This window comes from Terrilactibacillus tamarindi (assembly GCF_009718825.1).
GTDB classification, from domain to species: domain Bacteria; phylum Bacillota; class Bacilli; order Bacillales; family Sporolactobacillaceae; genus Terrilactibacillus; species Terrilactibacillus tamarindi.
Map to the genome: position 1 here is coordinate 1 of NZ_WNHB01000009.1, position 114,264 is coordinate 114,264.

The 114,264-nt window shown below is 36.8% G+C and carries 96 protein-coding genes, 3 pseudogenes and 1 riboswitch; of the genes and pseudogenes, 28 read left to right on the forward strand and 71 right to left on the reverse strand.

What is annotated here, in order from left to right:
- The 3 genes from GMB86_RS07005 to truA form a co-directional block, all read right to left on the reverse strand.
- A partial coding sequence (locus GMB86_RS07005) for a CheR family methyltransferase (RefSeq protein ID WP_155218106.1) occupies positions 1-855 on the reverse strand: 855 nt, incomplete at its 3' end.
- A gap of 12 nt (positions 856-867) precedes the next feature.
- Entirely contained in the window at positions 868-3,630 is a 2,763-nt protein-coding gene (locus GMB86_RS07010; RefSeq protein ID WP_155218108.1) for a CHASE3 domain-containing protein, read from the reverse strand.
- Positions 3,631-3,769: 139 nt separating this feature from the next.
- Positions 3,770-4,507, reverse strand: a complete 738-nt coding sequence (truA, locus tag GMB86_RS07015) for a tRNA pseudouridine(38-40) synthase TruA (protein WP_155218110.1) — start codon at positions 4,505-4,507, stop codon at positions 3,770-3,772.
- Between the two features lie 269 nt (positions 4,508-4,776).
- Between truA and GMB86_RS07020 the strand changes: the two genes are divergently transcribed.
- From GMB86_RS07020 to GMB86_RS07030, 3 genes are all read left to right on the forward strand, one after another.
- On the forward strand, positions 4,777-5,397 hold the full coding sequence (locus GMB86_RS07020) for a hypothetical protein (protein WP_155218112.1): 621 nt from the start codon (positions 4,777-4,779) through the stop codon (positions 5,395-5,397).
- Between the two features lie 190 nt (positions 5,398-5,587).
- On the forward strand, positions 5,588-5,902 hold the full coding sequence (locus GMB86_RS07025) for a hypothetical protein (protein ID WP_155218129.1): 315 nt from the start codon (positions 5,588-5,590) through the stop codon (positions 5,900-5,902).
- Between the two features lie 513 nt (positions 5,903-6,415).
- The gene (locus GMB86_RS07030; protein WP_155218131.1) at positions 6,416-7,927 is read left to right on the forward strand and encodes a DHA2 family efflux MFS transporter permease subunit; all 1,512 of its coding nucleotides are present in this window, start codon (positions 6,416-6,418) and stop codon (positions 7,925-7,927) included.
- A 215-nt stretch (positions 7,928-8,142) separates the two neighbouring features.
- Here the strand turns inward: GMB86_RS07030 and GMB86_RS07035 are convergent, their stop codons facing one another.
- Both GMB86_RS07035 and GMB86_RS07040 read right to left on the reverse strand, forming a co-directional pair.
- Positions 8,143-9,534, reverse strand: a complete 1,392-nt coding sequence (locus tag GMB86_RS07035; RefSeq protein ID WP_155218134.1) for an MFS transporter — start codon at positions 9,532-9,534, stop codon at positions 8,143-8,145.
- A gap of 96 nt (positions 9,535-9,630) precedes the next feature.
- Complete coding sequence (locus GMB86_RS07040; RefSeq protein WP_155218136.1) at positions 9,631-11,316, reverse strand: glycoside hydrolase family 13 protein; 1,686 nt, start codon at positions 11,314-11,316, stop codon at positions 9,631-9,633.
- A gap of 440 nt (positions 11,317-11,756) precedes the next feature.
- Here GMB86_RS07040 and GMB86_RS07045 point away from each other — a divergent pair, with 440 nt between their 5' ends.
- Complete coding sequence (locus GMB86_RS07045) at positions 11,757-12,761, forward strand: LacI family DNA-binding transcriptional regulator (protein ID WP_329602797.1); 1,005 nt, start codon at positions 11,757-11,759, stop codon at positions 12,759-12,761.
- 203 nt (positions 12,762-12,964) lie between these two features.
- Here the strand turns inward: GMB86_RS07045 and cysI are convergent, their stop codons facing one another.
- From cysI to GMB86_RS07060, 3 genes are all read right to left on the reverse strand, one after another.
- Complete coding sequence (gene cysI, locus GMB86_RS07050) at positions 12,965-14,686, reverse strand: assimilatory sulfite reductase (NADPH) hemoprotein subunit (RefSeq protein WP_155218138.1); 1,722 nt, start codon at positions 14,684-14,686, stop codon at positions 12,965-12,967.
- A 37-nt stretch (positions 14,687-14,723) separates the two neighbouring features.
- The gene (locus GMB86_RS07055) at positions 14,724-16,571 is read right to left on the reverse strand and encodes an assimilatory sulfite reductase (NADPH) flavoprotein subunit (protein ID WP_155218140.1); all 1,848 of its coding nucleotides are present in this window, start codon (positions 16,569-16,571) and stop codon (positions 14,724-14,726) included.
- A 595-nt stretch (positions 16,572-17,166) separates the two neighbouring features.
- Positions 17,167-17,811, reverse strand: coding sequence for an SDR family oxidoreductase (locus GMB86_RS07060; RefSeq protein WP_155218142.1), 645 nt, complete (start codon positions 17,809-17,811; stop codon positions 17,167-17,169).
- Between the two features lie 168 nt (positions 17,812-17,979).
- Between GMB86_RS07060 and GMB86_RS07065 the strand changes: the two genes are divergently transcribed.
- Positions 17,980-18,351 carry an SLAP domain-containing protein gene (locus GMB86_RS07065; RefSeq protein WP_196220149.1) on the forward strand — a complete coding sequence of 124 codons (372 nt, stop codon included), beginning with the start codon at positions 17,980-17,982 and terminating at the stop codon, positions 18,349-18,351.
- Positions 18,352-18,489: 138 nt separating this feature from the next.
- On the forward strand, positions 18,490-18,981 hold the full coding sequence (locus tag GMB86_RS07070) for a hypothetical protein (RefSeq protein WP_155218146.1): 492 nt from the start codon (positions 18,490-18,492) through the stop codon (positions 18,979-18,981).
- A gap of 87 nt (positions 18,982-19,068) precedes the next feature.
- Here the strand turns inward: GMB86_RS07070 and GMB86_RS07075 are convergent, their stop codons facing one another.
- The gene (locus GMB86_RS07075) at positions 19,069-21,477 is read right to left on the reverse strand and encodes a glycogen/starch/alpha-glucan phosphorylase (protein ID WP_155218148.1); all 2,409 of its coding nucleotides are present in this window, start codon (positions 21,475-21,477) and stop codon (positions 19,069-19,071) included.
- Between the two features lie 493 nt (positions 21,478-21,970).
- Between GMB86_RS07075 and GMB86_RS07080 the strand changes: the two genes are divergently transcribed.
- From GMB86_RS07080 to GMB86_RS07090, 4 genes are all read left to right on the forward strand, one after another.
- Positions 21,971-22,936 carry a YczE/YyaS/YitT family protein gene (locus GMB86_RS07080; protein ID WP_230459028.1) on the forward strand — a complete coding sequence of 322 codons (966 nt, stop codon included), beginning with the start codon at positions 21,971-21,973 and terminating at the stop codon, positions 22,934-22,936.
- 100 nt (positions 22,937-23,036) lie between these two features.
- Positions 23,037-23,264: a hypothetical protein gene (locus GMB86_RS07085; RefSeq protein ID WP_196220150.1), complete on the forward strand. Its 228-nt coding sequence runs from the start codon at positions 23,037-23,039 to the stop codon at positions 23,262-23,264.
- Complete coding sequence (locus GMB86_RS15960) at positions 23,265-23,390, forward strand: hypothetical protein (RefSeq protein WP_268987297.1); 126 nt, start codon at positions 23,265-23,267, stop codon at positions 23,388-23,390.
- Positions 23,391-23,512: 122 nt separating this feature from the next.
- On the forward strand, positions 23,513-24,517 hold the full coding sequence (locus GMB86_RS07090; RefSeq protein WP_155218152.1) for a zinc-dependent alcohol dehydrogenase family protein: 1,005 nt from the start codon (positions 23,513-23,515) through the stop codon (positions 24,515-24,517).
- 160 nt (positions 24,518-24,677) lie between these two features.
- Here the strand turns inward: GMB86_RS07090 and nagE are convergent, their stop codons facing one another.
- From nagE to GMB86_RS07120, 6 genes are all read right to left on the reverse strand, one after another.
- Positions 24,678-26,588 carry an N-acetylglucosamine-specific PTS transporter subunit IIBC gene (gene nagE / locus GMB86_RS07095; protein WP_329602798.1) on the reverse strand — a complete coding sequence of 637 codons (1,911 nt, stop codon included), beginning with the start codon at positions 26,586-26,588 and terminating at the stop codon, positions 24,678-24,680.
- A gap of 433 nt (positions 26,589-27,021) precedes the next feature.
- Positions 27,022-27,231: a hypothetical protein gene (locus tag GMB86_RS07100; protein ID WP_155218154.1), complete on the reverse strand. Its 210-nt coding sequence runs from the start codon at positions 27,229-27,231 to the stop codon at positions 27,022-27,024.
- A 318-nt stretch (positions 27,232-27,549) separates the two neighbouring features.
- Positions 27,550-29,181 carry a ribosomal protection-like ABC-F family protein gene (abc-f, locus tag GMB86_RS07105; RefSeq protein WP_155218156.1) on the reverse strand — a complete coding sequence of 544 codons (1,632 nt, stop codon included), beginning with the start codon at positions 29,179-29,181 and terminating at the stop codon, positions 27,550-27,552.
- A gap of 400 nt (positions 29,182-29,581) precedes the next feature.
- Complete coding sequence (locus GMB86_RS07110) at positions 29,582-29,911, reverse strand: ArsR/SmtB family transcription factor (protein ID WP_155218158.1); 330 nt, start codon at positions 29,909-29,911, stop codon at positions 29,582-29,584.
- On the reverse strand, positions 29,886-31,670 hold the full coding sequence (locus tag GMB86_RS07115; RefSeq protein ID WP_155218160.1) for a SulP family inorganic anion transporter: 1,785 nt from the start codon (positions 31,668-31,670) through the stop codon (positions 29,886-29,888). Before GMB86_RS07115 ends, GMB86_RS07110 begins: the two co-directional genes overlap by 26 nt.
- Positions 31,671-32,069: 399 nt before the next feature.
- Positions 32,070-32,297 carry a hypothetical protein gene (locus GMB86_RS07120; protein WP_155218162.1) on the reverse strand — a complete coding sequence of 76 codons (228 nt, stop codon included), beginning with the start codon at positions 32,295-32,297 and terminating at the stop codon, positions 32,070-32,072.
- A gap of 406 nt (positions 32,298-32,703) precedes the next feature.
- On the opposite strand from GMB86_RS07120, the gene GMB86_RS07125 reads away from it, so the two are divergent.
- Positions 32,704-34,617 (forward strand): N-acetylmuramoyl-L-alanine amidase, encoded by a 1,914-nt coding sequence (locus GMB86_RS07125; RefSeq protein ID WP_230459029.1) that lies wholly within the window; start codon positions 32,704-32,706, stop codon positions 34,615-34,617.
- 121 nt (positions 34,618-34,738) lie between these two features.
- On the opposite strand, the gene GMB86_RS07130 is transcribed toward GMB86_RS07125, so the two are convergent.
- From GMB86_RS07130 to GMB86_RS07155, 8 genes are all read right to left on the reverse strand, one after another.
- Positions 34,739-36,121: a L,D-transpeptidase family protein gene (locus GMB86_RS07130; protein WP_155218164.1), complete on the reverse strand. Its 1,383-nt coding sequence runs from the start codon at positions 36,119-36,121 to the stop codon at positions 34,739-34,741.
- A 532-nt stretch (positions 36,122-36,653) separates the two neighbouring features.
- Entirely contained in the window at positions 36,654-37,685 is a 1,032-nt protein-coding gene (locus GMB86_RS15480) for a zinc-binding dehydrogenase (RefSeq protein ID WP_196220151.1), read from the reverse strand.
- 3 nt (positions 37,686-37,688) lie between these two features.
- A complete protein-coding gene (locus GMB86_RS15485) occupies positions 37,689-38,741 on the reverse strand; it encodes a galactitol-1-phosphate 5-dehydrogenase (RefSeq protein WP_196220152.1) in 1,053 nt (350 codons plus the stop codon).
- 14 nt (positions 38,742-38,755) lie between these two features.
- The gene (locus GMB86_RS07140) at positions 38,756-40,027 is read right to left on the reverse strand and encodes a PTS galactitol transporter subunit IIC (protein WP_155218166.1); all 1,272 of its coding nucleotides are present in this window, start codon (positions 40,025-40,027) and stop codon (positions 38,756-38,758) included.
- 22 nt (positions 40,028-40,049) lie between these two features.
- The gene (locus GMB86_RS07145) at positions 40,050-40,334 is read right to left on the reverse strand and encodes a PTS sugar transporter subunit IIB (RefSeq protein WP_155218168.1); all 285 of its coding nucleotides are present in this window, start codon (positions 40,332-40,334) and stop codon (positions 40,050-40,052) included.
- Position 40,335: 1 nt separating this feature from the next.
- A complete protein-coding gene (locus tag GMB86_RS07150; RefSeq protein ID WP_155218170.1) occupies positions 40,336-40,818 on the reverse strand; it encodes a PTS sugar transporter subunit IIA in 483 nt (160 codons plus the stop codon).
- Between the two features lie 13 nt (positions 40,819-40,831).
- Positions 40,832-41,254, reverse strand: coding sequence for a PTS sugar transporter subunit IIA (locus GMB86_RS15735; protein ID WP_230459030.1), 423 nt, complete (start codon positions 41,252-41,254; stop codon positions 40,832-40,834).
- A gap of 29 nt (positions 41,255-41,283) precedes the next feature.
- Positions 41,284-42,861, reverse strand: coding sequence for a BglG family transcription antiterminator (locus tag GMB86_RS07155; protein WP_230459031.1), 1,578 nt, complete (start codon positions 42,859-42,861; stop codon positions 41,284-41,286).
- A gap of 631 nt (positions 42,862-43,492) precedes the next feature.
- Here GMB86_RS07155 and GMB86_RS07160 point away from each other — a divergent pair.
- Positions 43,493-44,530 (forward strand): PTS transporter subunit IIC, encoded by a 1,038-nt coding sequence (locus GMB86_RS07160; protein ID WP_155218172.1) that lies wholly within the window; start codon positions 43,493-43,495, stop codon positions 44,528-44,530.
- A 56-nt stretch (positions 44,531-44,586) separates the two neighbouring features.
- Positions 44,587-44,961 carry a type II toxin-antitoxin system HicB family antitoxin gene (locus GMB86_RS07165; RefSeq protein ID WP_155218174.1) on the forward strand — a complete coding sequence of 125 codons (375 nt, stop codon included), beginning with the start codon at positions 44,587-44,589 and terminating at the stop codon, positions 44,959-44,961.
- Between the two features lie 66 nt (positions 44,962-45,027).
- Here GMB86_RS07165 and GMB86_RS07170 read toward each other — a convergent pair whose 3' ends face one another.
- The 4 genes from GMB86_RS07170 to GMB86_RS07185 all read right to left on the reverse strand — a co-directional run bounded on the left by GMB86_RS07170 (position 45,028) and on the right by GMB86_RS07185 (position 47,891).
- Entirely contained in the window at positions 45,028-45,912 is an 885-nt protein-coding gene (locus GMB86_RS07170) for an AbaSI family restriction endonuclease (protein WP_155218176.1), read from the reverse strand.
- Positions 45,913-46,148: 236 nt separating this feature from the next.
- Positions 46,149-46,859, reverse strand: coding sequence for a hypothetical protein (locus GMB86_RS07175; protein ID WP_230459032.1), 711 nt, complete (start codon positions 46,857-46,859; stop codon positions 46,149-46,151).
- 97 nt (positions 46,860-46,956) lie between these two features.
- Positions 46,957-47,361, reverse strand: coding sequence for a hypothetical protein (locus GMB86_RS07180; RefSeq protein WP_155218178.1), 405 nt, complete (start codon positions 47,359-47,361; stop codon positions 46,957-46,959).
- Between the two features lie 110 nt (positions 47,362-47,471).
- On the reverse strand, positions 47,472-47,891 hold the full coding sequence (locus GMB86_RS07185) for a hypothetical protein (protein ID WP_155218180.1): 420 nt from the start codon (positions 47,889-47,891) through the stop codon (positions 47,472-47,474).
- 1,172 nt (positions 47,892-49,063) lie between these two features.
- Here GMB86_RS07185 and GMB86_RS07190 point away from each other — a divergent pair.
- Positions 49,064-49,462, forward strand: a complete 399-nt coding sequence (locus GMB86_RS07190; RefSeq protein WP_155218182.1) for a (deoxy)nucleoside triphosphate pyrophosphohydrolase — start codon at positions 49,064-49,066, stop codon at positions 49,460-49,462.
- Between the two features lie 9 nt (positions 49,463-49,471).
- Here the strand turns inward: GMB86_RS07190 and GMB86_RS07195 are convergent, their stop codons facing one another.
- Complete coding sequence (locus tag GMB86_RS07195) at positions 49,472-52,315, reverse strand: DUF3427 domain-containing protein (RefSeq protein ID WP_155218184.1); 2,844 nt, start codon at positions 52,313-52,315, stop codon at positions 49,472-49,474.
- A gap of 242 nt (positions 52,316-52,557) precedes the next feature.
- Between GMB86_RS07195 and GMB86_RS07200 the strand changes: the two are divergent.
- Positions 52,558-52,676 (forward strand): annotated as a pseudogene (locus tag GMB86_RS07200) (IS256 family transposase); the annotation flags it as partial.
- Positions 52,677-52,925: 249 nt separating this feature from the next.
- Positions 52,926-53,192, forward strand: a complete 267-nt coding sequence (locus GMB86_RS07205; protein ID WP_230459034.1) for a hypothetical protein — start codon at positions 52,926-52,928, stop codon at positions 53,190-53,192.
- A 46-nt stretch (positions 53,193-53,238) separates the two neighbouring features.
- On the opposite strand, the gene GMB86_RS07210 is transcribed toward GMB86_RS07205, so the two are convergent.
- From GMB86_RS07210 to GMB86_RS07240, 7 genes are all read right to left on the reverse strand, one after another.
- A complete protein-coding gene (locus tag GMB86_RS07210; protein WP_230459035.1) occupies positions 53,239-53,781 on the reverse strand; it encodes a PucR family transcriptional regulator in 543 nt (180 codons plus the stop codon).
- 29 nt (positions 53,782-53,810) lie between these two features.
- Positions 53,811-54,395: a PucR family transcriptional regulator ligand-binding domain-containing protein gene (locus GMB86_RS07215; RefSeq protein WP_155218193.1), complete on the reverse strand. Its 585-nt coding sequence runs from the start codon at positions 54,393-54,395 to the stop codon at positions 53,811-53,813.
- A gap of 23 nt (positions 54,396-54,418) precedes the next feature.
- Entirely contained in the window at positions 54,419-55,219 is an 801-nt protein-coding gene (locus GMB86_RS07220) for a TSUP family transporter (RefSeq protein ID WP_155218194.1), read from the reverse strand.
- A gap of 3 nt (positions 55,220-55,222) precedes the next feature.
- Positions 55,223-56,371, reverse strand: a complete 1,149-nt coding sequence (locus tag GMB86_RS07225; protein WP_155218196.1) for an iron-containing alcohol dehydrogenase family protein — start codon at positions 56,369-56,371, stop codon at positions 55,223-55,225.
- A gap of 48 nt (positions 56,372-56,419) precedes the next feature.
- Positions 56,420-57,820, reverse strand: coding sequence for an amino acid permease (locus GMB86_RS07230; RefSeq protein ID WP_230459036.1), 1,401 nt, complete (start codon positions 57,818-57,820; stop codon positions 56,420-56,422).
- Positions 57,821-57,857: 37 nt separating this feature from the next.
- Entirely contained in the window at positions 57,858-59,213 is a 1,356-nt protein-coding gene (locus tag GMB86_RS07235) for an aminotransferase class III-fold pyridoxal phosphate-dependent enzyme (protein ID WP_155218201.1), read from the reverse strand.
- Positions 59,214-59,628: 415 nt separating this feature from the next.
- On the reverse strand, positions 59,629-59,820 hold the full coding sequence (locus GMB86_RS07240; RefSeq protein WP_155218203.1) for a YwbE family protein: 192 nt from the start codon (positions 59,818-59,820) through the stop codon (positions 59,629-59,631).
- Between the two features lie 425 nt (positions 59,821-60,245).
- On the opposite strand from GMB86_RS07240, the gene GMB86_RS07245 reads away from it, so the two are divergent.
- Together GMB86_RS07245 and GMB86_RS07250 are read left to right on the forward strand one after the other, a co-directional pair.
- A complete protein-coding gene (locus GMB86_RS07245; RefSeq protein WP_155218205.1) occupies positions 60,246-60,836 on the forward strand; it encodes a 3'-5' exonuclease in 591 nt (196 codons plus the stop codon).
- Between the two features lie 184 nt (positions 60,837-61,020).
- Positions 61,021-61,404 carry an SET domain-containing protein gene (locus GMB86_RS07250; protein WP_155218207.1) on the forward strand — a complete coding sequence of 128 codons (384 nt, stop codon included), beginning with the start codon at positions 61,021-61,023 and terminating at the stop codon, positions 61,402-61,404.
- Between the two features lie 122 nt (positions 61,405-61,526).
- Here the strand turns inward: GMB86_RS07250 and GMB86_RS07255 are convergent, their stop codons facing one another.
- The 8 genes and pseudogenes from GMB86_RS07255 to GMB86_RS07290 all read right to left on the reverse strand — a co-directional run bounded on the left by GMB86_RS07255 (position 61,527) and on the right by GMB86_RS07290 (position 70,540).
- Complete coding sequence (locus tag GMB86_RS07255; protein ID WP_230459037.1) at positions 61,527-61,958, reverse strand: hypothetical protein; 432 nt, start codon at positions 61,956-61,958, stop codon at positions 61,527-61,529.
- 38 nt (positions 61,959-61,996) lie between these two features.
- Positions 61,997-62,821: a DUF3100 domain-containing protein gene (locus tag GMB86_RS07260; protein ID WP_155218209.1), complete on the reverse strand. Its 825-nt coding sequence runs from the start codon at positions 62,819-62,821 to the stop codon at positions 61,997-61,999.
- 214 nt (positions 62,822-63,035) lie between these two features.
- Positions 63,036-63,401, reverse strand: a complete 366-nt coding sequence (locus tag GMB86_RS07265) for a DoxX family protein (protein WP_155218212.1) — start codon at positions 63,399-63,401, stop codon at positions 63,036-63,038.
- A 217-nt stretch (positions 63,402-63,618) separates the two neighbouring features.
- Positions 63,619-63,975, reverse strand: a complete 357-nt coding sequence (locus tag GMB86_RS07270; protein WP_155218214.1) for a putative zinc-binding protein — start codon at positions 63,973-63,975, stop codon at positions 63,619-63,621.
- A 99-nt stretch (positions 63,976-64,074) separates the two neighbouring features.
- Positions 64,075-65,256: pseudogene (gene solA / locus GMB86_RS07275) on the reverse strand (N-methyl-L-tryptophan oxidase).
- A 192-nt stretch (positions 65,257-65,448) separates the two neighbouring features.
- A complete protein-coding gene (locus GMB86_RS07280) occupies positions 65,449-67,500 on the reverse strand; it encodes a (Fe-S)-binding protein (RefSeq protein WP_155218216.1) in 2,052 nt (683 codons plus the stop codon).
- A gap of 165 nt (positions 67,501-67,665) precedes the next feature.
- Positions 67,666-69,147 (reverse strand): aldehyde dehydrogenase family protein, encoded by a 1,482-nt coding sequence (locus GMB86_RS07285; protein ID WP_329602802.1) that lies wholly within the window; start codon positions 69,145-69,147, stop codon positions 67,666-67,668.
- Between the two features lie 412 nt (positions 69,148-69,559).
- A complete protein-coding gene (locus GMB86_RS07290) occupies positions 69,560-70,540 on the reverse strand; it encodes an ornithine cyclodeaminase family protein (protein ID WP_155218218.1) in 981 nt (326 codons plus the stop codon).
- Between the two features lie 336 nt (positions 70,541-70,876).
- On the opposite strand from GMB86_RS07290, the gene GMB86_RS07295 reads away from it, so the two are divergent.
- A complete protein-coding gene (locus GMB86_RS07295; protein WP_155218220.1) occupies positions 70,877-72,262 on the forward strand; it encodes an amino acid permease in 1,386 nt (461 codons plus the stop codon).
- A 293-nt stretch (positions 72,263-72,555) separates the two neighbouring features.
- Here GMB86_RS07295 and GMB86_RS07300 read toward each other — a convergent pair whose 3' ends face one another.
- Positions 72,556-73,800, reverse strand: coding sequence for a CdaR family transcriptional regulator (locus GMB86_RS07300; RefSeq protein WP_155218223.1), 1,245 nt, complete (start codon positions 73,798-73,800; stop codon positions 72,556-72,558).
- 415 nt (positions 73,801-74,215) lie between these two features.
- Between GMB86_RS07300 and GMB86_RS07305 the strand changes: the two genes are divergently transcribed.
- From GMB86_RS07305 to GMB86_RS07320, 4 genes are read left to right on the forward strand one after another with little or no spacing between them, the layout of a single operon-like run.
- On the forward strand, positions 74,216-75,382 hold the full coding sequence (locus GMB86_RS07305; protein WP_155218225.1) for an NAD(P)/FAD-dependent oxidoreductase: 1,167 nt from the start codon (positions 74,216-74,218) through the stop codon (positions 75,380-75,382).
- A gap of 39 nt (positions 75,383-75,421) precedes the next feature.
- Positions 75,422-76,402 carry a hydroxyacid dehydrogenase gene (locus GMB86_RS07310; protein ID WP_329602803.1) on the forward strand — a complete coding sequence of 327 codons (981 nt, stop codon included), beginning with the start codon at positions 75,422-75,424 and terminating at the stop codon, positions 76,400-76,402.
- A gap of 28 nt (positions 76,403-76,430) precedes the next feature.
- Positions 76,431-77,195, forward strand: coding sequence for an electron transfer flavoprotein subunit beta/FixA family protein (locus tag GMB86_RS07315; protein WP_155218227.1), 765 nt, complete (start codon positions 76,431-76,433; stop codon positions 77,193-77,195).
- Between the two features lie 12 nt (positions 77,196-77,207).
- Positions 77,208-78,191: an electron transfer flavoprotein subunit alpha/FixB family protein gene (locus tag GMB86_RS07320; RefSeq protein ID WP_155218229.1), complete on the forward strand. Its 984-nt coding sequence runs from the start codon at positions 77,208-77,210 to the stop codon at positions 78,189-78,191.
- Positions 78,192-78,332: 141 nt separating this feature from the next.
- On the opposite strand, the gene GMB86_RS07325 is transcribed toward GMB86_RS07320, so the two are convergent.
- The gene (locus tag GMB86_RS07325; RefSeq protein ID WP_155218231.1) at positions 78,333-79,394 is read right to left on the reverse strand and encodes a permease; all 1,062 of its coding nucleotides are present in this window, start codon (positions 79,392-79,394) and stop codon (positions 78,333-78,335) included.
- Positions 79,395-79,585: 191 nt separating this feature from the next.
- On the opposite strand from GMB86_RS07325, the gene selD reads away from it, so the two are divergent.
- Positions 79,586-80,635, forward strand: a complete 1,050-nt coding sequence (gene selD / locus GMB86_RS07330) for a selenide, water dikinase SelD (RefSeq protein ID WP_155218233.1) — start codon at positions 79,586-79,588, stop codon at positions 80,633-80,635.
- Positions 80,636-80,836: 201 nt separating this feature from the next.
- Positions 80,837-81,880 (forward strand): tRNA 2-selenouridine(34) synthase MnmH, encoded by a 1,044-nt coding sequence (mnmH, locus tag GMB86_RS07335; protein ID WP_329602804.1) that lies wholly within the window; start codon positions 80,837-80,839, stop codon positions 81,878-81,880.
- A 93-nt stretch (positions 81,881-81,973) separates the two neighbouring features.
- Here the strand turns inward: mnmH and GMB86_RS07340 are convergent, their stop codons facing one another.
- A complete protein-coding gene (locus tag GMB86_RS07340) occupies positions 81,974-83,377 on the reverse strand; it encodes a glycoside-pentoside-hexuronide (GPH):cation symporter (protein ID WP_155218235.1) in 1,404 nt (467 codons plus the stop codon).
- A gap of 1,167 nt (positions 83,378-84,544) precedes the next feature.
- On the opposite strand from GMB86_RS07340, the gene GMB86_RS07345 reads away from it, so the two are divergent.
- On the forward strand, positions 84,545-84,823 hold the full coding sequence (locus tag GMB86_RS07345) for a hypothetical protein (RefSeq protein ID WP_155218237.1): 279 nt from the start codon (positions 84,545-84,547) through the stop codon (positions 84,821-84,823).
- Positions 84,824-85,251: 428 nt separating this feature from the next.
- Here GMB86_RS07345 and GMB86_RS07350 read toward each other — a convergent pair whose 3' ends face one another.
- The gene (locus GMB86_RS07350) at positions 85,252-86,283 is read right to left on the reverse strand and encodes a polysaccharide pyruvyl transferase family protein (protein WP_155218239.1); all 1,032 of its coding nucleotides are present in this window, start codon (positions 86,281-86,283) and stop codon (positions 85,252-85,254) included.
- Positions 86,284-86,519: 236 nt separating this feature from the next.
- Here GMB86_RS07350 and GMB86_RS07355 point away from each other — a divergent pair, with 236 nt between their 5' ends.
- Complete coding sequence (locus tag GMB86_RS07355) at positions 86,520-87,050, forward strand: 3D domain-containing protein (protein WP_155218240.1); 531 nt, start codon at positions 86,520-86,522, stop codon at positions 87,048-87,050.
- A 171-nt stretch (positions 87,051-87,221) separates the two neighbouring features.
- Here the strand turns inward: GMB86_RS07355 and mobB are convergent, their stop codons facing one another.
- The 9 genes from mobB to modB form a co-directional block, all read right to left on the reverse strand.
- The gene (gene mobB, locus GMB86_RS07360) at positions 87,222-87,719 is read right to left on the reverse strand and encodes a molybdopterin-guanine dinucleotide biosynthesis protein B (protein ID WP_196220153.1); all 498 of its coding nucleotides are present in this window, start codon (positions 87,717-87,719) and stop codon (positions 87,222-87,224) included.
- A 68-nt stretch (positions 87,720-87,787) separates the two neighbouring features.
- Entirely contained in the window at positions 87,788-88,381 is a 594-nt protein-coding gene (gene mobA, locus GMB86_RS07365) for a molybdenum cofactor guanylyltransferase (RefSeq protein WP_196220154.1), read from the reverse strand.
- A 49-nt stretch (positions 88,382-88,430) separates the two neighbouring features.
- A complete protein-coding gene (locus GMB86_RS07370) occupies positions 88,431-89,696 on the reverse strand; it encodes a molybdopterin molybdotransferase MoeA (RefSeq protein ID WP_230459038.1) in 1,266 nt (421 codons plus the stop codon).
- Between the two features lie 80 nt (positions 89,697-89,776).
- A complete protein-coding gene (modA, locus tag GMB86_RS07375; RefSeq protein ID WP_408033833.1) occupies positions 89,777-90,568 on the reverse strand; it encodes a molybdate ABC transporter substrate-binding protein in 792 nt (263 codons plus the stop codon).
- 89 nt (positions 90,569-90,657) lie between these two features.
- A complete protein-coding gene (gene moaC / locus GMB86_RS07380; RefSeq protein WP_329602805.1) occupies positions 90,658-91,146 on the reverse strand; it encodes a cyclic pyranopterin monophosphate synthase MoaC in 489 nt (162 codons plus the stop codon).
- 18 nt (positions 91,147-91,164) lie between these two features.
- Complete coding sequence (gene moaD / locus GMB86_RS07385; protein ID WP_155218250.1) at positions 91,165-91,395, reverse strand: molybdopterin converting factor subunit 1; 231 nt, start codon at positions 91,393-91,395, stop codon at positions 91,165-91,167.
- 7 nt (positions 91,396-91,402) lie between these two features.
- A complete protein-coding gene (locus GMB86_RS07390) occupies positions 91,403-91,849 on the reverse strand; it encodes a molybdenum cofactor biosynthesis protein MoaE (protein ID WP_155218252.1) in 447 nt (148 codons plus the stop codon).
- Between the two features lie 70 nt (positions 91,850-91,919).
- Positions 91,920-92,429, reverse strand: coding sequence for a MogA/MoaB family molybdenum cofactor biosynthesis protein (locus tag GMB86_RS07395; protein WP_155218254.1), 510 nt, complete (start codon positions 92,427-92,429; stop codon positions 91,920-91,922).
- Positions 92,430-92,457: 28 nt separating this feature from the next.
- The gene (gene modB / locus GMB86_RS07400; protein ID WP_155218261.1) at positions 92,458-93,117 is read right to left on the reverse strand and encodes a molybdate ABC transporter permease subunit; all 660 of its coding nucleotides are present in this window, start codon (positions 93,115-93,117) and stop codon (positions 92,458-92,460) included.
- A gap of 30 nt (positions 93,118-93,147) precedes the next feature.
- Between modB and GMB86_RS15965 the strand changes: the two genes are divergently transcribed.
- A complete protein-coding gene (locus GMB86_RS15965; protein WP_268987298.1) occupies positions 93,148-93,270 on the forward strand; it encodes a hypothetical protein in 123 nt (40 codons plus the stop codon).
- An 88-nt stretch (positions 93,271-93,358) separates the two neighbouring features.
- Here the strand turns inward: GMB86_RS15965 and GMB86_RS07405 are convergent, their stop codons facing one another.
- The 15 genes and pseudogenes from GMB86_RS07405 to GMB86_RS07470 all read right to left on the reverse strand — a co-directional run bounded on the left by GMB86_RS07405 (position 93,359) and on the right by GMB86_RS07470 (position 113,869).
- The gene (locus GMB86_RS07405; protein WP_155218263.1) at positions 93,359-94,624 is read right to left on the reverse strand and encodes a molybdopterin molybdotransferase MoeA; all 1,266 of its coding nucleotides are present in this window, start codon (positions 94,622-94,624) and stop codon (positions 93,359-93,361) included.
- 65 nt (positions 94,625-94,689) lie between these two features.
- Entirely contained in the window at positions 94,690-95,709 is a 1,020-nt protein-coding gene (locus tag GMB86_RS07410; RefSeq protein ID WP_329602806.1) for a MoeB/ThiF family adenylyltransferase, read from the reverse strand.
- A 38-nt stretch (positions 95,710-95,747) separates the two neighbouring features.
- The gene (gene moaA / locus GMB86_RS07415; protein WP_155218265.1) at positions 95,748-96,764 is read right to left on the reverse strand and encodes a GTP 3',8-cyclase MoaA; all 1,017 of its coding nucleotides are present in this window, start codon (positions 96,762-96,764) and stop codon (positions 95,748-95,750) included.
- A gap of 77 nt (positions 96,765-96,841) precedes the next feature.
- Positions 96,842-97,501 carry an MOSC domain-containing protein gene (locus GMB86_RS07420; protein ID WP_155218267.1) on the reverse strand — a complete coding sequence of 220 codons (660 nt, stop codon included), beginning with the start codon at positions 97,499-97,501 and terminating at the stop codon, positions 96,842-96,844.
- 85 nt (positions 97,502-97,586) lie between these two features.
- Positions 97,587-99,728 (reverse strand): assimilatory nitrate reductase catalytic subunit NasC, encoded by a 2,142-nt coding sequence (gene nasC / locus GMB86_RS15740; RefSeq protein WP_408033834.1) that lies wholly within the window; start codon positions 99,726-99,728, stop codon positions 97,587-97,589.
- 12 nt (positions 99,729-99,740) lie between these two features.
- A pseudogene (locus GMB86_RS15745) lies at positions 99,741-101,168 on the reverse strand (FAD-dependent oxidoreductase); the annotation flags it as partial.
- A gap of 186 nt (positions 101,169-101,354) precedes the next feature.
- Positions 101,355-102,575, reverse strand: a complete 1,221-nt coding sequence (locus GMB86_RS07430; protein WP_155218271.1) for a nitrate/nitrite transporter — start codon at positions 102,573-102,575, stop codon at positions 101,355-101,357.
- Between the two features lie 153 nt (positions 102,576-102,728).
- A complete protein-coding gene (cobA, locus tag GMB86_RS07435; RefSeq protein ID WP_155218275.1) occupies positions 102,729-103,505 on the reverse strand; it encodes a uroporphyrinogen-III C-methyltransferase in 777 nt (258 codons plus the stop codon).
- Between the two features lie 37 nt (positions 103,506-103,542).
- Positions 103,543-103,926: a nitrite reductase small subunit NirD gene (nirD, locus tag GMB86_RS07440; RefSeq protein ID WP_329602807.1), complete on the reverse strand. Its 384-nt coding sequence runs from the start codon at positions 103,924-103,926 to the stop codon at positions 103,543-103,545.
- Positions 103,927-103,932: 6 nt separating this feature from the next.
- Complete coding sequence (gene nirB, locus GMB86_RS07445; RefSeq protein WP_155218276.1) at positions 103,933-106,347, reverse strand: nitrite reductase large subunit NirB; 2,415 nt, start codon at positions 106,345-106,347, stop codon at positions 103,933-103,935.
- Between the two features lie 264 nt (positions 106,348-106,611).
- Positions 106,612-107,811: a nucleoside transporter C-terminal domain-containing protein gene (locus GMB86_RS07450; RefSeq protein WP_155218277.1), complete on the reverse strand. Its 1,200-nt coding sequence runs from the start codon at positions 107,809-107,811 to the stop codon at positions 106,612-106,614.
- 165 nt (positions 107,812-107,976) lie between these two features.
- Positions 107,977-108,078, reverse strand: a riboswitch (purine riboswitch).
- 255 nt (positions 108,079-108,333) lie between these two features.
- Positions 108,334-109,806 carry a nicotinate phosphoribosyltransferase gene (locus GMB86_RS07455; RefSeq protein ID WP_155218279.1) on the reverse strand — a complete coding sequence of 491 codons (1,473 nt, stop codon included), beginning with the start codon at positions 109,804-109,806 and terminating at the stop codon, positions 108,334-108,336.
- A 535-nt stretch (positions 109,807-110,341) separates the two neighbouring features.
- Entirely contained in the window at positions 110,342-111,238 is an 897-nt protein-coding gene (locus GMB86_RS07460; protein WP_155218281.1) for an ROK family protein, read from the reverse strand.
- A gap of 170 nt (positions 111,239-111,408) precedes the next feature.
- Positions 111,409-112,773, reverse strand: coding sequence for an APC family permease (locus tag GMB86_RS07465; protein WP_230459039.1), 1,365 nt, complete (start codon positions 112,771-112,773; stop codon positions 111,409-111,411).
- Positions 112,763-113,869 carry an ROK family transcriptional regulator gene (locus tag GMB86_RS07470; RefSeq protein WP_196220156.1) on the reverse strand — a complete coding sequence of 369 codons (1,107 nt, stop codon included), beginning with the start codon at positions 113,867-113,869 and terminating at the stop codon, positions 112,763-112,765. Before GMB86_RS07470 ends, GMB86_RS07465 begins: the two co-directional genes overlap by 11 nt.
- Positions 113,870-114,264 lie beyond the last annotated feature (395 nt).

Below are 114,264 nucleotides of genomic sequence, written 5' to 3' on the forward strand. Positions count from 1 at the left end.
ATTTACTTTTTGATAGATTCGTTCTTTTTCAGCAATTACTTGATAGTTTTGCATTACATCTGCAAAACGCAGTGTTTCTTTATCGCCTAAACCGAGAAAACCATCTTTACTCAAACTCTCATAGAAGAGATTCTGAACTTTATTTTGTAAAGTTGGTGTAAAATAAATTAGAACGTTACGGCAGATGATCACATGAAATTCATTAAATGACTGATCTGTAACTAAATTGTGCTGAGCAAAAATGATATTTTTCAATAGTGATGAATGAAAATAAGCAAATTGTTGATCCGTCAGATAGTATTCTGAGAATGCCTGCGTTCCTCCAGCCATCATATAATTTTTAGTATAAGCTTGCATTTTATTTATGGGAAATACGCCTTGAGCGGCTTTCTCTAAAACATGCTCATTCATATCCGTAGCATAGATGACGGTTTTCTCCATTAAGCCTTCCTCTTGTAATAAAATAGCCATTGAAAATACCTCTTCACCCGTAGCACAACCCGCATGCCATATCCGAATTTCCGAATGATTTCTCAAACGGGGAATGATTTTTTTCCTAAATGCCTTAAAAAAACTTGGATTTCGAAACATTTCAGTCACGTTAATGGAAAAATCATTTAAGAGCTTTTCTAAAAAGACAGGATCATGGATCACTTTTTCAAGCATACGCGAAATTGTTGGGATTTGATCTATTTTCATTCTATTAGAAATACGGCGAGAAATAGAAGAACGGGTATACTGACGAAAATCAAAACCAGACACCCGATAAATTCCCTCTAGCAACAAGTCAATTTCAACCTTGATTTGCTGGTCGTTCTCTAATCCATGCCCTATATCCGGCTTTTCAATATCCATTCATCTCTCTCCTTACTTTACTAACCAAACACGTAGAACAGAAAATAATTGATCTAGATTTAATGGTTTACTAATATAGTCTGATGCCCCAGCTTGTAAGCATTTTTCTTTATCATGTTTCATGGCTTTCGCTGTTAACGCAATAATTGGTAGGTTAGTTAAGGTCTTCATCGTTCGAATTCTGGACATTGTTTCATACCCATCCATATTCGGCATCATAATATCCATAAGAATTAAATCTATTTCTTGATTGTCTTTGAGGATATCTAAACATTCGACCCCATCATGAGCTACGGTAATATTCATTCCCCTTTTTTCAAGAGTCGTTTTTAAGGCATAGATATTCCGATAATCATCGTCAACTATGAGAATATTTTTCGATTTGAATACTGTATCACCTTTGGATTCATGTAAAGCTTCCGTATCTTGCTCAATAGTCTTATCAGCTCCTACTCTTTCCTTATTCACTGTACTTATAGTAGAGGCCACTTCATTGAAAGCCATATTTGCTTCTCTTTCTTTAGAGAATCCTTCTGACAAGCTCGGTATAATGATGGTAAAAGTACTACCTTCTCCTACCTCGCTTTTAAGGAAGATCTCACCTCCAAGTAATTTAGCGAATTCCTTACAAATGGATAGTCCAAGACCCGTTCCTCCATATTTACGAACCATTGCTCCATCCGCTTGTTGAAATGATTCAAAAATAAGATTTTGTTTATTTTTCGGGATCCCGATTCCTGTATCCGTAACAGATATGGCGAGCCAATTTGAGCTAGTCATTTGCATCTCTTGTGTCAGAACATCATCCTCAATTTTTTTTATATTTAGAGAAACAGAACCTTCTTCCGTAAATTTAAAAGCATTGGATAACAAATTCTTTAATATTTGTTGGAACCGTTTTTCATCTGTATAAAAAACATCTTCCACATTAGCGGATTTATTTATTTTAAAGTCTAAGTTCTTTTTCTTAGCAATCGGAGAGAATGTTCGTTCTAACTGTTCTGGGACTTCACTCATATTAATTTCACCATAATGAACATCTAATTTTCCTGCTTCGATTTTAGACAGATCCAAAATATCATTAATTAATGAGAGGAGATCTTCTCCAGAAGAATGAATGACTCTTGCAAATTCTACTTCCTCTTCAGATAAATCTTGGTTACCATTTTCAGCCAACATCTCAGATAAAATTAAAATACTGTTTAGTGGTGTTCGTAATTCATGAGACATATTAGCCAAAAATTCTGATTTATAGTTTGAATTAAGTAACAGCTGGTCGGCCTTTTCTTCTAATTCTTTCTTCACGCGTTCTAATTCTTTCGATTTAGCCTCTGCTTCTTTCGTTCTTTCTTCCAATTGTTCGTTAATCGTGAGCAATTCCTCAGCCTGCATTTGCGACTCTTCAGTTTGCGTTTGTAACTCTTCAGATTGCGTTTGTAGTTCTTCTGATTGGGCTTGCAATTCTTCTGTCATCGACCTTGACTCGTTCAATAGACGTACAATCTCCATACGCCCCATGATACTATTAACCGTTAACCCAAACGTTTCAACTATTTGTGAGACTAACTCTTGATGTAACATAGAAAACTCAGTTAGCGAAGCTAGCTCTATGACAGCAATAACTTCATTTTCAAACAAGACAGGCGTTATCAAAATGCCTTTTGGTTGTACATCGCCTAATCCTGTACTGATTACATGATAGTCACGAGGAATCTCCTTAAATGTCATAATGCGCTTTTCTTTCGCTATTTGACCAATTAACCCTTGTCCTAAATAAAAACGATCTCTTCCAATATCATCAATTGAATCGGCAAAGGCTGCTTTCTTAACGAATTCATCATTCTCTTCTCGTACATAAAAAGCACCAAATGAAGCCTCTGTCATCTTCGTAATTTCTGAAAGAAATATTTCACCCAATGTGTTAATAGAGGATATACCTTGGTATTTCGTCAAAATAGCCGCAATGTTTGACTGAATCCATTCACGTTTTTCGATGTGAGCCAATAAGGCATTGGTGGCCGAACCGAGTTCTTTCATCTCATCGTTTGTTTTAACATTGATTCTTTCTGTAAGATCACCTTTGGATGAGGCAATTTTACTAATTACACGCGTCACGTCTTTAATTGTTCTAACGATTGATCTTGATATCGTACTTGCCATAACAATAGAAATGAGACAGATAAGTAGAAGAATTCCAAATAAGCCAATCGTTATGATGGTATTTTTATTGTCCAATTGCGTTGCTCGTTTTTGAGTTAACGCCCTCTCAGTTGAACGAAACTGATCAAACTGATCTCTTATGGAGTCCATATCCTTTTGACCAGTACCTGCTATGTAGAATTTTTTGATTTCGGCTGTTCGGTTATCCTTTTTCAATTGATTAATGGGAACACTTATAGTTGTTATCCAGTGTTCAATCGTTGATCTAATGTCTTGTAACTTCTTTTGTTGGTTTGGGTTATTCTTTAGTAACTCATTAAGACGTTCATAATCTTTGCCCCAACTATCTTCGGCTTTGTTATAAGGATCTAAATAGCTCGTATCTCCAGAAATTACGTAACCACGTTGACCAGTTTCCATATCTAATATATCTCTTTCAATCCGGTTTGTTAGGTCATGTACATCAGAATCATGATTAATAATAAAATTTCTTTCCTTTTGTAAGGATTTAATCTGATGATTAAGGAGGACGACCGATGCAAGTAAACAAGCAATGATAATGATGTATCCAAGAACGATCTTGGAACGTATTCCAAATTTCACTTCACTCTCCATTAGTTTTCCTCCTACCCATTTGTCAATATTTATACTCTTAATAGTAAACTAAGTAAATAGAAATCAAAAGGATTCATCAAAAAAATTCAATGAATGATAGTTATCAAAAGAAGACCTATTAACATTGAAATAAAATTACTTATACATCGATCTTTTCCAAATAGAGTCCACATGCATCCGCTAATCGACCCGTTTGGTTCCTTTCTTTTGATTCTATTATGTCTGGTATATGGTCTGGATCAATGTGACCAAGACCCACTTCGATTAACGTACCGACCATTTTTCTAACCATGTTATAAAGAAACCCGTTTCCTTTTACTCTAATTTGAATGAAACCTTCATTTTCTTCTATTTCCATGCTATGGATTGAACGAACTTTTGTTTTTTTCTTTGATTTGGCGTTTGAATAAGCCGTAAAATCATGCTCACCAATAAAATATTGGCCAGCTTTTATCATTTTGTCTACGTCAAGTTTAGTTTCAATATGCATACTGTACTTTCGCATAAATGGATGAGGATAGACCTTATTCCATATTTTATATCGATACGTTTTGTCTTTGGCATGATAACGGGCATGGAAACGATCAGGGACTTCTATAACCTCAATGACACTAATGTCTTGAGGTAAATAACGATTGAGATAGTTTGAGATTTTTGATTCTGTTATATTTTTATTAAGTTTAACATTCGCTATTTGAGCAAGAGCATGGACCCCTGCATCCGTCCGACTACTCCCAATAATCTCAACTTTTTCACCTTCTAATTCAGATAAAACCTGTTCTAATTTTCCTTGAATCGTGTTCTCGCCATTACCTAGGCGCTGCCATCCTTTATAACGTCCGCCGTCGTATTGAATGGTTAGTTTATAATTAGTCATTGTTTTCTCCTTTAAACTGTCTTTAATAAATAAAACACAAATTAATAAGCTATGTAAATTTAAAATGATTCTACCCTATAACTAATTTTGAGTGTTTATGGCACGTTTGTCAAAGTAAGCCTAATTTTATTCCATTCGCCTATCTTAATTCTAGCTCATCATCATGGCCATTTAGTTTGGTAATGGTTCTTTAGAGGTATATGTGTTTGTAAATAATTTGCTATCAAATTTAGTTCTAAACAGCTAATACCAAACTTGAGGTGAAGACTTTGAAACGAACAATCGTTATCTTACTTAGCTCCATTTATGTTATATTTATGGCTTGTTTAACAATCTATTATTTTATAAATAATATCCCGTTTAAATCATTTATTGCTCTTAGCGGCATTCTTTGTGGAGGAATACCTCTATTTATTGCTGTTTTTACAAGGATTCCATTAAACTTATCTATCATCGTTTCCTATTTAATTTTCTTAATAGGTGCCCAATATTTTGGTTCGATTAAAGGATGGTTTGGGCAAGGCTCTTGGGATACTTTTATTCATTTAATCAGTGGACCTGTCCTTGCATTTGTAGGTAGAGCATTAAACAAACGATTACTGCACCAAGAGGAAGACGATATCATTTCACCTTGGTTCGTTTTTCTATCAACTCTCTCTATCGTTGCTTTAGGAGGGGTCATTTGGGAGATTTATGAGTTTTGTATTGATCATTTATTTGGTACCGACATGCAAATAGGGGGAAATTCAGATACACTGACCGATTTAATAGCTGATACAGTTGGAGGATTCATTATTTCCATTTGGGCAGGTGTTAAAACAAAAATAAGAAATAGGACTCTTTTATTAAAGAATCATCACATGGATGCTCGTAAGAATATTAATTATTAGTTTTACTTTAGTCTCTCTCTAAATTAATTACGTTTTTACAGTCATAAGTGAATCATCGTCAATAAGTTAAGTTACTAAGAAAAATGTCTGTTTTTATCAAATTCGGGCTTTTAATAGGACCAGGATACAATCGGGATATAGCATCATTACATATTATTTAATGAACGAATAATAGAAAGGGGGGGACATGATGCCAGGGCATGAAAAAAACAAAAAAAACAAAAACCATCATCAAAAGGATGATCACAAAAAAGACGCTTCTAAACACTGCGAAATGAAATCTCATAAAGATGATGAAAAGAAATCTTATAAAGATCATGATAAGAAATCTTATAAAGATCATAAAGAGAACTCCTGTAAGGATGATAAAAAGAAATCATATAAGCACGACAAAGATTGTGAGAAATATATTACTATCATAAACTATGGTAATATTGCAAAAGATGGTGGGTCTATTAAAGCTGGGACTTGTAAATCAAGTTCTAAAAAAGATCGTAATAAATAGCAGTAATAGTAAACGGACTGACTAGTTAGTGATCCCGTTCATCGTCAGTCCCTTTTTTATGGGCTTAAAAGGATCAATTCATCAAAGACACTCACCTATAAAATGACTGATTTACCTTACATAAAGTGAAACTTCAATCATCCCCCATTTTTAAGTCTGAACCAATCGGGCTCATACGGGCCGTTATCCCCCCTAGGAATGCTCGTTTACACTCATGACCTTGGGTTGGGAGTCTTCTGTTATTCCAAGTACTACCATTTCTAACATAAGCGAAAAAGACAAAAACATAAAACAAGTTCAAGCAAATCTATTGACAGGAGACAATAAATCAAATAACATGTGTAAGTCATCAAATAATTTGTATACGAATTAATTATATATAGATATATACTTATAGATTTCTCCCGCTATGATTAGGCGGGATTTTTATGTGTACATGATACATTTTTGCGGTAATAAAAGGATATACACCCATTTTCTTAAAAAACTTACGATAAGGAGGTTTCCACACTAATGGATAAACAAACTATTAGTTCTCAAACATATAATAGACGCACCATTTTTGGAATTATGATGGCAGGAGCTGTTGTGGCATTTCTTAATCAAACTCTCATTAATGTAGCGTTACCACAAATGATGAACTCTCTTCATATCACGGCAGATGTTGCCAACTGGTTAACCACAATCTTTATGCTCGTTAACGGTATTGTTATTCCTATTACAGCATTCTTAATGTCTCGTTTTACGACAAGACAGCTCTATCTCTCATCCATTGGACTTTTCACTTTAGGGACTTTCATTTGCGGGATTGCACCAAGTTTTTCTATTATTTTGATCGGACGTGTCATTCAAGCGATTGGTGCTGGTATCCTGTTTCCATTGATTACAAATGTTATTTTCACTCTTTTTCCGCTGAACCGAAGAGGTTTTGCCATGGGAATATTTGGAGTGGCAATGAACTTTGCTCCAGCAATCGGTCCTACATTATCAGGTTGGGTCGTTGAACATCATTCATGGAGAGTTCTCTTCTTTATTATTTTCCCATTCGCGCTTCTGAATTTTCTCCTTTCAATTAAGATGGTTAAAAATGTTTCGGAAGTTAAGCGTTCAAAGCTAGACGTATTAGGTGTCATTCTATCAACGTTAGGCTTTGGAGGCATCTTGTATGGATTTGCAGAAGCAGGTACCATGGGTTGGACCAGTCGACTTGTTTTAACTATGTTTGTTATTGGCATACTAAGTTTGGCTTTATTCGTATGGCGTCAATTAACTGTTAAAAATCCTATTTTAGAATTTCGCATTTTCCGCTATAACACTTTTACATTGACAACGGTTATTAACGTTGTCATTACCATGGCCATGTTTTCTGGTATGATTCTAATGCCGATCTACATGCAGAATGCTAGAGGATTTTCTCCATTATATTCTGGATTAATGTTACTTCCTGGCGGTGTTGTTATGGGGATCATGTCTCCTATCACCGGAAAGCTATTCGATCGTTTTGGGGCTAAATGGTTGGCTGTTTCTGGTTTAGCTATAACCATTGTGACGACTTATTTATTAACAAAACTTACATTAGATACCACCTTCACCTATGTCATCTTGGTCTACACAGCTAGGATGCTTGGAATGTCTTTGATCATGATGCCAATCTTTACAGCTGGATTAAATGAGCTATCTTTAAATCTTAACCGATTTGGAACGGCTATGGTTAATGCGCTCAGAATGGTGGCAGGTGCTGTTGGAATGGCCTTCTTTGTTTCTATTATGACGAAGAGTGAAGCCATACATGTCAAACAAATCATTCTAGATCATCATATTAACCCCGCTGATAAAATACAAATGGCCACCGTAATAAGACAAGCAACCGTTATAGGAATTAATGAAGCTTTCTTGATTGCAACAGGATTAACGGTTGTAGCTTTTATACTTGCTTTCTTCATACGTCGAACATCTCAAGATTCAAAAGAAGAGATTGAGAAGGAAGAAGTTAATAAAGTAATACTGTTAGAAAAAAGAGGATAAAGTGAAACAAAGCCAATAATCCTAGTGGATTATTGGCTTTGTTTCACTTTTGCTTTGTAAGATGAATAAATTAATAACTTGATACTGTTAATATACTCCTTTTCTAAGAGTAAGGTTGATCAATCAGAGGAAATGGAAGCTCCCTCTGATTGAAGTTTAGCATGTTCGATTATCTTACTTTGATTCATTAGTTAACATATACTTTAATTCTATTCTCATCTATTAAGATCCCTTACACTCTGCAACTCATTTACAATGTCAGTATATTGTTGATCTAATTTGTAGAACAATAGTATCGCAATTTGAATAACACAAAAGACTACAGGGAGATAAATAAACATGAATTGAATGGAAAAATGAGCTAAAGCGCTTACAGTTGTTTGTCCACCAACGTATCCACCAATGGCTAAGCCCCACCCAACAAGAGCAATTCCTAGACCACTTCCAGCTTTGGTTCCGAAGCTGCCGGCACTGTAAACAAGTCCTTCCGTACGGACACCGCTTCTCCATTCACCATATTCGACCGTATCCGCTAGCATGGCAAAAACAGTTCCCATAATAGCTGCTGTACCGAGCGCCTTAATGATTAGCCCTATCATAACGATCACCAAATTATGTGGCTGAATAGCGATTATCAATGACCCTACAATCATGATCACGCTCCCCACTAAAGCAGAATTACGTTTCCCAATATGTTTTATTACAAAAGCTAAAACACAGAAACCGATCAATTGTGGCAGCAATGTAGCCATACCAAGCATACCAACAAGATTTTTATCGTTCAAAATATATTGCGCATAATAGACATTGATTCCGCTTCCAAGTGCATTATTGGCAAAGAACGCAATAGCAAATACAACCATTAATGCCCAATACTTATTTCGAAATAACGCTTTTAATCCTCGTTTAAGTGGAACATCCTTTTTAACAACAGATGGTTTAACACGTTCTTTAGTTGAAGCAAATGTGACAAAGAATAGAATCATACCAAGAATTCCATAAATCGAGATAGTGATGATCCATCCTTTTTTACCATCACCGAAAGCGCTTACTAAAGGAAGTGTAAAAAATGTTACTAACAGAGCTCCCACATTGGCTAATACCATACGAAAAATATTGAGAACAGACCTTTGATAAGCATCTTGAGTAATCAATGAATTGATGACACCATATGGAACATTGATCGCCGAGTAAATAAAATTCATGAGAAGATATGTCACATACACATAAATTAAGGTGATCACCGCACTTGTTGTTGGAACTGTAAACAAGATAACTCCAGAAATTGAAAATGGAACGGCCATCCAAATGAGCCATGGACGAGCCTTACCATGCCTGCTTTTTGTTTTATCGATAAGAACGCCAACACCGATATCCACAAATGCATCAAGGACACGAGCGACTAACATTAATGTTCCTACTACGCCGGCAGCGATACCAATCGTATCCGTATAGTAGAACGTTAAGAATGTCGTAACCGTACAAAAAAGTAATTGACTGGCAAAGTCTCCAAAACCATACCCTATTTTCTCTTTTAACTTAATTTCATGAACTGTTGAAACATGAGTGTGGCTCGCGACCGTTTGCTTATTCGTATTTGTAATCATGAATCATTCTCCTCGTTCTTAAAATTCAGATGATTATTGATAAGATTTGAGACTGTTACCTCATTTGATACGTTGGCACTTCTCGCTAAGTAAATTTCAATTTGTTAATTTGTATACACGAGCTTCGTAAGGATGCAAGGTAAACATGTTTAATTTTCCATTTGAACTTACTTTTTTATTAGCAATAAGCAGGCTTTGGCTTGTGTAACCCAAATCCTCTGGTAAAACAAAATTAGCTGGTTTCTCTGAAAAATTTAGAATAACTAATATTGCTTCATCCTCCAAAGATCTAATGTAAGCATAGATTTGATCGTCATCCTCAAGAATTAGATGGTAATCACCATAAATAAGAACTTCATGTTCCTTTCTTAGTTGAATTAATTCTTTGTAATAATGAAAAATAGAATCTTTTTCATTTAACGATTTCTCTACATTAATCTCTTTATAATTTGGATTGACCGAAATCCATGGGGTTCCTTCAGTAAATCCAGCATTAATTTGATCATTCCACTGCATTGGTGTGCGAGCGTTATCTCGACCTTTAGCGTAGATACACTCTAAAGCCTTTTGGATGGATTCATTTCCTTTATCTTCGTTCTCACGATAGAGGTTTAGACTTTCTACATCTCTATAATCGTCAATAGATTCAAATCTGACGTTCGTCATTCCAATTTCTTGGCCTTGATAAATATAAGGAGTTCCCTGTAGTGTCATAAGGAATGTAGCCAGCATTTTAGCCGATTCCTTATAGTATTTCTTGTCATCTCCAAATCTAGAAACCGAACGTGGCTGATCATGATTTTCTAAATAGTTCGCATTCCAACCTTTTTCATGTAAACCTACTTGCCATCTTGTCATGACCTTTTTGAGATCTTTAAGCTGCCATGGCACAACATCCCATTTGCCGTTAGGTCCACTATCCAGCCCCATATGTTCGAAATGAAAGATCATATTAAACTTTCCCTGTGTCTCATCTACATACAATAATGATCCCTCTGGATCGACTCCATCCGCTTCCCCTACTGTCATTATGTCGTATTTATCAAACACCTTCTCTTTCAACTCTGAAAGGAAGTTCTGAATCCCCGGTTGGTTTCTGTGACAATCCCATGCTGGGACATAACGAGTTCCATACAAATTAGGTGCATCTGGAAGTCCTTCTTTCTTTTTAATAAACGTGATAGCATCAATACGAAATCCGTCAATTCCCTTGTTTAACCACCAAGTGATCATATTATATAGTGCCTCACGAACTTCTGGATTTTCCCAATTTAAATCGGGTTGTTTCTTTGAGAATAAGTGCAAGTAATATTCATCAGTAAGATCATCATATTGCCAAGCGGATCCTAGAAAAATAGACTCCCAGTTATTAGGCTCCTTTCCGTCTTTTCCTGGACGCCAATAATACCAATCCCTTTTCGGGTTATTCTTAGAAGAACGTGACTCAATAAACCAAGGATGCTCATCTGAAGTATGATTTGGCACAAGATCCATAATGAGTTTCATATCTCTTTGGTGAATTTCTTCCAAAAGTTGCTCCCAATCTTCCATTGTTCCGTAAACATCCATGATTCCTTTATAATCACTAATATCATAGCCATTATCATCGTTTGGAGATGAATAGACCGGGCAAATCCAAATCACATTTGCACCAAGAAATTTAATGTAATCCAGCTTGGAGATGATACCTTGTAAATCTCCAATGCCATCATTGTTACTATCGTTGAAACTTCTAGGATAGATCTGGTAAACGACACTCTCTTTCCACCACTGCTTTTGCATTTTAATACCCCTTTTCCCTAGTTACATGGCATTTTTTAAATTTCCCTAGGTAAGCGCTTTCCAAAAAATATATTGTAAAAAGAATAACCATCGTTTTACTTATTAGATCATTTATAAAGTGAAACTTCCATCAGTGGAGGTTTTCTTCATCCTCCACTGATGGTTGGACCTTTACGGGCAGTTGATCCCCCACCTATCTTCTTTGAATACTCAGAACCTTGAGGTCGGGGTCTTTACTTGCCGTTAAGGCGGGATAAATGTTGCTTTTAAAAAGTGTTTTAATTCAAAGCCAGGAAAACGCTTTCCTTGATTTAAATTATAAGATTTTTTTGTCTATTGTCAAGTGAAATGTACACCACAATTATGATAAAATAAAGTTAATGATAACGCTTTCCTAAACTAGCTATTGCTTTAATCGAATGAAAGATGGGTGAACCGATGTGAAAATAACTATCAAAGATATTGCTCGGATGGCTGGCGTTTCCATCGCTACGGTTTCTAGAGTTATTAACAACAGTAAACCAGTCAATGAGGATGTCCGCATGCGGGTTCTAAAGGCCATGGAACAAACAAATTTTCTTCCAAATGCAATGGCAAGAAACCTTGCCAAAAATAAATCTTACTTACTAGGTGTCATGATTCCAGATGTGAAAAATACCGTTCTTGATGACTTGATTCACGGCATCAATCATGTGTCTGAATTATATGGTTATAATACGATGTTAAGTTTAACTTCCGGAATGCTTGAAAATGAACTCCATTATTTCAATAAGTTCCGTGAAATACAAGCAGACGGTATTATTTTAGCTAGTGATTACTTAAAAGAAAATCTTATTACGAATATCAAACAAACCAATATTCCATGCATTTTGGTTGGTAGAGACCGTTCAGATGCCATCCCTTCCGTCCATATAGATAATATAACCGCTGCCTATGAAGCGGTGACCTATCTTATTCAACAAGGGCATCGGAAAATTGGCATGCTACGTTTACGAAATGAAGATATCGCTTCAGGATATCATCGTTATCAAGGCTATGCGCAAGCATTAACCGAAGCGGGTATAACCATTAATGGTGATTGGGTCATAGAATGCGGAGTCTCCGTGGAAGATGGAATGATGGCAATGCGTAAAATATGTGAAACAACCGATATACCAACAGCTATATTTTGTGCCACGGACCGTATAGCTATCGGTGCTATTAATTATTTGTATGAAAGAGGTTTAAGTGTACCCGACGATATATCCATTTACGGCTTTGATGGCATTGACATGGCATCCATTATTCGTCCTAAATTATCAACGGTGAAATACTCCGCTACAGAAATTGGAATGACGGCAGCTCGTAATCTTATTAAATTAATTAAAGGTGAAACCATTACTCCACGTCATTGGGTTATACCGCATTATTTAAAAAATAGAGAGAGTGTCCGTTTGTTGAAATAGACTTCTATATCTCATTTTCAAAATAGGTTCAATTTATATTAAGCAGTATTAATATTTAAATCTATGTTGACTAACTATGTTCGAACAAAATAAAAAGGATACCATTATCCCTTCATTGGTATCCTTCTTGATTTTAATCATTATTTCTATTTGAGAAAGTAATCTCGTGGTAATCGATACATTATAAAAGCTCTTTAGCACGTTTATGCTTTTGATGGAATATCATGAAAATCAAGACCTGACTTAACTTCTTTTACGTATCCTGCCCGGATCACATAATCACCAAAATGCTCATTTTCTTTTCTTTCTTTCGCATAGTTAAAAAGAATAGGTTTGAGTGTCGCGATGATTTCTTCTTCTCCAATATTTTCACGGTATAACTTATTTAAACGATCCCCAGTAAAACTTGCACCTAAGTACATGTTATATTTTCCTGGTCCTTTACCGATAAAACCAATTTCGGCAAGAGCTGGTCTTGCACAGCCATTCGGACAACCTGTCATACGGATCGTGATTTCTTCTTCTCTTAATCCTGCTTCATCTAGGATAAGCTCCAATTTATCGATAAGAGATGGCAAATAACGTTCAGATTCCGCCATTGCAAGTCCACAAGTTGGGAGGGCTACGCACGCCATCGAATTACGACGTAAAGCAGAATTTTGTTTTCCATCAGTGAGACCGTATTCTTTAACTAGTTTTTCAATAATAGGTTTCATTTCCTGAGTGACGTTGCCAATAATTAAATTTTGGTTTGGTGTCATCCGGAAATCACCCGTGTGAACTTTTGCAATCTCTCTTAATGCTGTTTTAAGCTTATAATCTTGAGTATCGACCACTCGGCCATTCTGGATAAATAAGGTCAAATGCCATTTGCCATTCCCTTTGACCCAACCATAGTGGTCACCGTTACGATCAAAATGGAAAGGACGTGCCTCTTCTAGATTCCACCCTAATCGTTGATTAAGCTCATTCAAGACCCATTCTTTTCCTAATCGATCAACGGTATACTTGAAACGAGCATTCTTTCTATTGGAACGATTGCCATAATCACGTTGGATCGTCAGTACTTTTTCTGCAACGTCCACCAACCTCTCCTTCGGAATGAAGCCGATAAGCTTACCAACTTGTGGATAGGTACTCGTATTACCATGGGTACTTCCCATACCACCCCCGATGGTGACGTTAAAGCCAACGAGTTTTTCATCTTCTAATATTGCAATAAAACCAAGGTCTTGAGAAAAGACATCAATATCATTTGATGGTGGAACAGCAATACCAATTTTAAACTTCCTTGGTAAATAGAAATCGCTGTAAAGTGGTTCTACTTCCTCACGGCTATCAACCACTTTTTCTTCATCTAACCAGATTTCGTGGTAGGCTCTCGTTTGAGGAAGGAGATGGTCACTGACCTTATGCGCCAATTCATGGATTTCAGCATGAACCTTAGACTGATCAGGGTTAACGTTACACATCACATTCCTGTTGACATCGCCGCAAGCGGCAATCGTGTCCATAAGCGAATGGTTGATGTCTTGCATTGTTTTCTTCAAATTCCATTTTAGTATCCCGTGCATTTGGAATGTTTGTCTAGTCGTCAACTTGAGCGTTCCATTTCCATAAGTTTCGCTTAATTTATCCATGGTCAAATACTGCTCTGGCGTAGCTACTCCACCAGGCAAACGAACGCGAATCATAAATTGATAGGCCGGCTCTAGCTTTTGTTTTTTTCGTTCATTTCGAATATCTCTGTCATCCTGCATATAGCTTCCATGGAATTTCAAAATCTTTGTCTCTTCAACGGGAATAGAAGCTGTAATTGGATCGGCAAAACTCTCAACCAATTTACCACGAAGGTGGTGACTTTCTTCTTTAATTCGTTCCATATCATCGGGTGGTCCTGCTTCATAAGGGAATCTTTGTGTCATTCTATGAAACTCCTTTCGTTATGAGCCAATAAGTCTCTTAATAAACGTCACGTTGGTATCGTTTCTCTTTACGCATCGATGCTACGTAGTTTTCTGCTTCCTCGGGACTTTTGTTGCCTTCTTTTTCAATAATGGTTAATAGCGTTTGATGAACGTCTTTTGCCATATGTTTCTCATCACCACACACATATACATGGGCTCCTTTTTCGAGCCATTCGTATAAGTCCTTACTCTTTTCTAACATGCGGTGCTGAACATAGACTTTCTTATCAGTGTCACGAGAAAAAGCGACATCTAACCTAGACAGAACGCCATCCTTAAGCCATTTTTGCCATTCAATTTGATAAAGGAAGTCCGTAACAAAATGTTGATCGCCGAAGAATAACCATGAATCACCTTTTGCTTCTATCTCCTCGCGCTCTTGTAAGAATGACCGATATGGCGCGACGCCTGTTCCAGCACCAATCATAATAACAGGGGTATCTGGGTTTTCCGGTAATCTAAAGTTGTCATTTTTCTGAACAAATACAGATAATCGATCACCTACTTGAACGTGTTCGGATATTTGTCCGGAACAAACACCTTTCCGATCACGCCCATGTGCATGATAGCTCACTTTTCCGATCGTAAGATGCACTTCATCTGGATTAGCCTTTAAACTACTAGCGATTGAGTATAATCGTGCCGGAAGTTTTCGTAGAATTTTTATAAAATCAGCTGCTGATGCCTTCCATGGACCAAAATCTTGAATTAAATCAAGAAGATCACGACCATCGATATAAGCATTGATATCATCTCTATTATTCGACTCCACCAATTTCTTAAGTTCTTCATTTTCAGATAACCGGGCAGCTTTTTCTAACAACGGCTTCGTTAAGGATGTGATATCAAAATAGGTAGAGAGTGCCTCACGAATTGATAGCAAATCGCCTTGTTTATTTATAGTTAGTGATTCATCCGGATTCCATCCTAAGTTCTTTATGATCGCATCGACAATCGCTGGATCATTTTCTGGAAGGATTCCGAGACTATCTCCTGGTTCATACGTTAAATTTGAGCCTTCCAAGTCTAACTCCAAATGATGTGTCTCCTTATTCGAACCACGTCCATTTAAATTGATATTCTCTAAGACTTCAGCTTTAAATGGGTTCGTTTTCGAATAATTCGTATGGTAAGTTATCGATTGTTCTTGATCTTGGATACCCTTAATTTCGGCAGATTTTGCTTGATCTTCTTTTAACTTTTCTAAAACGCCTTCAAACCATTCTGCAGCTGGTTCTTCATAGTCTAGATCACAATCAACTCGAGGATACAGTCTTTCTCCTCCCAATTCTTCTAAACGTTTATCAAAGTCTTTACCTGCTTGGCAGAAGAATTCATAGGATGTATCTCCTAGTGCAAGGACGGAAAAACGCACTCCTTCAAGTTTTGGAGCCTTCTTACCATGGAGAAATTCATGGAAAGATAATGCATTATCTGGTGGATCACCATCCCCATGCGTACTTGTCACGATGAGTAAATCTTGGACATTTTTGATAGATTTAGGTTTAAAATCTTCCATTGAGGAGAAACTGACGTTAAAGTTTTGATTTTCTAACTTTTGTGAAAATGTTTCAGCAAGTCTTTTGGAATTCCCTGTATCCGTCCCAAATAGAATGGTAATGTCACGAGTTTTCACCTGACTGGTTGTTTGAACAGATACCTCACCCTCTAAACCATTTTGCTCTAGGGTTGCGGTCGCTGCCACTTCATCAAACTCATGCTGAACGGCGGACAAATATCCACTTAACCAAATTTTCTGATGACTTGACAAAGACGGTAACAATTGATTCAAGAGCTCTACCTGTTCTTTACTAAAAGGACTGCTTGTTACTTGTAATTGCATTCATTCCACCTCACTAAGAACTATTTTTTGATGGCTAATACATCTAGGGTGTTATGCTACGTTTCTAATATAATTCACAGAATGTATATTTTTGGTCTCCGTAGTATGTATACACACACTGTTTTATTGAATATAATAGTCTTGAAAGCCCTTCCCCTTTTTATGCAAATTTATATGGGATATATCCTATTTTGATCCTAAAACATCCATGTCTCGGTAATCAAATTAGTTTAGTCGGAATTATCATTAAAAAATTATCCCACTTTTTTAATGAATGGACATCTGAAAAATAAGAGCATTAATTCTATTTGTTAACTTTGATTTATTGTAAATTATATTCATAAAAATATCAAGGTATTTTTAAAATTTCTAAAAATATTTCTCATTGTTGAAAATATAAGACTATGGAACGTTATATTAGGATAAATTCCACGCAAGGATCATCTTACATTCGGATTTTATTTCTAGCTTATCATTAGTAAGTGGTTTGCATACAAAAATGTTTTTATTAAACATAAGACCTCTGCTTATTTAAAGCAAAGGACCTTATGTTTAAGTAGTAAAAATCAGTAGCCTTTTTGCATCTAACAAAAGATTAAAAGGATTTGAGCGCTTCAGTTATGGACGTTTCTCCCGATGTTAAATCAAACGAACGCCTATAGGTATGTTCTTCACCAAGAGCTGCCACTATAACATTGGCAACATCTTCACGAGGGATATAACCACGTTCTAAATTCTCAGATATGGTGACCTTACCTCGACCAGGTTCATTCACCAATCCACCCGGCCTAACAATCGTGTAATTTAAAGAACTTCCTACTAAAATTTTATCTGCATAGTGCTTGGCTACATAATAAGGTTTAATTGACTCATTCCAATTCTCTCGGTTATGGGCTTGAATCGCACTAACCATGATGAAACGGTTCACTCCCGCCTGTTCAGCCGCTTCAATCGTTTTTGCTGCACCATCTAAATCGACTAATAATGTTTTATCTGAACCGGTTGCACCGCCTGAACCTGCCGAGAAAACAACGGCATCACTGCCTATCATAGCCTCAGAAATACGATCAACCGTTCCTTCAAGATTTGCTACTCTGGCTTCTACACCTAAGTCTTTATATTTCGATGCCTGCTCTTCTGATCTAACCATGGCACACACCTCATGTTGATCACTTTTACTTAATAAAGAGACAATCTGTTTACCTATTTGCCCGTTGGCACCAACGACAAAAACTTTCATAAATATAACCCCCTTCTCACTTCACATTATTATTTCAAGGTCTATGACTTAAATCAAATCATTTGCTAAAACCTTCTTGGTCAAGCTCAATCACCTATAAAAAAAGAAGTTAAGCTATGCTAGAATGAACGTATGTACCTTTTCCTAATTATAGAAGGATGTGATGACTTGCAACAACTATTCTTTGAATCTTCCTGGGATAAAACCATTTGTGTAAAAGACCGTCAAATGATCCATGACACGTACATGAAAACAAAAAATGACGACAATACCATTCATTTTGTCCCTTTATGGCAAGCACTAAACCATAATGAAAGCCTATTAGTAACCGTACTTGTACATAATTTCAGTGAGAAACGTCTAACTTTCGATCATAAAGTCATAAAATATTTTGAAGACAGAAAGCAAATGGCTGAGTATGTATTTCATTTGCCAACACTTGTTGTTGAAGCGAAAACGAGTATGCCATGGACGTTTATTTTTCCCAAAGAAAGTGTTGATGAGAATGCGAAGTTGGAGAATGGGTATTTGGGGTTTTAAAATGATTGCTTCTATGGTAAATCACACCATTAACGCAGTATAAACCCGTACCATGCCTAAACTCACATATCCATAACAAAATAAAACTTTCTGCATAATCTATAAAGATAGTAGCCAATTTCACGACGGAGGAAATGCATGATGAGGTTCATGTCTTTTAGCGGTTATGTAACCATGATACGTGATTTTCCAATAACAACAAATGATGAAGGTTCTGATTGTTATAAAATGATATCCGTCGATAACGGATATGGAAAAGTTGTGAATTTTATAGCTGGTCCAACAACTTACTTTGTAGATCATGCAATGATCACAGTTGGAGATGCAATCACTGGGTTCTATGATGGTGACGCGATTGTTCCACTTATCTACCCTCCCCAATATCAAGCCATTGTGATCACTAAGAATCGCCCATATCAAAATGTCAAGGTAGACTTTTTCGACTCTCAATTAGTGAGTCGTGATGGTCATCTAAAATTAAATCTTTCTCCTTTTACTCAGGTTTTATTAGTCAATGGGCAAGCCTTTACAAAAAACCCCGCCAACCGAAATCTTATCGTTACTTATGGCCCTACTAGCAGAAGTATCCCACCGCAAACGACACCATATAAAATTATCGTGATCTGTTAGAACTATTTACCTAAAAAGAGAACACTCAATCAGGAAACGTACCGATTGAGTGTTTTTCTTTGTCTTATCAAGTGCCCTATACTTGAACTAGTCTTGTGTTGATTTAGCTGATACATCCCATATTTCCTTTGCATATTGCAAGACGGTATAGTCAGATGAAAAAATCCCTGCCCCGGCTATATTTAACAAAGCCATTTTCTGCCACCTTAGGGTATCTCGGTAGATCTGATCAACTTTTTCTTGAGCAAGTCGATAATCTTCAAAGTCTCTCAGAACAAAATATTCATCACCATATTTAACAAGTGAATCAAAGATATCCTGACCCTCTATTTCAATGCCTGGGATCGTCCCATCAATGAGGGCATTCAAAACACGATGAAGAATCGGATTATGAATATAATAGTCATAAGCATGATAGGATCCATCATGATAATATTGATAAACTTCTTTATCTGTTAAACCAAAAATGATGATATTGTCTGGTCCTACTTGATCTCGAATCTCGACATTTGCGCCATCAAGTGTTGCGACTGTCACGGCTCCATTCAGCATCAATTTCATGTTGCCTGTTCCAGAAGCTTCTTTCGATGCTAATGATATTTGTTCGCTAACATCGGCCGCCGGAATGATACGCTCTGCTAATGACACACTATAGTTTTCAACAAAGACAATTTTTAATTTATCCCCGATATGATGATCATGATTGATCATGTGAGCGACTGAATTAATCAATTTGATAATTTGTTTGGCGTACATATAGCTTGGTGCCGCCTTTGCACCAAAGATAAAAACCCTTGGATATATATAGGCATTCGGATTTTCCTTTAATTTAAAATATAAACTGAGAATATGCAGAAGATTAAGTAGTTGTCTTTTATAGGCATGCAGTCTTTTTACTTGAACATCAAAGATTGCATCAGGATTGAGTGTTAGATTCATCGTCCTCTTTACATAATCTGCAAAACGTTGTTTGTTTAATTTCTTGATTTGTGCCAATTTAAATAATGTATCCTCATCATTCTGAAACGCTTTCAAATTAGTTAAATCGGTTGGATTCACCTCCCAATTAGATCCAATTTTGCTATCAATAAATTGACGTAATGGTTCATTCGAGAGTAATAACCACCGTCTTTGTGTAATGCCATTTGTTTTATTGTTAAATTTGGAAGGAAAAATGAGATAAAAATCATGTAATACTTTTTCTTTAAGTATATCGGTATGCAGTTTTGCGACGCCATTAATGCTATGGCTCCCTATAATGGCTAAATGGGCCATTTTGATATGTCCACCCTCGATAATCCGTGTCCGTTCAATCATATGATCATCGTATCGATACCTCATATCTGCAGCATATCTCTGATCGATCTCACAAATAATCTGATGAATTCGGGGCAATAATGTACTCATCATGTCAATTGGCCATTTTTCAAGTGCTTCAGACATAATGGTGTGGTTAGTGTAACTCAATACTTTTTTGGTAAGGTCCCACGCACTCTCCCAATCCATTCCTTCATCATCAAGCAAAATTCGCATAAGTTCAGGCACACACAATGCCGGATGGGTATCATTAATATGAATAGCGACTTCCTCTGAAAGATGACTGATCGGTAAATCTTTTTTCTTAAATCGACGAATGATACTTTGAATCCCCGCTGAAACAAAAAAGTATTCTTGTTTCAGACGTAACAATCGACCATCATAATACGAATCATCCGGATATAGAACTTCCGAAATATTTTCAATTTGGCTTTGTTGCTTTAGAAAAGCGCCATATTCATGACTCTCATCTTGTGGATGCATCTCAGCCGACCATAGTCTTAGTGTATTCACCGTCTGTTCATTATAACCAATAATTGGCGTATCATATGGAACAGCTAAAACGGCTTCTTCATTTTCATAACGCGGGACAAGCCTTCCAGATGAGTTCTCCAACCACACGTTGCCATAAAATCGAACGGTTACGGCCTTATTAAGCCGTCTAACTTCCCATATATTCCCGTTTCTCAACCAATGTTCAGGTATTTCCATTTGGTAACCGTTCACAAATTTTTGTTTAAATAAGCCATATTTATAGCGTATACCATTCCCATGACCAGGAATCGCACATGTCGCCATGGAATCCATAAAGCAGGCGGCTAGACGGCCAAGTCCCCCATTTCCAAGTCCAGGATCTACTTCAAATTCAATTAAATTTTCAAGATGGATACCAAATTCTTGTAAGCCTTTTTGTACCACTTCAAGGATATCCAAATTTAACAAATTACTTTTTAGCATACGGCCAAGTAAAAACTCCATAGAGAAGTAATAAATCTGCTTTTCACCTTTTTTTAGATAAGATTCATTTGTATTCTTCCAGTCATTTGAAGCATACGTACGAATCAAATTGCCTAATGTAAAATATTGTTCAGAGACCTCAGAATCTTTTATATCTAATGAATAAAGCTCCGTTAATAAACGCTGATAGTCTTCTTTAAATTTATCTTTTGTCAGTTTCATCGATGTACCCTCCATAAGTGGTCAGTCATACTTCATATGCTTCTATCCACTTTCATAGAACTTTATTAAGAGGTCTGACTTTAGATATTTTTAATAACAAGCTAAATTCATTGGTGATCAGTGACTGCAACCATTATATTTAATAAGCAAGGATGTTATACAATAATAGTGTATTAACCGTGATGTATTACAATACATTGTACCTAAAAATTTAAAGAAAAGTCATTTATTACTGTCGTTTCCACAAGAACAAATAGGCGAATTTTGTCTTTTTTCGATACCTGTCACCATTGATTTATTTGCTTCTTTATTTGCCTCTTGTTAGACTTATTAATAGGAGTTGATAAATTATCACAAAAATCTCACAAACGAATACAAGGTTTTTCTAAGAATGGCAACGGAATATTGAAGGTAAAATATCCATAGAGAATATGGTTCACACTTGAGATAATACTGCAGTAATACAGATAATATTTACACGGAGGGGAATCATTTGTCGGAAAATGTAGACAAACCGCATAATAAATTAGAAATTTTTTTTAGATCTCTATTGGCGCTGGTTGGTGTTGCAATACTTGCCATGGGCGCTATGTTATGTAAACAAGGAAGCGTCGGACTAGATCCTTTTACAGCTCTTAACCTAGGCATATCAGAAAAAATCGGCTTGAGTTTAGGTGTTTTCCAACTTATCATGAACGTTGTTATTATTGTCATTGTATTATTATTAGACCGAAAAAAGATTGGTATTGGTACGATTATTAATATGGTTTGTGCTGGATTTATGATTGATTGGTTTTCAGATATTTATTCCCTTTTATTTAATTATCAGCCAACCATACTCACTAAAATGGCTAATGGGATCCTCGGTTTACTTTTCTTTACGCTCGGTACTTCGATCTATATGACAGCGAAAGTTGGCGTAGCCCCTTATGATGCACTTGCTCCCATTGCATCAAAAAGATTGCATATCAAATATAAATTTTGCCGTATGATACAGGATATTGGATTTATGGCTGCGGCCTTGATTGCTGGGGGACCTATTGGCCCTGCTACAATTATCATCTCATTCTTTGCCGGTCCATTAATTACCTTCTGGGATAATCATTTTAGCAAAAAACTTGTAGAGAGTGTGGCCGACTTCGGCAAATATCCTTCTGGGAAAAAAATCGGACTTGGTCTAGATACTGCCGGTAAATATACGGTTAACCTCGTCAAGTACAGTTACAATCAAACGGTTATTACACAAGAAAAGCTGTCCGGTTATTCCGATGAACAATTAGAAGAACGAGTCCAACAAACACGTCGAACCATGAAAAACATGAAAACTGTTTTTAGTAACACTGTTAAACTATACGGGATATTAAAAAAAGAGGAATACATGAGAAAACGAGCATTGAAACACCAGAAGAAAATTGAAGAAAAAAAAGACATGCCTAATCGTAAAGTTTCAAAAAAATGAATTTAAATGTCCCCTTTTATTAACCAGATAGTAGGTCCATTTTCTATCTGGTTTTTTTAGTGCCTCATTTATGTTGGGAGCGGCTCCATTATGTTGTGAAGTGGATCAATATTTTGTGAAGTCCTCAATTATGTTGCGAAGTGCCTCAATTACGTTATCGAGTGCTCAATTCCTCCTTGAAGTGCCTCAATTACTTTATCAAGCAGCTCAATCTGTCACTGAACTGGCTCAATTGCATTATCAAGTTCCTCAATCTCTCTATGAACCGCCTCAATTACCTTGTCAAACGGCTCAATTCCTTTATGAGGTGCCTCAATTACGTTATTAAGTGGCTCTATCACTTACTGAAGTGGCTCAATTGCGCTTTCAAGCAGCTCAATCCCTCCTTGTAGCAGCACAATTCCCTAACGAAGGACCTCAATTCCTAAGATGCAATTATACAAAAGTTTTCTAAATGTGTAAAATGAGGAAATCCTTTTCCTATTTAACGAAAGTGACATGTTTCACTCATCTTGATTTTGGGTAAATTAAATACAATGTGATGTGGATAAAGTCAATATAAGGAGTTTTGAAGTCATGAAAGCGTTAGTTTTAACTGGAATAGAACAAATGGAAATCCAAGATATCCCTGACGAACCTTTAAAGGACAATGAAGTTAAAATAGAGATGAAATATGCTGGCATTTGCGGCACAGATAAGCATCTATTTAATGGTTTACCTGGATCTGCTAAGGCTGAACCCCCAATCATTCTAGGACATGAAAATTCTGGAGTGATTACTGAATTAGGACCTAAAGTTAAAAGTAATCTCAAAGTTGGTGACCGCGTCTCAATTGATCCAAACATTTCATGCGGTTTTTGCTCTTTTTGTCATGATAATAAGCCTCATCTTTGTGAAAATATGGAGGCTATCGGCGTCACTCGAAATGGTGGCATGGCTGAATATGTTAATGTCCCTGAAACAAATGTCTATAAGATTCCAGATCACTTAAGTTTTAAAGAAGCGGCTATGGCTGAACCGGTTAGTTGTATGCTACATGCAATTAATCAAATAGATATTAAATCTCATTATACGGCTCTCGTTGTCGGGGATGGATTATTAGGACAGTTGTTTGTTAAATATTTAACAAATCACGGTATAAAAAAAGTCGATGTAAGCAACCGTAATCCTAAAAAAGTTAACTTACTCAAAAAAATTGGGGCAACAACCGTTTTTAATCCCGAGGAAACTGAACATCATGAAAAATATGACATCGTCATTGAATGTGTCGGTGTAACAAAAACACAAGAACGGGCTATCGCTTCTGCGAGACGTGGGGGGCAAGTTCTCATGTTTGGTGTCGGAGCTCCAGAGAATGTTATACAAATTAACCCATATGATATCTTCTTTAACGAGCTAACCATCAAAGGAGCATTCATAAATCCTCATTCAATGAATGAAGCCATCCATGTCCTCTCTAATAAATCACTCGCTGTTGATGAGCTCATTACTCACGAATTTTCACTGGAACAAGTTCCTGATTTTCTATCTGGAAAGATAAAAGAAAAAATCACAAAAGCTGTGATTAATTTAGAAGCATAGAAACATTAAAAGACATCATTGTTTTAAAATGCTAATAATATGAATTTTAAACATTGAGTATAAAACCGATAAAAAAGCATAACCACAAGCTAGGTAAAATAACTTTGGTTATGCTTTGTTGATATTATTTTTGGTTTTCCGGTGTCTGACTCCATTATCCTCACATGATTTGTATGATCTCTTTTAGGTCAACCTCTTCTGTTTGTTCTAAAGTAATATGTTTATTCTCCGGAAGATTTGTAAAAATAATCGGTGTAATGACAGACGGTACCTTGTCTTTAATTTCATCTAAATTAAAGGTTATTAGAATATCACCTTTAGTAATGTATTCACCCTCTTTTACATATACTGTAAACCCTTCACCCTTCAGATTAACCGTGTCTATTCCTATGTGAATGAGAATTTCAAGTCCGTCATCACTTAGTAAACCAATCGCATGTTTCGTTGGAAAAACACTTGTCACTTTACCATTAATAGGTGAAATGACAATACCATCCTTAGGATCTATCGCAAATCCTTCTCCCATCATCTTTTGTGAAAACACTTGGTCGGGTACCTCTTCTAAGTTCAATAAGTTTCCTTTTAGAGGAGAAGAAAAGGCTAAATGACCCAAATTAGTTGTCAGGGTCACGTTAGAAGGTTTATTCTCAATGTCTAGATTGGCCGATACTTGTGATAGATCAAAAGGTGATTTTAATTGGTTTTTCATAGAATCCGCGACAAATTCAACATTGGTTCCTACAATAACCTGGATATTTTTCTTATTTAGTTTAACAACACCATGTGCACCATGTTTTTTTAATGCATGTTCATCAGCAAGTTGAGAATCTTGGACAGTCAATCTTAATCGTGTTGTACAATTATCGACACTGGTAATATTACTTACTCCACCTAAATCCTGTATAAATTGTGCTGCAATAACTGCATATTTATCATCCGAAGTAATTTTTTTGAATCCATTTTGATTGTTCTCAATAGTATCATCATCGTCTTCCCGTCCCGGTGTTTTTAAATGCAAACGTTTAATTAAAGAGTAGAATACGATAAAATAGATTCCACCATAAATTAATCCTTGAACAATTAATAAAATTGGTTTTTGAGCGATTCTGAAGTTTAGAAAAAAATCTATAGCTCCAGCAGAAAAACCAAATCCAGCATGTATTCCTAATAGATAAGATACAGCCATTGAGCTTGCCGTAAGTAATGCATGTATGCCGTATAATAGTGGTGACAAAAACATAAATGAATATTCAATAGGTTCAGTTACACCCGTAAGGAAGGAGGTAAATGCAATACCTATGAGCATCCCCGAGACCGCTTTTCTTTTATGTGGTTTAGCCGCAGCAATCATAGCTAAGCATGCCGCTGGTAAACCGAACATCATGATTGGAAAATAACCTGATAAGAACAGTCCTGCTGATGGATCATGTTTAAAGAACCGTGTAATTTCACCATGTGCACCATGGTAGTCTCCAAATTGAAACCAAATAAGTGTGTTAATAACGTGATGCAAACCTAGAGGAAGTAATAATCGGTTAAGCATACCATACAACGCAGCACCAAATGCACCTAAATCATACATCCATGTACCGAGTAAAGCAAAAGCATGTTGCACACCTGGCCAAACAAAACCAAAAATAAAAGCAAGTACAATCATCGCTGCTGAAGTAATAATGGGAACAAAACGTCTGCCTCCAAAGAAGGCTAACCAATCAGGTAATTTAATTGTATGAAATCGATTATATAATAAACCAGCAATAACCCCTGTGACAATACCACCTAATGCATCTAAATTTACTTCTTTATTTAAAGCTTGTACACCTGCACTTAACACAAAATAACCAATTGCTCCTGCTAATCCCGCAGCCCCATTGTTATCCTTTGCGAAGCCAATAGCAATACCGATGGCAAAAATAATAGGCAAGTTGGCGAAAATAGCATTCCCTGCACTCGCAATAAATGGAATATTTAACAAGTCTGGTTGACCCAACCGCAGCAATAAAGCTGCTGCAGGTAATGTTGCAATTGGAAGCATAAGTGCTTTACCAATCCTCTGAAGAAATCCTAGCACAATTAACCCCTCCCTAAAAACACAATAATTTCATTACTGTTACAATTTTCTTTTTATTAAGAAATATTAATGTATTAACTATTACATAATTTTATATAGTTGTCTATACATTTAATATGATTTTTTTTTGGAGTGAGTTGGAGAAATCCATAACAAGGTTTTTTGTGAGGAATAAATTTTTAATTTTATTTTTAAGGATAGATTCCCTATACAGCTTCTACTTTCACAGTTCGGAACTTCACCCTAGAGATTACACCCGTGCTAGGCACATAAAAAAACGGTACAAATCTTATTTAGACTTGTACCCGTTAATTATTTTATTTAGTTTACTGTTCCATGTTTCAAATTCTAAGTGATTCACTTCACTGTCCTTGCCAATTGAACAAATGCGTTTATTTTGTCTTTTTTCGGTGCCTGACCCCTTTATTTTAGACTAAATATCCTCGACCAATCTTGTGACATTTTCACCACACGTTTTACATTTTCCTGTTAATACAACACCCATTTCATCGTTAATTATGGAGTAATCAACAATCGTAGTTTCCCCACAGTTAAAACAAAACACATTATTTATGAACATATTTTGTACTTCTTTAGTTAATTTTGACCATTTTTGTGCTGCTTCAAAATCAATTATAGACATTCACTTTCACTTCACTTTCAACTTTATTGATATTTAATTCTACTTAACAATCTCAACCCCAATTTGATTAGCTTCTATAAAGTCAAAGACTTCTTCCGGTAAGATTTGGTCAGTGATAAAAACATTAATGTCTGAAGGCTGGGCAAATATGGCTATCGAGCTTCTATTCACTTTACTGTGGATCAAGTAAAACAATCACTTTGTTAGCAGCAGGCACCATAATTCATTTAAATTCAACTTCATAAAAGTTAAAATCCGAAAAACCATCCTTTATATTAAAGGCATAGTTGGATGTAAATAGTATACCATTTTCCACATTCACTTAAGCTCACTGATTTGTTTCGTTAATTCGTTAAATTTCTTATCGAGTTCGGTGTATGCTTGATCTTTTGGAGTCATAAAGCTAAGCTTTCCCAATACTTCTTGTCTTTCGGTTTCAAGCTTAAGGCGTAATTCTTCCAGATGATCTCTCTTCGGTGTTACGTCACTCAACTGCTTTTGTATGCGATTGTTTGAAATGATGAGTTGGCTGTTCGTTAGTTTTTTAATAAAATAACGATCATGAGATACCACAATCAGTGTTCCATTATACTCTGCTAAAGTGTCTTCAAGTTGTTCACGTGAAGCCAGATCAAGATGGTTCGTCGGCTCATCTAATATAAGAACATCTTTTTCTTCTAGTATATAGGCCATTAACTTGCACTTAACACGCTCGCCCATACTCATATTTCTTATGGGTTCTGTCCATTGAGAAGCAATAAACCCCAAATGCTTCATTAAATTTTGAACGTTTCCTCTCTCTTCAAACGTTTCTTTATGAAATAGCTGCGCTGGTGTTTGTTCTAGTGGTAGATCAAACACTTCTTGTGTTAAATAACCAATTTTTACAGATGGGGAGATCCATACCTCTCCTTTAGTTGATTCCTTGCCAACTAATATTCTCAATAACGTTGTCTTCCCACTACCATTGGCCCCAATTACAGCCACCTTCTCACCATGCTGAATCGTAAAATTGGCATTTTTAAAGAGTGTTCGCCCCTCAAAAGACTTTGTTAAATTTTTCACTTCTAAAAATCGTTTTCCTACCTTGTTATTTGTATTAATCGAAAATTGCACCTGATATTCTGACTCAACGGGCTCTACTTTTACTTTTTCGAGCTCTTTTTCAAGGCGTTTTCGTTTGGATTTAATCTGTGAATCCATACGTTTTGCTTTGACTCGATAATATTCTTTGAAACCTTCTTTTTTCGTCGATTGTCCATGAGCTTGTTTCGACCAAGACGTGAGCTCATTGATTTGCCCTTCAATCCGTTCAATCATCTTTTGCTGTTTTTCATACTCACGTTGCTGGGTAAGCCGTCTCTGTTTGCGAACGTCCATATAGCTTGAATAATTTCCTTTGTGTTCAATGAGCTTTTTACCTTCAATTGACCATATTTTTGTTGTTACAGCATCTAAAAAATAGCGATCATGCGAAACCAAAATCACGGTACCTTTGTAATTTTTAATTTGTGTATGAAGATATTCTAAACTCGGCTCATCAAGATGGTTTGTCGGTTCATCTAACAATAAAAGATCCGCGTCTGTTGAAAACCCTTTCGCCAATCGTGCTTTAAGTTTTTCTCCGCCACTTAATTGTTGAAAATCGTGGTTTGGCACATGCCACTTATCAAGCAGTTTAATTTCATTAGGACTTTTATCTTCAAAAGAATGCGATTCAGTTTCTTGTTCAACCATAACGATTTTCAAGTCTCGTTGCATCCTTTGTATATGCCCTTTCGTCGGAATTAATTCTTGAATAATTAATTGCAATAACGTCGATTTACCGGCTCCATTTTTACCTATGACGCCAATAATATCCCCTTGCTGAACAGTGGCATTAACATCTTCAAAAAGATATTGGTCCATTACTTCATAGCTAAGATTTATTAATTTTAAAAGTTCTTTCATATTATCGATCCCTCTCTTAAAGGGAGAACAAAAAATCCTCCCAATTTAGTTGGAAGGATTAGCCGTACCAAAGCATGATCAAATAAGCTATACGCAAACTGCTCTTTCATATTTTAACGAAAATGGGTAGACTAATCCTATTTTGTATGATTTGAAATATGTGATTTCAAATTTTAAAAATAAGATTAGTTAATCATCGTCCACCCATCACCTCTTCTAATGCTTGTTAGTATAAATATATCATAAAAAGTGTGACCAAAACAATAGATATTTGGAAGATAAAATTGGTGTTGTACGATTTAAAAGGAGATTTGCCTCTTAATAAAACGATACGTCTTCGTTATCAAATCCATATTATCTGAGCCACCACTGTCCTGTCTTTTTTCGGTGCCTGGCCCCTTCATTCCGTCTCTTTCATTTTATCTAGTAACATAATGGTATCGACTAAATGATTATTAAATATTTGGCGCGAAATGTCTAGAAGTTCAATAATCATTGGATCTTGCAGAGAGTAGATCACACGGTTGCCATCCTTAGTTCCAGAGACAATATTTTTTCCACGAAGCACGGTCAGTTGTTGCGATACCGTAGAACCTTCAGTCCCAACTAAACTTTGGATTTCATTAACACTTTTTTCGCCTTCAGCCAAAATCTCTAAAATTCTTATCCTTAAAGGATGAGCTAAAGCTTTAAAAAATTCTGCTTTAAATTGGTGCATTTCTAGATTCAATTTCAACTTTTCTCCTTCCATTAAATAAATGTGGGGATTTGTTCTCTATTTCATTAGATTTTGAATACATCTGACATTCTCTAAAAGCAAAATGTTTGCAACCTAAACATTTGGTTCGATTCACTTGAGAAAGAGCATAATCAATGGCATCATTTGTATGCTCAAAAATATGATCCTCACCAATGAGATCATATAGACCTGTTTTCTTAAGGATCGCTGCCGGTTGTTGATTTAATCCAGATACAAGCACAATCCCGGTCTTTGAAAAATCTTTTACAATACTTGAAAAGTAAGATTCCCCCGTCGTATCCATGAACGGGACTTTACTCATTCTAAGTAGTAGTATCTTTGGCTTGTAATTGATCGTATTCATAATACTTGTTTCAAACGTCTGTGCTGCCCCAAAGAATAATGGACCTTCAATATTATAAATACTCAGTTGTGGGCAATCATGCTTCTCTGTCACGATACCAGATTCCATTTTGTCATTCTCGTGATTAGGCAAAATTTTGACAGTTACCATTATATCACTCATCCGCTTAGTAAAAATAATAACCGCCAAAATCAATCCAAATTCAACGGCCACGGTAAGATTCATAAAGACTGTTAATAGAAAGGTAACCATTAAAACGAGAGAATCACCTGTTTTGGTTGCAAGGACATTGTAAAAGACCCGCCTTGCACTCATATTCCAAGCGACCACCATTAAGATCGGTGCCATACTGGCTAATGGTATTTTAGACGCGTAAGGGGCAAATAAAAGTAAAACGAGGAGTACAACAAGGCCATGAATGATTCCTGAAACGGGTGATACAGCCCCACTTTTAATATTTGTTGCTGTTCTTGCAATGGCCCCAGTAGCAGGAATTCCTCCAAATAACGGAGTCACCATATTTGCTATGCCTTGTCCAATCAATTCCTTATTACTATTATGTTTATCTTTGGTCATACCATCAGCTACAACGGCTGATAATAGCGATTCAATAGCACCCAATACAGCGATCACAAAAGCTGGCTGAATCAGGTGTGTCACACGATCGAATGTAATCGTTGGTATATTGAAATGAGGCAAGACACCAGATATTTGTCCGTAAGTCGAACCAATCGTTGCCACATGATTCGGATAGAGAAAAGTCGCCATCAAAGTTGAAAAAACAAGTCCAACAAGTTGACCTGGTACTTTGGGCAGTATTTTCGGTGTAACTAATATTGTTATTAAGCAAATAATCGCCGTACCTACACTATAAATATTTAGACTGTGTAAATGTTGCACGATTTCTCTCATATTATCTAGAAATAACTCATGTTTTTTCACATTAGACAGTCCGAGAAAATTGGGAATCTGTCCGGTAAAAATAATAACAGCAATACCTGTTGTAAATCCAATTGTCACTGGTCTTGGAATGAATTTAATTAAGGCACCTAATTTAAAAATGCCCATTAAACAGAGGATTACACCAGCTAAAAAGCCAGCAATCAATAAATTTTCTAAACCATATGACATCACGATTCCGAACAATATGGGGATAAAGGCACCGGTTGGACCGCCAATTTGAAATTTAGATCCACCAAATAATGAAATACAAATACCCGCAATAATAGTTGTATAAATTCCGAGTTCTGGCTTGACGCCTGATGCAATTGCAAATGCCATCCCCAGAGGAATGGCGATAACTCCGACAATAAGACCTGCAATCAGATCTTTTTGAAGATCTTGAAGAGAATACTTACCAATACGTAGACCAAACTTCTGATGCATAACATACCTTCCCCATTTTATAATATTTCTATATCTGATTATTTGAATATAGCATAATACGAATCTACGCTATCTTCTTATGGTTGTCAATTCTTTTTATATGAGATAATACAAAAAGACCCAATCAAGAGACGATATTGTTACATCTTCTTAATTGGGAATGATGATATCCTATTTTTGCAATAATTTAGTCTAATCAAAACACGAACCAAAGAGTTAATTAAAAACGGGATCGTTTTAGCATCTTCTACTTTTAATATAGATTACCTAAGCGATCCAGCCAGACACTACCACACTTTAACTCAGGGTGAGCAGAATAGCTGCATTTTTTGATTGTTATTCCTGATATTAACATAATGATGAATTACCTAAAAACACCTCGTCATTATTCTCATATTTTTAGAACCCAACCGTGCCAGAACTTTTTGTTTGCTTTTCAGTTATTTTAATATGGGTTACTTTATCTAGAAAAATCTTTGTTAGTACCTTTTCTTTACCTTTGTCTTCAGTAAATGTGATGACACCTTCTATTTGTAGATTTTTTTCAGCTTCTTCAAAACTCACAGCTTCAACACTATTCACACCGATACATTTATCGCCTACATAATAATTTACATCGTATTCCACCGATATCATCTCCTCATTAATAGTATTCTAGCGGATGGAAGAAATTCCTTCTTCATAACATGATTCTCATTAATTTTATAAAAGGATCGTTTATAGAATCGAAGAGAATTGAATTTCATTGAGTCAATATGACCAAGAAATTCATATAGAATGGAGGAAGTGAATTAAATCATCCCCGTTAATTAGCGGTTACTAGCTTAAATTTTGTATCGTATAAAAAGATAAATGTATAGAAGGCATGTCTCTTAAATATGAAAATAGTCACAGATTAATTATGGTAAATAATTACTTATGGCGGATGGACAAACCTATTAATGAAGCGTAATTTTATAGATAATTCTTATTATTAACAAAATATCAACAATACGTAAGGGATAACACACTATTAAATCATTGGGGAGATTTTTTGAGAGAGAAAAAGAGCTTTTTACTGTACACTTCACTCGTCGTAATACTGTCTGTGACATTGTTAATGAACGTTTCAGTTAATAAGGTTTCCGCTAAAGAGGCTGGTAATCAGAACAGTTTGCAAGCGTCTTTTGTGAAAGCTTCGAAAGAATACCATGTTCCTTTAAGTATACTGATGTCCGTGGCTTATAACGAAACAAGATGGGAACAACACGGTGGTGAACCAAGCACTTCCGGTGGATATGGTGTGATGCATTTAACCCAAGTGAATCGATTACCTGCTGAAGATGCAAAAGGTGATGGAAACCAGCCAAGTTCTGATAAATCAACAGAAAAATACTTACATACATTGGATAAAGCAGCAACATTACTCGGTGCACAGACCAACGACTTAAAGAAAGATCCAGATTTGAATATTCGCGGAGGAGCGGCTATTCTTGCAGAATACGAAAAACAAACTTACGGCAAAATCTCAGATAACCCTGCAGACTGGTATGGAGCAATTGCCATGTATAGCGAATCTGATAATGAATTGACAGCAACAGGATTTGCCGATCAAGTCTATGCCACGATTCAAAAAGGAGTTGAGAAAAATACTTCGGGTGGTGAGCATTTAAAATTAACTTCAGAAGATATTAAACCTAATAAGAAAACGGCCAATTCCCTTCAACTGAAAAAAACGAAAGAGACAAATGTCGATTGTCCAAATGGAGTTGATTGTCAATTCATTCCTGCACTATACCAAGCGTTTTCTTCTAGTCCAGGGGATTATGGGAATTACGATCTTGCAAATCGGCCTTACGATGGCCTCAACATTCGTTATATTGTTATACACGATATTGAAGGTTCTTACGAAGCAGGTATCAATACGTTTCTTCGTCCATCTTATGTCAGTGCTCATTATGTCGTCCGATCATCCGATGGACAAATCACAGAAATGGTGAGACCAAAAGATGTGGCCTGGCAGGCTGGAAACTGGTACATTAACAGTCATTCTATTGGGATCGAGCATGAAGGATATGCTGTTGAAGGAGCATCATGGTATAGTGAACCGATGTATCAGCAATCGGCTAAACTTGTAAAATATTTAGCCAAGGCATACAATATCCCTTTGGATCGACAACATATTCTCGGTCATGATAATGTACCCGGTTTAGATACCAAACATCAACGGGCCATGCACTGGGATCCAGCAGCCTATTGGGACTGGTCTCATTATTTTGAGCTTTTAGGTGCACCTTTTACTTCAAATAGTGTTGCAGTGGATAAATCAAGTGATAATCAAAAAAATAAGCAGATTGTAACCATCAATCCTAATTTTAACAATAATCTACCCACGCTCACTTACAACAATCAGCCATTAGAAGCACGTCCATCAGATTTTGTTTATCTATATTCCGAGCCTAGCTTCCAAGCCCCTCTTCTAGGTGATCCTCTAATTCACCCAACAGGTGCTGGAACTACAGAGATTCAGGACTGGGGAGATAAGGCCGTGAGTGGACAAACTTTTTACCAGGTGGATAAAGACGGTGACTGGACAGCTATAAATTATGGTGGACAAAAGGCATGGTTCTATAACCCTCAAGGGAAGAATTCAACGAAAGGCAAAGGACTTATTATTACACCAAAAGAGGGAATGACTTCTATTCCTGTTTATGGCTCTGCCTATCCAGAAGCTGGAGCATTTCAAAGTCTAGGAGATCCGATTGTATCCAATAAGACTATATATACAATGCCAGCTGGGCAGAAATATATTGGGACAGGCCCGGTTCAATCAGATTATTACTTTGCGAAACTATTTAATCAACCATCTACCTATCACGTCGTAAAAGGAAATGATGAATACTATCAGATTACGTATAATCACCGGATTGCCTTTGTTAAGAAAAGTGATGTTGATATTCTCAAATAAGTATTAAAATCTAATCAAATTATGGGTTATTGTTATTTCAAAAAAGGCTGACGGAGAATCTCCCGCCAGCCTTTTTACTCATCATATTATTAAACAATTTCCCTCTTACCAAGATCCTGCCTTAATAAATCACCACAGGCTCATTCTGCTCTAAATTATCGTACACTTTTTTCATAACACTCGGCGGTGTATTCACACATCCACCCGATCCATTTTTAATGTAGGCTGTATTAGACCAGTTTTTTCGCCATTTGGCATCGTGGAAACCACATCCGCTTGTTGTAAAGGGGGCCCAATAGTTCACTTTGACTGAATAATTCGGATTACCAACTTCACTCCCTGTAAGCGTGGATGGTGAGGCTTTGTATTCGATATACCATACCCCTTTAGGAGTATCTTCATTATAGACATGTGTCCCTGTGACAACATGAGTGGTCACTTGTAGTTTCCCATTTTTGTAGATCCAAATGCGTTGATCCTTGATGGATACCTCCGCGTAGGTGTCTCCAATCCCATTGTTCGCTGTCGTGTGGTAACCGACGCCATTGATATTCCAGCCAACTCCATAGATATTGTAGGCAAGAAGCGATTTATTTCCTTTTTCAAAGGCCTGCTGAATCCGTTTTGTTTCTGCATCGATATCAATTGCCCAACCGTAGGATCCTCCTTTGACTGATATGACTTTTCCTGAATGAGTCTTAAAGGTATAGGGTTTATTTAACGTCGATTTAGAACGATTAAGGTCATCCAACTTTTTCTTAATATCGCTCGGGTCAATCTTATATTTCATATCTTTTGAAATGGTTGCATTGTTAATGACTTCACTACCCTTAAAAGAATATGGTATATTCTGAAGCTTATAATCAACCGTTTGTGAGCGTAGATCTTGCAGCTTTTTCTTTTCTTGTTTGATTGTTTGACTGTCTGCTTTGATCGGTTGTTTTGTTATAGGGTTCAAATGAATTTCACTATTATAAACCTTGTTCTGGTAATCCTTTAATAAACGATTGACATCATATTGCTCTCCATTAACACTTTTGGTAACGACCATTTTACCTTGCACCAAACGAGCTTCAGCGTCCTTGGGTGCTTTTAAGTCCTTATTCATGAATATGAGTTTTTCTTCTAATTTCTTTTTCGCCGTTTGACTTTGTCTCTCATCCGTTTCACTTGGATTTAAAGCATAATTTTTTGCCTTTGAAGAAGGAAAAAACGTCCGTTGTTTCTTTAATAGGTTCTTTACTTCTGACAAATCTTTGTTTGTATATCCCATTTTAGTATCTTTTCCATCATAAATTTTCCTATTACCAATATAGACGACGTTTTTAGATACCGTTTTTTCTAATTTACTTAAAGCTTGTTCCGCCGTTAGTCCACCGACATTTGTGTTATTGATCGTGATATGTTTATTGAAATGGGTTGCCTGATAATAATAAATACCCGAAAATATGAGTGCAATAAGTACAACCACACTGCTTAAGATGATGATGTTTCTTTTACTCATAAACTTGACCTCCAGAAAACGAGTTTACTTATTTATTAGATTTATAATATTAATAAACATCCAACTAAAGTTATAACTTCTAGATTATGTAAAAAAGTTTAATATTGAGTAAGGATTTCCACCTCATTCCCGATAAAAACCGATTTATCTAAATCAACGACTCTCTAAAGTATATATGTAAAAATTTTATTAATATATCGGTGTTTCATTTGCTTGAAAATACTTTCAATATATAAAGACCTGTTTGTAAATTCACACTTAAAACGGTATGCCGTCACTCTTAAGGTTTAATTAAGTATAATCGTTTTGAAACCGGTAAAAATCCTTCTTCTAACCTGATACTCAGCTTCTTCCACTCAATCTGTACTTAGTTTAACATATCATTACAAATATTACATACATATTTCATGTAGACCTTTTATTGTTTAATTAATGAATCAATGCCTTGTCACTACATATATAGACAAGGCATTGTTATTTACATCGTATCGTTCAAGATAAATATTCTATATACGACCAATACACCTTACATTTAAGATTGAATTATCACTTTTATTTCATGTCCAGACATAACTGCTTCAAAACCTTCTCGCCAATTCTCTAATGGAACAATCTTAGTGATCATTCTTTTCGTTGCAATTTTCTTCTCTTCTAATAGATTTAGTGCAATTGGCCAAGAGCTCGGTTTTTGCGAGCGACTACCAATATAAGATAGCTCTCTTTGAATAATAGATTCTTGATCCATCTTATTAAATTTTTCACCGAAGATCCCCACTTGAATACATTGACCTTTTTTCTTTATGAGAGATAATCCTTGATTCACAGCAGGTATCGCTCCAGAGCAATCAAAGACTTTATCTACACCTACTCCTTCAGTTAAAGTTAAAACAATTTGTTCTAAGTTTTCTTTTTGTGTATTAACGATTTGATCAATACCTATCGATTTAGCAAGTTCTAACCTCGGCTCATCCTTTGTTATCCCTGCTAAAATAACATAGGCATTTTGAGCTTTTATCACTTGTGACAGTAACAATCCAATAGGTCCTGGCCCAAAAATAAGGATCTTTTCACGGGGGGTTATCGTTGTTTTTTCAAGTGCAGCATGGACACAACAGGCTAGTGGTTCTGTTAATGCTGCTTCTAATAAACCTACATGCTCAGGGAGTACATGCACACTCTCCTCACGAGAAATCACATACTCTGCAAAGCTACCATTCACCTGTGTCCCTATGCCTTTTCGATCTACGCATAGATTATAGTTTTTTTCCGCACAATATGGACAGGTATTACATGTTTGAAAAGTTGTTTCACTTGTCACTCTATCCCCTATTTTTATCCCTTTTACATTTGGACCGATATCCACCACAATACCTGAAAATTCATGTCCTAAAACAACAGGTGGACGTAAGTTATTATATTCTCCTTTAAACGAATGAATATCAGATCCACATATTCCTGTATAAGCTACTTTAATTTTTATTTGATTTCCTTCGACAACGGGTTCAGGAATCTCTTGAAGGGACATTTCATCATAACCTGGATTCCTTTTTACAAGCGCTTTCATTTTTTAATACACTTCCTTATTTGGAATGATTAAAACCTTATTGTAATCTTGCTTGCGCTGTGTGATCATATCAAATGCCTTCTGTGTATCTTTTAATTCAAATCGATGAGAAATCATCTCTGAAAGTCTTACCTTTCCTGATAACACAAATTGAAGTCCTTTTGTCCATTCGTCACCAGGAAACGGAGCTGTGTATGAATTCCAGAATCCTTTCAAGGTTAATTCTCGTCTAAATATATTTTCAAAGGCTTTCTCAGAAAGTGTCACTTCTGAATAAGCTATCCCCTCATATCCAACTTTTCCTCGTTTACGTGTAATCAATAAACACTGCTCTTGGGTAACTTTGGAACCTGCACACTCCATGGCAATGTCTACACCCATTCCATTTGTATATTCATTAACTTTATCTAAAAGATCATCTTTAAGTGGATTTATAGTGTGACTACAGCCAAAATGTTCAGCTCCCCTAAGTTTTTTATCAGAAATATCAATAGCAATGATATCCTGCACACCGGCTAATTGTAATAGTTGAATATTTAATAACCCGATCGTGCCCGCTCCAAATACAGCAACGGTATCCCCTAATTTTGGTTCAATGTGAAAAACCGCATGACATGCTACAGCTAATGGCTCAATTAATGAAGCCGTCTCAAAATCCAGTTCGCCAATGTTCATCACATTGCTGGCCTTGATGTTCACATATTCTGCAAAAGCCCCGTACAAATTGGCTCCTACCATGTCATAATGCTCACAAAGTGAATATAGACCACGCTTACAATATTCACATTGATGACATGGTATGAAAGGTATCCCTATTACTCGATCACCGACATGAACATGACTAACATCCTTCCCTTTTTCCACGACAATTCCTGAGAATTCATGACCCATTATAGCTGGTAATGTATATTTCCATTTAGTCATCATTTTGTGTATATCTGAACCACATATCCCTGCAGCCATTACTTTTACTTTTACTTCATCCGGTTTACAGTCTGATATACAGAAATCCTCATAAACAATATGATTCGTTTCACGAAGTACTGCCGCTTTCATTCAATCACCTCATATTAGAAAATAGCTGCCCATAACTGAGAGAATTTTAATATTAACCAGTTGAACAAATTTCCACCTAAATCTAAACTTGAAATTTGAGTAGCTCCCTCTGGGATTTTAAAATGTGCCCCAGCCATCATTTGTGTGTGTACCGTTGCAAAATTTGTTGCCATGTAAAGGGTTAATGCAATGACAATAGTTCCTACAATTAATGAATGAATGATATTTCCTTTCCTAGATCCAACGATAAACGCAATGTAAAACGGAATTGTTGCTAAGTCTCCAAACGGTAAAACTTTATTTCCTGGCAGGATGACAGCAAGAAAAAGTGTAATGGGTACTAGTATTAGAGCTGTTGACATCACTGCAGGATGACCGACAGATAACGCCGCATCTAGACCAATATATAATTCACGTCCTTGATATCTTTTATGAAGAAACGCTCGCGCTGCATCAGAAATTGGTATAAGACCTTCCATTAAAATCTTGACCATGCGAGGCATTAACAACATGACAGCACCCATCGAGATTCCAATTTTCAATACTTCGCCGATATCATACCCCGCAAGCAAGCCAATGATCCACCCCAAAATTAAACCCATCATCATTGGTTCACCAAAAATACCAAAGCGTTTCTGTATTGATTCTGGATCAGCATGTAACTTATTTAAACCTGGTATTTTCGCAATAAGGTAACCTATTAATATACCTAGTGGGGCAAAGGAGACTGTTGAGCCAGTCGGAAGAGAAATTCCCTCAAGTCCATAAAATTTTTGAACCATTGGTGCGGTTCGGTCAGCAATAAATAAGACAGCAATTTCATAAAGAAGTGCGCATATGATTGCAAACCAAAAGTTTCCTGTAACAACATACCCCGTCGCTCCTGCTGCAATGAAATGCCAATAATTCCAAATATCAATATCCAATGTCTTCGTGGCTTTGAGCAAAATCAAGATGAGATTGAAACCAAAACAAATTGGGATGAGAACAGCTGCTACAGGAGACGCCCAGGATGCCGCCGCTGCGGAGGGCCATCCTGTATCAATAACCGTTAAATTCAATCCAAAGCGTTCCACCATCTTATGTGCAGCTGGACCCAAATTATTAACCAATAAATCAATAATTAAATTAATTCCGACAAACCCTATCCCTATGGTAATGCCTGAACGGATGGCTTTTTTTACACCGGTACGAAAGACCAATCCCATAATAATGATGGCAATGGGTAGGATAACTGTTGGCCCTAAACCAAGAATATATTGCACTCCAGCTAAAATTCGATCCATAATAATTCCTCCTGAACGGTTATTAAGCTTTCAAGTGATTTAAAATCTTTTGATCTAGTGCTTCAGCTCCAAAACCACTAATATACGCTACTGCATTAAACGCAGGTATTTTATATTCTGTTGGCAAAATGGTTGTCGATACAATTAAATCCGCTTCATTTTGACGTGTTGCAACCTCTGAAATCTTACATTGAATGATTTCACTATGAATGTTGTTATTTTTCAACAATTGCTCTAATCGATCACAAACAATTGTAGATGTAGCAATTCCAGCTCCACATGCGACTAAAATTTTATATTTTTTCATTTTAATTCCCCCTATTAGATATTTCTTCAGTAGTTTTAAAAACAGATACCACATCATCATGACACTTCGCATGGATCAATTGATCCAAACATTGTTTGTCTTGTATCATATACATCAACTGTTGTAACACTTCTAAGTGAGCATGTGGCTCACTCAAGCCTAGTAAAACAACAAGGCTAACGTCTACTTCTTTCGATTGATCGTCCATCAAATGAAAAGAGATTGGATTGAAAAGAGTAATGACTGAGATGAAAGGTTCTATGATACACTCAGGATCCGTGTGAGGGATAGCAACATTGAACTCCCCTACACTTAGACCTGTAGGATAAGATTTTTCACGCTGAAGGATCTTTTTAAAAAAATCTTCATAGACATATACATTTTCTTTTGCAACTTGATGAATCATTTTAAATAATTGTTCTTGATCCTCGCAAACATACTCAGTAAAAATCAATTCATCTTTTAAAAATTGACTGATTCCCATGGCTATAGCCCCTTTATACCTGAATTAACTGAAATAACTTTCTAGTATCATCTGTTTCTAGCATTTTTGATAAAATAGATTCATTAGATGCAAGTTCCATTAATTCCCTAAGTGCATCCAAATGTTGGAGTTTATCAATAGCTGCAATGACCACCACAAAATGGATACGTATTTTTTGATCAACTTCAAGACCTTTTTTGAGCTTTAACAAACTCATGCTAACTTGATTCACTCCATGTTCAGGAGCAACATGTGGGATGGCAACGTTTGACCTTAAAATAATGTTAGGAGATAAAACAGGATACTCAGCCTGCATAGCTGTAATATAACTATTTGTAATGCTTAGATCAGCTAATAGCGGTTTCGATGCTTCATATATTGCTTCTCTCCAATCTCGAACACTTTCTCTGATTACAACGTGTTCTTGTTTGATCAAGTCGTGTAAATGCAATGAACGTTTACGATCTATTTTTTTTCATGTTGATAGGAGAAGTATTCAGCCAGCTCTTTCTGAAGGCTTTCCTTGTCAGTAATTTGCGTATGTCTTTCAATGATTGATAACAAATGATTCATATTTAATGCTGAGGAACCAAAGCCAAAAATGTCTTTTAACACACGTTCTCGGAGCTGAATTTTTTCTAAATCAGTAATAAAATGATCGACAATGAACAACTTTTTATCAGTTTGAATCGGGATAGAAGAGAAAACAATATCGTATGGTTTTACCTCTTTGTGATATTCTCGTAATGACATCGCTGGATAAAAGAAAAATTCAGGGAATAATTTTCTTAACACGCTTTCCATTAATTGTGATATTGAAAGACCCTGAGGACAGACGACAACTGCCCGCTTTTTATCTTCCTTTATTTCTTGATTCGTGATAAGGTGCCCGCTAATAAAAACTGAGATCATGGCCAATTCACTTGTGGGTATATCACAGCCAATGAATTTTTCTAACGGTTTAAAAGCATCTGTGACAATATAGTGAACAGTTTCAAATTCCTTCATCATTTTCTCTATACTTGCGTACTCTGTAGTAAGATGATATTTAATACGATAGTAGGCAGGTTTGATATGCAAAAACAATTTATTTAACAATTCATCTTTCTCTTTAATGACAATGCAGGCTCTCTCTTCGAAGATATCTAAACATTGTTTTATGACCATTTTTAATTTAGGAAGTTCTGAATCCGTCAACAAGGAAGAACCCAATACATTTGATGTTAAGAGTTGAAGTGTCATATATAATTTCTCTTCTTTTGGGACTGTTCGTTCATCTCTTAATATACGTTCAGCAGCTCTATATTCCTTCGTATCTGACAGTTCATCATAATCAATTGAAAATGAACGTTTAACATAGCACCCACGTTCAATTCTTTTCATCATGATGGATATAAGATAAGGTAATATCTTCATTTTTTCATCCGTAAAACGAAGCTGTAATTGTTCTTCAACATCCTCTAACTGTTTGTGATGCTTTTGAATATCTTCCGCTAAAGTCAGATGTTGAATAAAATACTCACCATTGTATATATTTGATACCTTTTCAATAACATCGACTAATAATTTTCGGATATTCCATTCATCGCCAGTTAGATGATACCCCTTGGACCTTGTATAGTTAATTTGTAGATCATATGCTGTTAAATCCTTTTTTGCATGCCTTAAATCTCTTAAAATTGTATTTTTGCTCACTTGCAATGTACTCATAAAGTGAAAGAGAGATAATTCACCTTCATTGCTTATCAGCATTAATAAAAGAAAATAAATCCTTTCTTTTTCTGTTGGAACATACCAAATTTTCTCTGTTTTTATGTTTGATGACAATGCATCTAAAACAGATGGATGCACAATAAAAGCCCCATTTTTTGAACGCCATATTTCAGGAAAGTTGTGTTCTGTAAGCCATTGATTTATTTTCATCATGCTATAACTAATTTGTCTTCTCGAATACTGATATTTCTCTTCTAATTTTTTCTTTGAAATGCTTGGATTCTTTAATATTTCTTGAATTATATTGGTACTCCTTTCATCAAGCTCCATTGGATTTCCCCCTTGTTAGTTTTAATATATGTTGAATTTCCAATAAATGAATGCGCTTTCATTGTCATTTATAAACATTTATATGTTCAACGTGAGACTTAAATCACACTATCTCATGTCTTCATATATTAAATGTTTACTAAAAAATGATGAAAAGAAATTCTAAAAAGTATAACTCTAAGAATACCAAGAATATAAGCATAGCCCTGGATGAATTACTTTAACTTAGAGTTGTAGTTTTGTATAAACGCATAGAAAAAGGAAGATTCAGGCCTTCCGTTTGATCGTTTTTAAAATTGAAATAATCCAAGCACTAGTTAAAAAAGGGGATACCTTCAAACCGCCTGGTACTTGGATGGTATGAAGCAACAAGCAATTCGGCAAAAGCATGCTCTCGATATCTAATTAACCATTATCTATTTCCTTCATATTAAATATTTTTCTCTCAATATAAGTGCATAATTTATGGAATTATATTTAAATCCTACAAATTGTAATACCTTTATCTTATCCCTTTAACACTTTTATGCTTATACGCGTTAAAGTGTAAAAATATTTTATTGACTCCTATTTGATTATTCCATATAATTAGTTCCAATCTAAACGTATTAGAGGTAGGGAGAATAGTAGAATGAAAGACTTTTTCAGTAAGTTGTTAAATGGGATGAGTATAGGAATTGTCGTGGCATTAATACCAAACGCTTTATTAGGGGAAATATTAAAGCTTTTGATTCCTCATTTTCCTGCATTACAACATTTATTAGATATAACGATTATTATTATGAGTTTACTTCCAGTTTTGATTGGCGTCATGGTAGGAATGACATTTAAGTTAACTTCCATCCAGACAGCATGCGTAGGAATAGCGACTATGGTTGGCGGAGGTTCTATTCAAAAAACAGCTGAAGGACTTTTTGCTTTAAATGGCATCGGTATCGTGATAAACACAGGTTTTACAGCTGCACTAACAGTTCTTTTTGTTAAATTGTTTGGTGATCGATTAAAAGCGTATTCGATTCTTTTACTGCCAGCATTAAGTATTTTAGTTCCAGGCATGATTGGGTATATCACTCTTCCCTATGTCAAAACTTCAACTGGACTCATTGGCATTGGTATTGCACATATCACAACCTTGCAACCAGTTGTCATGGGAATGATTATATCGATTGTCTTCTGCCTTCTAATTCTGTCACCACTCTCAACTGTGGGCGTAGCAACGGTTATCTCACTTTCAGGTATTGGTTCAGGAGCAGCAAATCTTGGAATTGTGGCGGCAGGTGTTGGTCTAGCCATTGCTAGTTATAAAGCCAATTCACTTGGAACAGCCTTGGCGCATTTATTAGGCTCTCCTAAAATCCAAATGAGAAACTTTTTTATGAAACCGAAAATTGCAATTCCAATGTTTATCACGGCAGCTGTTCTAGGAGGATTAGCCGGGTTATTAAATGTTCAAGGAACACCTTACAGCGCAGGATTCGGATTATCAGGACTCGTCGGACCATTGAATTATATGAATCTAACCCATGATGGATGGACAACTAAAAATATTTCCATTATGATCAGCATTTTCTTTATTATTCCGATTCTCTTGAACTTAACTTTAATTTATGTTTTTTCTCGGAAGTTAAAAATGATTAAGTCGGAAGATTATAAATTAAATTTTGATTGATAGCCTGTATTTGTCGAAGTGCCTGGCGCTTCGACATTTTAGTAGGAGTTGGTGTTATGAATAAAGACAGTGAGGACTTAGATTTTTTACAAGAACTAGCTAAAAAGATTTCTAAACGATCAAAACAGGCTTCTCCTATTTCTATTGAAGAAGTTTTTGACTTATTTTCCGACACACTAAATAATATGACTCATTTTAGAAGTATTGAGGTACCTATTTTTGTACCTTTCATTATTGAAAAAGAAGATGGGATTTTCACTGCACGATGTCGATCATATTGTAATTGTAGAGGAATGGGATACACTGAGGAAGAGGCAATTGAAAAATTAAAAAAAGATATTGATTTGTACAATAAATCTCTTATAGAAACAGAGAAAAGGATGCGACTAGAAAATATAGTGAACAGAACGTTCGGAAAAGATTTTCTATAAAAATAGATTAAATAAGTTTATGTAATGTCGAAGTGCCTAGCACTTCGACATTTTGAATTTCGTAGCCTATTTGACTATTTTTATCTTATCATCAATACGTAAATATCTGACAAAGTTGTCATCATCAGGAGAAAGACCTGAGCTTTTGAAAACTCCAACAAATCTATATCTGTTAAATCCTAGATTATCTTTGTATTTAGCAAATACAGTTCTTTCTCGACCCAAGTTAATTTCTTCCATATAGTTCTTTTTTCTTTCTTCTACTATGACCTCATCTTGATGTGATTCATCAATATATGACCAATCCTCTGCTAATAAATTGAGCCAACCACTAGCTGCCGATTGGGTACTTCCATTTACAATGATGGAAAGTTTAGGACACCATAACCACATATTGTCTATTATTCTAAACCAACTTTTTTGATATCTTTTAGAATTCTTTCCAAATACAGTATTCGCAATATCTTTTATGTCCTTAAACGATACATCATTGTATATAGATAAATATTCTTGCTGCTTCAATTGGTTTAATTCCTCTTCGTATGTTAGCCATTTTAAAGGAGTTTTTAAAGCCCTACTTTTGATTGATGTTACTATTTCGTTGATTCTATCATTGATCTCTTCAATTGATTTGGTTGCATCAATTCTAAGACATAAAAAATCATCGATGGACTCTTCATTAACAGCGGAAATTATGTCATCCATGCGGAGATTGTCAGCTTCTTGATTATCTTTATGGTATGCTTCATCCACTTCAACTTCAATATGTAATTGTGGAAAATATAGATCCATTAAAGCATGTGTTCCATTTTTTCGTTTGATATATTGTTGGCTAACAGGTTTAAGGTCCATATTATCTAGTTTATGCCAGATAGCCGTTAATATATAATTCTCATAATCTTTTCTTTTAGTGCGTGAAAAAGTCTTAACTAAGTAATCTCGTTTATTCATCTTTACTCTCCCTGTAATAAGTGCCCGCCCACTTCAATAGTAGTTAGAGCCATCAAAACCTCGATGCATCTAGTACTTTTTGAATTTAAATGGGTTAAAATCATTACCTTTTTAGATATAATGCGACATATTCATCTAATCAATTAATTTTCTCTAGGATAAAATATCCTCTTTTTCAATAAACTATGATTCCAATGAATGAATATTTAATTTTTTCTCCTGCTACCCATTATACCTTATTCAAATAATGTTATCTGTTCTGTCTCACCAAGTCGAGCAATTGATTTTGGCTCATGATCTTGGAAGTAGGCGTGGTGAAGCCACTTTTTTTTAGCCATGACTTTTTTATTTGAATCCGTTGAAGCTCTTAGACGGCAACTATATATGATGGGGAAATAGTCTTGGAGGAATTTCCCTTCAGTGTGGGCTGTAAGAGCAATAATTTGAAAACCAAGTTGTTCTGCGACAAAGAAAACAGGACTTAGTACATGGTCACTTGATGCTTTTCCAAAAGGATTATCGAGCATAACAACTCGATGATGCTTCATATTCATATCTGGTTGAATGTGTTTCTTTTTTTCTGCCACGTAGTTTAGAATTCCTAAAAACAGTGTCATATTCTTACTCCACTTTTCTCCTCCTGACCACACATTGCTTTGCTCCCAGGAGTAAGAACGCGTCGTAACTTTATTATCGTTGGTTACTTTGCGACAACTTACCTTCATGACCTCATTATTCATGACCATTTGTAAGAGTTGCTTTGATTGGAGCCACATTTCAACTTCTTTTCGTATTTTCTCATCATCTTGCCTATTTTGTTCGTTCAAGAAACGATCAGATTCTAATTGCTTTAGAATCCATTCGACATAATCCCTGATACGCATTTTCCCAACCTCTTCTTCCCATACAGGAATTTTAAAGGTAAAAATGGTTTTCCAATCATCCATAACTTTAACTTTTGTCCTTTTCGGAATTTCCTTTAGTTCTTCGACAAGCGTCTGGAGATGAGAATGAATTTGGTTAATAAATAATTGTAAATCTTCGTCACTCTGGAGCTGGAACGTATTCTGTTGGAAATGAATGTTGCTTTATAAATTGATCTACCTTGAGAATAAAAGGCAAATGCTTTTTCCAAATGGAAGGATCCATTCTATAGTATTCATCTATATTAATCGCCGGATGCAATTTGCCACGATAAATTTGTAATTCTTTATGAAAATCTTTCATTAGTAGACTTTTATTAATTCGATAGTGAAAGGCAAGTGACGGAGATCGATCTGTACGTCCTTTCGCTTTGACCATGACGAGAATTTCCTTTTCTTCAAATTGTAAAATGGTGTCGGAAAAAGCCTCGTATGTAGGAAAAAATGAGTTTAGTAGGTGTTCAAGTTCTGATAAAGTGATCGTCTTCTTCTTAAATGTAGCAAATAACTTTCTTATTTGATCCAATTAGACATGCACCTCAAATCAATCAGTAGATTATATACCATTATTGTACTAGATTGCAGAGGTGACCGCAGTAGGGTTGTTCAAGTAAGCTGGATTCTTTTTGAATCTTTTTATTGTTCACCAAAATGGATAATTGGCACTTCATTTGTTTTTTCATCCATACTTGGCGGATTGCCAAAAAGAGGAATGAAACATCCATGTTCATAACCTACCATATAGCTGGCTTCTTGATCGACATCATCCTCAGAAAAGATTTTGCTATACTTTTCAAATTCTTTAGCTGTAATGACTGAATTAAATAATATTCTTTTCCGCCCTCCATCTTTTCGAACTATGACACACACACCGTGTCCTTCTCGTTCATCAACCTCCAATACCTCACCTTTCACTGGATCGATTTTATAGAACTGCGAATAATTATATCCGCAATTATCACAGATAATATATTTTTCATCTGACTTATAATAAAAATCTTCAATTGCAGAACAAGCACAATGAGGGCATTTAATGACAGAATAAGTGGAACCCATTTAAATCTCTCCCCTTTAATATTATATTTGGATAAAGTGAATGATTGAATAAATAGATGTGTAGAACTATTGTGAGGAAAAGTAAATAAAGCGGATAATATGGAGTTTGAGAACGCTTAGGTACGTTAATGCTTAAGGTGGTGAAAGCGGATGGAGAAATCATGTTATGCATAACCTTAACTTTATCATTAATTAAGGATATTCAAACATAAAAAATCTAAGTAGGAGATACATTAACTAGTACTGAGGCATAGTTTTTCTGCAAAGACTATTCCCGTGAAGGGTTGGCTATATACAGCTCTTGGTATTCTCACCATGTAATGAAAATTTCTGGGAATTCGATATCTGCGAGTTCTTCTATATATCGAATTGAGCTTTTTGAATAAGCTGAGACGGCTTCAACAAGAATCCACGTATCGGATAATGCTCACGGCTTGCTCCCATTCAATGATTACACCTCCCTTCGTTGTTTATCACAATTTACATTTGTTAATCTAGCGAGTTGAAAATACTGTTAATAGAGATATGAAACCTGGTGGCTTACTGATGTGTTAATATGTGGAGTTAATAAAAGTTGGTGAACTTCGAAGGTGGTATAGCATCTAAGTTATCTTAATTTTAAATTTTTTTCGAAATTTGTCAAGTGAAATGTAATGGAAAATGTCAGAATTTTATCTAATGAATCTGAAAAGCTACGGAAGTCGATTCCTATAGCCATACATACATCCAACTTGGGTTCAGACTTTAAAAATAAAATTAGGAATTTAACTACCTATATTTAAGATAGTACTTTACGTATAAATAATTTTATGTTAGCATAGTATACAACAACTAATTGCGGTGTATAGCTTCGGCTTACACTTAAGGGGACTGGATGCGTCTGGTCCTCTTTTAATTTTGCATAAGATTTTTACCTGAGTTTCGTACCCTAAACCAGTTTTTCTAACTTGTAATCCTAGTTAAACCTACTTTGCAACGATTCTTGTAGTTTTCATAGTCAAAATTGATAACTTTTTTTATTCAACCCAGATACAAAGGAGAAGATGCGCATTCTTAGAGACTTAGTACCTTTTCCTATTGTTTAAAAATTGTCTAAGCACATCTAAATAAAATAATTGTATAATCAATATATAATCCAATACATATTACCGACTTCCTAAGAGGTGACTTAATTGAAAAAAGAACTATCTGTCGTGGCTGCCATTATCGAAAATCACGACAATGAAATACTATGTGCCTTACGTTCACCTTCCATGTCCATCCCGAACCATTGGGAATTTCCTGGTGGTAAAGTTGAAGAAGGCGAAAATAATTTTGAAGCCATTGAACGTGAAATTGCTGAAGAATTGAACTGTGTTGTTGAAGCTCGAGACTTCTTCTTCACTAATCGACATGAGTACGAGAGTTTTATTATTAACCTTATTTCGATTAAATGTCGGTTAGTTTCTGGCAACCCAACAGCAAATGAACATTCAAAACTTATCTGGTTAAAAAGAGAAAATCTTAATTCACTAAAATGGGCACCAGCTGATATACCCATTGTGGATCTACTCACTAACGAAGAAGTGTAGCGTCATACGCTACACTTTTGTTATGAACTCTGTATATAAAGAGGTTGGGATCTCGTGATGCAAAGCAATCTCTGTGGTGATGGGTTTATTTCCTTCATATTTATAGACATCACCAGTACCAATGTAAATAAAGGGTTCTGACTGCCCATCTAATTTTCTATATTTGCGGATGAACAAATGGAGTCGAATGCCGTAATCTTTGTTATGAATGATATTTTGACCTTGCTTGGAAGCTTGGCTTTTCGTATTCGGTGATTGCCATTGAAAAGCAGATTGACTTATGAAGTGATCTTTGTAGTTAATCGTTTCTTTTATGTCCTCCTCTTTATGAAGATCAATAAACAAAAAATAATCTTTTCCATTCGTCACAAGTCCAGATCCCCGAAATGAGCTATGTGTTTTTCGATAGTTTGAGAGAATCGCCGTATCTATCATCGTATACTGTTCGTACAGTTTGAAATGGGGTACCCCATAATTCTTTGCGCCGAACTTTTTTTCATACCGAAAGATACCATAGTTCAAAACATCGAGGATAAAACGTTTATATTGTTCACCAGTTAATACTTCACTAAATGTATTTGTACGTGACAATATGCCTTCCTCAGAGTCATATACACATAATCTCATTTCTCTTTCCTTTTGTCTTTTATCATCGAAATCTTGATTAAGCCGCTCGAAGGTATGATGAATGGAATCTCCGGTTACATCTTCTACTACCTTAAGAATTTCATTTCTTGCAGCATCTATCGTAATGGATTCATGTGAAACCAAATATTTCAAGATACTAAATTCATACACTCGTTTGAGTGGCAAATAACTCGACAGTTGGATTAATATTTGATGAAACGTCTCATTTTTCACAAGTTCCTTTAATTCTGGTGTTTTTTCAACAGCAGCAAGAAAACCCACATATGATCTTTTCTTATCTGATCTTTTGTTATCAATAAATTTAATCGGGTCTGGAGAACCTTCATACTTCACATAGTCCATCAAATAATAAGGAATATCGTTGCCTTTCTTTCTACTGTAGAGTTCTTTAAAAGCATAATACTCATCTTTCAAATATTTCATGGCACGGAAATTTTCTTGATCTAATTGTTCTAGGATCCGTTGCTGTGAAATTTTATCCATTTGAATATGTGTAGCACCTGGTAAGTCAGGAAATCCCCTATCCACGGCAACTTTCAGGCTATCTTTATCATAGAAACGTTTTCCGCTGAGCGCGATAGCGATGAGAAAAACCTTACTATGATTACCAATAAAATCAAGCACGGTCAAGAAATTTTGTCCTTCAAATTTACGGAGTCCACGACCCAGTTGCTGCATAAAAATAATGGGTGAGTTGGTTGGCCGAAGCATAAGCACTAGATTCACAGAAGGAATATCGACCCCTTCATTAAAAATATCCACACTAAAAATGACTTGTAAGTCATCATAATCATTTTCAAGCTGCTTGATCACTTCTTCACGCCGAACAGGACTATCTCTTCCTGTTAGACAAGCACTCTTGATGCCTCTTTTTGTGAATTCTTTAGCCATGTATTCTGCATGATCAATACTTATACAGAAACCAAGGCATTTGCATTTAATGCCATCGAACTCATAGAAATTCATCTTATCAATGATAAAATCAACACGCTTATGTACTTTCAACCGTTTCGATACTTCAGCCACATTATCGATCGACACGTCATGAAGGTCGATTCCTTCAATATCGGTAATGCCAAAATAGTGAAAAGGTAAGACAAGATTCTCTTCCAAAGCTTCATTTAGCCTTACTTCGAGTGCAATATTATTATCAAATAAGCCGAAAACATCACCACTGTCACAACGTTCAGGTGTCGCTGTCATGCCAAGTAAGAACTTTGGTTTAAAGTATTCCAGGACTTTTGTATAACTGGAACTTGTGGCATGATGTGCTTCATCAACGATGATATATTCAAACTGGTCTTCAGAAAACAAAAGATAATTATCTTTCAATGTTTGAATCGTTGTAAACACATAATTCTTTCCATACTCCTTTTCATTTCCGGTAAAGAGACCCATTTTACCCGAGCCAAGTAACTTTTCAAATGTTTCTTTTGCTTTTCTTAATATTTCTTCACGATGTACGATAAAAAGAAGTGTTTTCGGTTTGTAGCTTTGAACATCAAACGCTGACATATACGTCTTACCTGTTCCTGTTGCTGATATAACAAGGGCTCGTTCTTCGCCATGATCCCGCAGCCGATGCAAATTATCCATGGCCTCTCTCTGCATGATGTTCGGTGTAATCTTCTTTTTAACCGTGTATTCAAATTGCTGTTCACGAACGACCGCGCGTAATTTCATCTCATGAATAAAGTTCTTATACTCTTCTAAAAAAGCTTCATCTGCATCATGGCATCGTTCCCAAAGTTGTTGATATTCGTTCATCACTTTTGTTAAAAAGCAACCTTGTTCTTTTGAAACGATTTCAACATTCCATTCCACATTACTTTTTAATGCACTTTGCGTAATATTAGACGAGCCAATCATAATCTTAAAATCATCTTTGTTTTCAAAAATGTACACTTTCGTATGAAATCCAGTTGATCTATCCGTTTGAAAAACCTTGAGTTTGATATTGTCGAATGTCTTAATCTTCTCCAATGACTTCGGATCAGTAAAATTCAGATAAGTAGTTGTCATAATCTGACCCTTCACACCGCGATCTTTGAGCTCTTTCAAGTTATCTAATAGGAGCTGTAAACCACTATAGTTAATGAAAGCTACACTGAGATAAAAGCGTTGGCAGGTTGCAAATGCTTGTTGTAGTTCGTATAGGAATGTTTGTCCTTTTGAGTTAGTGATTAGTTTGTTGGTTAGATGCATGTTAGTGAGTCCTTTGGGTTAATGTTAGTTGATTAATAGCCTTTACGTGAACTGAAATGTAAAATCAGCGATAAATACGACTGGTGATATCTTTATATTTATATCTTAATTGTTATATACTACCTTAACATCTTTAAATTAATCCTTGTTATCTGCTGAGAGAGTATAAATATGAAAAAGGAAGACCTTTTCCCGGTAGAATAAAGTCACCACAACTCATCCATAGAAAAGAGGTCTTCCCTATGAACCAGTTTACAACAAAAATCGTCGATGCACTAGCAAAAAAGCAAGATATTGCGGAAGTTTTTCATTCTCATTAGAAAAAGCAATCAACTCGCTCTTGGTAACCGAACTTACTAGTAATCCTTAGGGTACATTTCATGTATTATCTTTAACAACTCACTAGTATTTGTTCCATAATCTTTAATGAATCTTTTAGCTTAATCCAATAAATAAGTTGGTCCCTATTTTTTATTCTCCTTAATTGGATAAGTGCCTAGTATAGTAAATAGGTTCAGATAATTAAAAAGACCATCATTTTCATAGTACAATAGAAGAACCTATCACAGAACTTCCACTGTAATTCCTAAACCACAAGGAGATGAAAATGATGGCTTATACATTATTGAATCATATTCAAGGTAAAAACGGAAGTCGATGGGCAAAATTTGTTCGAGAAACTGGTACTGAAAATCTATTGATGGTGGCGATTGATGCGGCGAAATTTACACATAAGGCGATGATTTGTACATTTTATGGGGATATACTAGTTAAACCATTTGAGTTCGATGCTTCATTGACGGGGTTTGAAAAGGTTAAGGAACAGATTCGAATGGAAACAGAACATCACTCCCCGAAATTTGGGGAAGTTTGGTGAATTTTGTCGAAGTGCCTGGCACGCAGCCAGGCGCTTCTACAAGAACCTAACACACCTCCAAGTAATACTTAATCTGTATCGCCAAATAAAGATCACACCTGGTTTTAAATGATGCCAAATTTTTATCCAAAATCTGCGCAATTCGGCTAATCTGATAGTTAATGGTATTACGATGAACAAAGAGTTCCTTTGCGGTTTGATTAATGCTGCAGTTGTTGTTCAGATAGCACTCTAATGTTTGTAAGTACTTTGTGTTATTAAGTTCATCATATTTTTCGAGTTGATATAGTTTTTCATTTTTATAGTCTCGTAAAGCGTCTAAATCGTTCATGGGAAGAAGGAGTTTTAAAAAGTTTAACTCATTATAGAGGAATATCGGCTTCTTAATGACTGATTTCTTAATTAAATCTAATACTTTTATCGCTTGAGTATAACTATTTTTTATATTAAAGATCGTTGATTGGTTTGCTCCTATTCCAGCTATTAAGTCCTTATAATCATAAGAAAGATCATGAAATAGTCGATTTATGACGGTAGAAATATGATCTTCCGTTTCGTTAATAAAGACAATCATGAGCTTAACATCCAATAAAAATGAGATAAAAGCATGGTTATCTTTTAAAAGACGGTTGTCCATTCTTTTTTTATATTAAGCAAGGTATTTTCATCACTGTCGAGCATTTGAATGGCTGCAATACAGTACTGATCGTTTTCTTCGTAGCCATATTTGTCTAATATAGTAAGGTATTCGTCAATATTATTCTGATCAAAAATGGTTCCTTTGATCGCTTTCGTTAATTCCGTTTCTTTCTTTTCAGATTGAAGTAATTCATACGTAAAGATCCGGATCACATCGGCCAAATAGATATGCCAAGGAACAGAAAATAACGGAAAGTCATGTTCGTTACAATAAGCGATCATTTCCGGTGTGACATTTTTGATAAACGGTCCTATATTTACAATCATACCGCTTGCACTGTTTTTGACGTTTTGTTTGATCAGATTAAATAGATCTTCCTCTTCCTTTAATCCAACGCCTGTGGTAAACGTCATTTCATTCCCATGCAGAAAATCAGACATATCTAGACTCTCGACCGTATGGATCCATCTCACTAGATTATCCAGTCCTTGCTCACCCGCGAGAAGCGTCAATTCATGGCTATTTTTCACTTTCATATAAAGTTGTCGAACAGAATTGGCCATCACGAGCTCCCCCTTTTTTTAAATTATACCAATAAGAGCAAGCCTGAGAAAAGTAGCAAAATATTGGTCAAAGCCATAAAAAGATTCTGCTTAATTCTATTAAACAGGTAATTACCCGCAAAAATACCGATGGTGATCGGGATAATCGATAGGAGACATAGAAGTAAGATGTGTCCATTGACTTGTCCTGAAAAAGCTTGTTGTCCAAACAGAAACATGTTCAATATAGCCCAAACGGCAGCCATCGTTGCTCTGAATTCCGTTTTATCTTTAAATACAATAGCGGCATAAATAACGAGTAAGGCGCCTCCAGAAATGATCAATCCATGGATCACACCGGCCATAAGCAATAACATGAGCAAGAGGAGTTTAGGAAGGTGTAAGGACTTTCTGATACATAAGTTTTTTAAAGCAATGATAATGATTAAGATGGCGTATGAGAGAATTAAGATATGAATCGGTATTTTACTATAGATGGTCAGTCCTACCACCATGCCAATTAACATGAGTAAGATGATTTTGGTCAATTCTCGTTTATTTATATTGTTGTAATTGCTTATCGCAATCCACATGCAGCTGATCATCGCAATAAAGTTCAATAGAATCTTCGATAATGGGACGCCGATGACTTGGATTGAGAGTGGCATGGCAATTAATGTTCCGGCAAATCCAGTGATTGTTTGGATGGCGTTTGAATAAAACATGATGAAGAATAATAGAATGAGTTTCACGGGTCTTCGTTCCTTGTCTTTTTTATTTAAGTGCTTAAAAAATGTTATTTGGCTATTTCCCAATGTCGGAACAACCAAATAACATGGACTCATTTCTTATTTGATAAGTGCTTTTTCTTTTGTGTCATTTCCAGCTAAAGATTGATACATGACATACAACATCTCATCCGTCACTGCGACTGGGTTATTATAGAGATTGGGATGCCGGCTTAATTTAACAAGTTGATGAATTTGATCTTCCGTTAACTGATATTTCTTTAAATCTACGGTTAAATTCATGTCTTTTTTAAGTTGATAGATCCTATCCGCCATTTCATCTACTGAATGAAAACCTACCTTTCTAGCAAAATCTGTTAAGCGCCCATTTTCTGCTTCTTCATTCATGCGAGCAAAATAATCTAAGGTGATCCCGCAAGCTTCACCATGAGGAATGTCATAAAGGTTCGTTAACGGGAAAGAGCAGGCATGAGACGCCGCTGTTTTTGGAAGAGTAAAAGAGAGTCCTGCAATTAAACTTGCCTCACACATCTTCTCTCTTGCTTCGATATTTTCTGGATCCTTGTAAGCTGTATAGAGATAGTTGAACACAAGCTGTGCTGCATGAATGGCTAATGCATCGCAAATTGGTTGGTGTCCTTTACTCCAATAGCCTTCTAAGGCATGAGCAAGCGTATCAATACCTACACAAGCGGTGACTCTCGGCGACATGGTAATGGTTAACTCTGGATCAATAAGTGCAATAGCTGGATAGAAATTATCCGAGTTAATCGGTCCTTTATACCCTGTTTCATAGTTTGTAAGAACGGATACACAGGTCACTTCAGAGCCTGTTCCAGCTGTTGTTGGAACGGCGATTAAAGGTAAATGTTCCTTTGGCAGCGGCAAGCCTGTTCCGTGGTACGTTGTAATGTCATCTTCGGTCAAGCAGATGGTTGCCGCCGCCTTGGCACAATCCATTGAGCTCCCTCCACCCAAAGCAATGACAAAATCACAATTATATTGTTTAATAACATCGGAACATTCCATCACATTTTTTACCGAAGGGTTAGGCATGACGTCCCCATACACGTGGTTAATAAGGCCGTTTGATTGTTCAATCATCGTTTTTACCAAGGCACTGTCTTTAAAATGATGACCACATACTATGATCCCATTTTCCTTTCCAAGTTCCTTGGCGATCATGCCTAATTCTTTTATTCTTCCATTACCAAATCGAATATCCACAGGTTGACTGTAATTCCACATGATAAACACCTCACACACGATCTATTTTTAGTTTTCTCTGATTTAAATTTAATTTTTTTGTATTCTTCCTTTGAGCTTGACTTGATAATAAACTAATAATATGACTAACCAACCGATTCCACCAAAGACGGAGATTCTCGTTAACGGCGACGTAATAATCGCAATGAGTGCTGTAATTAAGATGAGAAGTCCGATAATCGGTACCGTTGGCCAAAACTGAATTGGATAATGTAACACTTTATTTTGTTGGTTGGCTTTTCGTCTAAATAACAATTCACTGATTAAGATCACGCCCCACGTCCAAAGCGACGCGAAAGCTGATGCACTTGTAATCCATACATAGACATTATCTGGTGCCAAATAAGTAATGAAGACACCGATCGAGATTATGGCTGCAGTGACCCATACAGCGACATGAGGAACGTCGTTTCGGTTCAGTTTGGTAAAGTTGTTAGGGTAGTACCCCTTCTTTGCCATTCCGAAAAGCATACGGCTTCCACCATACACGCCGGTATTACTCGATGAAAAGGCAGACAAGATGATAATTAAATTAACCAATCCTGCGGCAAACGGAATGCCAATTTTGGTAAACATCAAAACATAAGGACTGGCACTTTTCTCCAAGATATACGTCCATGGAAAGGCACAAAGCATAATTAAGATCGAGCCAATATAAAATAGAGAGATTCTTAATGCAACTGTTTGAAACGATTTTTTCAGAGTGACTCTTGGATTATGCGATTCCCCTGCTTCAACCGCCAGTGTTTCAATACCGCTATAGACTTGAACGACGAGTGAAATCGTGGCAAACACACCTAAGATTCCGTTTGGTAAAAATCCGCCATTTGACCAAAGATTCGTTAACCCAACAGCCTGTCCATGGTTAAATAGACCGGTTAAGATGATAAGAGCACCAAAGGCCATAAATACGGTAATCGCCATGACTTTTAAAATAGCAAACCAATATTCTAGTTCACCAAATATTTTGACGCTAAGAAGATTTGAAAGTGTAAATAGAACTAACGCAATCAGTCCAGGGATCCAAGCTGGGAAGGCCGGGTACCAATATTGAACGAGCTTTCCTATGGCAGCGAGTTCGGACATGACGGTCGCGACCCAATAAAACCACCACATGCCTGATGTTAAAAAGCCCATCCGGTCTCCCATATACTCCCCAGCAAAATGACTAAATGAACCCGAAATCGGATTTTCCATCGTCATTTCACCCAAACAACGCATCACAATCGCCGCTAATATCCCGCAAAACACAAAACTAATTAAGACACCTGGTCCAGCCAGCTTCACCGCTGTTGCCGATCCGTAAAACAAACCAACTCCGATAACGCCTCCTAGAGCAAGCATTTGAATATGTCTTTTCGATAAGCTCCGTTCCAGTTCTTTCTCGCCTTTCGTTTCTTCAACCCATTCTTCTTTTAACTTGGCCTGCAACTTCATGACCTCCCTCTATAAACAAGATAGATTCCGATTAAAACAAATAGGTTTGATCAACCCAAGTCAACACTTCATCTAAAATTGGCAGAGTCTCTAATAACTGTTCTTTCGTTATGATAAGCGGTGGACAAATATTGATGTTATTTTCACGTCCAAAGGTGGAGAAACCTTTTTCTTTTAATTTGCCCATGATGGTAGACATAATGTTGTTAGGTGTACCATACGGCACGAGCGGTTCACGTGTTGCTTTGTCTTTGACGAGTTCAAGTGCTGAGAAGAGTCCGATATATCGAACATCACCTACGCAAGGATGTTTTTCTTTCATTCCTTCTAAAAATTCACCTAGATACTGCCCCACTTCATTGACGTGATCTAAAATTTGATGTTCAAAGTAATAATTGACAGACGCTACACCCGCCGCACAGGCTAATGTATGACCGCTATACGTTAAGCCGCACTGCAAGACATTGTCTTCAAAATATTTGGAGACCTTATCGCTTACGATAACTCCGCCGAGCTGAACATAGCCGCACGTCACGCCTTTTGCAAAAGTAATTAAATCAGGTTCAATACCCCAATGTTGGAAAGCAAACATTTTTCCAGTACGACCAAACCCAGCCATCACTTCATCACAAATCATTAAGATGCCATATTTATCACATAACTTTCTAACACCTTGTAAGTAACCTTCTGGTGGAATAATGACCCCATTTGCACCCGTAATGCTTTCTAGTAAAATAGCGGCAATGGCGTTCGGACCTTCATAAATGATTTGTTCTTCTAATTGGTGAAGATAATAGTTTGTTGCTTCTTCTTCATCTGCAAATTTGATTTTTTCATGATAGATATACGGATCGAAAAATTTGATAAAACCGGAAGCTGCTGGACTTTCAGCTGCAAATCGTCTTGGATCACCTGATGCATTTGCGGCCCCTAAAGACGCTCCGTGATACGATCTATATCTGCTTAAAATTTTACTTTTACCTGTCACCATGCGTGCCATCTTGATTGCATTTTCATTCGCTTCGGCCCCGCCATTCGTAAAGAACACCCTCGAATAATTGTCACCTGCGATATCTACTAACATTTTCGCTAATTTTGCTTTTGGTTCCGTCGCATAAGCCGGCGCCATAAATGCCATTTTATCGACCTGCTCATGGATTGCATTAATAATTTCTTTATTGTTGTGACCTAAGTTCGTACACACCAACAAGGAACTCATGTCAGTATATCGTTTGCCTTGGTAATCCCAGAAATAAATGCCATCTGCTTTTTCAATAGCTAAAGCCTTGTTTCCTTGTTTTGACCAAGAATGCATCACATAATCTTTATCTAAATCTTGAATTTCTTCACCCGTTAATACTTGATCCGCTTTTAAAACATCAACCATTTGATATCCCTCCATATTTAAACTAAAACTTCAGTTATTTTATATCGTGTGTTTGTGCTCAAGCACATAACCCTCCGGAAGGCTATGTTCAGTCAATGGTAAAGGTAGCTAATCTTTATCAAAAAAACGCTTTGTTAAATCATAAATAAAGCCAGCAATAAATAATTTTTTACTATACAAATCATTATATATTTTTAGAATTTTATTACAATGAGACTGCAGCTTAAGAATCTTTGTGCTCGAGCACAAAGTGGATTGGGAATTTATTTTCTCTTTAGCATTAATCAATTTTCTTTCAAGGGGTACAGAAATTGGAATAACAATCATTACACCTATATAAAAACAAAAAAACAGACGCCCTCTTTTTAGAAAGCGTCTTTTTGAAACATCTCTATATAAACTTTAAAGCCCAAACTCACTTAATCTGCTGCACACGTCCAACAATCCCATTTTCTAACATCACTTTAATGCCACGATGATGAACGGCTGAATTAGTCAGAATTCTTTTAACTTTACCTTCTGTTAATTTTCCCGATCTTTGATCCTGTTTTTGTACGACCATCACTGTTGCTCCAATATGAATATCTGCGCGTTTTGTTCCATCCATTCTAATACACCTCAATCTTATTATTTTTCAAATCACTTATTTAAAGTTTTCTATTCAATTAGGGGTTTCATTCTATACTAGTATAAAAGTTATATCCATAAAAGAAATACTGCAACCCTCCCCATCCGTTCCACTCATCTTCTCGTTCAGTAACCTTCAACAAATTAATCCTCATTATTTCATAATTTACAGGATACACACTTTTTCACTTTAATAACTTGTTAATCCAATACCTGTTTTTTTATATACCAGAGCTTCTCAATGAGTTTTATGTGGTTCCATTCAAAATTCATTCTATCTTATTATTTGATCAAAACTAGTTTATAATGCTCTATATTTATAGTATGCTAGTTTGATAGAAATGAATAAAATGCATATCCTCCTAAGCCAATTCGAACTTATAAAAATAAAAAGGACTTGTTAATATGAATGAAATAAAAACCGGATATCGTCATGATTATGCCGATTATATGAAATATAAAAAATGCAAATCTCTTCCCCCAGATTTTATTGTCATCGATTTTGAAACCACTGGATTAAGTCACAAATCGTGTGAGATTATCCAAATGGCAGCTATTAAATATATCGATGGTGAAGAGAGCGAGCGTTTTGTCACTCTTGTCCAACCCTTTGGATCGATATCAAGTCACATTACACGAATAACCGGCATTTCGAATGAAGATGTGGCTACCGCACCGCTAATTGATGAGGTCTTGCCTGCGTTTGTACAATTTCTAGAAGATCATGTAATTATTGCTCATAATGCCTCATTTGATATGAAGTTTCTCTTACATAACGCGTACCATTTAGGATTAGATCAACTTGAAAACCATGTTATTGACACCGTCCAACTTGCAAGAAAGCATATGAAAGATGTGCGAAATCACAAGTTAGAAACGCTGAAGATCGCCTTAGGCTTATCTAATATGATATCACATAGAGCAGATACTGATTGCATGGTCACAGCTGAAGTTTATAAAAAATGTAGAGATCATTATATGATCGGGACAAACTAAAAGATCACAATACGTGGGATAAACATAATATCAATGTCTTGTTCCATACTTTCTGACGGTATCGACTGATTTTTTTTACTTTCGATTTAAAAACAAATGACACTAAGACTTTTTGTGCCTTTCTTTCCTTTATCAGACATGTTACAGTTAGTTAGAATAATTAAAGAAAGAGTAGGTATGTACTATGATCGAAGTGAAAAGTTCTCCCATTAGTAACGGAGAATTTAATAGAGGAGTCTTCGCTACTTGCGATATAAAAAAAGGAACGCTGATACATGAAGCACCCGTCATTGCTTACCCTAATGAAGAGCATGAACATATCGAAAAAACATTAATCGGGGATTACGCTTTTCAGTATGGCATCAACCATACGGCCATTCTTCTTGGTTATGGTATGCTTTTCAACCATTCCTATGAGCCGAATGCAAATTATAAGATCAATTTTGATAATCACACGTTTGACTTCTATGCTTACAAGGATATTAAAGCAGGCGAAGAGATTTTTATCAACTATAACGGCGAAGTCGATAATAAAGATCCGTTATGGTTTGAAGAGGAAGAGGAATAAAGTGAAACTTCCATCAGTGGGGGTTTTACTTGCCGTTAAGGCGGGATAAATCAAATCCACCTTGTTCATATCGATGAATAAGGTGGATTTGTTATATTACCGTAAGTTATAGTCGTTCACTATCAAAACTTACCTGTAAATCTAAAACTGAGTTCTGCCATGATCGTTGAAATAACGAAGGTGCCTGTATAAACTACGAAAGATATAACGACAATTCTCCATCCCAACTTTTTAAATTCATGTAAGTCTTTGCCAAATGATAAACCGGCATAGGCTAGTATTGGTGTGGCTAATGCTAAAAAGTTGACGTTTCCTGTTTCTTTAATTATCCATTCACTTCCAGGAAAGATTTTTGTTGTGATCAATAAAGCGATTAAAGAAATATAGATAACCGCAGGTAAGTTAATGGGCAATATCTTCTTTATTCCCCAACCTACAATGGTTATAAGAACAATGATTAACATGCCAGGCAATGCTTTAATGGGTGAGACATGATACCCTGCCCAATTACCTAATAGTGCAATAATTCCAATAATGATATATGTTAAGATCATATCCTTCATCTTTAAGTTATTTTCCAAGACCATCACCTCTATGTTTTAATGTTTTTAATCTCGTTTTTGTGCTTTCTACCAAGGATTGGGTTCAACTTATTATATAAAAACTCTGTAAGTGGTAAAGATATGAAGACACAAATATACGTTCCAAGTAAGGTCGTAATCAGGTTAGCGCCACCTGAGAATACTGCTATAGTATCTGCCTGATCAGGATAAATGGTAACAAGCGTTCCTGTGACAGCCGCCATCATACTCCCTGATCCAACACCCGCTCCCATCGCCAAAGAAAGTGGATGAAAAATATCAAGTTTAGCGATGATACTCGTAAGGAGTGACAAATAAAGTGCTCCAAAAAGTGTACCACACACATAAACTCCTAAAGCTCCTCTACCTTCAGCTGAATCCGAACTATATTTTTCAGAAATAATAGCGAGATTGGGCTCTCGATCAATTGAAAAAGTAGCTCCAATAGCTTCTCTTTTCATTCCGATCAACAAGGCAATTGGAAGACCTAAAATAATGGTTCCTAAAATATGTCCAGCCTCTTGCAGGAGTAGGGGTATACCTGATTTAAATAGTTCCATCAGTTGTGGTCCCATCATTGTCCCTAATTTAGCAATAAAAAGCATAAACGAAATACCTAATATATTAGCTGAAATTTGCATTTCTTTCTTTTTTAAAATTTTAAGTTTAGGAATGCTCATGATTGATCCTATTATTAATGCGTATAACATAGGAAATAATGTAATCGTACCAATACCTAAGCCGAGTTCATGTACACCGATAAGTTCTGTAACACAAACCAAGACCAATACAAACAGATGAACCTTCCAACTGAACATCGATGGCTTTGCATCCATATTATCACTCCTTTTATTTTAATTTCCATTATTTAAAATAGATTCCATTGACAAATGGTTTACTTAATGTGCCCTCCTTTCTTTTCATTCTTTTTCACGTCACCCCTTTCCAATCTCTTAAAATAAAAAACACCTTCCTATTTAGTAAAATTATTACTAATAGAAAAGGTGTAGATTCTATCATAACGAAAAAAACTCTTGTAATCAACCCTTTTTAATGTGCGGTGCCAGGCACCTCGACAATTATTAAAAAAACAATGAGCGAAAGAATTCCAACAACAATAGCAGGAACAGTTGAAGAAAGAGGTTGTTTCACTCTAAAATGAAGGGCAGCTGCTACAATCATGGTGATTAATAACCAAAGACCACCAAAGGCAGCCAATACAGGAATCCAGATACCTACAATCATACTTAATGCTCCAATAAGTTGAACGAGTCCCGTTAGATATCTAAACCAATTCGGCAATTTAAGATGATCAAAGTTCTCAAGCGCTTTCTTCGCCCCTGCTAAGGCCGAAAACCCTAAAAATGTAAACATAATACCTAAAATAATTTGAAGGAAAATCGATAAATATGTCATATAAAGACTCCACCTTAATTTAGTAATTTTACTCTACTTAGTCTATCATATGATTAGATCAAGTTCATTTATATGGAATTAGTAGCATTAAACATCTTAATAACCCTTTAATAGATGCAACTTTATATTTTCATGTAACATAAATAGACGCTTTCCTTTGTCAGGAAAACGTCATTTATTGATGATTGATCAAAGATGGAGTATATGGACCTACAAATTATTTCATAAGGTCCATAATTTGATTGTATGCCTTCATCGTAAGGTCAGGATCAGGATCCTCACCTTTCTTCTTCGGTACGTCAAAATTAGAAAGTATATAATGATGCTTTGGTTCAACGTCATGCCTAGCTAATGAGTGCTTGCAGCAGGCTAATGGACAACCATCAATCGCAATGATATCTCGTCCAGATTTAGCCGTTCTAACAAGCGGTTTAACATCTCCGCCGACGCCTGCAATACATGACATTTCAGCCACATTTTCTCGATCCATTTTTATTGCTATTGTATTAGCTGTTTGTGCAGCTGATGAACATCCAGAACATGAATAGACAAGAGGTAAATCTTTATTTTTCATTGTTGTACTCTCCTCACACCTCTATTTTTGTTTCTATTTTCTATTTAAATGAAGTAGTTTAATAGTAAGTAATTGACTTAAAAAAGTCTGTGAGGAAAGTCACTTTTTTTTGAAAGTGCCAGGCACTTCGACAAAACGTTGTGGTCGGAATAACTCAATGGGTTGATTAGTCGTTCCATTAATCGTCAGGTCTGCTAAAATCTCACCTATAACACTTGCGAATTTAAAACCATGCCCTGAGAATCCTGCAGCTATATTCACTTGTTTAAAATTAGGATGTTGAGAAATTACAAAATGTTGATCAGGTGTATTTGTATACATACATGTTTTGGCTTGTAGCAATCGGCCATTTAAAGCGGGTAATCCTTAATCCAGGTAATGCCGAAGCCTATTAACTTCTTCTTCATAGACGTTCCGATCAATCGTTTCTGGCGTACATCGAATGCCTCCTTTTCGGAAAAAAGCTACTTTTGCCCCCTCTCCCCGTAATCCAGACGATGGAAAACCATATAATTGTGTATAATCGTCTGAATCCCATACATAAATGGGGAAATTACCCACTCGAAAAGGTTCTATTCCACCAATGGGTTCAAAAAACATCATAATCTGCCGTTCAACTTCAAGATTATTTTCTAATCCTACATTTTTTAAAAGCTGTGAGGACCAAGGACCAGCTGTAATAATCAATTTTCCGGCTTCAAATCTCCCGTTTTCTGTTATAACGGTAACCCCTTCACCAGCAGATCGTGCTTCCCAGTGCAAAACTTTTTCATTAAACCTTAATTCAGCGCCATTTTTTTCTGCTTCGACAAGATGAGTATATACACTCAATTCTGGGCGTATAAAACCAGCATGTTTCTAATATAAAGCCACCTGATTGCGAGAAGGTGTAAACACTGGAAATCGCTTATGTATTTCCGATGCATCAAGCATATCAAAAGGTAAGTTCCATTGTTTTGCGCTCTTCAAGCTGCCCTGTACGGTCTCACTGTCAGGAGGTCCCATCATTAGTCCACCTGTAACTGTTAATAACTCTTGTCCACTTTCATGTTTAATTTCTTCCCATAATTCATAGGCTCGAAGAAGTAGAGGAACATAGGCAGGATCTTCAAAATAGGCTTGTCGATAGATTCTTGACTCTCCATGGCTGGAACCTTGGTCGTGAGCTGGTGAAAATTGTTCAATTCCAAGCACTCGTTGTCCTCTCTTTGCCAGTTGATACGCCGTTGTACTCCCCATACCTCCAAGTCCAATGACAATAACATCATAATTTCTCCCCATCTTTATTCCTCCCCTTTACTATATGAGTGAATATTCTGTTAAAAAATTAAATAAAGATTTCTAGATGAAAGTTTACTAGTTGTCATATTCCTAGGTAAGAGAGAACTGCCCGCATGAGTCCCATTGGTTCAGGCTCACAATCAGTGGGGGTTGAAGACCCCCCAATGATTGAAGTTTCACGATTTTATTTCTTTATAAAGCTCTTTCAACAATTTCTGTTATATCCAACGTTTTAACTTCATTATCTGCATCCTTCATTTTTACACCATCATTCATCATTGATAAACAATATGGGCAATTACTTCCAATGACCGTTGGATTAAGGATAAGAGCTTGTTCTGTTCGCTCAACATTAATACGTTTCCCTTGTTTTTCTTCTAACCACATCATACCGCCGCCTGCACCGCAGCACATGGCATTTTCTCTATTCCGTGACATTTCCATTAACTCAATACCTGGTATACATTCTAAAATTTGTCTTGGAATATCGTAAATTTGGTTGTACCTGCCGATATAACAAGAATCATGGTAAGCTATTTTTTCATTAACTTCGTTTCTAAGAACAAGACGCCCATCCTCAATGAGAGACCATATCAATTCAGTGTGATGATAAACTTCTGCTTCTAATCCAAATTCAGGATATTCGTTTTTAAACGTATTATACGTATGCGGGCAAATCGTTACGATTTTTTTTACATGATACTTTTTAAAACTCTTAATATTCTCCATACATAATTGTTGAAAAAGAAATTCATTTCCCATTCGACGGGCTGTTTCACCTGAGCTTCTCTCTTCATTGCCTAGAATCGCAAACTTGATACCTGCTTTATGCATAATTCTCACAAATGATTGAGCGATTTTCTGGCTTCGCTTATCAAAAGATCCCATCGATCCAACAAAAAATAAGTAGTCAAAGGATTCAACTTCTTTTACAGTAGGTACTGAGATATCGATCAATTCGTCTCGCCAATTCATCCTTTGATTCCTATTGATACCCCAGGGGTTACTCTGACGCTCAAGATTTTGAAAATAACGATTCGTATCTTGAGGAACTTTTCCTTCCGTTAAAACGAGATATCTACGCATATCTATAATCTTATCAACATGTTCATTTGCAACTGGACATTGGTCTTCACAGCTTCGACAAGTCGTACATGACCATAATTCTTCTTCTGTGATAATATCTCCGATTAATTTAGGTTTTTCCTTTGTTGCTGCAACATCAATTGTATGACGATTTAAAGATGTTAACGTAGGATTTTCATCGAATAAAAAACTTGGCTCAAAAGGAGATTGTTTTGTTATTTCCGCGTCTTTTTCTGTAAGGTGATCTCGCATCTTAATAATTAAATTCATCGGTGATAATGTCTTTCCAGTTAACGAAGCTGGACACATATCTGTACATCTTCCGCATTCTACACAAGCATACAAATCTATTAATTGATTCTGCCTAAATCCTTCTATTGATCCAACTCCGTACTCTTCAATGGTTTCATCCTCAAAATCAAGAGAATGAAGTTTTCCAAGAGGCTTGGTATCCCGCATAAGAACATTAACAGGTGCGAATAAGAGATGTGCATGCTTAGATTGAGGAATATAAACTAAAAATGACAATAACGTGATCAAGTGAATCCACCAAAAAACGTAAAAACCAATTTCACCTTGCTGGTGATTCAATCCTCCAAGTAAATGAGCGATAAATGTAGAAATAGGAGAAAACAGACCGTCAGATTCGCCAACCCAAACGTGTTCAAACGATAAAGTCATAAAAATGGATATCACAAGAGCAGATAAGAAAATAATAACTAGACCTGGTTTAAGCCCTCTTTTCAATCTATTTAACTTCTCAATATAGCGACGATAATACGCATAAAAGACAGCTATCATCACTAAGAACGTGGTTATTTCTTGTACTAACGAAAAATAGTGATGGGCTAAGCCTATCGGCCACTCAAAACCTTTCACAAAACCTTTAATAATAATTTCAAGAGCCCCAAATTGTAATATAATGAAACCATAGAACATGACAACATGCATTATACCGCTTTTTTTATCTTTTAATAATTTGCGTTGTCCAAAAACATTGGTTAAGACTTCATTTATTCTTACTTTGACGTCTTTTTGTAGATTAGATTTTACTCCAAGTTTAATATAAGTCACTCGACTATAAACCAAGGATGCAAATAGGTAGACTGCATAACTTGTTATAAGAAGGAACAAGACAAAGTTTATTAGTGCAAACATTTTTTCCCTCCTTTAATTTCTTCATTTATAGCAAATTCTAAAAGTCTAAATCTAAAACTAGATTTTTCCTCAAACAAATCAGTTGTTATCAGTGTAAAAATAGGCTATCTGAAGTTAAACAACCAACATTCGCATTAAATCACTTCAGATAACCGTTCATCAATTTTAGTTATTATCAATTTGTGCTCTTTGCAATTGTCCACTATAGTCTACGTAAACAGCCTTCCAATCTGTGAATACATCCAAAGAGGCAACTCCTGAGTCTCGATGACCATTCCCTGTTCCTTTCGTACCGCCAAATGGCAAGTGTATTTCAGCACCCGTTGTGCCAGCATTAATATAGACAATCCCCGTATCTAAATCACGCATAGCAGTAAAAACGCGATTGACATCACCAGTGAAAATAGAACTTGAAAGTCCATATTCGACATCATTATTCACTTTTATCGCTTCCTCAAAACTTTTTACCGGAATGATAGATACAACCGGACCAAAGATTTCTTCTTTTGCAATACGCATGTTCGTTGAAACATCCGTAAATAAGGTAGGAGCGTAATAATATCCTTTTCCGAGTTCCTTATCTTTTAATATTTCACCACCTGTTAAAAGTTTTGCTCCTTCCTCAATTCCAAGCTTGACGTATTCATGAATTCTTTCAAGTGATTTTCCGTGAATAACAGGACCAACATCAACAGATGGATCCAACCCATCACCAATTTTCAATTGTTGTGTTCTTTCGATAAGTTGGTTTTCCAGTTGTTCCTTCACATTCTCATGAACAATGACACGACTACAAGCTGTACATCTTTGTCCAGTCGTTCCAAATGCACTCCAAAGAATGCTATCAACAGCAAGATCAATATCGGCATCATCTAATACAATGATGGCATTTTTCCCTCCCATTTCAAGGGATGTTCGTTTTAAAAGTGAACCCGCTCGCTCATTAATTATTTTTCCAACATTATTAGATCCGGTGAATGAAATAAGATCGATATCAGGATGTTCAACGATGGCATTTCCAACTTCAGGTCCGGAACCATTTACCAAATTCATAAGACCTTTTGGAAGACCGGCTTCTTCGTATATTTTCATAAATTCTTCAGCGATCATCGGCGTTTCAGGTGCCGGTTTCCAAACAACAGCGTTTCCTGTGACAAGGGCGGGAAGTGATTTCCATGAAATAATAGCAATTGGAAAGTTCCATGGTGTAATTAAGCCAGCTACTCCAATAGGAACTCGAATACTCATTGCAAATTTATTTTGCAACTCAGAAGGCACGGTATCCCCAAATAACCGGCGTCCTTCACCTGCCATATAAAAAGCCATATCAATAGCCTCTTGAACTTCACCTCTCGCTTCATCAATTACTTTTCCCATTTCTTTCGTTAAAATTTGAGCCAAGGATTCTTTTCTTTCTTTGAGTAAGTAGCCCACTTTATATAAAACCTCCGCACGTTCTGCAGCTGGTACTAAGCGCCAAGATTTTTGCGCTTCCTTTGCAGCTTTCACAGCTTCATCCACATCTTCCTTCGTTGATTGGATAACCTCTCCCAATACTTCTCCATTTGCAGGGTTCACCACGTCAATAAAGTTATTTGACTTTGAACTGCACCATTCTCCGTTTATAAAATTCAGACACTGTTTCACGTTGCTTTCCCCCTATGCTTTAGTATGTAGTCATAACTGAACATTTTTGAAAAACATTGAAACTATTTTTAAGTAGTTTCAATTAATTAATAAGTCAACTATATATTTTTTCAATATATTGAACTATGGAAATATTGCACAAAAAACATCTCACATTCTCACCAAATACCGTATAGTTTCCACGAAATAAAGCGAACTTCAATCAGGGGAGGTTTTTTTCATTCCCCATTGATTGTAAGCCTGAACCAATCAGGCTTTTTATGGACGGGTTCCACCGCATACTTCTTCTATCCCTTTAATCCATGAGGTAGGGTATGCTGCCTGTTTAGTAGGTAAATTACCAAATAAAAACGTAATCAATTCAAATTGTTAAGTTGGAATTAATGAGCTTTGGCTTGAAGGTAATAATGTCCTAAATTAGAACGATCTGACCGAGTTTTTGACCAATCGCATTCTTATAAATCTTCTCTGCAGCAAATACATCAAATAAAGCCATGCCAACAGATTTAAATGCAAAAGTTTGATGTTCTGCCTCTTCATCTGTTACAATCTGCTTTCCTGCTACACGTTTTGAAAATGGTATGATTTGATCTCTTTCGATTAATCCATCAGAAATTGGATTAATAATATCACCACTTTCCTTGATTGCGTCTTTCGTATCGATATAGAGATGATCAATTAAATTGTATATAGCTTTCGGAAATTCCTGCATGGATGGTTGATAAGATCCAATACCTATAAAAAGTTTATGTCTCAATAGATCTTTATCATCCGGCAGAACAGGTGTTGAAGAGGTTGTTGCCGTGATAATGATATCCGACTGACTAATTAATTCTGATTGATTTTCCACTGGATGAATATGAATCTCTTTTTTTATGTGTTGCTTGAGATCCTCTATAAAATCGAACAATTTTTCTTGTGTTCTATTATATAGGTAGATATCAGAAATGTCGCGAGCGGCTAGTGCTGCCATTAATTGATATTTTCCTTGCATACCTGTACCTATTAATCCAATGCTTTTTGCCTTGGGATGTCCTAAATATCGAATGGCAACACCGCCTAGAGCCCCTGTTCGGAGGGCTGTCAAACTCGTTCCATTCATGATTGAAAGCACTTCGCCGGTTTGGCTATCATTTAGAATCATCAATCCTTGGGTTGTTGGCATCTTTTTAATAGAATTATTAGGAAAAACAGTGACTATTTTGGAACCAAATGCATCCTTAGAAAAGCAAGGCATAAACAATAAAGAATCTGATTCTTGATTCGATACTTGCGTGCGTATAGGCATTAGATATGCTTGATTTTCATACGCAAGATAGGCAAGTTCCATGGTATCCATCATTTCCTGTATCGTAACTGCTGATAAAATATCCTGTTCAGATAGGAAAATCAATAATAACAGCCTCCTTTTAAAAATAAGGTGAACCTTCCATCAGTGGGGGTTTTCTTCATCCCCCACTAATGGTTAGCTGAACCAATCGGACCTTTACGGGCAGTTGATCCCCCACCTATCTTCTTTGAATACTCAGAATTTTGAGGGGGGTCTTACTGCCCGTTAAGGCGGGAAGAAAATTCGTACATTATATATTACTTCGATAACTAACACATTTATATTGGTAAATTAACTAAAAATAAAAAATATATAGATTATTTTTTGTCCATTTTTGAACATAACTTCTAATGGCCATTTACTTATAATTTAAATATTCAGAATTGAGAGGGATTCTTATTGGTTAATAAAACTTTAAAAAGAGATTTAAAACAACGTCACTTAACAATGATATCCATCGGTGGAGTAATTGGCGGCGGACTATTTCTTGGTTGTGGTGCAGCCATTCATTCCGGTGGACCTGGAACGATTATTACTTACCTTTTAGTGGGAACTCTTGTTGTGTTCATTATGAGAATGCTGGGTGAAATGGCGACCGTCAATCCAACAAGCGGCTCTTTCTCTACCTATGCAGAAGAAGAAATTGGTCCCTGGGCTGGCTTTACCATCGGTTGGTTGTATTGGTTTTTTTGGGCAAGTATTATTCCTGTTGAAGCAATGATGGGGGCAAGCATTGTCCATCAATGGTTTTCTGCACTTCCAATCGGCGTCCTTAGCTTTGCTTTTATATTTTTACTTACCATCACTAACATCTTTTCTGTTCGTATGTATGGTGAATTTGAATATTGGTTATCCATTATTAAGGTCGTTGCAATTTCGTTATTTCTAGTTATCGGCATTGGAATTATTTTAGGCCTCGTTCCAACTTTCAAAAGTCCAGGTACGGCAAACCTCTTTGGACATGGCGGATTCATCCCAAATGGACTTGGACCTATTTTATTAGCAATTACAACGATCCTCTTTTCTTTTCCTGGTTCAGAAATAGTTACCATTGCTGCTGCAGAATCTCCTAATCCCAAGAAGTCTGTGATGTTTGCTATTAACAGCGTTGTTTGGCGAATATTATTATTTTACCTAGGTTCAATTGCGATCATTATAACGGTTCTTCCTTGGTCTTCTTCAAGCATCTTGCAAAGTCCCTTTGTCATTATTTTGGACAAAGTAGGTATACCCGGTGCAGCAACTATCATGAGTTTTGTCATTTTGACAGCGGTTCTCTCATGCCAAAACTCCGGTCTCTATACCGCGTCCCGTATGCTCTATTCTTTATCTAAATTAGGAAGCGCACCAAAATTTCTTTCAGAAGTAAATAAAAAAGGAACTCCTGTTTATGCCGTAATAGGAAGCACTATTTTCTCACTCGTATGTGCAGTCCTAGGTTTTGTTTCACCAGATAAACTATTTGTTTTTCTAATGAATTCCTCTGGAGCTGTCATGTTACTCGTTTACCTCGTCATTGCATTTTCTCATCTTTTCATGAGAAGAAGATTAGAACGTGAAAATAAAGATAATTTAGTAGTTAAAATGTGGTTATTCCCTTATTTGACGTATTTAACGATTGCAAGTTTAATAGGCATTCTTGTGTATATGGGATTTGTTGAATCTACCCGCTCTCAAGTGTTACTAACCTCCCTTGTCGCCATCATTATAGTTGGTTCGTACTTTATATTTAAAAGAAACTCTGTAACAACAAACCTTGTTGAAAAAGATGTTTCAATAAAGTAAAAAGTTCAATCGGTGGGGATTTTTTTCATCCCCCACTGATTATAAGCCTGAACCAATTGGGCTCATGCGGGCAATTATCTCCCACCTAGGAATGCTCCTTTACACACATTACCTTGAGGTGGGATCAAGATTCGCCGTTAATGTGGGATAAACTCATTGAACGCTATATTAATAACAAAAATGCCACTAACAAAATGATGAGTTAGTGGCATTTTTGATTGTTTTATAAAAACAAATCTTACATTTGCAGAAAACTAACCTGAATTTTAACTTATAGTTGTTTAATTCTTTCTTCATAAAGAGTTCACAAACTCTGTTTCACTGGGATAGTGATTTGATAGATGACCATGTTCTGCATTCTTAATAGCCATATAGAGAAGGACACACTGTTCAAAGTCAGAAAGATCTAATGATGTTAGTTCACTTATTTTTTCCAATCGATACACTAACGAATTCCGATGAATAAATAACGTTCTTGCTGTCTGACTTAAATTCATGTTGCAACGGCAGTATGCCAAAAAGGTCATCGATAAATCGTCATAATTATGATGATTTAATAGTTGATATATCTTCTTCTTCAAGATTTCCTTCATATAAGGGGAAATTTCCTCACTTAAAATATTTATGGCAATTTTCCAGTCCAGATAATGATAAAGTTTTAACTTGGAAGAATTCTTCTTACCCGCTGAGAGAGCTTTCAATGCATTCTTATATGAAATATGTGTGTGCTTTATTTGATTGTAAAGACTGCCAACTGAAACTTCTGCACTCAACCCATGTTTACTTTCTAAGTATTTATTGAATTTTTTGAGTCTGAATTTAATTTTCTCAATGAAGGACGCTTCATCTTCGTCAAGATTGGATGACTTTAAAAGAATAAATTGCTCTGGATTAAGTAAACAAATAATATCTTGGTCACTATCCATAAAACATTGTTGTAAATAGAGTTGAATATCTTGCTGCAGAAGTTGAAGAGGTGGAATGATACATGAAGCTTTTTCCTTTTGAAGAATTTTAGAATGCTGCATGTTTATGTCAATGATTAAACACACACGTGGTGTATTTAAGTCATATCCTAACATTTGAGCATAGAGATGGATTTGTTTAATATCTGATTCATTATCAAAATGTAGTAGATATTGAACCAATGTATCTAACATTTTCGATTCTAATGTCATTACCTCTTGTTTAAATAACTCATGACAGAGCATTTCTACATGACTTTTTACCAACAAGGTATATTTTTTCACTTTATTTGGTTCCCCAGTGATACCTAGAACTCCTATTTTATGATTATTAAAGAATATTGGCGTTACAACTCCTGGCAATACATTATCAAGTCTGGAGCTTTCTTCCTCTTCACAAAAAATCATGTCGCTGCTTTCCATAAAGTGAAAGGTTTTATCATGAAAACTACCAATACGTTTTCTATCGGTTGAACCTATGATAAAACCTTCGTCATCAATTAATGTGATCGGATGACCTATAATCTCACTCGTACTTTCAACAATATTTTGAGCAATATCTTTTAAAAGCATGCTAATCCTCCTCTTTTTTTAATCAAAATTAAATGACTTTAGAGTACGGTATGGTTGCTTTATATAATAGTTAACCACGATGTCACAAAAAAGACACAATTAATGTCAGAAAATGTGACCCGTTTTTTTGATAATTCTATTTTCGTAGAATTTTTTGTATAAAATCACAAAAATTATTGCTTTAAAGTCATGCCTTTTTTGTAAGAATTTCATATTAATTATTGATATAAAATTCAGTATATTTTATTTATCCCGTTTATTGGGTAGCAAGCCCCCCACCTGATTAAGAGATTCAAAAAGCCTCGGTGAGGGATAACTTAATGATATTCATGCTTTCAATCAGTGAGGGATAAAAGAATCTCCTTTGATTTAAGTTTTGCAAACAACTAATATACGATGGAAGGTCGGGTAGAAAATGAGTATTCAAGCAGACATTCTTATTGTTGGCGGCGGTGTGATTGGTTCTAGTCTAGCCTATAATCTACTTAATGATGGATTTACAGGAAAAATTGTTGTTTTTGAAAAAGACAAAGTCTATGAATATTCTTCAACGCCACGGAGTGCCGGTGGTTTTCGGCAGCTATTTACTACACCCATTAATATCCAATTAAGTCGCTATAGTCTCCAAATATATAAGAATTTTAATAAGAATATGGTTGTTCAAGGAGAAACCGCTGAAATTGATTTTAAACAAAGAGGTTATTTATTTCTTGCAACAGATCAGCAGATGAAACAATTTGAAAAACACATGGAATTGCAACATCAATACGGGGTTTCATCACAACTACTAAATACACATGAATTAATCGATCTTATTCCAGAATTAAATGTAGAAGATTTAGCAGGAGGACTTTTTTGCTCAGAAAGTGGTTACTTAGATCCTTATTCTGTGATGCAAGGCTATATCCGAAGTGCAAAATTCTTAGGAGCTGAATATGTTTATGAAGAAGTTGAAGCTTTCGTAATTGATCAAAATAGGATTAAAGGTATCCGCCTGACTACTGGAGAAGAATATCACGCCCCTATTGTGGTAAACTGCGCAGGCGCTTGGGCAACTTATCTTAGTAAAGATGCTGGACTTCCTCTTCCTGTCATCCCTGTACCTAGACAAATTTTTCAATTTAATGTTGAGAAACCACTCAAAAAATATTTACCTTTAACCATGGACCCTACTGGTGTTTACTTCCGCCACGAAGGCGAATCTTTCATTGCCGGATTTAATGAACAAACTCCTGAAAGTATGAGCTTTAAATGTCGACGTTCTACTTTCAATGAAGAAATTTGGCCAATTATCGCCAATCGTATTCCAAATTTTGAACAAGCAAAAATTGAACGTGCTTGGGCTGGTTTATATGATTACAATACAATAGATTACAATGCTATTATCGGTGAGCATCCAGAGATGAAAGGCTATTACGTAGCTTTTGGATTCAGCGGGCATGGAATGCAGCAAGCACCAGCAGTTGGCAAATGCCTATCTGAACTCATACGAAAAGGAAAATACGAATCTATTGATCTAACGCCATTAAGAATCGATAGATTTGCTCAAAAAGCTCTCGTTGTTGAGGATGCAATATATTAAGCAACTTGTCATAAAGATTTAATTAAGGTTGTGATAGACGTGACCAAACCTCGAATTTTACAAATATTATCTATGTACCATGAAAATGGAGAACATATTCTTCAAGAAAACGCTACTGTCGTAAAAACCAATACGACCGATACAAATCATTTATGTAATTTAGTTCAAGATGTTTCAGGCATTATATTAAGAGCTCCAGCAAGGATTAACAAAGAAATCATAGATGCATCTACAAACTTAAGAGCCATTTCTGGTGCTGGAATAGGCTTAGACAATATTGACGTTGAGGCTGCGACAGAAAAAGGGATTGCTGTTCTACATGCACCAAACGTTAGTGCTGTGTCAACTGCTGAACATGCCCTTTCCTTGATGATGGCATTAAGTAAATCCATTATTCCCTTCCATCAAGAAATGAGGAAAGCTAATTTTATGTCAAGAGACTCCATAAAAACCTATGAAATAAAAGGGAAAGTCGTTGGATTGATAGGTTTTGGGAATATTGCTCAAGAATTAGCCTCTCGTTTAACTTTTGGTTTAAAAATGAAGGTTATTGCCTGGGTTCGCTCCATTGATAGGAACAAAGAGCTGATAGCAACACAACTTAATGTTGAACTAAGTACAAATATTGAAACCTTGATCTCCAAATCTGATTTTATCTCCATTCACGTTCCTTTAAATAAAGAAACAAAGCACTTAATCGATCAACGATTATTATCGTTAATGAAGACATCCGCCTATCTCATTAATACAGCTCGTGGAGCCATCATTGATAATAAAGCATTAATTGATAGTTTAGTAAAAAGAAAAATTGCAGGCGCAGCTCTCGATGTATTTGATCCTGAGCCCCCTCTAGAAACTCTGGAATTGCTTAAGCTTCCAAATGTTATTTTAACTCCACATGTTGGTGGAACAACTGTAGAGTGTAACGTTATTACTTCAATGACTATCGCAACAAATTTAATACGCTTCCTGAATGGGAAGCCTGTAGATACAATTGTTAATCCTGAGGTTTTGTCATAAGTGTACTATAGGAAATAGGAGGTTAATTATGAATATACTTGTTATAATCAAAGAAACTTTTGATACGGAAGAAAAAATCGAAATAATAGATGGTGAAATAATAGAAGACTATATGGAATATATCTTAAATCCTTATGATGAATATGCTGTTGAAGAAGCCGTTAGATTGAAAGAAATCCATGGTGGACAAGTCACCGCACTTACGGTTGGAGATAGTCATTCTGAGCAGTCTTTACGGACAGCTATTGCAATGGGAGCAGATGAAGCCATATTGATAGATAAAATCGATAAAGGTGACGAATATACTACTTCTCAATTATTAAAAAAAACTATTCAATCCATGACTTTTGATATTATTTTAGCTGGCAATGTCACTGTTGATAATGGATCAAGTCAAATTGGACCACGTTTGGCCGAGGAATTGGATATCGCAAATGTTAGTAGTGTCACAAATTTAACCATTGACGGTCAGGAAGCCTCTCTTACCCGAACTGTTGAGGGGAATGAAGAAATGCTTACATGCCAATTACCCTTATTAGTAACCTGTCAACAAGGTTTAAATGAACCCCGCTACCCCTCTCTTCCTAAAGTCATGAAAGCAAAAAAGAAAGTCATCAAACATATGAATACGGTAGATCTTGGATTAAACCCATCAGAAATCACAGGGAAGACAAGGATTATTGACCAATATATACTTCCTAAAAAAGCCAGTGGACTTATATTAAATGGTGCATTAAACGAACAAATCGATGAGCTTGTTTCCGTTATAAGCAAGAAAACAACACTGTTATAGGAGGTTAAATCTATGAATCAAAAAATTCTCGTATTATCAGAAAAACATGGAAGTAAACTTAAAAATGTAACGATAGAAGCTCTTACTGCAGCGAAACAAATGAAGAAACAAGCTGGAAGAATCGTTGCCTTATGTTTAGGAACTTATACAGAAGATCAAATTAAACAGTTAGCGGAATATGGTGCAGATCAAGTCATAATAGCTGAAGATGAGTCCTTAAATGTATTTACCACAGATACTTACACGGATGTCCTCTATCAAGTTATTAAAGAAGAAAATCCAGATATCATATTAATGGGACATACTGGTGAAGGAAAAGATTTAGCACCACGAGTTGCTGCACGTTTGGGAATAGGACTTATTTCTGATGTTACAGCTATAAATTTCGAAAATGGTGAAATCATCTTTACTCGTCCCATATATTCAGGCAAAGCCTTTCAAAAGAAAAAAGTAATTGAAGGAAAAACCTTTGCGACGATTCGCCCAAATAATATTCCTATGGAAGAACCTGATTTAACACGTACGGTAGATGCTACATATATATCTACCAAAATATATCATAATCGTATAAATGTTAATGAAATCGTACAAAAGGCAACTGAAGGAATAGATTTATCGGAGGCAAAAATTGTTATTTCTGGCGGTCGAGGAATGAAAGGTCAAGAAGGATTTATTTTATTAAAAGAACTGGCGACTGTTTTAGGTGGTGCCGTGGGAGCTTCAAGAGGAGCATGTGATGCAGATTATTGTGATTACTCCCTCCAAATCGGTCAAACGGGTAAAATCGTTACCCCTGATCTGTACATTGCTTGTGGTATTTCAGGAGCTATTCAACATGTCGCAGGGATGTCAAATTCTAAGATGATCATTGCAATCAATAAGGATTCTGAAGCACCAATATTTAGTATTGCTGACTACGGTATAGTAGGAGATGTGTTTGAAGTCGTTCCAGCTTTAATTGAAGCTTTCCGATCGGTCAAAATGAATGTCATTTAAAAATAAATTTTTTACGATGAATTTACCCTACCCTATCTCCATTATAAAACAATGCAAATTATTTACGACTAAATAAAAAACCTAGAGACAAGACACTTTCAATGTCCAATCTCTAGGTTTTCTACTAATATCATCTAGATCTTATAAAACCATCTTTCCTATCAATCCACTAACCACTCCAAGAACAACCACCGAAATCACCACAAAACCTAACACCTTCTTAGGAAGTGATTTCGCGACGATTAATAACGATGGTAGACTAATGGCAGGTAATGTGATTAAGAGTGCTGCCGCCGGTCCTCCGCCAAGTCCTATAGACATAAACGTTTGGATGATTGGAATTTCGGCAGCCGTTGGAATGACAAAAATCATGCCGGCAATCGCAAAAATAAGGATCGCAAGGAGGCTATTGGCTGATGCATCACTTAATTGTGGGAAAAGCCAAACACGCGCTGCTCCTAGTAGCAATACCGATAAGACATATGCTGGAACAATGTAAAGAAGCATACTTCCTAAACTTTTTAACCATCTGACTAAAAAGCTGCCTTCTGGTTTTTCATCTGTCATGATTTTATCAAGGTCGATAGGCTCAGCATCTTTCACAAAGCGGTTAGCCAAATAGCTTACGCCAAAAGTTAGAATAAATCCGAATATAAGACGCATTAGAGTAAATTTCCATGATAAAACAAACGTCATAAAAATGAGTGTGGCAGGATTGATCATCGGATTTCCAATCCAAAAAGCTAATGCGGCACCAACCGAGACATTCTTTTTACGAAGACCTACCGCCATCGGAGCGGCACAACAAGTACACATCATGCCAGGAACAGAAGCTAGTCCAGCAATAGCCGTGCTACCGAATGATGTCTTTCCAAGGACTTTTATTAGCCATTGGGTTGGCAATAAAACTTGGATTAAAGATCCGAGTAGAATGCCAAGGATCGCTGCTTTCCACACGGAATCGAAATAAACGATCGCATAATCCCAAGCAGAATGCCATGATAACGTCTCACCGGAAAGATCTCCTAATATGGAAGACCCTATAGAATGAGTTTGAGCCGCTAAGAATGATTTGCTATAATAAGGCAGCCATTTCACATAAAGTAACCCAGCAGCCGCAATAAGTATAAAAGTAACGACAAACCAGATCAATTTTCGATTATCTGATGGTCGTTGCTGAGGTGTTGTGTCTAGTTGCGACATGTTACCCCTCCTGTATGTTATATTTAAAGACAACATATTATATCATAAACCCATCCAATTTTTCACAATATATATATGATATAAGTTGATATTGCATGAATTTAATTCACTCCAATTTGGAAATTTCCCTTTATTGACAGTGTGTTTTATAATAAAACTATATCTAACTCGTTTTGAAAGGTTGTTTTCAAATGACAGAAACTCATTCTATAAAGCTCACTTCCCTATCATCTAAAGGTGGCTGCGGTTGTAAAATTGGACCCGCGGACTTATCACAAGTTTTAAGAGACTTGCCTGTGGCTGCTCCCAATCCTAACCTACTTGTCGGCCTTGATACAAGTGATGATGCTGGGGTATATCGTTTAAATGATGACCTGGCGATTGTTCAAACCGTTGACTTCTTTACACCTATTGTTGATGATCCCTATTCTTTCGGCCAAATTGCGGCAACGAATGCAATAAGTGATATCTATGCCATGGGTGGCACCCCTTTAACTGCTTTAAATATTGTTGCCTTCCCTATCTCAACATTGGACAAGGCTATTTTAAAGGAAATTCTACGAGGTTCAGCTGATAAGTTGAAAGAAGCCGGCGTTACCCTTGTCGGCGGTCATTCTATCGATGACAAAGAACCAAAATTCGGACTAGCTGTGACTGGAACAATCCATCCAGATAAAATACGTGCCAATACCGGAGCCAAACCCGGAGATAAACTGATCTTTACAAAACCAATCGGTGTTGGCATCTATTCGACTTCTATTAAAAAAGATCTCTTAACTGAGGAAGAAACTGCTCATGTAACGAAAATCATGTCCACTTTAAATAAAACAGCTTCCGAAACGATGGCGCCCTATAGCGTCCACGCTTGTACGGATGTGACAGGGTTCGGATTACTTGGACATGCCTCTGAAATGGCGAAAGGCAGTCAAGCTGGCCTTACCATATATAAAGATCAAGTACCTACCTTGCCTAGACTCAGAGAACTCGCTGAAGCGGGTGCTGTTCCAGGCGGAACAAAAAATAATTTTAAACATCTTCAAGGAGATGTCACCTTCCCAGAAACCATGGATCAAATTGATCAATGGATATTATGTGATGCGGTGACATCTGGCGGTCTCTTAATTTCCGTTAGCGAAAAAGAAGCGAATGACTTACTATCTGATTTACAAAAAGCCGGCGTTCCTGCTGCATTAATTGGTGAAGTCACTGCAGAAAATCCAGGACATATCACCGTATTATAAGGATGAAACATTTGGTATGATAGCAAAAAATCGGCTTATGCCGATTTTTTCAATTAGATAGAAGTCATTAAAGGAAAAAGGTTACTAATATAAGAAAAACTATTGCGTTCGCCATTAAAGACTATAAACCAAGTTTTTCTTCTATAAACGTCCCACTTTCAATCAATCAAGAATGGTCCTATAGAGAAAGGTGGAAACTTCGTGTTTCAAGATATTTCGATTGATGAATTACTTGATTTAAAAAATAAAGATGAAATCACCGTCATTGACGTGAGATCACCATCCGAATATAAAGATGCTACCATACCTGGTAGCTTGAATATCCCATTATTTAATGACGAAGAACGAGCCGAAGTTGGAACGATTTATAAGCAAACAAGTCCTCAAGCGGCCAAAGAACGTGGGCTTGAAATCTTTTCTGCAAAACTCCCTACTTTTATTAAAGAATTTGCTCAAATAGAAGGTAAAAAAGCCGTATTTTGTTGGCGTGGAGGCATGCGAAGCCGGACTTCTGCGACCGTTCTTGATTTGATGGGGATCAAGGCCTTACGTTTAGCTGGTGGTTACCGGACCTATCGAAACTGGATCGTAGAGAAATTTAACCATTACGATCTGAATCAAAAAGTCTATGTTTTAAATGGAAATACGGGATCAGGAAAAACAACGATTCTGAACCGTCTAAGGGAAAAAGGATACCCTGCACTTGATCTTGAAGGAATGGCCAACCATCGAGGATCGATTTTCGGGCAAATTGGACTCGAACCTCATAATCAAAAAACCTTTGATGCCCTACTCTTCCAAGATCTCGAGAGATTTCAATCATCGCCTTATATTTTAATTGAAGGCGAAAGCAAACGCATTGGGAAAGTCCTCCTCCCTGACTTTTTAGTAGAAAAAAAAGAGCAAGGCATCCAATTATTCATAGATATGCCAATTGAAGAACGAATCACTCACATCTTAGAGGACTACCAACCATGGATTCATAAGGAAGAATGCATAGATGCCTTCAATCGAATCAAAAGACGCATTCATACACCGATTGCCAAACAAATTGAAGAGGATCTAGAAGCTGAAAACTTTCATGCAGCTGTCAGATTGTTACTCGAGTTTTATTATGATCCATTATATGAACGTTCGGCCAATCAATATCCAGAGGATCGAAAAGTAACTCTTAAGGTGAAGAATGTTGACGAGGCGGTTGAAGCTGTGTTGGATCAGGTTGGAGTGAAACAGAAACAGAGTTAGTTTTATGAACCGGGCTTATGCCTATAAGATTTAAGGGTGTCCAAAAAATTTGGACACCCTTTTTCTTCCATAGGTCATGTGATTAACTAGTAATCATTTAAGTGGTTTTCTTTTCTTTTTTAAATCTGACATCATCTTTTTATATTTCTTTTCAGATAAAGGATAGAAACAAAAGATGATAATGGATAGTAATGTGAGTATGCCAGGTATTGATGCATTCATATTTTTAATGGCATTAAGGGATGATAATGTCTGGTCGCTATTAGCCACATAACCTGAATAGCCTAAATAATAAGCAGAAAATGTTCCAGCTACGGCCACACCCAATTTGTTAACAAAACTCATACTAGATATGACAACTCCATCTGCTCGTACGTTCGTTTTCCATTCAGCATAATCCACACAATCTGCAAGCATGCCCCAAGCGAGCGTATTTAGTGGCGTTGAAAAAAAACCACAAATAAATAACCAAACCAAAATGAGCATAATTGAGGAATATGACGTAAATTGAAGTCCTGCAAATGAGATAAGGGATATCGTAGCCGATATTATCACGACACTCTTTCTTCCCCATCTTTTTGTTAATGTTGGTATAAATAAGTTACTGAGAAAGGCAGCGCCAAAAAACAAAACAGTTCCTATAAATACGAGATCCTCACGATGGATATTATAAGTAAAATAATATACCATCATGCTCAATCGAATATTAAAACCAATCGAAAACATCAAAAATGTCGAGATTAGAATGACCAAAGGTTTATTTTTCAGCAATGCCTGTATTGTTTTTTTCAAACCTTGTTTCTTAGGCTTTTTAATAATGACACGTTCCCTGACGGTCATAAAGCTGAATACATTTAACAATAATCCAGCAACCGCATAGACTAGCGAAGTCATCTGAAACCCAAAGGAAGCATTATCGCCTCCAAATAGTTTTACCAAAGGGGTTGCACATGATATAGCTAGAAGGATTCCTATATAAACAAGAATCATACGTACGGTTGTTAATACTGTACGTTCATGTACATTATCAGTAATTCGTCCAGTTAAACTATTCACAGAAATCGTTTGAACACTAAAGAACATACCAAGTAAAATATAAGTCACATAAGCGTAAATAATATTGCCCGTTGATCCAAAGTTAGGAGTCGTAAAACATAAAAAAGTACTTGCTGCTAACGGGACCGCGACCCATAGCAGAAAAGGTCTTGCTTTCCCCCATCTCGTGTTCGTCTTATCTAAAAGCGTCCCCATCAATGGATCACAAATAGCATCAAATACACGTACGACTAAAAATAATGTTGCAATCACTTCTGGCTTGATTCCGTCTACATCTGTATAAAAGAAAAGCAGATAGGCATTAACAAATTGAAAAACAATATTATAGGACATATCCCCAGATCCAAATCCAAATCGCTCAATCCAAGTTAAATGACCATTAACATTTGACGGTTGCTTACTCTCAATCTTTAAATTCTTCGTCTGTTCTGCTTCTAACATACTTACCTCCAAGTTTCATTTTTTAGAGAAAACAATCTATCGCAGATGATAAAATTATCAATCAGCTACTTTTTCATCTTATAAAGACAACTTATAGATTGTAAGTCTTAGAATCTTTGAACTCAGGTTTCCGTAATTTATTGATATCAAGCTATCGTTTTATGCGAATGGTCTTTTATTTACAATTTTCATACAAAAGACGATATACGATACCTTCGAAATGATCTTCATCACCTCCTTTATAGTTGGATTTAAACTCTTTACTTAGTCTCACAAACGGCAATTCTCAAGATCCATCATTTAAATGTTATGTCAAATGGTTATACTTGCTAAAAACATAAATTTAAATTGATTTGTATGCAATTAGTAGTTCTCCCATGGTTGAAGTTTCTTTTATTTTGGATGAATACAACCAGAAAGTGGTCTTTCCAACCTGGTCCCTTTTTGAGTCAAAGTCTATACTTTATAAACTGATAAAATAAAAAAATGTGAGTGTTTTGTTGTTAAGCAAAAGTGGACTATCCATTTAAAAGGCTTTCAATAATCGGATGTAGTTATTCTTTGTCTATTTCTATGTGCCGATAGACATGACGCAAAACGGGTATAAGTTTATTAAGATGCGGTAATAAGGCACATGTACGGAGGCCAGTGGGCAGACCTTGAAGGGTAATAACGGGAGAATAGTGAAGAAGTGATAAAAAAACGATCGTTAACCACTATAAATACAGTGTTCCACATACTAATTAAGATGGACGACCCCATTTGTTTGGAGAGGATATCCACTTCCCTTCAATCAAATCAACTGATTATCCTCTAGGAACATTGAGGAGTGAAAAAGCCGCCGTTAATTGCTGGTAATGCCTTTAGCGATATATTGGGTTTCTCCGGTCAATTCATCATCTTTACTGTATGACAATAACCCAAAATATAGATTAGTACTTATTGATTTTTATAACCGAACATCTAACTACTATATATTGTGTCATAAAAGAAAAATCAAATCAACTCATAGGCATTGAGCTTAAGACAAGTCTCTTATATTATTGAAACTATGAGTGAACATGCTTTTAGAACATTGATTGAATGATCAACGATATTAGTAAAATGGCACTTACTTTGGACAGGGAAATAAGTTTTATTCTATAATAAAACTATGGAGGTGTAACAATGAGAAGGATCATGACACTCATCCTTTCAATTAGTGTGGTATCAAGCGGTATTATTATATTGTACACCGAACAGAAAAGTAACGTGCAAACAAAGACCGGTTCAATTGTGGATCATTCACTCCATCCAAAATATATTATTAAAAAAGGGGGTAATGTAAATTCACATACAGAAGCTGCACAATCCTCCGGGTATAAAGGTGGAATACAAAACCTTCCAAATGTAAATTTAAACAAACCAGTCGAGATTACAGAAATTCCTTATTCTCAAGGCAAATAAAGTGAAACTTCCATCGGTGGGGGTTTTCTTCATCCCCCACTGATGGTTAGCTGAACCAATTGGACCTTTACGGGCAGTTGATCCCCCCACCTATCTTCTTTGAACACTCAGAATCTTGAGGTGGGGGTCTTTACTTGCCGTTAAGGCGGGATAAATTCTAAATTAATGACACTAAAACGCCTGGATATCCAAGCGTCTTAATTTTTCTTTTGTTGTTTTTGGTATTTTCCCTCACTAAGGAGGTGCCGTCTCTTTTTTAAGTTGCATCAAACGCCGCCGTGTCATTTGTCATAAACCTTTACTAAGGAGGCACACCTTTTTTAGCATTCAAACTCCTTGAGAACACTGGGATCAGGTTTATGATATTGGTCCAATGATGGAAACAAAACGTTAAAGGCTTTTCTTCATTTTAGTTTTTATAGTTTTGATCACCCTTTAAAGAATTCTTTCAATGGTTCAAAATCATCGGATAGATCAATATCATTTGGTTCTGCTTTTAGTAAACGTTCGATCATTTGTTCTAATTCATCGATATCTTGTTTATCCGTGTATTCAATGAAGTTTAATTCTTCGAGCCAATCGGTATAGGAATGTTTGGCTTTTCCGTAACTATTTCCAAATACGAGACATGGTGTTTTTGTAATAATAGAAAAGATCATGGCATGGAGGCGGTCGGTTATGATTAGCTTTTTAGAACGAATTCGATCAAGCATTTTCATAAAATATTTCTCTCTATCTTCGTAATCAATGGTTTCTACCTCTGATAACACGGTATCCGTACGTTCAACTGTCGTTGTTTCTCCTGCCCAGCGCATTAATTCTGAAATAAAATCTTCATCTGTTACTTTCTCTTTGTCTGCTCTTAATATAAAGAGCACACCTTCCCTTTCGATCTCTCTTGGCACGATATCTAATGACAACACCATGTCTGGTGTATAGATAACCTTTGAATCAAAGGTATTTTTTAACCGTTCTAGTGTTTGCGATTCTCTTGCGACGAGAGTTAAATTAGGGTTTTGATGATAGGCATCCTGCGATTTCCTCTTCTCTAGAATTCCTTTTTCTGTATCTTCAAAATGAACCGATTGTGGTAATGAAATGGTTTTATAATCCTTAAAAGCGGCGAATACTTTTCTTCTATCTTCTTCAATATCAAGATAGAGACTTCCTAAATTACCACCACCTGTAAAACAAACGATATCGTTTTCATGAATGATCTTTTTTACGATTTCAATACCTGCATCCGTTGCATAATCCATAATTTCGATATATTCATAGTATGGAAAGTGATTTCTAATGAATTTTTCTTCCGCATAGGCTATCGCCTGGTCTCCTATATTTGTATAACTTGGCGATCCAAATAAAAATACTTTTCTTTTATCATTCAATAAGGCATCAGCATCCACATTTGGAGCAACACCTTTCACTCGTTTAGTCCCTTTTATAGTTTGTTCGTTCATCTCTTAGGCCCTCCTAAAAAATTAACTTATTTCCGATTGGTAGTATTATTTACCCTAAAAGAGAGATAAGTAATCTGGAAACGTTAACATTTTTTCTTATGAAACTCCCCACTATCATTTGCACTGTAAATAAACTGTAACGCTCTATTAATTTGATTATCACTTTGTAATGACATAATGATAAGTATCCTGATAGAGAAAAAAGGGATAAATAAATTAAATGGAGTGCAAAAACTATGAGAAAACTAATTGTCTCTTCAGCGTTAGTCGTATCATTACTAACAGCAGCAACTCCGACTTTTGCTTACACAGTTAAAAGTGGGGATACAATGACGAAAATTGCAACGGATAATGGTATGGCTCTACAAGATCTGTCAAAAGCTAACCCACAAATACAAGATTTAAATTCTATTTTCGTTGGTCAACAAATAAACTTAAACGGTTTAAATACTAGTACTGAGGAAACAACTAGCCAAAAGGTAGACTCAAACTTCAAGCCATTTACGGCTACCGCTTATTCAATGGGGACTGTAACGGCAACGGGAACTAAAGTAGCACAAGGAAGAACCATAGCCGTTGACCCTAACGTAATTCCATTAGGATCAAAAGTAGAGATTAAGAGTGATATTCCAGGAGTTTCAGGTATTTATACGGCTGAAGATACAGGATCAGCAGTTAAAGGAAATAAGATTGATATATATATGAATACATATGATCAATGTGTTCAATTCGGTTTAAGAGATATTCAATTAAGAGTGTTAGATTAATAGGGACCTATTTGGTCTCTATTTTTTTCTCTCATATTCCCAAGTGCTATGCGTTTGGCTAGGATGCATTCCACAATAGAAGTTACTCCGGCCTTCATCTTATTATAAAAAGCCCTAATTGTTGTAGCTGTATGGAAAGATACCTCCGCCTTGGTCTGATTCATTAGCATTTTAACTCTTCAATTTATTCTCTAAGTACTCCGATACCCATACACAATATTGGTTGTCATTTATTGGAAATACATTGGTCTCATAAGGGAGTGGGATCCATGAAATAATCGCAACAATGTTGGAAAGTTGTCTTAACAAATCCACCTCATCTTCTGAACGAATACAGACGATTTTATCGTAATTTTTTTGTTTATAACCTTCAATAAGAAGAATATCAATGTCTGTCAATTGATAAATAGCCATCCAATCTAGCTGAACATTTGTACTGAACGTTAACAATCCTCCTCCCGAAACACCTGAGAGGACTGATCCTGCCTGCAACAGACGTGTAGAATCTTTATCTTCAGGAAGAAGTGGCGTACCTCCATGCCCATGATGCTTAAACGAACCGGCCTTATATCCTTTTTTGGTTAAATAACGAAGAATGTTTCCTGCAACTGTGGTTTTCCCACTATTTTGATAGCCTACAACTTGTAAAACCAGTGGTTCAGTTTTCAACGATTCACCTCCCATTCCTTTTTTTAAAGAGATCCCATGCTGTTAAGGCGGGATAAAGATTTCACCCGCTACAATTCAAGTAAATGGTTATAGTCATTTTTTGTATTAATATTTATAAAAGATGTGTCCTCAATGGACAATGTTTTAACAGAGACATAGAGTACATTACATTGTTCCAATAATTCCATCATACTCTTCCTATTAGTCCTTAACTGACATTCAATTTTTTCTTTTACCCTGTGATGGTATAACCCGATCAATGGCTGCACACGTCCGTTGACGTATGGAACAACCACTTCGTGGGTTTTTTTCTCTTGAACCTGTTGAAGCAACATCGAGACTATTCTGGAAGTAATCAAAGGAACATCACATGGAAGGACAAAATACCAACACGTTTTTGTACTCTCCATGACTGTTAAGATGCCAGACAGTGGTCCTTGTCCTTTATACGGTTCCTTATCCTTCATTACTCTCATGTTCTTCAGCTGATGCAATTGTGGAAGGTGACTGACGATGGTTACATCATTTACGAAAGGTTGTAGTGCCTGTATAGAATATGTAATTAGCGATTTTCCACGCCAAGTGACCAATGCCTTTGGTTCTCCAAAACGACGCGAACGTCCTCCCGCAAGAATAATACCTGTTACATCTTTTTTATTCATCCTTGTTTCCGCCTCCAAACAAACCGGTTGAATGATCGAGTCTATTAATTTACAACCATGTTTCATTCCCTTCCTTATCTTCCAATAACAACACATCAACTAAACTGCCTGCTGAATATCCTTTTGTACCGGCTTGTAAAACGATGAAACTATTAGATTCCAATAGTGAGGACACCATATTCGACTTATCTTTTCCGGAAGGTTCCACGTAGATCTTTCCATCACAGAAAGAAATCTTCCCACGTACAAAACGCGTCACGGGACTTGGTTTTGGAAAATCTTTATGTAAAATGGCTTGTGTTCTTTTTATAAAAGGCTTTGACTGGCCAAGCATCATCTTAATAACGGGCCTAGCAAAAAGCTCAAAGCCAACATAACATGCAGCAGGGTTCCCTGAAAGTCCAATGAGAAGTTTGTTATGAATCACTGCTGCGGAGGTGATGCTTCCTGGACGCATCGCGATCTTATTAAATAGAACTTTTGCACCCAGTTCTTTGTAAATCCTTGGCATGTCGTCATCATCACCGACCGAGATACCTCCCGTTGTAATGACCACATCAGTTTCATTTAGGACATTTCTAATCTTTTCAATTGCGTTGTCAAGCTGATTTCCTATCTGTCCATAGTTGTGTGGATCCATTCGACACCTATTGCATTGAGCAATTAGCATATAAGTGTTACTATTACGAACCTTCCCAAACTGAAGAGGCTCCTCCAGATTGGATAAATTGTTCCCTGCTGCGATGATTCCAACTTTCGGCTTTCGTGTAACCGTGATGTTATTGTATCCAAAAGTGGCAAGTGATGCGATAATACCTGGATTTAACACGGTGCCTTTCTTTACGAGTAGCTGGTTCTCCTTTATATCTTCCCCAATTTGGCTGACATTTTCTCCTTTAGATACTGGACGTCTGATTTCTATATACTTTTCCCCTGGTTTCTCTACAACTTTAGCACGTTCAGTCATGATGACCGAATCAGCACCATTTGGCAAAGGTGAACCTGTCATAACTTTTACAGCCTGTCCCTCTTTGATCGTTCCGCTCCACTCATTCTCTCTTCCAACTGTTCCAACAATCTCGAGAAAAACAGAGTGACCTTTTTCCGCTTTACTCGTGCTCATAGAGGGAATAGCATAGCCGTCGTATGGTGACCGAGTATACGATGGAATCGGATGCGTTGCGTAGAGATCATTGGCTAGCACTCTTCCGAAACTGTCTTCTAAATGAATCGTCTCGTTTGATAATTGCTTTGATACAGCCGCCAATTTCTGAACAGCCTCTTCCACTGGAATGGGTTTACGAGTAAGAACCAAAATACGACACCTCATTCTTTCGTTTTAATTTAAAAAAACAGCAGTGTTACAAGTTCTGTAATATCGAATTTGATGATTTTTTAATTTAAAATAGTAAAACCATACTTTTGAAATATTTGAAGGGCACCCTTTGTTTGTAAAAAGTTAAAAAAGGCTTCGGCTTCCTTTTTATGTTTTGTTGTTTTGATGACTCCAAGGGGATAAATAATAGCACCATGCGTCTTAGTTGGTGCCGATTTTACTATTTCCACTTTATCCGATTGCTTAGCATCTGTTTCATAAACCAACCCCGCATCCACATTCGTTGTTTCCACATAAGTTAAAACTTGACGTACATCTTTCGCATAAACCATTTTGCTTTTCAATCCATTCCATAGTTTTAACGTCGTTAATGTTTGTTTGGCATAGGTCCCTGCAGGTACTGAGTCTGGCGTCCCGATGGCTAATCGATGAACCTTTGGACTAGTGAGCTTATTGAAATCATGCAACTTATTAGAGGATTCCTTTGACGTGATCAGGACTAATTGATTTCCTAACACATTTTTCTTTTTTTTGATCAATCCCCGATCAACTAATTCTCTAAAATTGTCTTCATCTGCAGAAAAAAAGAGATCAACAGGAGCCCCCTCACGAATTTGTTGTTTCAGTGTGCCCGAACCACCAAAATTAAAGACGACTTCCATATGGGTTTGTTTTTTATCATATTGTTTCCGAATAGTTTGTAAAGCGTCCTGGAGACTAGCAGCAGCTGATAGGGTAATGGTCACCTTCTTATGAACGTTGTCATCATCTTGATGTTTTGTGCTACTAGCCGAACAACCCGATGATATTATGAGTATGAAACAAACAAATAGGTAACAGCTATATCGCACTCCCACATTTCCCTTCTTTCGATTTTTAAACAGTTTGATTTGCTACTTGAGTCAAATCTGATGATGTTAAATGGTTACTTAAGATTGGCTCATTCACTTTTCCTTTTATAGGTTCCACTTTTACCACCTGTCTTTTCTAATAAATAAGTTGGACCGATCGTCATATTACGATCAATCGCTTTACACATATCATAAATGGTTAGTGCACAAACAGAAGCTGAGGTTAAAGCTTCCATTTCCACACCCGTGTTTCCCTTTGTCTTTACAACGGAGTAAATCATCAATTCATAACGATCTTTATCTACTTTCCATTGAAACGTGATATTAATTCCAGTTAAAGGTAATGGATGACACATTGGAATGATATCTGATGTTTTTTTAGCCGCCATAATGCCAGCTATTTGAGCAACAGAGAGTACGTCCCCTTTTTTAACTTGACCATCGGTTATCTTTCTGTAGACTTCTTCCGATACTAGAATACTCGACTGAGCTTGGGCAATTCGTATGGTCTCTTTTTTTTCCGATACATCAACCATCCTTGCATGACCTTGCTCATTAAAATGGGTAAATTCACTCACTTTGACGGTCTCCCTTCTTTATCCTCCACTGACCGGTGGAATAAGTGCAACGGTATCTCCTTCAGCAATGATGTCGGTCTCCGTGGCGTATTTTTCGTTGATGGCAATCATAACCCCCTGAGTGGGAAGTTTATATTGATTTTCCATCAACTCTTTAAATTCCTTTACGGTCAATTGTTTTTCACGTATAGCCAATTTTTCACTTCCAACCTGTTCACGAAGGTGGGCAAATAATAAAACTTGAAACATTGACGTATCACACCTTTGATTGATTTTCTGTGTAAGAAACAGTTCCCTCTTGATTGCCAATCCATAGATCTCCATCTTCCCAATGTTCTTTTTTCCAAATAGGAACCAGCGTTTTTATTCGTTCAATCGCATAACGATTAGCCTCGTACGCATCTGACCGATGTGGTGAGGATACAGCGATAACGACGGCAATATCCCCTATATCCAAGTGTCCGATTCGATGAACAATAGCAGTTACTGTGCCGGGCCACTGCTTCTTTATTTCTTTACCAATATTAGAAAGCATCTCTCGGGCCATTGGTTCATAGGCTTCGTATTCTAAATAAAGTGTCTTTTTATCTTGAGTCATCTCTCGAACGGTCCCAATGAACGTGACAATGGCTCCGGCATTCCGGTGCTCTACTTGATTAATCACTTTTCCGATATCTATCGGGCGGCTGACAATGTCGAACATCTAGTTTCCTCCTCACCATAGAGATTTTCATAATGTCTTATAAAAAGTATATGTTGTCCCACGGTATCAATTAGTGTCGATTTAATTCCCAGATGACATGAGCCAACTCTGGAAGAATGAGTTTGTTCATCGCAAGGCGAACCGCTCCACTCGATCCAGGCATGGCAAAGATTACTTTATTTTGAACGGTTCCTGCAAGTGCACGACTCATTAATGCGGCACTCCCAATGTCTTCTGTGTAACTGAGCATTCGAAATAATTCCCCAAACCCGACGATTTCTTTATCTATCATCGCTTTCACGGCCTCAATGGTCACATCTCTTTTTGTAATCCCTGTTCCACCATTCATTAAAATAGCTTGCGTCTGTTCATCTCTACATCCCCAGCGTATCGCTTGTTGAATCATTTCTTTCTCATCTTTGACGATATGATAAGCCGACACACTAAACCCTTGTTTCTCTATTAAATCGATGATCAAAGCCCCACTTTTATCCGTTTCTGTCGTACGCGTATCGGAAATCGTGATGACCTGGCACCTTATGCGCTGGTCAGCTTGTCTCTTATGTTCCTGAACACTCATCTATCTCACCACCATAGAAAATTGAAAGTTAACGTATTTTTGAGCTGGCTGCTAGTAACAAGAAGGAGATCAACACACTTGCTAACACCCAACCCCACATTTTCAACAGATCGCCAGCGTCATAAGCCGTGTAGACAGCCATGGAAAGTGTCTGTGTTTTCCCGGGTATATTCCCTGCGACCATTAATGTGGCGCCGAACTCTCCTAGTGCTCGTGTGAAGCTTAAAATAAAACCCGATAGCAGTGTTTTCGAGCATAATGGTAACTCAATTTTTAAAAACGATGTCCATTGATTCGCTCCGTCTACCAATGATGCTTCTATGATTTCCTTATCAATCGATAGAAAGCCCGATGTTGCGGTTTGGTACATTAAAGGAAAAGCGACGACAGCTGAAGCCACCACAGCCCCTTGCCAAGTAAACAACAACGTATGAGAAAATAGCCATTCTGTTATCCTGCCGAACACACTTTGATTCCCCAATAAAGTAATTAGCAAAAGGCCAATCACTGTCGGAGGTAACACAAGAGGTAGCATGAGAACTGTCTCTACAACGGTTTTTCCTCTAAATGTTTGATTTACCATCAGTCGAGCGATCAACACACCAGTTATGAAAACGATAATCCCTGCGACCACACTAACTTTAAGGGTAACTCCAACAGGCAGCCAAAAATCGATCAATTTACTCATTCCTTTTGTTACGCCAATTTTTATCTTTTAGTGCGTGTTCAAAAAGGTGACAAATTAGAAGCAAGAAGGTCAAGGCGGCGCCGTTTTGAGGACCGGAATGTAGGTTTTTACTACATGAGGACCGGAAAAACAAGCCAACGCCGAGATTCGTAGCTTATCATTTGGTGACTTTTTGAACAACCCCTTTTAGTCTCAACATTTTTCATTTAAATACTCTATTAAAAACAGTTAACCTTATTTCTTAACAGGACCATTCACTGTCTTGACTTTCTTCACATAATAAGAGCACATCGATTTCCTCACCTCGAGTAAATCCCTCAGATCGACCAGGTAATACAGACAGGGCATTCGCTTCGACAAGAGACGAGATCATATTGGGTTTATCCAGGCCCGTGGGGGATGCGATCAGTCCATTTTCATTAAAGAATACATGGCTCCTCACAAAACGGGTAAATGGATTGGACGGGAAATCTGCCATTAACCTAGCTCTTGTTTTCTTTAAGAATGGCTTTGACGAATTTAAGTAGGTTTGAATGACCGGTCGTACAAAGAGTTCAAACCCTACATAACAAGATGAAGGATTACCGGATAAACCAAACAATAATTTTCCGTTGAGTTCAGCAACGGTCGTGACACTCCCCGGACGCATCGCGATTTTGTTAAATAGGACCCGGGCCCCAAGCTTTCGATAGATTGCCGGCATATAATCAAAATCACCAACGGATACACCGCCCGTTGTAATAAGAAAGTCAAATCGTTCGAGTGCCTGTGAAATGGATTGATAACATTCTGCAAATTTATCAGCTAATTTGCCTAAATCATGCGGCTGCCCACCTGCACGCTCAATTTGTGCTTGAATCATTTGTCCGTTGCTGTTTCGAATTTTACCCGGAACAATCGGCTCGTCTATTTCTAAGAGTTCGGTTCCAGTCGTATAGATGCCAATTTCCGGCTTTTTTATCACCTTCACTTTGGCATATCCGAATGTCGATAGAACCGCTCGAACACCTGGGTTAATAGATGTTCCTTTAGTCAAGAGAACGGTCCCTTGTTTGACATCTTCACCTTTATAAGTCATATTTTCGCCTGCAGCAACTGGTTTCGTAATCGAAATAAATGGATGACCATTTTTTTCATACTCTTCTGTAGACTCGAACATCACAACCGCATTGCACTGATCCGGAATCTGAGCACCCGTCATAATCCGTACTGCTTGAAAATCATTGACTTCTTTAGATCCAATGAAACCAGCACCAACCTCTTCAATCACTTCAAATTCCACAGGATTGCTAAGACTTGCTTTCAGTGAATCCTTTGCTATTATGGCATAACCATCATAACGGGATCGATGAAAATGAGGAACATCATGATCGGCTACCACATCTTCCCCTAAATACCTGCCATAGGTCTCTTCAAGAGAAATGGTTTCCGATGGCCCATTATAGGCATAGTTCATTACTTTTTGAACTGCTTCACTTACCGGTATCGGTGTTCTTCTTTCTACCATGTGTTGTTTCTTTCCTTTCCCAATTGACTATACTTACCCGTCATAATTCCCGGGTGATAGGTCTATTATCCTAGAATTTTCTGATAAACCCGTTTGGCATAAGCAATATCGTTTGTTCCATGTATTAAGGCTCGTCCATCTTTAAAGAGGACCATGCGTTCCTTTTCGTAGTGAACCTGAACTAAATAGGGATTCGCCTGCGCCTCATAGCCGGCTTTTTTTAATCGAGAAAGGAGATGATTGATATTCAGATTGACAGGTTTTGGAGGACGTACCTGTACCGTTTCTCTTCCGCATAAAACCATGGTTTTCATTCCATTTGTGACATCAAGAAAAGGATACGTTCGTTCTTTACCACAGGATAAGCAGTCTTCTCTTTTTGCTTTTGTCATATCGATACTTTGAAACTGATTGTTCCAAAGATCAAAGGAGACAAATGTTGTTCTGATAGCAGTCCAATCTTCGGCAAGAATTTTCAAGGCTTCGGCTGTTTGATGAGCCGTAACCATTTGGACGGCTGGGGCGATAATTCCTCCGGTTTCGCACGTCATGCTTTGAAAAGGAATGGACTTCCATAAGCAATTCATACAAGGTGTTTTACCAGGAATCACCGTAAAACTCATTCCGAAGCTTCCAACACAAGCTCCATAAATCCAAGGTATGGATAATTTTTGCGAAATATCATTGATGATCCACCGTGTTTCAAAATTATCCGTGGCATCAATCATTAAGTCATGACCCTCAGCCATTGCCTCAAGGTTCGAGGCATTTACATCTTTGATACAAGCAACAATGGAAACTTCATGATTGATCGCCGTTAAGTGTTTCTTGATGGCAATCGCCTTCGGAGTCTGATCGTGCGCGTCACGTTCAACGTATAGCTGTTGACGCTGAAGATTGCTCCATTCCACATAGTCTCGATCCACGATGGTTAATTGCCCCACTCCTGCTCGAGTGAGTAATTCAGCATTAGCCGTTCCCAAGGCACCAGCACCAATGATTAGCACTTTCTTTTTCTGTATGTTTCTTTGTCCCTTTTCTCCAATAGCAGAAAACATGGTCTGCCTGGAATAGCGATCCTTCACTGTCCTCTCACCTTCTCTTCCTTATTTCTGATTTCAGGTTAACCGCCTATATAGGACATCTCTACTTTTTTTCTGCCATCCTTAGGGACATTTTTTAACAGTTTTTGCCGTTCTTCAGAGTAACGATCCGTTCTTCTTTCCCATACATTCTTTACAACCTTTTGTATTTCGCTATCAGTTGCACCTAAACGTAACGGCTTGCGGAGATCTGTGCCTTTCGTTGCAAACAAGCATGTAAATAATCGACCCTCAGCTGACAGCCGTGCTCTCGTACAAGTGGAACAAAACGTATCCGTAACAGATGAGATAATCCCTATCTCTTTTGTCGTTCCTTTATACATAAAGCGGGAGGCAACCTCTCCTGGATAATTGGGTGCTACAGGTTCTAAAGGAAATTCCTTATTAAGTCTATCCAAAATCTCTTTCTTACTAATTACTTGACTCTTATTCCACCCGTTGACGTTTCCTACGTCCATATACTCGATAAACCGTAAAATATGGCTCGTCTCTTTAAAATATTTAGCCATAGGAACAATATCTTGCTCATTTATACCCTTTTGAACGACCATATTAATTTTTACTTTCAGTCCCGCTTTCTCAGCAGCCTCTATCCCAGCAAGTACGGAGTTTACTTTCGCACCTTGCCCATTTATTTGGCCAAAACGTTGATTGTCTAAGGAATCAAGACTCACTGATACACGATGGAGTCCCGCTTTTTTAAGGCTATCTGCATATTTCGGAAGTAAGACACCATTCGTTGAGATCGCAATATCATGAAGACCTTCTATTCCATGAAGCATTTGAACCAATTTATGAATATCACGGCGCAGCAAAGGTTCTCCACCTGTAATTCTTACTTTCTGTACACCAAGATTAACAAAAATCCTTGTGAGACGCTCTATTTCTTCAAAAGTCAGTAAGTGTTTTTTAGATAAAAATGGATAATCCGGACCAAATATTTCTTTTGGCATACAATATTGGCAACGAAAATTACACCGGTCCGTCACCGATATTCTCAAGTCTCTAAGCGGTCGTTTCAATTGATCATCGAGCATCTTTATCTCCTTTCAAACGTAATTATTATATACACGATTTATTCCATCCTTCGTGAATTTCTGAAGTCATCATCCGTTCACGCGTTAAGTCGTTTTATGCGCTTATTCATTTTCTTTCGCCATTCGTCCGCTAATTCTTTAACTGCTAGTAATCTTTTAATTCCATCAATATCATTTGGTTTATGAAGATAGATTTGATGACTAAAAAGAACAGAACATCTTTTTGGGTGTCTTTTGATTAACACGATATCCGAATTTTTCCTGATCGTTCCTTCTTTCAGAACACGGGAAAGATAACCAGTAAATCCGGTTTCCACCATTTTTTTGAGAAGATTGGGCAATCCTGTTCTTTTTGAGATTGTACTGCACGGAATTCGACTTTGCGTGATTTGGATGACGGCTTCACCTATTTGATAAATATCTCCAATACAAACGTCTCCTTCCAACATATGGGTAACTGTAAGATTTTCTCCAAATGCAGCAGAGGGTAATTGAACACCGAATTCCTGTTGCCAGAAAGAATAATGTTCAAACGGATAAACACATACAGCACGATCCGGACCGCCATGATGCTTTAAATCAGCGACACCATCGTTAAGGAAACCGTTTTTTGTTAAAACTGCTTCCTCGACTTTGATTTTACATATTCCAGTCGTCATTTCCTTTCCCTGATTGTCATCCATTTTTTTGGGTAACCCAATGGCCAAATTCATTATTTTTTGATTATTGTTCCGCATGTTGTTAAACGTCCTTCTATATATAAAGAATATTTTGGAATTGTTCAAACAATAATTTAATAATAACGTTTATTCTTTCTATTATCTACATCGGATCATCAATTGGGATGATATTCACAGCGCAACTTTTGAATCCTGGAATTTTACTGTACGGATCTAAAGCCTGACTTGTCACTCTATTGATACTCTGATTGTCACCCCAATGAATGGGAACAAACACAGTATCTTTTCTTATCCGATTCGTGAGTTTACTTCTAACGGTGGCACTTCCTCTTCTGGACTCCAATTTGACCCATGCTCCATCTTTAATATGAAATTCTTCAGCTGTTTGTGGGTGTATTTCAAGAAAAGATTCATTATTGTCACTATTCAATTGAGGGCTTCTTCGAGTTTGGACGCCGGTTAAATAATGTTTTAATATACGGCCGGTAGTCAAATAAAGTGGAAATTCATCACTCGTTTTCTCTTTCTTATCTTCATTTAGTACTGGAGTAATATGCGCTTTACCATCAATACTAGCGAATGACTCTTCAAACAGACGCGCTTTACCTGAATCATCAATAGAAGGACATGGCCAGTACAATCCGCCGCTTTGTGTCAATCGATCATACGTTATACCATAATAATCGGCCTTCCCACCGCGACTAGCCACTCTTAATTCGTTGAAAATGTCTTCAGGTGAAGTGAAAGAAAAGAATTTTTCTTTTCCAAGAACTCTCGCAATCTCACAAAGAATCTCCCAATCATGCTTAACGCCCCTAGGAGGGTTCTTAGTTGCCCTTCTTAAAGTTACTCGTCCTTCTAAATTTGTCATCGTTCCTTCGTTCTCTAGATAAGAAGACGTTGGTAAAATTAAGTCAGCCATTCGCCCTGTTTCTGAAAGAAACATATCCACGACCACAAGGAACTTTAATTTCTTTAATCCTTCTTCTACAAAGTTTGCATTAGGGTTAGACACCACCGGGTTTGAACCCATAACAAATAATCCCGTAATCTCCCCTTGATGCACTTTTTCCATCATCTCATAGGCTGAAACCCCTTTTCCAGGTAGGGTCTTTTCATCAATATTCCATACTTTAGCGATATAGGATCGATGCTCAGGGTTCTCGATAGACCTAAACCCAGGAAGTTGATCTGCCTTCTGGCCATGTTCTCGGCCGCCCTGACCATTACCTTGACCCGTAATTGCACCATATCCACAGCCGTTACGTCCTATTTTCCCTGTAACAAGCAAGAGATTAATGAAATTTCTAACTGCTTGAGTTCCGTCTATTTGTTGCTCGACACCTCGCGCGGTAAATATCATACCTGTTTGTGCTTTTCCAAACTTCAATGCGACCTGTTTTATTTGATCAATCGAAATGCCCGTAATGTCCTCAATCTGATCAAGTTGAATGGAAGCTAAGTGTTCTCGTAAAAATTCATACCCGCTTGTTCGCTCTTGGATAAACTGATGATTGACCAGTTCATGATCTACTATTATTTTAAGAATACCATTAGCTAGGGCAGCATCAGTTCCTGGTTTAATTTTCAAATGTAAATTTGCAAGGGCTGTTGTTTCAGTCTCCCGAGGATCAATATTGATAATGAAAGCGCCTCTTTGCTTTGCTTTTGAAAAATAAGGAGTCAAAGTTGGTTGACATTCAGCAAGATTTGTTCCAACTAAAATAATACAGTCAGCATGAAGAATCTCATTAAGTCCGTTTGTTAGCCCTCGATCCATACCAAAGGCTTTTTGTGCTGCACTGGAAGCAGCAGCCATACAAAATCTTCCATTGTAGTCGATATGTTTAGTCTGCAGAGCCACTCGAGCAAATTTCCCGAGTAAGTAGGCTTCCTCGTTAGTGAGCGAACCGCCACCATATACACCCAGTGCATGATTTCCTTCTTCCTGCTTGATTTTAGTAAATTCACTTTTAATAATAGTTAATGCTTTCTCCCAGGAAATAGGGACAAACTTATGATTAACCTTTAATAGAGGTTGAGTGATACGGTCTTTCGCCATCACATGCTGATGAGCGTTACGCCCTTTTATACATAGGCGCCCTTCCGATGCAGGATTGTTAACGGGAATGACTTCATATTTCTTTTGATCACTCGTCTCGTATTCAACCAATTTCATCTTGCACTGAACACTGCAAAATGGGCATTGAGTGTGATACTCCTTCTTCGTTCCGTTAAATGGAATCTTATTTTGCTTGTTCCCCTTATATTTTTTCCCTAACACTTCTTGTAACAGTGCTTCAACATAATTTTCACAACTTCCACATGTTCGTGATGCTTTTGTACACGTTTTTACCTGTTCAACGGTATCTAGTTTTTGTTCATGAATGGCTTGTACGATCGTTCCTTTTGTGACCTGGTTACAATCACAGATAAATTCATCGTCTGATAGATTTAATACGCTAGATTGGTGATTATTTACGTTATTTAATGAAGACTCAAATGGAGAATGCCCGTCTTGAATTTTACTTCTTTCACGAACCATTTTTGCTAACCGTGGACCATCACTGATATCCCCAAAAAGAACAGCACCAATCACTGTTCCTCTCTCGCATAAAACTTTCTTGTATATGCCTTTACTTTTATCTTCTAGACAAAATGCTTTTGTTCCCGGACGATCTATAAATTCCCCGACCGAAAAAACATGAACTCCAGATACTTTTAACTTAGTAGCAAGAAAAGAGCCTGTATAAGGTTCAGTTTCAACGCCGCATAAATGTTTTGCTAAAACAGCCCCTTGCTCATATGATGGAGCCACTAATCCATATAAAGAACCACGGTGCTCTGCACATTCCCCAATCGCATAAATATTGGGTACATTTGATTCTAGAAAGTCATTCACGACGATGCCTCGATTCACTGCCACTCCACTTTTCTCGGCAAGTGAAACATTGGGACGTATACCAACGGCCATGATCACAAGGTCCGCGTCAAGTTCCGTTCCATCCTTGAAACGTACTTTGCGAACACGTTCATCACCGATAATTTCTTCGGTTTCTTTATTCATTACAAAATTTAATCCTTGTGATTTTAGTTCTTCTTCTAATAATTTGCTTGCTGTATGGTCTAACTGTCGGTTCATTAAATAATTCGATCTATGAACAACCGTTACATCCATAGATCGATTAACTAACCCTCTTGCAGCCTCTAGGCCAAGTAAGCCACCGCCAATCACAACCACTTTTTTATAAATCTTAGAGGTATTAATTAAGTATTTACAATCATTAATATTCCGATATCCCATAACGCCTTCTTTATCAACTCCTGGAATAGGAAGGATATATGGACGAGAGCCTGTAGCGATGATTAATTGATCATATTTTGTAGGCGCCATTTCGTCAGTGTAAATCATTTGATTCTTTTTATCTATAAACGTGATGGGATGTCCTGTACATAAGGTCATGTTATTTTTCCGATACCAATCCCAGCTGTTGAGAAAAATGTTATCTAAATTCACATCACCTGATAATACATTGGATAATTGAATACGATTATAATTCGGATAAGGCTCATCACCAAAAATCGTGATCTCAAATTTCTCCTGTGATATTTTTAATATATGCTCGATACAGGATACACCCGCCATCCCATTTCCAATAAGCACTAATCTTTTCTTATCCAAATTCTTCACTCCCAACAAAAAGATGACTACATCCGATTTCATGATTTATCACGCCTTAACGGCAAGTAAAGACCCCCACCTCAAGATTCTGTGTATTCAAAGAAGATAGGTTGGGGGATCAACTGCCTGTAAAGGTCCGATTGGTTCAGCTAACCATCAGTGGGGGATTAAGAACCCCCACTGATGGAAGTTTCACTTTTATTCTTTTTCTAGAAAAATCCTTAATCTTTAGCTGACATTGATCGTTTGGTCGTCCTGTTGACCGTTCTTCATCCATGATTTTCTCCATGAATAGATAGCTAATAGTAAAACACCCAAAACGATAAGGCCAGCGATAGCAAAACAAAGGAATCCTGTTGTATATGTACCTGTTGCCTGTTTCAGTGTTCCTAACAGAGTGGGTACAAAGAAGCCCCCTATTCCTCCTGCTGCTCCAACAATTCCAGTAATGGTTCCGATCTCTTGACCAAAGCGTTGAGGGACAATCTGAAAAACAGCACCATTTCCCATACCAAGACATATCATAACAATTATTAAAAAGAACATCATGGCATAATATGTGGGCAGAAAACTTGCACCAAACATGGATAATGCTAATCCAGCAAAAACAAACTTAAGGACATTTGTTCCACCAAATCGATCAGCAATAAATCCGCCAAGTGGACGGGAAATACTACCTACTAACACACAAAGAGTCACCGAATCCCCAGCACTGACTTTTGGTAATCCATACTGTGAAACAAAAAATGCGCTTAAGAAACTCGTTAGACCGACGTATCCCCCGAAAGTGACAGCATAAAGGATACAAAAAATCCATGCGTCTTTCACTTTGAAAAGTTTAAAATAATCTTTTATTGGCTTAGGTTTAGGTTGTGATGGCGCATCTTTTGCCATAAAAATGTAAGCAATAAATATTAAAAGCAAAGGGATAATGGCGAACCCGAGAACATTGTGCCAACCAAATTTTTCAGCTAAACGGGGTGCAAACAACGTAGCAAAAACCGTTCCGCTATTTCCGGCTCCAGCGATTCCCATCACTAATCCTTGTAATTGTGGAGGGTACCAGCGACTGGCTAATGGTAAAGATGCTGTAAAACTCCCGCCAGCTACACCTAATAAAATCCCTATACAAACTAGCTCACCAAATTGATGACCAAATAGCCATCCCCAAAGAAGAGGGATAACCGAAATTAACATACCGCCAATGGCTGTTTTTCTCGGTCCAATGAGGTCACATAAAATCCCCATAGCAATTCGAAAAATTGAACCACCTAACGCAGGAAGTGCAACAATTAAACCCATCTGAGCAGGTGATAATCCAAAGTCCTGAACAATAAAGGCTCCAAGCGCGCCTAAAATAACCCAAATCATGAAACTCACATCAAAATACAGTAGTGAAGCAATGAGAGACGGTAAGTGTCCTTTATTTTTCAAATCTGCTAATTTCATAATAACCACCAGCTTTCCGAAAATATATAATATTATGACTTTTTATGGTGTAATGTAGAGATAGAAAGTTTTTTCATGCTGCTTCCGTGTTAACTTTACCTGTAAACGATCAGTCCACACGAGATCCATGATTACAAAGAACATCTAACGCCTCTAAACACCGACCTCATCTAGTGCAACTGGGCTTTGGTTATCCCTAAACCATTGTAATTTATCTCTGAACCTGACAACTTCACCGACAACAATCATCGCTGGATTAACAATTTGATGTTTTTTCGCTTCATCAATGACATCTTCTAACGTAGCTGTTATCGTGCGTTGTCTTTCCGTCGTTCCCCACTCAATTAGCGCAATAGGTGTTGTTGGTTTTCTACCATGGGTCATGAGATTTGAAACAATATGTGGCAGTGTTGACACACCCATATATATGGCTAGCGTGTCTACACCCGTGGCTAGTTTCTGCCAGTCAATCATTTCTTTGCCACCTGATTTGCAATGCGCAGTAATAAAAGCAATCGAACTTGCTATATTTCGATGAGTGACCGGAATTCCTGCATAAGCTGGGGCAGCGATACCTGCCGTAATACCCGGAACGATTTCAAAATGCACAGCATTCTCAGCTAAATATTCCGCTTCCTCACCTCCCCTTCCAAAGATAAAGGGATCTCCTCCTTTCAACCGTACAACCGTTTGATGCTTTTGAGCAAAAGTCACAAGTAACTGATTAATAGCTTCTTGTTTTAACGGGTGCGCATGTGGAAATTTTCCACAATAGAATAGTTTGGCTGAAGGTTTGGCTTCTGATAGCAAGTCTTTATTGACAAGGCGATCATACATGATAACATCTGCTGACTGAATTAAACGAAGTCCTTTCACGGTGATAAGGGTCGGATCACCTGGACCGGCTCCAACGAGGTATACCTTTCCCATTCTTTCCCTCTCCTTTATCTATTGTTTGAACAGATTCTTACTTATTAAAAGATTCATTATAAACGCACCGATCCGGATTTTTAATCGAAGGATTATCTAAATCGTCGATAACAATAAAAATGTCATCATTTTGTATTTTCACTGGGAATGTACTAACACAGCCTTCATCTGGCGCCTGAACAACTCCATCTACAATACCTATTTTCCAATTATGCATGGGACAAAAAACATACTCTCCGCTAATCATTCCTTCAGCAAGAACGCCTTCGCGATGAGGACAACGGTTTTCAATTGCATAGACTTTTCCAGTAGAAAGTTTAAATAGAGCAATACTTTTTTCCCCAACAAGCACTGTTTTCCCTAAATTTACAGGTAACTCACTATATTTTGTAACAAAGACATTCTTCCCCACGTTTTCCACTCCTTTTTACTTTTCATTTCCTCCAACATGAACTTTTTGATAAAGTTGTTTCTGTGTTTCCTCGTTAGCTAAAACAGATGCCCATGGATCTTCGATTGGTGATAAGGCTTCATCCATGCGTTGATTTAACTGATCTCGTATCTCCTTATTCGATAGGACGTCACGGACATGTTCGATACCGACACGTTCAATCCACGCTGACGTTCTTTCCAAGTATTTCGCATTTTCTCGATAATATTGGAGAAAGGCTCCCGCATACTCAAGAACTTCTTCGCTTTCTTTAACTTTACATAGAAGGTCCGCTGTTCTTAATTTTGTACCTCCATTTCCTCCAACGTAGATTTCCCATCCCCCTTGAACGCCGATTACACCAACGTCTTTGATTCCCGATTCTGCGCAACTTCGCGGACAAGCGGAGACACCCATTTTCACTTTATGGGGTGTATTTAATCCTTCAAATTTTTTCTCTAATTTAATTCCCATACCGATGGAATCTTGAGTACCGAAGCGACAGAATTTTTCACCTACACAGGTTTTAACCGTACGTACAGATTTGCCATACGCAAAACCAGAACGCATATTTAGATCCTTCCACATTTTTGGAAGATCTTCTTTATCAACGCCAAGTAAATCAATGCGTTGTCCACCTGTCAGTTTGATCATTGGCACGTGATATTTATCTGCAATATCAGCAATTTTTCGAAGTTCATCCGAATTTGTCACACCACCGTACATTCTTGGGACAACAGAATAGGTCCCATTCATTTGAATATTGGCATGCATACGTTCATTAACAAACCTAGACTCTTGATCATCTGCATAATGAATAGGATTGACCATATTCAAATAGTAATTTATAGCTGGTCGACATTTTGAACAACCCTCTTTATTTTCCCAGTCTAAAACATTCATGACTTCTCGAACATTTGTCAATCCCATTGTACGAATGGCTGAAACCACTTCGTCTCGCGTCATCGTTGTACAGTCGCATACGGGCTCTTCTTTCTTAGTGGAATCAAACTTATCGCCGATCGTCAATTTTAACAAATCAGCAACCATTGATTTACATGTTCCGCATGACCGAGATGCATTTGTACATGCTTTGACTTGATCCACCGTTGTTAACCCTTTTTCATTAATGGCTTGAACGATCGTTCCCTTGTCTACACCATTACATCCGCATATAATCTCATCATCTTGCAAACTACCAACGATACTCGTTTCTGAATTCTTTTCCTTTTCCTTATTCAAATAGTCTTCTACATCAGCCTGTTTATTAATTAAACTCGATAAGTGTGCACTTTCATTTGTATCTCCAAATAAAATGGCACCTTTTATTTTTCCATTTTCAACCAAAATCTTTTTATATGTCATACCCCAACCATCATAAGATTTAATCGTTTTCGTATTCTCTAGTTCATGAATTTGACCAGCAGAGAAAACATCCACTCCAGATACTTTCAGTTTTGCTGAATCTATCGAGCCTGCATAACCAGCTGTTTTTTCTCCACAAAGATGGTGGGCCAGGACCTTCCCTTGCTGATAAAGCGGAGCGACCAATCCATAACAACGTTCCCGATGCTCTACACATTCTCCAACAGCATAGATATCTGGTATTTTCGTTTCCATGAAATCATTGACAATAATCCCTCTATGAGTGGGAATCCCATTTTCTTCTGCTAATTTAATATTTGGACGGATACCTACAGCCATAATGACTAAATCGGCTTTCAGTTCATCACCATCGCTAAATTTCAATCCATTAACATATTCATTACCTGTAATCTCAACTGTTCGCTTATTTAGCAGAAATTCCATCCCTTGCTTTTCTAATTGAAGTTGTAACAAATGTGAAGCTGTTTTATCCAATTGTCTATTCATTAGGTACTCACTAATATGAACAACCTTTACATTAAGACCTAAATTCAAAAGACCACGGGCCGATTCAAGCCCAAGTAAGCCGCCTCCAATGACCACAGCATCTTTGCCACTTTTTGAATACTCAATTATTTCCAGACAATCCTTGATATTTCGGAAGGTGATCACACCTTTTTTGTCCGCTCCAGGCAAGGGTAGAACAAAAGGATTAGAACCAGTCGCCAAAATTAATTTATCATAAGGAGTTATTCTATTTTTATCTGTTTTCACCAGATGTTTGTCTTGATCAATCTCGATGACCGTTTCACCTGGATATAGCCGAATGTCATTTTTTTCATACCAATCCCAGCTATTCAAAGTAATATCCTCAAGTTCAGTATCCCCTTGCAATACTTTAGATAGTTGAATCCGATTGTAATTAGGATAAGGTTCATCGCCAAATACTGTTATGTCAAACTGATCAGGAGCTATTTTTAATATATCTTCAAGACAATGAATACCAGCCATTCCATTACCAACGAGCACTAATTTTTGTCGCGGCATCTAATCCCTCCAAATTTAATAAATAGTTGAAATTGTCGAATATTTAAACATGTATCTATTCTACATGTTAAAATTGATAAATTCAACCCCAAATGTAAGGAAATCTATCATTTATTGTTTTGAATGTTTACATACCGCCTTTGGGTACATACCTTAATGGTTTCTGTGGTTTGTATAAAACTTTCATCCTGTATAAAGGAACTTAAAGTCGCCATGCATAAAAAAAACACCACAGCCTTTAAAAGACTGTGATGCCTATATTTATTACCATACAAACAAGCCAACGAGCATGGCACTTAGTAAAGATACGGCCATCCCACTCACCAATAACTTCCAGACGTTCTTTCCAATCACGACTGCTTTCTCGGGATCTTTTTGGAAAATGGAATTATAGGTTCCGTAGATCATCCCAATCGTACTGAAGTTCGCAAACGACGTGAGGAACACCGTGGCGACGGCAATGGTATGCCGATTTAATATCGTTAAGTGCGATTTCAAATCCATCATGGCAATAAACTCATTGGTAGCTAATTTAATTCCCATCAGTTGAGCCACATACATCGTATCGTGTCCATTCAAACCTAATAAAAAGGCAAATGGGCTAAACATGTAGGAGAAGATTTTTTGAATGGTCAAGCCTTCTGCGAACAAACCGAAAAATCCATTTAAACTAGCCGTCAAGGCAACATAACCAATCACCATCGCTAGAATAACAATGACCATATTCATGCCTACCAACATGCTATTGGAAATCGTTGAGAAAAAGTCATTCTTATCTTTTTTAGCAGGATTATAGATGATATCGTCTTCTTTGTTAATATGAACGGGATTTAATACATTGGCGATAATTAAGGCATTTAAACAGTTTAATGGAATCGCACAGAAGACATAAGTTGGCGGCACCATCGATAAATAAGCCCCAAGAATCGAACCACTGACACTGCTCATACTCATAATACCAAATGTTAATAACCTTCTATCATTTAATGTAAGTAACTGATTACGAATAACCGCTAAGGCTTCGGTATTCCCTAAAAACATCATCTGAATGGAAAAGAAACTTTCCAATTTTGGCAATCGAGAAACCTTCGATATGAGCCAGCCAACTTTATCAATAATCCATGGTAATATACCAAAATAAGATAGAATATCAAAGAATGTGACGACAAAAATAATGGGAAGCAGCGCACTAAAGAAAAAATCAATTTGTGGTTGCTTCATCACGGATGGAAAGGCAAACGCTATACCTTGACTTGCACACAAAGTGAGCCACGTAAAAAAGGACGCGATCTTATTTATAATAAACCCACCGACTTTTGTTTCTAGCATGAACCAAGTCATCAGTAACTCGACTCCAAAAAGAACAAGAATCGGTCGCCATTTTACTTCTTTTTTATTTGGCGAGCAGAGAAAAATGATCGCCATGACAACGAAAACTCCTAATAAATTAATCATAAAATACATGATAGCCAACTCCTAGATGTTGTTATGATTTTAATTCAATTAGGTATCTCCTATTTCTCAATAATCAAAGCAACCATAAAAAACCCCTCTTTTTCCACCTTTTAACAGAAAGAAAAAGAAGGGTAGCATAGGATCACACAAAATAAACAGATGTTTTGGTCATCTTATATCTTCAAACTTTCTTGTAGGCTAGTGATTTGCGGTTACTAGGTAGAGACTATCAGTCCTTATTACTGATATTATACAAGAGCACGTTATTGAATTAGACTCACATTTTAACGTCTTTTGTCGAATAGATCAACCGAATCATAAGGATTCATACTAGAAAGAGTTGTCAGACTAGTGATAAAGTGAAACTTCCATCAGTGGGGGTTTTTTTCATCCCCCACTGATGGAAAGCCTGAACCAATCGGACCTTTACGGGCAGTTGATCCCCCACCTATCTTCTTTGAATACTCAGACTCCCCGAGTGGGGGTCTTTACTTGCCGTTAAGGCGGGATAAAAATATGACGTCTCTTTTTTTACTTTCCTATTTCCCGCTCTACTTTTTCCTTCACTTCATGAATTTTGTCCATTTTATTTTCCCAACAGGTTACACTTAGATCAACCGGGTAGTCTTCTGGTGATCGCGTCCGCTTATACTCTTCCCAAAGGACGTTCAAATTCTCTTTTGCAAACGCTTGAATGTCTTGAACCTGTGGAGGTTCATACACCAGATTTCCGTTTTCGAAAATCGTCGTATGCAGCTCTTGTGCTTCAAAATTCGTAATCGTTTTACTAATATAAGTGTGTACGGGATGGAACATTTTTAAAGGACTTTCTTTTTCCGGATCTTCATTTTCCATTGAGATATAATCGCCTTCCGATTTATGGCTAACACGGTTAAGTATTCGGTACACCTTTTTCAATCCAGGCGTTGTGACCTTTTCCGGATTACCACTTATTTTAATAGTATCCTCCATTACGCCTTGATCATTTTCGATGGAAACTAGCTTATAAACGGCCCCGAGCGCAGGTTGATCAAAAGCCGTAATTAACTTTGTTCCAATTCCCCACTGATCAATTTGAGCACCTTGTGCTTTCAAGTTCATAATTGTATCTTCATCTAAATCACTTGATGCCACAATTTTAGTATTTTTAAAACCGGCTTCATCCAACATTTTTCTTGCTTCTTTTGAAAGATAAGCTAAATCTCCGCTATCAAGTCTTATCGCTTTAAAGTGAATCTTATCTCCTTTTTCCTTCGCCACTTTAATTGCATTCGGAACACCCGATTTTAATGTGTCATAGGTATCAACAAGAAACGTGCACTCTTTATGCCGTTCGGCGTATTTTTTAAAAGCAAGATATTCATCTTGATAAGCTTGGACCATAGCATGCGCATGGGTTCCCGCGACAGGTATACCAAATATCTTTCCAGCTCTAACATTCGATGTAGCTTCAAATCCACCTATGTAAGCGGCCCTGGCCCCCCAAATCGCAGCGTCCATTTCTTGTGCTCTACGTGCGCCAAATTCCATGGCTATTCCCTCTTCGCCTAGAACACCTTTAATCCGTGCCGCTTTTGTCGCGATAAGGGTCTGGTAATTTATGATATTTAGGATGGCTGTCTCAATAAGTTGCGCTTCTGGTAAGGGAGCTTCGATGCGAAGTAGGGGTTCATTGGCAAAGACCAACTCTCCCTCCCTCATTGATCTTACGGTTCCCGTAAAACGGAGTTCACGGAGGTACGATAAAAAATCTTCTTGATACCCAAGTTCCTCTCTGAGATACGTTATATCACTTTCGGAAAATTTAAATTGGCTGAGGTAATCGATGACTTTCTCTAAACCGGCAAAGACAGCAAAACCATGTCCGAAAGGCATCTTTCGAAAGAATACTTCAAAAACCGCTTTCCGATTTTGAAGATCATCCCCCCAATAGGTTTCAGCCATATTAATGGCATATAAGTCGGTATGCAGGGCAAGTCCATCATCCGTATACTTGTGATTCATCTTATCCCTCCCATATCGTATGTTTATAATGATCGAACGGTATTTTTACTAGGATTGTCTTTATACAGGTTTTTTAAACGGCCCTACCTTAACAAAGGCATTGTTTTCAAAAGAGACTACTGAAATAATTGATTTCCAACTCTATTTAAAATTATTTCCTAGGCAAGCGCATAATACGACACAATATTCTAATTATTATAATTTTTGGTCTGTAATTGTCGAAATCCCCAATATTGATGTAGATACAATGGAAACTACAAGCCTTTTAATCCCCCTTTTTCTTTATCAATACCCTCACTTCCTTACAAAAAGTCATTTAAACGATCACTTTATTAGTTATTAGAGACCGTAATTGTGGAAATAAGAATGTTATCTCTTGTTTTACTGTATATAGTCAAAGCGACCTAAAGACCTACTCAATATTTGTGGGTCTTTAGTTAAAAAATTATAATAAAACAAGCCTTTATTTCTAAATTCAAGCAATGTGGATAAAACTTACATTTTTTCATATTTTACTAAATTATTTAAAATGACGTTAAGGCGTATACTCTTTCATCGCTATTTCGATTGCCCCTATTAAACTGGCATCATGAGAAAAATGAGCTTCTTCTATTGATGGTACAAAAGGTACAAATCTCTCGAGGTATTGCTTGATGATTGGAAAAATCATGTCTTTATTTCGCACCATACCACCACCGATAACCACCTTTTCAGGATTCCAAGCGATGGCGAGATTCGCAACTTGTGCGCCTATTTCTTGTAATGCTTCATCTATGACATTTGTCACGAGTGAATCTTTGTTATATTCCTCAAACCACTCTTTTGTTTGTTTAAAAAGTCCCGTTTTTTCTTTCAACCTCATAGCGATGCCAATGCCACTTGAAAAAGCCTCAAATGGCGCTCTTTCTTGCTTAAAACCTTTATCCTCTTTTCGGTTTTTGAGTAAATAGGCAATTTCCCCTGCAGCTCCATTTGCACCTCTGACCACTTTATCTCCGATCGTATAACCCGCCGAAATCCCTGTCCCTAGATTGATGTACAACCCATAAGAGGTATTTTCTAAATTACCACTTTTTAATTCCGCTATCGTCGCGGTTTTAACATCATTTTCTATTCGAATCGTTACATCACCAAAGGCATCCTGCAGGTTCCTCTGAATATTGATGTCCTCCCAACCAATAATGTTGGAAGCAAGCTTCACATAATCACCGGAAACGACACCAATGGTTGAGATGCCGATCCCTGTTAATTGACCATCTGCTGTTTGTATCATTTCAAATGCGATGTCGATGGCTTCCTTTAACACTTCCTTGCCGTCTCTTCCCGCTGATACAATTTCTTTTCGTATAAGTATTTTTTTGCTTTGATCAGCGACAGCAATGGCCACTTTTGTTCCGCCAAAATCAAAGGCAAGTAAAATTTCTTTTTTCATGTTAAAACTCACTTTCTGTTATTTTATCCCGCCTTAACGGCAAGTAAAGACCCCAAGTCAAGATTCTGAGTAGTCAAAGAAGATAGGTGGGGGATCAACTGCCCGTAAAGGTCCGATTGGTTCAGCTAACCATCAGTGGGGGATGAAGAAAACCCCCACTGATGGAAGTTTCACTTTATCGATACTTTTTCTACCTCATATTCAACTTTTCTAAAAGGCCATTCGTTATTTTTTCTAGCCCAAATCACGTAAACGATTAATCCCAATAGCGTCCAAACAATGGAAAGACGGATGGCTTGCCAGCCTGAAGAATAGAAGACAAATGCCCAGCCAATAAAAGCTAGTATACTTGGTATTGGATAAAGCCACTGTTTGAAAGGTCTCTTCATGTCTGGTTTTCTTCTTCTTAATATACTAAGAGCTATAATTTGTCCCATAAATTGTACCACAATGGTCACGGCCATTAACGCATTGATGATTTGGCCTAAATCAAAGAAGCAACAGATGATCATGATACATCCCATAATAATGAGTGAATAATGCGGGAAATTGTGTTTTTTATGAAGCTTAGCAAAAGGTTTAAAGAACAATCCATCGGCTGCGGCTTGATAGGGTAACCGTGACGCTCCAAGTAATCCTGTGAAAAGAGATGCGAAACATGTCCAAAGAATAAGAATCGTTATAATGACAGCTCCCGGCTCTCCCCAAATTCTTTGCATAAATTCAGTCATGATGTTATGACTCTTCATGCCCTCCTGCCACGGTAGAACACCGATAACACTAATGTTCATACTTAAATCAATCAGTGAAACTAAGATGACTGATAGGATAACTGCTCGTGGAATGGTTCGACCAGGATTTTTCACTTCGCCACCTAAATAGCACACCGTATAATATCCTAAATAATCATAGATCGAAATTAGCATTCCCGCACCGAGTCCGATAAAAAATTGACCTGGAGCAAACGCATCTTTTGGAAAATCAAATGCCATGCTTGGATTAAAATGTGAAAATCCTCCGATTAAAATGAGACAAACCGTTAGGATCATCCCTGCCCATAAGACAACTGTAATCTTAGCGATCGATCCAATTTTTCTATAAAGAATGGCTATCGTTATCAGTGTAATGGCCACAGCCGATAATTTTATGCCAAGTGGTGATAGACTTGGAAAAAAGTAAACCAAGTAGTTTGCCATACCTATTGCACCCGTCGACATAATCATCGGAGTAGCAATAATGGTTGACCATGTAAATAAAAAAGGCATTAATTTCCCTGTACGATATTTAAAAGCTTCACGTAAATAGATGTAAGAACCACCCTCGCCAGGCATAGCAGCGCCAAGTTCACTCCAAACGAGTCCATCGAGAATTGCGAGCAGAGCTCCAACGATCCAGCCGAACATCGCCTGGGGTCCTCCCACTGTTGCTAAAATGATCGGCATGGTAATGAAAGGACCTGCTCCCATCATTTGAGACATGTTCATGGAGGTAGCCTGCATTAAACCTATCGAACGATTAAATCCTTTATTTGCCAATTGGAATTCCTCCTTTTTCAACTAAAATATGATAAAAACTTTTTTCAATAACATAAGATATAACCCCAATACTACTAGCTTTATGATTCAAACTTGCTTTTTCAATTGTTGTTTGAAGTGGAGAAAAACGTTTAATATACGTTCTAATGCTATCCATAATTTCCATCAGCTGATTTGATTTTTGCCCTCCTATTATCACTCGTTCAGGATTTAACAAGCTTATAACATTGGCGAGTGCAATGGATACGTCTATGACTAAATCCTTCTCTAGACTTCTCTTTTCTTTGTATTCTTGTAAAAGATGAATCACTTTATGCTCAAAACTTCCGAATTTTCCAAATTTATAGGTGTTATCATGATCTAGATCTTCTTTATCAACAAAGTAGCCAATTTCACCGGCAGAGTACTGAAAACCAGGAACTAGTCTTCCATCAGAAATAATAGCCGATCCAATACCTGTTCCAATGGATAGATAAAAGAAGTGGTCCGTCGACGCGCCTTTACCTATCCAATGCTCACCTAACGCGGCACTGTCAACGTCATTGTTAATGAAAATAGGAATTGGTATATATTTTTTAAGCTCGGCTTTAAAGTTAACACTTTTCCATCCTAAGGAAGGGGCATCAATAACAATTGATTTAGTGTGATCTACAATAGAAGGTACAGACACACCGATACCTAGAATTGGAGATTCATTGTGATTACATTCTTGATAAAAATTCACTATTTTTTGGGCACATAAAGAGACATCTAATACTGGAGGCAAACTTACTTTTTTAAGGACTTGTCCAGCCAAGTCTGTCAGAACACATAAAACACTTGAATTGGTTACATCTACACCAATGACAGAATAGGACTGATAATTAAACGCCAAATTTGTTCCTTTTCTTCCTCCCTCAGCTGTCGATGCACCTAAACCCATCTCTTTCACCATATTATTCTGGAGTAATTTTTCAACAAGTAGTGAAACCGTTGATCGACTAAAGCCAAATGCCTTAGCTATTTCTGCACGACTACAATTTTCATTTCTTCTAATATAGTCTAGAACAAGCAGTCGGTTGTTACTTTTGGTATATGGGAAATGGATCAGTTGCAAATCATCTCCTCCTCTCCGTTTTGTTTGTATTAAGTTTGTTCGATTTTTGTACAAACTAATTATTAATTGTTTTAAATATTAAAGATAAAACTGTTTCATTTCAATATTTATGTAAGAAAATATGACATGGTTTTTGTTCAAGCGACATTATATAACAAAAAATGGTGACCCGGATTTCCTCTTTTGATAAAGTTCACTAAATCACTTGTCAACGTTTGTTTAATCGGGTGGAGTTATGTGGATTTGTTTACATAATTTTTTAATAGGGTGCAGTTACTTAGTTTACATAATGTTAATACATTAGATTATTAATCGGCTTTTTTGGATTTATTGAGCTTCTTTCGGATTTATTGCGCCACTTTCGGATTTATTGCGCCACTTTCGGATTTATTGCG

Excerpts from the sequence above, each read along its gene's own strand:
- GMB86_RS07010 (WP_155218108.1), bottom strand. The coding sequence starts at position 3,630 with ATGGAGAGTGAAGTGAAATTTGGAATACGTTCCAAGATCGTTCTTGGA.
- truA (WP_155218110.1), bottom strand. The coding sequence starts at position 4,507 with ATGACTAATTATAAACTAACCATTCAATACGACGGCGGACGTTATAAA.
- GMB86_RS07025 (WP_155218129.1), top strand. The coding sequence starts at position 5,588 with ATGCCAGGGCATGAAAAAAACAAAAAAAACAAAAACCATCATCAAAAG.
- GMB86_RS07030 (WP_155218131.1), top strand. The coding sequence starts at position 6,416 with ATGGATAAACAAACTATTAGTTCTCAAACATATAATAGACGCACCATT.
- GMB86_RS07035 (WP_155218134.1), bottom strand. The coding sequence starts at position 9,534 with ATGATTACAAATACGAATAAGCAAACGGTCGCGAGCCACACTCATGTT.
- GMB86_RS07040 (WP_155218136.1), bottom strand. The coding sequence starts at position 11,316 with ATGCAAAAGCAGTGGTGGAAAGAGAGTGTCGTTTACCAGATCTATCCT.
- cysI (WP_155218138.1), bottom strand. The coding sequence starts at position 14,686 with ATGACACAAAGATTCCCTTATGAAGCAGGACCACCCGATGATATGGAA.
- GMB86_RS07055 (WP_155218140.1), bottom strand. The coding sequence starts at position 16,571 with ATGCAATTACAAGTAACAAGCAGTCCTTTTAGTAAAGAACAGGTAGAG.
- GMB86_RS07060 (WP_155218142.1), bottom strand. The coding sequence starts at position 17,811 with ATGAAAGTTTTTGTCGTTGGTGCCAACGGGCAAATAGGTAAACAGATT.
- GMB86_RS07070 (WP_155218146.1), top strand. The coding sequence starts at position 18,490 with ATGATGAGGTTCATGTCTTTTAGCGGTTATGTAACCATGATACGTGAT.
- GMB86_RS07075 (WP_155218148.1), bottom strand. The coding sequence starts at position 21,477 with ATGAAACTGACAAAAGATAAATTTAAAGAAGACTATCAGCGTTTATTA.
- GMB86_RS07090 (WP_155218152.1), top strand. The coding sequence starts at position 23,513 with ATGAAAGCGTTAGTTTTAACTGGAATAGAACAAATGGAAATCCAAGAT.
- GMB86_RS07100 (WP_155218154.1), bottom strand. The coding sequence starts at position 27,231 with ATGTCTATAATTGATTTTGAAGCAGCACAAAAATGGTCAAAATTAACT.
- abc-f (WP_155218156.1), bottom strand. The coding sequence starts at position 29,181 with ATGAAAGAACTTTTAAAATTAATAAATCTTAGCTATGAAGTAATGGAC.
- GMB86_RS07115 (WP_155218160.1), bottom strand. The coding sequence starts at position 31,670 with ATGCATCAGAAGTTTGGTCTACGTATTGGTAAGTATTCTCTTCAAGAT.
- GMB86_RS07130 (WP_155218164.1), bottom strand. The coding sequence starts at position 36,121 with ATGAGTAAAAGAAACATCATCATCTTAAGCAGTGTGGTTGTACTTATT.
- GMB86_RS15480 (WP_196220151.1), bottom strand. The coding sequence starts at position 37,685 with ATGAAAGCGCTTGTAAAAAGGAATCCAGGTTATGATGAAATGTCCCTT.
- GMB86_RS15485 (WP_196220152.1), bottom strand. The coding sequence starts at position 38,741 with ATGAAAGCGGCAGTACTTCGTGAAACGAATCATATTGTTTATGAGGAT.
- GMB86_RS07140 (WP_155218166.1), bottom strand. The coding sequence starts at position 40,027 with ATGGATCGAATTTTAGCTGGAGTGCAATATATTCTTGGTTTAGGGCCA.
- GMB86_RS07145 (WP_155218168.1), bottom strand. The coding sequence starts at position 40,334 with ATGAAAAAATATAAAATTTTAGTCGCATGTGGAGCTGGAATTGCTACA.
- GMB86_RS07150 (WP_155218170.1), bottom strand. The coding sequence starts at position 40,818 with ATGGGAATCAGTCAATTTTTAAAAGATGAATTGATTTTTACTGAGTAT.
- GMB86_RS07155 (WP_230459031.1), bottom strand. The coding sequence starts at position 42,861 with ATGGAGCTTGATGAAAGGAGTACCAATATAATTCAAGAAATATTAAAG.
- GMB86_RS07160 (WP_155218172.1), top strand. The coding sequence starts at position 43,493 with ATGAAAGACTTTTTCAGTAAGTTGTTAAATGGGATGAGTATAGGAATT.
- GMB86_RS07165 (WP_155218174.1), top strand. The coding sequence starts at position 44,587 with ATGAATAAAGACAGTGAGGACTTAGATTTTTTACAAGAACTAGCTAAA.
- GMB86_RS07170 (WP_155218176.1), bottom strand. The coding sequence starts at position 45,912 with ATGAATAAACGAGATTACTTAGTTAAGACTTTTTCACGCACTAAAAGA.
- GMB86_RS07175 (WP_230459032.1), bottom strand. The coding sequence starts at position 46,859 with ATGGATGATTGGAAAACCATTTTTACCTTTAAAATTCCTGTATGGGAA.
- GMB86_RS07185 (WP_155218180.1), bottom strand. The coding sequence starts at position 47,891 with ATGGGTTCCACTTATTCTGTCATTAAATGCCCTCATTGTGCTTGTTCT.
- GMB86_RS07195 (WP_155218184.1), bottom strand. The coding sequence starts at position 52,315 with ATGCATCTAACCAACAAACTAATCACTAACTCAAAAGGACAAACATTC.
- GMB86_RS07205 (WP_230459034.1), top strand. The coding sequence starts at position 52,926 with ATGGCTTATACATTATTGAATCATATTCAAGGTAAAAACGGAAGTCGA.
- GMB86_RS07215 (WP_155218193.1), bottom strand. The coding sequence starts at position 54,395 with ATGGCCAATTCTGTTCGACAACTTTATATGAAAGTGAAAAATAGCCAT.
- GMB86_RS07220 (WP_155218194.1), bottom strand. The coding sequence starts at position 55,219 with ATGAGTCCATGTTATTTGGTTGTTCCGACATTGGGAAATAGCCAAATA.
- GMB86_RS07225 (WP_155218196.1), bottom strand. The coding sequence starts at position 56,371 with ATGTGGAATTACAGTCAACCTGTGGATATTCGATTTGGTAATGGAAGA.
- GMB86_RS07235 (WP_155218201.1), bottom strand. The coding sequence starts at position 59,213 with ATGGTTGATGTTTTAAAAGCGGATCAAGTATTAACGGGTGAAGAAATT.
- GMB86_RS07240 (WP_155218203.1), bottom strand. The coding sequence starts at position 59,820 with ATGGATGGAACAAAACGCGCAGATATTCATATTGGAGCAACAGTGATG.
- GMB86_RS07245 (WP_155218205.1), top strand. The coding sequence starts at position 60,246 with ATGAATGAAATAAAAACCGGATATCGTCATGATTATGCCGATTATATG.
- GMB86_RS07250 (WP_155218207.1), top strand. The coding sequence starts at position 61,021 with ATGATCGAAGTGAAAAGTTCTCCCATTAGTAACGGAGAATTTAATAGA.
- GMB86_RS07255 (WP_230459037.1), bottom strand. The coding sequence starts at position 61,958 with ATGATCTTAACATATATCATTATTGGAATTATTGCACTATTAGGTAAT.
- GMB86_RS07260 (WP_155218209.1), bottom strand. The coding sequence starts at position 62,821 with ATGGATGCAAAGCCATCGATGTTCAGTTGGAAGGTTCATCTGTTTGTA.
- GMB86_RS07265 (WP_155218212.1), bottom strand. The coding sequence starts at position 63,401 with ATGACATATTTATCGATTTTCCTTCAAATTATTTTAGGTATTATGTTT.
- GMB86_RS07270 (WP_155218214.1), bottom strand. The coding sequence starts at position 63,975 with ATGAAAAATAAAGATTTACCTCTTGTCTATTCATGTTCTGGATGTTCA.
- GMB86_RS07280 (WP_155218216.1), bottom strand. The coding sequence starts at position 67,500 with ATGTTTGCACTAATAAACTTTGTCTTGTTCCTTCTTATAACAAGTTAT.
- GMB86_RS07300 (WP_155218223.1), bottom strand. The coding sequence starts at position 73,800 with ATGCTTTTAAAAGATATTGCTCAAAATATTGTTGAAAGTACGAGTGAG.
- GMB86_RS07305 (WP_155218225.1), top strand. The coding sequence starts at position 74,216 with ATGAGTATTCAAGCAGACATTCTTATTGTTGGCGGCGGTGTGATTGGT.
- GMB86_RS07315 (WP_155218227.1), top strand. The coding sequence starts at position 76,431 with ATGAATATACTTGTTATAATCAAAGAAACTTTTGATACGGAAGAAAAA.
- GMB86_RS07320 (WP_155218229.1), top strand. The coding sequence starts at position 77,208 with ATGAATCAAAAAATTCTCGTATTATCAGAAAAACATGGAAGTAAACTT.
- GMB86_RS07325 (WP_155218231.1), bottom strand. The coding sequence starts at position 79,394 with ATGTCGCAACTAGACACAACACCTCAGCAACGACCATCAGATAATCGA.
- selD (WP_155218233.1), top strand. The coding sequence starts at position 79,586 with ATGACAGAAACTCATTCTATAAAGCTCACTTCCCTATCATCTAAAGGT.
- GMB86_RS07340 (WP_155218235.1), bottom strand. The coding sequence starts at position 83,377 with ATGTTAGAAGCAGAACAGACGAAGAATTTAAAGATTGAGAGTAAGCAA.
- GMB86_RS07345 (WP_155218237.1), top strand. The coding sequence starts at position 84,545 with ATGAGAAGGATCATGACACTCATCCTTTCAATTAGTGTGGTATCAAGC.
- GMB86_RS07350 (WP_155218239.1), bottom strand. The coding sequence starts at position 86,283 with ATGAACGAACAAACTATAAAAGGGACTAAACGAGTGAAAGGTGTTGCT.
- GMB86_RS07355 (WP_155218240.1), top strand. The coding sequence starts at position 86,520 with ATGAGAAAACTAATTGTCTCTTCAGCGTTAGTCGTATCATTACTAACA.
- mobA (WP_196220154.1), bottom strand. The coding sequence starts at position 88,381 with ATGAATAAAAAAGATGTAACAGGTATTATTCTTGCGGGAGGACGTTCG.
- moaD (WP_155218250.1), bottom strand. The coding sequence starts at position 91,395 with ATGTTTCAAGTTTTATTATTTGCCCACCTTCGTGAACAGGTTGGAAGT.
- GMB86_RS07390 (WP_155218252.1), bottom strand. The coding sequence starts at position 91,849 with ATGTTCGACATTGTCAGCCGCCCGATAGATATCGGAAAAGTGATTAAT.
- GMB86_RS07395 (WP_155218254.1), bottom strand. The coding sequence starts at position 92,429 with ATGAGTGTTCAGGAACATAAGAGACAAGCTGACCAGCGCATAAGGTGC.
- modB (WP_155218261.1), bottom strand. The coding sequence starts at position 93,117 with ATGAGTAAATTGATCGATTTTTGGCTGCCTGTTGGAGTTACCCTTAAA.
- GMB86_RS07405 (WP_155218263.1), bottom strand. The coding sequence starts at position 94,624 with ATGGTAGAAAGAAGAACACCGATACCGGTAAGTGAAGCAGTTCAAAAA.
- moaA (WP_155218265.1), bottom strand. The coding sequence starts at position 96,764 with ATGCTCGATGATCAATTGAAACGACCGCTTAGAGACTTGAGAATATCG.
- GMB86_RS07420 (WP_155218267.1), bottom strand. The coding sequence starts at position 97,501 with ATGCGGAACAATAATCAAAAAATAATGAATTTGGCCATTGGGTTACCC.
- GMB86_RS07430 (WP_155218271.1), bottom strand. The coding sequence starts at position 102,575 with ATGAAATTAGCAGATTTGAAAAATAAAGGACACTTACCGTCTCTCATT.
- cobA (WP_155218275.1), bottom strand. The coding sequence starts at position 103,505 with ATGGGAAAGGTATACCTCGTTGGAGCCGGTCCAGGTGATCCGACCCTT.
- nirB (WP_155218276.1), bottom strand. The coding sequence starts at position 106,347 with ATGCCGCGACAAAAATTAGTGCTCGTTGGTAATGGAATGGCTGGTATT.
- GMB86_RS07450 (WP_155218277.1), bottom strand. The coding sequence starts at position 107,811 with ATGTATTTTATGATTAATTTATTAGGAGTTTTCGTTGTCATGGCGATC.
- GMB86_RS07455 (WP_155218279.1), bottom strand. The coding sequence starts at position 109,806 with ATGAATCACAAGTATACGGATGATGGACTTGCCCTGCATACCGACTTA.
- GMB86_RS07460 (WP_155218281.1), bottom strand. The coding sequence starts at position 111,238 with ATGAAAAAAGAAATTTTACTTGCCTTTGATTTTGGCGGAACAAAAGTG.